Source organism: Ruegeria sp. AM1, assembly GCF_056540745.1.
Genome location: NZ_JBQFXH010000001.1, coordinates 1120085 through 1233779 on the forward strand (window position 1 = coordinate 1120085; position 113695 = coordinate 1233779).

General features: G+C 58.2%; 108 protein-coding genes (2 of these 108 cut by a window edge). 61 read left to right on the top strand and 47 right to left on the bottom strand.

Going from position 1 to position 113695, the window contains the following annotated elements:
• A protein-coding gene (locus ACR0I7_RS05605; RefSeq protein ID WP_480509242.1) for a dipeptide ABC transporter ATP-binding protein crosses the window boundary here: on the top strand, positions 1-176 show its 3' end. The gene continues 1912 nt to the left of window position 1, outside the view; 176 of the gene's 2088 nt are visible here — the last part of the coding sequence; its start codon lies beyond the left edge, outside the window; the stop codon is at positions 174-176.
• Between the two features lie 141 nt (positions 177-317).
• Here ACR0I7_RS05605 and ACR0I7_RS05610 read toward each other — a convergent pair whose 3' ends face one another.
• Both ACR0I7_RS05610 and ACR0I7_RS05615 read right to left on the bottom strand, forming a co-directional pair.
• Positions 318-890 carry a hypothetical protein gene (locus ACR0I7_RS05610; RefSeq protein WP_480509243.1) on the bottom strand — a complete coding sequence of 191 codons (573 nt, stop codon included), beginning with the start codon at positions 888-890 and terminating at the stop codon, positions 318-320.
• 209 nt (positions 891-1099) lie between these two features.
• Positions 1100-1516 (bottom strand): ABA4-like family protein, encoded by a 417-nt coding sequence (locus ACR0I7_RS05615; protein WP_480509244.1) that lies wholly within the window; start codon positions 1514-1516, stop codon positions 1100-1102.
• A gap of 88 nt (positions 1517-1604) precedes the next feature.
• Here ACR0I7_RS05615 and ACR0I7_RS05620 point away from each other — a divergent pair, with 88 nt between their 5' ends.
• Positions 1605-2051, top strand: coding sequence for a MarR family winged helix-turn-helix transcriptional regulator (locus ACR0I7_RS05620; RefSeq protein ID WP_480509245.1), 447 nt, complete (start codon positions 1605-1607; stop codon positions 2049-2051).
• 204 nt (positions 2052-2255) lie between these two features.
• Here ACR0I7_RS05620 and ACR0I7_RS05625 read toward each other — a convergent pair whose 3' ends face one another.
• Entirely contained in the window at positions 2256-2834 is a 579-nt protein-coding gene (locus tag ACR0I7_RS05625) for a lytic transglycosylase domain-containing protein (RefSeq protein ID WP_480509246.1), read from the bottom strand.
• Between the two features lie 205 nt (positions 2835-3039).
• Between ACR0I7_RS05625 and ssb the strand changes: the two genes are divergently transcribed.
• Positions 3040-3546: a single-stranded DNA-binding protein gene (gene ssb / locus ACR0I7_RS05630; RefSeq protein ID WP_480509247.1), complete on the top strand. Its 507-nt coding sequence runs from the start codon at positions 3040-3042 to the stop codon at positions 3544-3546.
• Positions 3547-3564: 18 nt separating this feature from the next.
• Complete coding sequence (locus tag ACR0I7_RS05635; RefSeq protein ID WP_480509248.1) at positions 3565-4632, top strand: site-2 protease family protein; 1068 nt, start codon at positions 3565-3567, stop codon at positions 4630-4632.
• A gap of 9 nt (positions 4633-4641) precedes the next feature.
• Here the strand turns inward: ACR0I7_RS05635 and aroB are convergent, their stop codons facing one another.
• Together aroB and ACR0I7_RS05645 are read right to left on the bottom strand one after the other, a co-directional pair.
• A complete protein-coding gene (gene aroB, locus ACR0I7_RS05640; RefSeq protein ID WP_480509249.1) occupies positions 4642-5754 on the bottom strand; it encodes a 3-dehydroquinate synthase in 1113 nt (370 codons plus the stop codon).
• The gene (locus ACR0I7_RS05645; RefSeq protein ID WP_480509250.1) at positions 5755-6342 is read right to left on the bottom strand and encodes a shikimate kinase; all 588 of its coding nucleotides are present in this window, start codon (positions 6340-6342) and stop codon (positions 5755-5757) included.
• A gap of 79 nt (positions 6343-6421) precedes the next feature.
• Here ACR0I7_RS05645 and ACR0I7_RS05650 point away from each other — a divergent pair, with 79 nt between their 5' ends.
• From ACR0I7_RS05650 to ACR0I7_RS05690, 9 genes are all read left to right on the top strand, one after another.
• Complete coding sequence (locus ACR0I7_RS05650; RefSeq protein WP_480509251.1) at positions 6422-6571, top strand: hypothetical protein; 150 nt, start codon at positions 6422-6424, stop codon at positions 6569-6571.
• Positions 6561-8087 carry a hypothetical protein gene (locus tag ACR0I7_RS05655; RefSeq protein WP_480509252.1) on the top strand — a complete coding sequence of 509 codons (1527 nt, stop codon included), beginning with the start codon at positions 6561-6563 and terminating at the stop codon, positions 8085-8087. The genes ACR0I7_RS05650 and ACR0I7_RS05655 overlap by 11 nt, the downstream gene beginning before the upstream one ends.
• Positions 8088-8089: 2 nt before the next feature.
• Positions 8090-9046 carry a site-specific tyrosine recombinase XerD gene (locus ACR0I7_RS05660; protein WP_480509253.1) on the top strand — a complete coding sequence of 319 codons (957 nt, stop codon included), beginning with the start codon at positions 8090-8092 and terminating at the stop codon, positions 9044-9046.
• A gap of 63 nt (positions 9047-9109) precedes the next feature.
• On the top strand, positions 9110-10417 hold the full coding sequence (locus ACR0I7_RS05665) for an HlyC/CorC family transporter (RefSeq protein WP_480509254.1): 1308 nt from the start codon (positions 9110-9112) through the stop codon (positions 10415-10417).
• A 97-nt stretch (positions 10418-10514) separates the two neighbouring features.
• On the top strand, positions 10515-12932 hold the full coding sequence (locus tag ACR0I7_RS05670) for a GcvT family protein (RefSeq protein WP_480509255.1): 2418 nt from the start codon (positions 10515-10517) through the stop codon (positions 12930-12932).
• A gap of 31 nt (positions 12933-12963) precedes the next feature.
• Entirely contained in the window at positions 12964-13563 is a 600-nt protein-coding gene (locus ACR0I7_RS05675) for a nucleotidyltransferase family protein (RefSeq protein ID WP_480509256.1), read from the top strand.
• Positions 13564-14318: 755 nt separating this feature from the next.
• A complete protein-coding gene (locus ACR0I7_RS05680) occupies positions 14319-15755 on the top strand; it encodes a Do family serine endopeptidase (protein ID WP_480509257.1) in 1437 nt (478 codons plus the stop codon).
• Positions 15756-15918: 163 nt separating this feature from the next.
• Positions 15919-16599: a response regulator transcription factor gene (locus ACR0I7_RS05685; protein WP_480509258.1), complete on the top strand. Its 681-nt coding sequence runs from the start codon at positions 15919-15921 to the stop codon at positions 16597-16599.
• A gap of 49 nt (positions 16600-16648) precedes the next feature.
• On the top strand, positions 16649-17962 hold the full coding sequence (locus ACR0I7_RS05690) for an ATP-binding protein (RefSeq protein ID WP_480509259.1): 1314 nt from the start codon (positions 16649-16651) through the stop codon (positions 17960-17962).
• Between the two features lie 36 nt (positions 17963-17998).
• Here the strand turns inward: ACR0I7_RS05690 and ACR0I7_RS05695 are convergent, their stop codons facing one another.
• Positions 17999-19222 carry a cytochrome P450 gene (locus ACR0I7_RS05695; protein ID WP_480509260.1) on the bottom strand — a complete coding sequence of 408 codons (1224 nt, stop codon included), beginning with the start codon at positions 19220-19222 and terminating at the stop codon, positions 17999-18001.
• Between the two features lie 99 nt (positions 19223-19321).
• Here ACR0I7_RS05695 and ACR0I7_RS05700 point away from each other — a divergent pair, with 99 nt between their 5' ends.
• On the top strand, positions 19322-19669 hold the full coding sequence (locus ACR0I7_RS05700; protein WP_480509261.1) for a TfoX/Sxy family protein: 348 nt from the start codon (positions 19322-19324) through the stop codon (positions 19667-19669).
• Between the two features lie 59 nt (positions 19670-19728).
• Here ACR0I7_RS05700 and ndk read toward each other — a convergent pair whose 3' ends face one another.
• Together ndk and ACR0I7_RS05710 are read right to left on the bottom strand one after the other, a co-directional pair.
• A complete protein-coding gene (ndk, locus tag ACR0I7_RS05705; RefSeq protein ID WP_008757405.1) occupies positions 19729-20151 on the bottom strand; it encodes a nucleoside-diphosphate kinase in 423 nt (140 codons plus the stop codon).
• Between the two features lie 103 nt (positions 20152-20254).
• Positions 20255-21457, bottom strand: coding sequence for a Bcr/CflA family efflux MFS transporter (locus ACR0I7_RS05710; RefSeq protein ID WP_480509262.1), 1203 nt, complete (start codon positions 21455-21457; stop codon positions 20255-20257).
• A gap of 105 nt (positions 21458-21562) precedes the next feature.
• Between ACR0I7_RS05710 and ACR0I7_RS05715 the strand changes: the two genes are divergently transcribed.
• The 7 genes from ACR0I7_RS05715 to ACR0I7_RS05745 all read left to right on the top strand — a co-directional run bounded on the left by ACR0I7_RS05715 (position 21563) and on the right by ACR0I7_RS05745 (position 27728).
• Positions 21563-23413: an ABC-F family ATP-binding cassette domain-containing protein gene (locus tag ACR0I7_RS05715; protein WP_480509263.1), complete on the top strand. Its 1851-nt coding sequence runs from the start codon at positions 21563-21565 to the stop codon at positions 23411-23413.
• Positions 23410-23802 (top strand): ACT domain-containing protein, encoded by a 393-nt coding sequence (locus tag ACR0I7_RS05720; RefSeq protein WP_480509264.1) that lies wholly within the window; start codon positions 23410-23412, stop codon positions 23800-23802. The genes ACR0I7_RS05715 and ACR0I7_RS05720 overlap by 4 nt, the downstream gene beginning before the upstream one ends.
• Positions 23799-24419, top strand: a complete 621-nt coding sequence (locus ACR0I7_RS05725) for a MarC family protein (protein WP_480509265.1) — start codon at positions 23799-23801, stop codon at positions 24417-24419. Before ACR0I7_RS05720 ends, ACR0I7_RS05725 begins: the two co-directional genes overlap by 4 nt.
• A gap of 41 nt (positions 24420-24460) precedes the next feature.
• Positions 24461-25042, top strand: a complete 582-nt coding sequence (locus ACR0I7_RS05730) for a retropepsin-like aspartic protease family protein (protein ID WP_480509266.1) — start codon at positions 24461-24463, stop codon at positions 25040-25042.
• A gap of 58 nt (positions 25043-25100) precedes the next feature.
• Positions 25101-25718, top strand: coding sequence for an ImuA family protein (locus tag ACR0I7_RS05735; RefSeq protein ID WP_480509267.1), 618 nt, complete (start codon positions 25101-25103; stop codon positions 25716-25718).
• Positions 25719-25830: 112 nt separating this feature from the next.
• Positions 25831-26427, top strand: a complete 597-nt coding sequence (locus ACR0I7_RS05740; protein ID WP_480509268.1) for a YceI family protein — start codon at positions 25831-25833, stop codon at positions 26425-26427.
• 80 nt (positions 26428-26507) lie between these two features.
• Positions 26508-27728 carry an MFS transporter gene (locus ACR0I7_RS05745; protein ID WP_480509269.1) on the top strand — a complete coding sequence of 407 codons (1221 nt, stop codon included), beginning with the start codon at positions 26508-26510 and terminating at the stop codon, positions 27726-27728.
• 30 nt (positions 27729-27758) lie between these two features.
• On the opposite strand, the gene ACR0I7_RS05750 is transcribed toward ACR0I7_RS05745, so the two are convergent.
• Positions 27759-29432: a flotillin family protein gene (locus ACR0I7_RS05750; RefSeq protein ID WP_480509270.1), complete on the bottom strand. Its 1674-nt coding sequence runs from the start codon at positions 29430-29432 to the stop codon at positions 27759-27761.
• A gap of 47 nt (positions 29433-29479) precedes the next feature.
• Positions 29480-30235 (bottom strand): OB-fold-containig protein, encoded by a 756-nt coding sequence (locus ACR0I7_RS05755; RefSeq protein WP_480509271.1) that lies wholly within the window; start codon positions 30233-30235, stop codon positions 29480-29482.
• 218 nt (positions 30236-30453) lie between these two features.
• Between ACR0I7_RS05755 and metG the strand changes: the two genes are divergently transcribed.
• The 3 genes from metG (at position 30454) to ACR0I7_RS05770 (ending at position 36733) form a co-directional block, all read left to right on the top strand.
• Positions 30454-32172: a methionine--tRNA ligase gene (gene metG / locus ACR0I7_RS05760; RefSeq protein WP_480509272.1), complete on the top strand. Its 1719-nt coding sequence runs from the start codon at positions 30454-30456 to the stop codon at positions 32170-32172.
• A 328-nt stretch (positions 32173-32500) separates the two neighbouring features.
• Positions 32501-33595, top strand: coding sequence for an efflux RND transporter periplasmic adaptor subunit (locus ACR0I7_RS05765; protein ID WP_480509722.1), 1095 nt, complete (start codon positions 32501-32503; stop codon positions 33593-33595).
• 3 nt (positions 33596-33598) lie between these two features.
• Complete coding sequence (locus ACR0I7_RS05770) at positions 33599-36733, top strand: efflux RND transporter permease subunit (RefSeq protein WP_480509273.1); 3135 nt, start codon at positions 33599-33601, stop codon at positions 36731-36733.
• Between the two features lie 83 nt (positions 36734-36816).
• Here the strand turns inward: ACR0I7_RS05770 and glpD are convergent, their stop codons facing one another.
• Entirely contained in the window at positions 36817-38385 is a 1569-nt protein-coding gene (glpD, locus tag ACR0I7_RS05775; RefSeq protein WP_480509274.1) for a glycerol-3-phosphate dehydrogenase, read from the bottom strand.
• A gap of 245 nt (positions 38386-38630) precedes the next feature.
• On the opposite strand from glpD, the gene ACR0I7_RS05780 reads away from it, so the two are divergent.
• The 4 genes from ACR0I7_RS05780 (at position 38631) to ACR0I7_RS05795 (ending at position 42773) form a co-directional block, all read left to right on the top strand.
• A complete protein-coding gene (locus tag ACR0I7_RS05780) occupies positions 38631-39392 on the top strand; it encodes a DeoR/GlpR family DNA-binding transcription regulator (RefSeq protein ID WP_480509275.1) in 762 nt (253 codons plus the stop codon).
• Between the two features lie 262 nt (positions 39393-39654).
• Positions 39655-40017, top strand: coding sequence for a DUF3302 domain-containing protein (locus tag ACR0I7_RS05785; protein ID WP_480509276.1), 363 nt, complete (start codon positions 39655-39657; stop codon positions 40015-40017).
• A 21-nt stretch (positions 40018-40038) separates the two neighbouring features.
• Complete coding sequence (locus tag ACR0I7_RS05790; protein WP_480509277.1) at positions 40039-41184, top strand: HlyD family secretion protein; 1146 nt, start codon at positions 40039-40041, stop codon at positions 41182-41184.
• Positions 41185-41195: 11 nt separating this feature from the next.
• A complete protein-coding gene (locus ACR0I7_RS05795) occupies positions 41196-42773 on the top strand; it encodes an efflux transporter outer membrane subunit (protein WP_480509278.1) in 1578 nt (525 codons plus the stop codon).
• Positions 42774-42776: 3 nt separating this feature from the next.
• Here ACR0I7_RS05795 and mprF read toward each other — a convergent pair whose 3' ends face one another.
• Complete coding sequence (gene mprF / locus ACR0I7_RS05800; protein WP_480509279.1) at positions 42777-45386, bottom strand: bifunctional lysylphosphatidylglycerol flippase/synthetase MprF; 2610 nt, start codon at positions 45384-45386, stop codon at positions 42777-42779.
• 153 nt (positions 45387-45539) lie between these two features.
• Positions 45540-45968, bottom strand: a complete 429-nt coding sequence (locus ACR0I7_RS05805) for an Lrp/AsnC family transcriptional regulator (protein WP_480509280.1) — start codon at positions 45966-45968, stop codon at positions 45540-45542.
• Between the two features lie 86 nt (positions 45969-46054).
• Here ACR0I7_RS05805 and rocF point away from each other — a divergent pair, with 86 nt between their 5' ends.
• Together rocF and ACR0I7_RS05815 are read left to right on the top strand one after the other, a co-directional pair.
• Entirely contained in the window at positions 46055-46975 is a 921-nt protein-coding gene (gene rocF / locus ACR0I7_RS05810) for an arginase (protein WP_480509281.1), read from the top strand.
• Positions 46976-47037: 62 nt separating this feature from the next.
• Positions 47038-48081: an ornithine cyclodeaminase gene (locus tag ACR0I7_RS05815; RefSeq protein WP_480509282.1), complete on the top strand. Its 1044-nt coding sequence runs from the start codon at positions 47038-47040 to the stop codon at positions 48079-48081.
• 7 nt (positions 48082-48088) lie between these two features.
• On the opposite strand, the gene ACR0I7_RS05820 is transcribed toward ACR0I7_RS05815, so the two are convergent.
• The 3 genes from ACR0I7_RS05820 to ACR0I7_RS05830 are packed head-to-tail and all read right to left on the bottom strand — an operon-like array spanning position 48089 to position 51200.
• Complete coding sequence (locus tag ACR0I7_RS05820; RefSeq protein ID WP_480509283.1) at positions 48089-49492, bottom strand: TRAP transporter large permease; 1404 nt, start codon at positions 49490-49492, stop codon at positions 48089-48091.
• Between the two features lie 3 nt (positions 49493-49495).
• Entirely contained in the window at positions 49496-50125 is a 630-nt protein-coding gene (locus tag ACR0I7_RS05825) for a TRAP transporter small permease subunit (protein ID WP_480509284.1), read from the bottom strand.
• 58 nt (positions 50126-50183) lie between these two features.
• Positions 50184-51200 (bottom strand): C4-dicarboxylate TRAP transporter substrate-binding protein, encoded by a 1017-nt coding sequence (locus tag ACR0I7_RS05830; protein WP_480509285.1) that lies wholly within the window; start codon positions 51198-51200, stop codon positions 50184-50186.
• Positions 51201-51629: 429 nt separating this feature from the next.
• On the opposite strand from ACR0I7_RS05830, the gene acs reads away from it, so the two are divergent.
• The 8 genes from acs to ACR0I7_RS05870 all read left to right on the top strand — a co-directional run bounded on the left by acs (position 51630) and on the right by ACR0I7_RS05870 (position 61055).
• A complete protein-coding gene (acs, locus tag ACR0I7_RS05835; RefSeq protein ID WP_480509286.1) occupies positions 51630-53594 on the top strand; it encodes an acetate--CoA ligase in 1965 nt (654 codons plus the stop codon).
• A gap of 7 nt (positions 53595-53601) precedes the next feature.
• Complete coding sequence (locus tag ACR0I7_RS05840; RefSeq protein ID WP_480509287.1) at positions 53602-54285, top strand: adenylate kinase; 684 nt, start codon at positions 53602-53604, stop codon at positions 54283-54285.
• Between the two features lie 184 nt (positions 54286-54469).
• Positions 54470-54754, top strand: a complete 285-nt coding sequence (locus ACR0I7_RS05845; RefSeq protein WP_480509288.1) for a DUF4212 domain-containing protein — start codon at positions 54470-54472, stop codon at positions 54752-54754.
• Between the two features lie 5 nt (positions 54755-54759).
• Positions 54760-56544 (top strand): sodium:solute symporter family protein, encoded by a 1785-nt coding sequence (locus tag ACR0I7_RS05850; protein WP_480509289.1) that lies wholly within the window; start codon positions 54760-54762, stop codon positions 56542-56544.
• Between the two features lie 107 nt (positions 56545-56651).
• Positions 56652-58475 carry a DUF294 nucleotidyltransferase-like domain-containing protein gene (locus tag ACR0I7_RS05855; RefSeq protein ID WP_480509290.1) on the top strand — a complete coding sequence of 608 codons (1824 nt, stop codon included), beginning with the start codon at positions 56652-56654 and terminating at the stop codon, positions 58473-58475.
• Positions 58476-58533: 58 nt separating this feature from the next.
• Entirely contained in the window at positions 58534-59052 is a 519-nt protein-coding gene (locus ACR0I7_RS05860) for a hypothetical protein (protein ID WP_480509291.1), read from the top strand.
• A gap of 2 nt (positions 59053-59054) precedes the next feature.
• A complete protein-coding gene (locus tag ACR0I7_RS05865; RefSeq protein WP_480509292.1) occupies positions 59055-60467 on the top strand; it encodes a 3'-5' exonuclease in 1413 nt (470 codons plus the stop codon).
• An 87-nt stretch (positions 60468-60554) separates the two neighbouring features.
• Entirely contained in the window at positions 60555-61055 is a 501-nt protein-coding gene (locus ACR0I7_RS05870; protein ID WP_480509293.1) for a flavin reductase family protein, read from the top strand.
• 2 nt (positions 61056-61057) lie between these two features.
• On the opposite strand, the gene ACR0I7_RS05875 is transcribed toward ACR0I7_RS05870, so the two are convergent.
• From ACR0I7_RS05875 to ACR0I7_RS05890, 4 genes are read right to left on the bottom strand one after another with little or no spacing between them, the layout of a single operon-like run.
• On the bottom strand, positions 61058-61537 hold the full coding sequence (locus ACR0I7_RS05875; protein ID WP_480509294.1) for a DUF6505 family protein: 480 nt from the start codon (positions 61535-61537) through the stop codon (positions 61058-61060).
• The gene (locus tag ACR0I7_RS05880) at positions 61534-62241 is read right to left on the bottom strand and encodes a biotin/lipoate--protein ligase family protein (protein WP_480509295.1); all 708 of its coding nucleotides are present in this window, start codon (positions 62239-62241) and stop codon (positions 61534-61536) included. Before ACR0I7_RS05880 ends, ACR0I7_RS05875 begins: the two co-directional genes overlap by 4 nt.
• Positions 62238-63299, bottom strand: coding sequence for an Mrp/NBP35 family ATP-binding protein (locus ACR0I7_RS05885; RefSeq protein WP_480509296.1), 1062 nt, complete (start codon positions 63297-63299; stop codon positions 62238-62240). Before ACR0I7_RS05885 ends, ACR0I7_RS05880 begins: the two co-directional genes overlap by 4 nt.
• Entirely contained in the window at positions 63296-63493 is a 198-nt protein-coding gene (locus ACR0I7_RS05890; protein WP_155143546.1) for a DUF6494 family protein, read from the bottom strand. Before ACR0I7_RS05890 ends, ACR0I7_RS05885 begins: the two co-directional genes overlap by 4 nt.
• Before the next feature lie 64 nt (positions 63494-63557).
• Here ACR0I7_RS05890 and ACR0I7_RS05895 point away from each other — a divergent pair, with 64 nt between their 5' ends.
• Positions 63558-64286, top strand: a complete 729-nt coding sequence (locus ACR0I7_RS05895; RefSeq protein ID WP_480509297.1) for a c-type cytochrome — start codon at positions 63558-63560, stop codon at positions 64284-64286.
• Here ACR0I7_RS05895 and ACR0I7_RS05900 read toward each other — a convergent pair.
• On the bottom strand, positions 64280-66235 hold the full coding sequence (locus tag ACR0I7_RS05900) for a 4Fe-4S binding protein (protein WP_480509298.1): 1956 nt from the start codon (positions 66233-66235) through the stop codon (positions 64280-64282). The two genes, ACR0I7_RS05895 and ACR0I7_RS05900, sit on opposite strands and share 7 nt — an antisense overlap.
• 260 nt (positions 66236-66495) lie before the next feature.
• Between ACR0I7_RS05900 and ACR0I7_RS05905 the strand changes: the two genes are divergently transcribed.
• From ACR0I7_RS05905 to ACR0I7_RS05950, 10 genes are all read left to right on the top strand, one after another.
• Positions 66496-67050 carry a DUF3305 domain-containing protein gene (locus tag ACR0I7_RS05905; RefSeq protein WP_480509299.1) on the top strand — a complete coding sequence of 185 codons (555 nt, stop codon included), beginning with the start codon at positions 66496-66498 and terminating at the stop codon, positions 67048-67050.
• The gene (locus ACR0I7_RS05910; RefSeq protein WP_480509300.1) at positions 67047-67625 is read left to right on the top strand and encodes a DUF3306 domain-containing protein; all 579 of its coding nucleotides are present in this window, start codon (positions 67047-67049) and stop codon (positions 67623-67625) included. Before ACR0I7_RS05905 ends, ACR0I7_RS05910 begins: the two co-directional genes overlap by 4 nt.
• Positions 67626-67629: 4 nt before the next feature.
• Positions 67630-68241: a TorD/DmsD family molecular chaperone gene (locus ACR0I7_RS05915; protein WP_480509301.1), complete on the top strand. Its 612-nt coding sequence runs from the start codon at positions 67630-67632 to the stop codon at positions 68239-68241.
• 56 nt (positions 68242-68297) lie between these two features.
• Complete coding sequence (locus ACR0I7_RS05920) at positions 68298-68486, top strand: ubiquinol-cytochrome c reductase iron-sulfur subunit N-terminal domain-containing protein (RefSeq protein ID WP_480509302.1); 189 nt, start codon at positions 68298-68300, stop codon at positions 68484-68486.
• 129 nt (positions 68487-68615) lie between these two features.
• The gene (locus tag ACR0I7_RS05925; protein WP_480509303.1) at positions 68616-71510 is read left to right on the top strand and encodes a formate dehydrogenase subunit alpha; all 2895 of its coding nucleotides are present in this window, start codon (positions 68616-68618) and stop codon (positions 71508-71510) included.
• Between the two features lie 12 nt (positions 71511-71522).
• Positions 71523-72116 (top strand): formate dehydrogenase FDH3 subunit beta, encoded by a 594-nt coding sequence (gene fdh3B / locus ACR0I7_RS05930; protein WP_170742543.1) that lies wholly within the window; start codon positions 71523-71525, stop codon positions 72114-72116.
• 84 nt (positions 72117-72200) lie between these two features.
• The gene (locus tag ACR0I7_RS05935; RefSeq protein WP_480509304.1) at positions 72201-73394 is read left to right on the top strand and encodes a formate dehydrogenase subunit gamma; all 1194 of its coding nucleotides are present in this window, start codon (positions 72201-72203) and stop codon (positions 73392-73394) included.
• Positions 73395-74657 carry a c-type cytochrome gene (locus tag ACR0I7_RS05940; protein ID WP_480509305.1) on the top strand — a complete coding sequence of 421 codons (1263 nt, stop codon included), beginning with the start codon at positions 73395-73397 and terminating at the stop codon, positions 74655-74657.
• 13 nt (positions 74658-74670) lie between these two features.
• The gene (locus ACR0I7_RS05945) at positions 74671-74796 is read left to right on the top strand and encodes a hypothetical protein (RefSeq protein WP_480509306.1); all 126 of its coding nucleotides are present in this window, start codon (positions 74671-74673) and stop codon (positions 74794-74796) included.
• The gene (locus ACR0I7_RS05950; RefSeq protein ID WP_480509307.1) at positions 74797-75669 is read left to right on the top strand and encodes a substrate-binding domain-containing protein; all 873 of its coding nucleotides are present in this window, start codon (positions 74797-74799) and stop codon (positions 75667-75669) included.
• 20 nt (positions 75670-75689) lie between these two features.
• On the opposite strand, the gene ACR0I7_RS05955 is transcribed toward ACR0I7_RS05950, so the two are convergent.
• From ACR0I7_RS05955 to ACR0I7_RS06005, 11 genes are all read right to left on the bottom strand, one after another.
• Entirely contained in the window at positions 75690-76505 is an 816-nt protein-coding gene (locus ACR0I7_RS05955; protein ID WP_480509308.1) for an ABC transporter substrate-binding protein, read from the bottom strand.
• 20 nt (positions 76506-76525) lie between these two features.
• Complete coding sequence (locus tag ACR0I7_RS05960) at positions 76526-77260, bottom strand: ATP-binding cassette domain-containing protein (protein ID WP_480509309.1); 735 nt, start codon at positions 77258-77260, stop codon at positions 76526-76528.
• Entirely contained in the window at positions 77253-77966 is a 714-nt protein-coding gene (locus tag ACR0I7_RS05965) for an ABC transporter permease (RefSeq protein WP_480509310.1), read from the bottom strand. Before ACR0I7_RS05965 ends, ACR0I7_RS05960 begins: the two co-directional genes overlap by 8 nt.
• Before the next feature lie 158 nt (positions 77967-78124).
• Positions 78125-79114 carry an ABC transporter substrate-binding protein gene (locus ACR0I7_RS05970; RefSeq protein WP_480509311.1) on the bottom strand — a complete coding sequence of 330 codons (990 nt, stop codon included), beginning with the start codon at positions 79112-79114 and terminating at the stop codon, positions 78125-78127.
• Positions 79115-79165: 51 nt separating this feature from the next.
• The gene (locus tag ACR0I7_RS05975) at positions 79166-80014 is read right to left on the bottom strand and encodes an ABC transporter permease (protein ID WP_480509312.1); all 849 of its coding nucleotides are present in this window, start codon (positions 80012-80014) and stop codon (positions 79166-79168) included.
• Complete coding sequence (locus ACR0I7_RS05980) at positions 80011-80928, bottom strand: ABC transporter permease (protein WP_480509313.1); 918 nt, start codon at positions 80926-80928, stop codon at positions 80011-80013. Before ACR0I7_RS05980 ends, ACR0I7_RS05975 begins: the two co-directional genes overlap by 4 nt.
• Complete coding sequence (locus tag ACR0I7_RS05985; protein ID WP_480509314.1) at positions 80925-81356, bottom strand: GNAT family N-acetyltransferase; 432 nt, start codon at positions 81354-81356, stop codon at positions 80925-80927. Before ACR0I7_RS05985 ends, ACR0I7_RS05980 begins: the two co-directional genes overlap by 4 nt.
• The gene (locus ACR0I7_RS05990; protein WP_480509315.1) at positions 81356-82147 is read right to left on the bottom strand and encodes an ABC transporter ATP-binding protein; all 792 of its coding nucleotides are present in this window, start codon (positions 82145-82147) and stop codon (positions 81356-81358) included. The genes ACR0I7_RS05985 and ACR0I7_RS05990 overlap by 1 nt, the downstream gene beginning before the upstream one ends.
• Positions 82144-82638, bottom strand: coding sequence for a DUF4760 domain-containing protein (locus tag ACR0I7_RS05995; protein ID WP_480509316.1), 495 nt, complete (start codon positions 82636-82638; stop codon positions 82144-82146). The genes ACR0I7_RS05990 and ACR0I7_RS05995 overlap by 4 nt, the downstream gene beginning before the upstream one ends.
• Before the next feature lie 10 nt (positions 82639-82648).
• On the bottom strand, positions 82649-84103 hold the full coding sequence (gene hydA, locus ACR0I7_RS06000; protein ID WP_480509317.1) for a dihydropyrimidinase: 1455 nt from the start codon (positions 84101-84103) through the stop codon (positions 82649-82651).
• Between the two features lie 91 nt (positions 84104-84194).
• Positions 84195-85445, bottom strand: coding sequence for a Zn-dependent hydrolase (locus ACR0I7_RS06005; protein ID WP_480509318.1), 1251 nt, complete (start codon positions 85443-85445; stop codon positions 84195-84197).
• Between the two features lie 170 nt (positions 85446-85615).
• Here ACR0I7_RS06005 and ACR0I7_RS06010 point away from each other — a divergent pair, with 170 nt between their 5' ends.
• Complete coding sequence (locus ACR0I7_RS06010; RefSeq protein ID WP_480509724.1) at positions 85616-86230, top strand: TetR family transcriptional regulator C-terminal domain-containing protein; 615 nt, start codon at positions 85616-85618, stop codon at positions 86228-86230.
• A 3-nt stretch (positions 86231-86233) separates the two neighbouring features.
• Here ACR0I7_RS06010 and ACR0I7_RS06015 read toward each other — a convergent pair whose 3' ends face one another.
• The 4 genes from ACR0I7_RS06015 to ACR0I7_RS06030 form a co-directional block, all read right to left on the bottom strand.
• A complete protein-coding gene (locus tag ACR0I7_RS06015; RefSeq protein ID WP_480509319.1) occupies positions 86234-86713 on the bottom strand; it encodes a hypothetical protein in 480 nt (159 codons plus the stop codon).
• Between the two features lie 73 nt (positions 86714-86786).
• A complete protein-coding gene (gene preA / locus ACR0I7_RS06020) occupies positions 86787-88091 on the bottom strand; it encodes an NAD-dependent dihydropyrimidine dehydrogenase subunit PreA (RefSeq protein WP_480509320.1) in 1305 nt (434 codons plus the stop codon).
• Between the two features lie 17 nt (positions 88092-88108).
• Positions 88109-88945: a class I SAM-dependent methyltransferase gene (locus ACR0I7_RS06025; protein WP_480509321.1), complete on the bottom strand. Its 837-nt coding sequence runs from the start codon at positions 88943-88945 to the stop codon at positions 88109-88111.
• 45 nt (positions 88946-88990) lie between these two features.
• Positions 88991-90325 carry an NAD(P)-dependent oxidoreductase gene (locus ACR0I7_RS06030; RefSeq protein ID WP_480509322.1) on the bottom strand — a complete coding sequence of 445 codons (1335 nt, stop codon included), beginning with the start codon at positions 90323-90325 and terminating at the stop codon, positions 88991-88993.
• Between the two features lie 279 nt (positions 90326-90604).
• Between ACR0I7_RS06030 and ACR0I7_RS06035 the strand changes: the two genes are divergently transcribed.
• From ACR0I7_RS06035 to ACR0I7_RS06045, 3 genes are all read left to right on the top strand, one after another.
• A complete protein-coding gene (locus tag ACR0I7_RS06035) occupies positions 90605-91600 on the top strand; it encodes a hypothetical protein (protein WP_480509323.1) in 996 nt (331 codons plus the stop codon).
• A gap of 73 nt (positions 91601-91673) precedes the next feature.
• On the top strand, positions 91674-92966 hold the full coding sequence (locus tag ACR0I7_RS06040) for an O-acetylhomoserine aminocarboxypropyltransferase/cysteine synthase family protein (protein WP_480509324.1): 1293 nt from the start codon (positions 91674-91676) through the stop codon (positions 92964-92966).
• A 17-nt stretch (positions 92967-92983) separates the two neighbouring features.
• Positions 92984-93694, top strand: coding sequence for a GNAT family N-acetyltransferase (locus ACR0I7_RS06045; protein WP_480509325.1), 711 nt, complete (start codon positions 92984-92986; stop codon positions 93692-93694).
• Position 93695: 1 nt separating this feature from the next.
• Here ACR0I7_RS06045 and ACR0I7_RS06050 read toward each other — a convergent pair whose 3' ends face one another.
• Positions 93696-94391 carry an SIMPL domain-containing protein gene (locus ACR0I7_RS06050; RefSeq protein ID WP_480509326.1) on the bottom strand — a complete coding sequence of 232 codons (696 nt, stop codon included), beginning with the start codon at positions 94389-94391 and terminating at the stop codon, positions 93696-93698.
• A gap of 164 nt (positions 94392-94555) precedes the next feature.
• Here ACR0I7_RS06050 and ACR0I7_RS06055 point away from each other — a divergent pair, with 164 nt between their 5' ends.
• Entirely contained in the window at positions 94556-96613 is a 2058-nt protein-coding gene (locus tag ACR0I7_RS06055; RefSeq protein ID WP_480509327.1) for a hypothetical protein, read from the top strand.
• Between the two features lie 100 nt (positions 96614-96713).
• On the opposite strand, the gene hppD is transcribed toward ACR0I7_RS06055, so the two are convergent.
• Positions 96714-97811 carry a 4-hydroxyphenylpyruvate dioxygenase gene (gene hppD / locus ACR0I7_RS06060; protein WP_480509328.1) on the bottom strand — a complete coding sequence of 366 codons (1098 nt, stop codon included), beginning with the start codon at positions 97809-97811 and terminating at the stop codon, positions 96714-96716.
• 146 nt (positions 97812-97957) lie between these two features.
• Between hppD and ACR0I7_RS06065 the strand changes: the two genes are divergently transcribed.
• Complete coding sequence (locus tag ACR0I7_RS06065; RefSeq protein WP_480509726.1) at positions 97958-98413, top strand: Lrp/AsnC family transcriptional regulator; 456 nt, start codon at positions 97958-97960, stop codon at positions 98411-98413.
• 19 nt (positions 98414-98432) lie between these two features.
• Positions 98433-100316, top strand: a complete 1884-nt coding sequence (locus tag ACR0I7_RS06070; protein WP_480509329.1) for a monovalent cation:proton antiporter-2 (CPA2) family protein — start codon at positions 98433-98435, stop codon at positions 100314-100316.
• Positions 100317-100342: 26 nt separating this feature from the next.
• Here the strand turns inward: ACR0I7_RS06070 and cobT are convergent, their stop codons facing one another.
• Entirely contained in the window at positions 100343-101353 is a 1011-nt protein-coding gene (cobT, locus tag ACR0I7_RS06075; protein WP_480509330.1) for a nicotinate-nucleotide--dimethylbenzimidazole phosphoribosyltransferase, read from the bottom strand.
• A gap of 79 nt (positions 101354-101432) precedes the next feature.
• Here cobT and ACR0I7_RS06080 point away from each other — a divergent pair, with 79 nt between their 5' ends.
• Positions 101433-102206, top strand: coding sequence for an adenosylcobinamide-GDP ribazoletransferase (locus ACR0I7_RS06080; protein WP_480509331.1), 774 nt, complete (start codon positions 101433-101435; stop codon positions 102204-102206).
• 67 nt (positions 102207-102273) lie between these two features.
• On the opposite strand, the gene ACR0I7_RS06085 is transcribed toward ACR0I7_RS06080, so the two are convergent.
• From ACR0I7_RS06085 to ACR0I7_RS06105, 5 genes are all read right to left on the bottom strand, one after another.
• Positions 102274-102783, bottom strand: coding sequence for a CarD family transcriptional regulator (locus ACR0I7_RS06085; protein WP_480509332.1), 510 nt, complete (start codon positions 102781-102783; stop codon positions 102274-102276).
• 281 nt (positions 102784-103064) lie between these two features.
• Positions 103065-103403, bottom strand: coding sequence for a ferredoxin FdxA (fdxA, locus tag ACR0I7_RS06090; protein WP_480509333.1), 339 nt, complete (start codon positions 103401-103403; stop codon positions 103065-103067).
• 66 nt (positions 103404-103469) lie between these two features.
• Positions 103470-103835, bottom strand: coding sequence for an RNA-binding S4 domain-containing protein (locus ACR0I7_RS06095; RefSeq protein ID WP_480509334.1), 366 nt, complete (start codon positions 103833-103835; stop codon positions 103470-103472).
• 6 nt (positions 103836-103841) lie between these two features.
• On the bottom strand, positions 103842-106652 hold the full coding sequence (locus ACR0I7_RS06100) for a helicase-related protein (RefSeq protein WP_480509335.1): 2811 nt from the start codon (positions 106650-106652) through the stop codon (positions 103842-103844).
• A 21-nt stretch (positions 106653-106673) separates the two neighbouring features.
• A complete protein-coding gene (locus tag ACR0I7_RS06105; RefSeq protein ID WP_480509336.1) occupies positions 106674-107282 on the bottom strand; it encodes a tetratricopeptide repeat protein in 609 nt (202 codons plus the stop codon).
• A 29-nt stretch (positions 107283-107311) separates the two neighbouring features.
• Here ACR0I7_RS06105 and ACR0I7_RS06110 point away from each other — a divergent pair, with 29 nt between their 5' ends.
• The 3 genes from ACR0I7_RS06110 (at position 107312) to ACR0I7_RS06120 (ending at position 110481) form a co-directional block, all read left to right on the top strand.
• Positions 107312-107602: an SCP2 sterol-binding domain-containing protein gene (locus tag ACR0I7_RS06110; protein WP_480509337.1), complete on the top strand. Its 291-nt coding sequence runs from the start codon at positions 107312-107314 to the stop codon at positions 107600-107602.
• Entirely contained in the window at positions 107602-108579 is a 978-nt protein-coding gene (locus ACR0I7_RS06115; RefSeq protein ID WP_480509338.1) for an alpha/beta fold hydrolase, read from the top strand. The genes ACR0I7_RS06110 and ACR0I7_RS06115 overlap by 1 nt, the downstream gene beginning before the upstream one ends.
• 81 nt (positions 108580-108660) lie before the next feature.
• Positions 108661-110481, top strand: a complete 1821-nt coding sequence (locus ACR0I7_RS06120) for a M3 family oligoendopeptidase (RefSeq protein WP_480509339.1) — start codon at positions 108661-108663, stop codon at positions 110479-110481.
• A gap of 123 nt (positions 110482-110604) precedes the next feature.
• Here ACR0I7_RS06120 and ACR0I7_RS06125 read toward each other — a convergent pair whose 3' ends face one another.
• The 3 genes from ACR0I7_RS06125 to ACR0I7_RS06135 form a co-directional block, all read right to left on the bottom strand.
• Positions 110605-111234 (bottom strand): peptidoglycan-binding domain-containing protein, encoded by a 630-nt coding sequence (locus ACR0I7_RS06125; protein ID WP_480509340.1) that lies wholly within the window; start codon positions 111232-111234, stop codon positions 110605-110607.
• Between the two features lie 233 nt (positions 111235-111467).
• Positions 111468-112364 carry an RNA polymerase sigma factor RpoH gene (gene rpoH, locus ACR0I7_RS06130; RefSeq protein WP_480509341.1) on the bottom strand — a complete coding sequence of 299 codons (897 nt, stop codon included), beginning with the start codon at positions 112362-112364 and terminating at the stop codon, positions 111468-111470.
• A 143-nt stretch (positions 112365-112507) separates the two neighbouring features.
• Entirely contained in the window at positions 112508-113545 is a 1038-nt protein-coding gene (locus tag ACR0I7_RS06135) for an RluA family pseudouridine synthase (protein ID WP_480509342.1), read from the bottom strand.
• On the opposite strand from ACR0I7_RS06135, the gene ACR0I7_RS06140 reads away from it, so the two are divergent.
• Positions 113544-113695, top strand: partial view of a DUF6476 family protein gene (locus ACR0I7_RS06140; protein WP_480509343.1) — the 5' portion only. 151 nt of this gene lie beyond the right edge of the window; only the first 152 of its 303 coding nucleotides appear in the window; the start codon lies at positions 113544-113546; its stop codon lies off the right edge, out of view. The two genes, ACR0I7_RS06135 and ACR0I7_RS06140, sit on opposite strands and share 2 nt — an antisense overlap.

A 113695-nucleotide genomic window follows, 5' to 3' on the forward strand; every position in this document is an offset into this window, starting at 1 on the left:
CCCCCGGATGCCCGTTCCAGACGCGCTGCCGCTGGAAGTCGGAAGTTCCCGAAGGGCTGTGCGAAAAGGACGTACCGCCCGTGCAGACACTGGCCGATGGACATCAGGTCAAATGCCACTTGGCCGAGGATATCCTTGCCCGCATGGAGCCGGTCATAAAAATCGCGGCCGAATAGATATGCACCACGAAGCTCCGGGGCAGACACAATTCGGCACCCTGGGCGCGAGTTGGATATCAATATATGTTAGCTGCAAGATACAAGATTTTGTGGCTGACGACCCGGTTAAGAAAGCGGTTGCTTAGACAACGGTGCGCCTCAATACACGCTTTGAAATATCTTCGACGTATTGACACTGCCCTTGGTGCGATCCTGCGACCACAATTCATAACGAATACCATGCTTTGCAAGTTCCAGAAAAACCCGATGAGGGTTAATGCCTGCGGCTTCGCGATCAAAGGTCAGGATACGGTCATCGGTCAAATGTAGCTCGAAGCGTTCCCTGGTTTCAGTGTGCTCGCCATCGCTGTCTTGGCCTGTACGAAGCGTTTCAAGCCGCAATGCCTTTGCGATCTTACCAAGTTCGATATCCATCGGCAAATTCTCACAAGGTATGGCTGCATCCCATTTTAGCCTGCCGTCACCTATTGTGGCTTTCCAATCTCCCGGTGTGGTGAAAATACTCCATGTTTTTCGCCCCTCGCTCAGTGCAAACGCACCGCCCGCCAATGCGCAAAGAGCAAAAACCACTTTGAAAACCCCTCCGATATGATCGGCCGTGTGAATTGCGAAAATGTAAAGTACAGGCCAGATCAGCCCGACGCAGACCCACATAAGATGTGTGCTGGCGACGCGTAGCTTTGATGATCGAATGACGGACTGTTCTATCATAATTGTGCGTTAACACGAAAGGGCACCGGAAATATGGCAAAAGCCACGTCAGACTATGGGTCGCTCGTTTCCATCGCGGTGAATACGAGCCCATCACCACATTATCTGAAACGATAGCTTGGATCGCAAAAAGACCAAGGCCCACTGAGAGCCCAAAGAAGATGGATGCTGCGAATTGGGTGAAAGACCGCTTTGCAGATTCAGGCGCGTTACCGGTAGACTCGCAACGCGCGAATAGCCTGAAATGCAAGCAGGCCCGCGGGTCCGAACAAGAAAATCAAAGGGAGACATGGTGCGACCAGCATGAAGCTCATTTCCTCCGACCTCGCCTTGCGGCAGGCCCAAGCGCCGATAAAGAGATCGAAGGCTAAAAAGTGGACCCAGCCTGCCAGGACAGCTTGTTCGTAAGAAAACAAACTCATGACGTCCGCCAGTGTTCCAAAGCCTCCGCCACTTTCAGCCGCCGGTAGTATCAAGAGGAACAGATAACCAAAAGAGAGCAAAAGTGGCAGGATCATACCTGCAACGCGATCCGACCACATTGGGATGAACGGCGACAGGAGGAGCATCAACCATCCCGCCATGGCGATGACACTGGCAAATGAGAACATATTTTCAAGAAACATATCTGGATACCTGAGTAAGTGAAAAACGACAAAATATATCTCGTGCAATATACTTGCATGTGCAATTGATTCGCAATATTTAGACGCTATGACTGATTTGTGTACAACCAGCGCGCTGCGTTTGATCCAAGTCGCCGATGACTTCCGGGCCGGACTATCCGGCGAGCTTTCAGCCGTTCATGGCATATCCGTGAATGAATTCCTGTTACTGCTCCACCTTGAACGTGCGACAGCTAACCGTCTTTCAAGGGTCGATTTGGCAAAGCGTATGCACGTGAGCGCCTCAACAATCACGCGCATGGCAGCTCCGATGGAGAAAATCGGATTGGTTGGTCGGGAAGTTGATGACCGAGATGCAAGGCTTGTGTTCGTCGTGGCGACAGATACTGGGCGAAAAAAAATGTCTCAAAGCCTCGCAACGTTCTCGAAGCGCGCGGGCTATTTGTTCAATGATCTTTGGGAAGGCAAAGAAATCGAGCAATTGTCTCAGATGCTACGACGTATGATCGGAGGGACAGGTGACACACTTGCTTGAAGAGGCCAATTACTTCAGGCTGATAGTTGCGAAGCTTTAGCAAATGTTCACTTGGTCCCGCGTCCCACGAGTTCCTACACGACACAACGAATTGACCGCACGAGCTTGGAATGCTTGAGGATCCGCACAATGTTGCGTAACGCAGCCCACCCGCAAGTTTCATAAAATTCAGTCCATCGACGCCGCAAAAAATACCGACAGGTGCTAACCGCCCCAGATGACTTTCACATAGTTCTGGGTTTCCGCGTAAGGTGGAATGCCACCGTGTTTTTCGACGGCTTTAGGACCCGCGTTATAGGCGGCCAGCGCCAGGCGCCAGGATTTGAACTTGCGATATTGCCACGACAGATACCGCGCCCCGCCTTCCAGGTTCTGTTTGGGGTCATGTGGATCGACCCCCAACAACTGCGCGGTCTGTGGCATAAGTTGCGCCAGCCCCAGCGCACCCTTGTGGGATTTTGCGGTCGGATTCCATCCGCTTTCCTGCTGAACGAGACGCAGGAATAATTCTTCGGGCACGTTGTGAAGTCGCGCAGCATTCCGGGCCATAGCCAAAAATTCACCACGATACTGGCCGGAATAGCGTTTGCTGAATTTACCTTGGGCGGTTTTGGGCTTGAGGCGCTCTGAATCGCGATATTGCGACGCTGCACGCGAATCCAAAACCTTGGCCTGTTTCAGGAAAATGTCCTTGCGGTTCTTGGTCGACAACACGTCGGCCTGACCCGGCGCGGACATCAGAACAAGGCAAACAACAGAAAAACCACCAACCAGAAAACGCATGCACGTCAATCCCGCTCGTTCAAAACCAGATGGAGTATATGTATTTCAGGTGAAAATGAAAGCATGGTTAAGAAACCAACAAGATTCCCCGTATGACTGCGGCGCGATCAACTCTGTTTTAACCAAGACACAGGCCGTATAGGGTCACCGGTGAACAAGGCATCAGATTCGGATGCAACGAAAGCAATGAAGGACAGGGAAACATATGGCGGGTTCAGTCAACAAAGTCATTCTGGTCGGTAATCTTGGCCGTGATCCCGAGGTGAGAACGTTCCAGAACGGTGGCAAAGTCTGCAACCTGCGTATCGCCACTTCGGAAACCTGGAAAGACCGCAATACGGGCGAACGCCGCGAACGGACCGAATGGCATTCGGTTGCGATCTTCAGCGAAGGTCTGGTGCGCGTCGCCGAGCAATATCTGCGCAAGGGCTCCAAAGTATATCTGGAAGGGCAACTGCAGACCCGTAAATGGCAGGATCAGTCCGGTCAGGATCGCTACTCGACCGAAGTTGTTCTGCAGGGCTTCAGCGCAACGCTGGTCATGCTGGATGCGCGCGGCGAAGGTGGCGGTGGTGGCTATGGCGGCGGTCAGTCCGGCGGATATGGCGGAGGCCAGGCTGGCGGCGGTTATGGCGGCGACCCCTATGGCGCGCCCTCAAGTGCTCCTGCACCGGCCTCGGGCGGAATCGACGACGACGAGATTCCGTTCTAAACAAAACGGAGGCACGACATGACATGGTCCTTCCCCGTAGGCCGGTTGCTCGGCTCGGAGCTGAGGGTCCATGTCACCTTTTTCCTGCTGTTGGCCTGGGTCGGATTTTCGGCCTACTCCGCTGGTGGACCTGCTGCCGCCATCGACAATTTGATCTTTGTTCTGGCGCTGTTTGCCTGCGTGGTGGCCCATGAATTCGGCCATGCGCTGATGGCGCGGCGCTTTGGTATCAAAACACCCGATATCACCCTGCTGCCGATTGGCGGGCTGGCGCGGCTGGAACGTATGCCCGAAAAACCGATGCAAGAGGTCATGGTTGCCCTTGCGGGGCCAGCCGTGAACATTGTGATCTGGGTGCTGCTACTTGCCCTTGGCGCAGGGGTGCAGTTGGACGCGTTCGCCGCAATTGAATCGCCGCAATCCGGTTTGCTGGCGCGTCTGGCTTACGTCAATCTGCTTTTGGCTGTTTTCAACATGATCCCGGCCTTTCCGATGGATGGCGGCCGCGTTTTCCGGGCGTTGCTGTGCCTGAAAATGAACCGCGTGAAAGCCACGCGTGTGGCCGCGCTGAGCGGTCAGATGGTTGCGGTCGCGCTGGGTTTTGCCGGCCTTGCGTTCGGCAATCCAATCCTTGTTCTTATCGCAGTCTTTGTCTTCATCGCGGCCAATGCCGAAAGCCAGGATGTCGCGATGCGGTCTATTGCGCGACGGGTGCTGGCGCGTGACGCCATGATCACAGAGTTTCACGCGCTCTCGCCGACCGACACGCTCAACACCGCGGCACAGGCCGTGATCCACACAACCCAACACGAGTTTCCCGTGCTGGAAGATGGCACGCTATTGGGATTTGTAACCCGAGACCGTCTGTTCGCGGCGTTGGCCGGCGATCATCCCCGATCTAATCCGGCGACCTCGGTCATGGATACCGACATTCCTCAAGTCTCACTGACCACAGGCCTCGAAACCGTTCTGAGCCGGTTGCACAATGGCGCACCCGCCATCGCAGTATGTACAGAGACGGGACGGATGGTGGGCTATATCACCCGGGAAAACATCGGTGAGCTGATGGTTATTCGCGGACGATAACGCAAGGGATCAACAGGTTGCCAGCGCGTCCTCGAGCACTGACAGAACCGCATCGCGCGGGACGTCGGATGTGACAAACGCCTGTCCGATCCCACGCGCCAGAACAAACCGCAGCTGCCCGTCCAGAACCTTTTTGTCCTGGGCCATCAGATCGATCAAAGCTTCTGCATCGGGAAGTTCGCCGGGAATATCGGCCAGGTCGGTTTTCATTCCCATCGCTTTCAGGTGCGCCCGCACCCGGCTGGGGTCTTCTTGCGGGCACAAACCCAGGCGCGCCGACAATTCAAAGGCCAGCGCGCAGCCAACCGCAACGCCTTCCCCGTGCAGCAACCGGTCTGAATACCCTGTTGCGGCCTCAAGCGCGTGACAGAATGTGTGGCCTAGGTTTAAAAGTGCCCGATCACCTTGCTCAGTTTCATCGCGGGACACGATATCCGCCTTCATCTGAACCGAGCGTGTCACCGCCTGCACACGCGCGGCCATATCTCCGGATGACAGCGCAGGACCGTTAACCTCGAGCCATTCGAAGAACGCCGCATCGCCGAGAAGGCCATATTTTACGACCTCGCCATAACCGGCCAGAAAATCCCGCGCTTTGAGAGTCCCCAGTACCGAGGTATCGGCCAAGACCAATAAAGGTTGGTGGAACGCGCCGATCAGGTTCTTTCCATGCGGTGCATTGATGCCGGTCTTGCCGCCAACCGAACTGTCGACCTGCGCCAACAGCGAGGTCGGGATCTGGACAAACCGCACCCCACGCCGCAGCACCGCAGCGGCAAAGCCCGCCAGATCACCGATCACACCGCCGCCAAGGGCTACGACCACATCGCGCCGCTCGATCTTTTCTGACAGCAGCCATTCGACGGCACGTTCGAAATGCGGCCAGCTCTTGGTCGCCTCTCCGGCTGGCAGGGCCAATGCGGTCATCTCAATCCCTGCACGCGCCAGACCGTCGCGCAGAGCCTCAAGGTGGTGCTGCGCGACCGTTTCATCGGTGAGCACCGCAACCCGCGGACGCGGCAGCAGCGGCGCAATACGCACCCCCGCCTCTGTCAGAAGATCGGGGCCTATTTCAACGTCATAGGACCGCGCGCCAAGATCTACGTGAACTGTCTGATGCATCTATTTCTTTTCCAAAACATCGGCGCGTGTCACCAATTCGTCCAACACGCGGTCTACCATATCTTCAATCGCTGTCTCGCCATCCGAATTGGCGACCAGATCGGCCTGTGCATAGATCGGCACACGTTCTTCGTACAGCGCGCGCAGGGTCGCATAAGGGTCAGCGGTCTGCAGCAGAGGGCGCGTATCTTTGTGCCGTACCCGGTTCCAAAGCACCTCGAGATCGGCGCGCAACCAGACGGACACACCGCGCAGTGAGATCATCTGCTGGTTTTGATCCGACAGAAACGCCCCGCCCCCGGTCGACAAGATGCCTTTTTCTTCGTCCAGCAAGCGGCCAATGACTTGGCTTTCCTTGCTGCGAAAGAAGGCTTCGCCATCGCGTTCGAAAATCTCGGGGATCGTCATATTGGCCGCCGATTCGATCTCGGCATCGCTGTCGAGAAACGGAACCGACAGCCGAGCGGCCAGAGCGCGGCCTACAGCGGTCTTGCCGGCCCCCATCATACCCACCAAAACAACGGTTTTATGCAGTTCATAGCGCTGCACGGCATCAGAGCCCGAGGTGTTATGCTTAATTTCGCTCATTTCACCGTGAATGACGTGATCTTGGAAAAAATGCCAGTTATAACTTGGGCAAAAGCGAAAATTGAGGCAGCGTTGAACCATGGGCCGTCTGATCAAGTTCCTGATATACCTAATTTGCCTCGGCTTCATCGGGCTGGTGGCTTACGCCTATGTCGGGCCATTCTTTGGTGCAGACTTTTCTGCACCGCAAACCGAAATCCGCGAGCCGGTAATCCTGAATGCTGACTAGAGCTGCGCTGCTAGCGCTTGTTCTGACCGGAACGGCGCAGGCCCAGTCGCAGGAACCCCTTTCCGTCATCGACTGGCTGAGCGATCCGCCCGAGAACCTGCCTGGAACCGTTCTGCTGGAACCACCGGTCACGCAGACCGGCCTGCAGCCGGATGTGCAGGTCACCCCACTTGAGGCGTTATCGCCACCGCTGGGATTGGTATCGTCCTCGGTCACCGGCCTTCCCGTTGATCTGTGGCAAGGCAGCGAGCCCAAGCGTCTGGCCGAGCTGTTAGATAGCGTCCCGGTCAAATCCAACCCGTCAATGCAAAAGCTGCTGTTCACACTGTTACTGTCCGAGGCGCGCGCGCCAATCAGCTCGGGCGACCCGGATATTCTCTTGCTCGCGCGTCTTGATCGTTTGATGCAGTTGGGCGCGTCCGACCCTGTTCAGTCTCTGGTACAGTTGGCCGGCCCGACAGATACGCCCGCGCGATTCAAACGCTGGTTTGACGCAACGCTGTTGACCGGGGATGAAGACCGCAGCTGCACCGCCCTGATCGCCCAACCCTATCTTTCGCGCGATTATGCGGCGCAGATATTCTGCAAGGCCCGGCGTAGCGACTGGGCGTCAGCCGCGCTGACGCTTCAGGCCGCACACGCATTGCAGGTTCTGCCACCCGCGCAGCTGGATCTGCTGGACCGCTTTCTTAGCCCAGAACTGTTTGAAGAGGCCGGTTACCTTCCGCAACCCGATCATCCTGACCCGCTGACCTTTCGCCTGTTCGAAGCGATAGGAGAGCGTCTGCCAAGCACCGCCCTGCCCCGCGCCTTTGCCAATGCAGACCTGCGCGATGTTGCTGGCTGGAAAGCGCAAATCGAGGCTGCCGAGCGGCTGACCCGCATTGGCGCGCTGACCCCCAACCAGCTACTTGGCCTCTATACAGAACGTTCGCCTGCGGCGTCGGGCGCGGTGTGGGACAGGGTCGCAGCCATACAACGGTTCGAAACCGCGCTGGAAACAGGCAACGAAGATGCAATTGCCAAGACTTTGCCGCTGGTCTGGAAGCAGATGCGCAGCGTCGGGCTTGAGGTGCCATTCGCCGAACTGTTTGCCCCCCACCTCTCAGCGCTGACCCTGCCCAACACCCGGTCCGAGAACCTGCGGTTGAGGGTTTTGCTTTTGTCAGAACTCTATGAAGAGGCTGCGTCCGAGATTCCTGAAGGGTCGTCAGACAACGAATTCCTGGCAGCGCTGGCGCAGGGCGATCCGGCACGTGCATCATCGCCCTCTCCTTTGGCGGATGCGATCTCGGAAGGATTTGCCTGGTCTGCGCCCGTGCCGACCGACATCAATGCGATGCTGCAAAACGGTCAGCTGGGTGAGGCTATTCTGGAATCGATGCAGCTCTTTGCCCACGGCGCGCGCGGCAATCTGGTTGACCTGACGGCGTCGATTGCCGCCTTCCGGCGCGTTGGACTTGAGGATACAGCCCGTCGTGCCGCTCTGCAGTTGCTGATCCTGCAAGGCACGTGACAATGCCCGGCCCGGCCACTTCCGACCTGTGGATTTCCACGTTTCTCGAGGCGCAGGCGGCCGAATTGGGGGCCGCGACCAACACGCTGTTGGCCTATGGCCGCGACCTCAAGGATTTTGCGGGCTGGCTGGCACGGCGTAAGATCGGTTTTGCCGAAGCCGACCGAGATCAGATAGAAGGGTATCTGATTGACTGTGATGCGCAAGGATTGTCCCGATCAACCCGCGCACGGCGTCTTTCGGCAATCAAACAGCTGTATCGCTTTGCATTTGAGGAAAGCTGGCGCGAAACCAATCCGGCGATCCAGATCAAGGGACCGGGGCGGCAGAAGCGGCTGCCCAAAACGCTGGACGTTGCCGAGGTCGACCGCCTGCTGGAGGCTGCCCGCCAAACCGGGCGCAGCGCCGCTGATCGAGTCCGCAACACCTGTCTGATGGAGCTTCTCTACGCCACCGGCATGCGTGTGACCGAGCTGGTGTCCTTGCCGGTCTCTTCTGCGCGCGGCGATCCGCGGATGCTGCTGGTGCTGGGCAAAGGGGGTAAAGAGCGCATGGTTCCGCTGTCGCCGCCCGCCCGTGAGGCTTTGGCCGTCTGGCTGAACGCACGTGATGAGGCAGAGGACGAAGCCGTCGCAAAAGGCGGTCAGCGGTCTCGGTTCCTGTTCCCCTCACGCGGGAAATCTGGTCATCTGACGCGGCACCGGTTCTTTTTGCTGGTCAAAGAACTAGCCGTTCAGGGCGGGGTTTCGCCCGCAAAAGTCACACCCCACACCCTGCGCCACGCCTTTGCCACCCATCTTTTGGCCAATGGCGCGGACCTGCGGTCGATACAAACCTTGCTGGGCCATGCCGATGTGGCCACAACCGAAATCTATACTCATGTTCTGGATGAACGTCTGGCCGAGCTGGTTTTGCAGCATCACCCATTGGCCAAGGACGATGACAACAACACAGGCTAAGCCCTTGATTGGGCGGGTCTGCGGCCCCATAACGAATGCAGCGACATAAATATTCAAGGAACGATGGAACCCAACCCCTCTCTGATCGATGGTGCCTTCTGGATCACAACCGGTGCCATCCTGCTTTTGCTCGTCCTGTCGGGCTTTTTCTCAGGTTCTGAAACTGCGCTGACAGCGTCGTCTCGTGGTAAGCTTCGGGCGCAGGCCGACAAGGGTTCGCGCGGTGCGCGAAAGGCGCTGGATATCACCGACGACAATGAGCGTCTGATCGGGTCGGTCCTACTGGGCAACAACCTGGTCAATATCCTTGCCGCATCTTTGGCCACAGCACTGTTCACCCGCCTGTTCGGTGAAAGCGGCGTCGCACTAGCGACGCTGGTCATGACCTTGCTGGTTCTTATTTTCGCTGAGGTTCTGCCCAAAACCTATGCAATTACCAATGCCGAAAAAGCGGCCGCCGCTGTCGCACCGGTGATCAGTGTCGTTGTCACGGTCTTCTCTCCGGTGGTTGCAGCCGTCCGCCTGCTGGTGCGCGCCGTGCTGCGCCTGTTTGGAGTGCAGATCGACCCTGACAGCAATATCCTTGCCGTTCGCGAAGAAATCGCCGGCGCCCTGCAACTGGGCCACTCCGAAGGCGTCGTCGAAAAAGAGGACCGCGACCGCATTCTGGGTGCGCTTGATCTGGGTGACCGCACCGTTGAAGAGATCATGCTGCACCGCTCGAATATTGAAATGATCGATGCGGATGCAGAACCCGAGGCAATCCTGAAACAGTGCCTCGAAAGCCCGCACACCCGCCTGCCCGTCTATCGTGACGAACAGGAAAACATCGTGGGTGTTGTTCATGCCAAGGATCTGTTCCGCGCCATGTACGCAAAGGTTGGCGGCACCGATGGCGATGCCGAACAGCTGCGGTCTTTCGACATCATCAAAGTGGCGAACGATCCCTACTTTGTGCCTGAAACCACCACTCTGGACGACCAGATGCGGGAATTCCTGCGCATGCACAGCCATTTTGCCCTTGTGGTGGATGAATACGGATCGTTGCGGGGCCTGATCACGCTTGAGGATATTCTGGAAGAAATCGTCGGCGAAATCGCTGATGAGTTTGACATTGACGAGGACGTACAGGTCACCCGCTCGGACGACGGCCAGTTCCTTGTCGAGGGCGCCATGACCATTCGCGACGCCAACCGCGCGCTGGATTGGTCCCTGCCGGACGAAGAAGCAAACACCGTGGCGGGGCTTGTCATCCACGAGGCGCAGATGATCCCCATCGTCGGACAGGTCTTTTCGTTCCATGGTTTCCGGTTCGAGGTCACAGCGCGTGAAGGCAACCGGATTACCGAGTTGAAAGTCCGCCCCCTATGATCTCAGCCTGAGACACAAAAACGACAAGGCGCGTCGTTTTTCTGACAGATGAGCGCCTGACGGACCTGCACCTTCGCGACAAGGCAAGGAGGTGCAGATGAAAAACACGTCTCGGGTGGTCGTGATCGGCGGCGGTGTTGTCGGGTGTTCTGTGTTGTACCACCTGACCAAGCTTGGCTGGTCGGATGTCATGCTTGTTGAACGGTCCGAGCTGACAAGCGGTTCGACCTGGCATGCGGCGGGCGGGTTTCACACCCTGAATGGCGATACGAACATGGCCGCGCTGCAAGGCTATACCATCCGTCTCTATCGTGAGCTGGAAGAGATCACAGGCATGTCCTGCGGTCTGCACCATGTTGGCGGTGTGACGCTTGCTGACAATCAGGACCGCTTTGACATGCTTCTGGCCGAACGCGCCAAGCACCGGTTTATGGGCCTCGAGACCGAGATCGTGGGGCCGGAAGAGATCAAGAAGATCGCCCCCATCACCAACACCGATGGTCTTATCGGCGCGCTCTATGATCCCCTTGATGGACATCTTGATCCTTCGGGAACCACCCATGCCTATGCCAGGGCGGCCCGAATGGGCGGCGCAACGATTGAAACCCATTGCATGGTGCGCGAGACCAATCAGCGCCTTGACGGAACATGGGACGTGGTCACCGACAAAGGTACTATTCAAACCGAACATGTCGTGAATGCAGGCGGGTTGTGGGCGCGCGAGGTGGGCGCAATGGCGGGCATCTACTTCCCGCTGCACCCGATGGAGCATCAGTATCTGGTCACAGACGCGATCCCTCAGATCGAAGCCATTGTCGACGCGGGCGGAGAACATCCTCATGTCATGGATCCCGCCGGCGAAAGCTATCTGCGTCAGGAAGGCCGCGGCCTGTGCATCGGCTTTTACGAACAGCCCTGCAAGCCATGGGCGGTGGATGGAACGCCGTGGGACTTTGGCCATGAGTTGCTGCCCGATGACTATGACAAGATCACCGACAGCATCGAATTCGCCTATAGACGCTTTCCGGTTCTGGCCGAGGCGGGCATCAAGTCGGTGATCCACGGCCCCTTCACCTTTGCGCCCGATGGTAACCCCTTGGTTGGGCCGGTTCCGGGGGTGCGCAACTATTGGTCCGCCTGCGGGGTCATGGCCGGGTTCAGCCAGGGTGGCGGCGCTGGGCTGACTCTGGCCCAATGGATGATCGAAGGCGAACCGGAACGCGACGTGTTTGCGATGGACGTTGCGCGGTTCGGCGATTGGATCAGCCCAGGCTATACACGCCCGAAAGTCATCGAGAACTATCAAAAACGCTTTAGCGTTGCCTACCCCAATGAAGAGCTGCCCGCCGCGCGCCCGAACCGCACCACACCGATGTACGACATCTTTTCCAGTCTCGGCGCAGTTTGGGGGCAGCAATACGGGCTTGAGGTGCCCAACTATTTCGCCATGGAGGGCGAACCAACCTATGAAACGCCATCTTTCCGGCGGTCAGATGCCTTCGGGGCGACAGGGCGCGAGGTGCGGTCCGTCCGCAGCAGTGTTGGCATCAACGAGGTCCACAATTTCGGCAAATATCTTGTCACCGGCCCTCAAGCCCGCGCCTGGTTGGACCGGATCATGGCCGGGCGCATCCCCCAGCCCGGACGCCTGAGCCTGACGCCCATGCTGTCACCTAAAGGCAAGCTGATCGGTGACTTTACGGTCTCATGCCTTGAGGCCGAGAGGTTCCAGCTGACCGCCTCTTACGGCAGTCAGGCTTTTCATATGCGCTGGTTCCAGAAGCATCCAGAACCGGGCGTAACGGTCGAGAATATTAGCGATAAACAGAACGGGTTTCAGATCGCCGGGCCGCTGGCCGCCAAAGTTCTTGCCGCCTGCACACGCGACGACATCGCCGACATGAAATTCCTCGACTTGCGGGTCATGACTATAGGCATGACCGACTGTATCGTGCAGCGCGTCAGCTATACCGGCGATCTTGGATACGAGGTTTATTGCGACCCGATGGCCCAGCGTCAGCTGTGGCAGACGCTTTGGCAGGCTGGTCAGCCCCATGGCATGGTACCGTTTGGCATGCGCGCTATGATGAGCCTGAGGCTGGATCGGTTCTTTGGGTCTTGGATGCGGGAATTCTCGCCCGATTATACAGCCGCCGAAACAGGGCTGGACCGGTTCATCGCCTTCTCCAAGACCTCCGACTTCATCGGCCGGGCCGCGGCCGAGGCCGAACGGGCCAATGGAACTGCGCGCAAACTGGTTGCGTTTGAGGTGGATGCGAATGATGCGGACGTGAACGCCTATGAACCGATCTGGTTGGATGGTGTGGTCGTCGGTTTCTGCACGTCCGGCGGATACTCGCATTATGCAAAGAAATCCGTCGCCATGGGGTTCCTGCCCACGGACCGCATCGCAGATGGGTTGCAGGTCGAAATCGAAATTCTGGGCGAGATGCGCAAAGCGCGCTGGATTTCAACGCCGCTCTTTGATCCGAGCGGCGCGCGCATGCGGGGCTGACACCACGCGCAGATCGCGTAAAGGTAGGCGCATGAGCTGTATTCCCATCATCCTGCTCGCCGCAGGCCAATCCACGCGTATGGGCGGAACAGACAAATTGATGCAGATGGTGGATGGAGAACCCTTGATCCGCCGATCTGCCCGCAACGCTTGTGCATCAGGCCCCGTCATCGCTGCGCTGCCTCCCGGACCGCACCCGCGACACGATGCGCTTGCGGGGCTGGATATCGAAATCGTCGAGGTCTTCGATGCCGCCGAAGGGATGAACGCCAGCCTGCGCCACGCGATGTCGCATGTCGATGATGATGCAGCCGCCGTCATGATCCTGCTGGCCGACCTGCCCGATCTGACGAGTGCCGACATCAAATCCGTGCTGGGCGCTATGGCGAAGCACCCTGATATGCTGATTTGGCGCGGTGCGACAGCGACAGGTCAGCCGGGCCATCCGGTAATCTTTGATTGTGCATTGTTCGAACCACTCAAAACCCTCACCGGTGACACCGGCGCGCAGTCCGTTGTGCGAACGCATTCGGACAGGGTTCATTTACATCCGCTGCCCGGCGAAAACTCATTGCTTGATCTTGATACGCCCGATGACTGGGCCAGATGGCGAAAAAACCAAGGTGGCTGAAAGAACACGGCCCGGTCTGTTCAGACCGGGCCGTGTGCCCAAAATTAGGACTACCACTTTCACCAACACCGTAAGCGCAGTCTGATCGTCAAAAGACGTCGACTAATCCGCTGCCAAACCGAAACAAGACCCCCTCGTTAACATGCCGCTCAGCGCTTCCGGTGACTGAGATAACCCTCCAGCACCCCCTAGTGCTTTCGGGTCCCCTTCACTTGGGCAATTACATCGTCACCGATCCTGCGCCTTCAAACAACGCAAAACTTGGAGAAAGGGTTAATTTTATGCAGTTTGGAATGGTTTTTCCGCAACATTTAGACGACAAAAGATCAACCTAAGGTTGTTCTATGTTACGCTGGAATTGTCGCGCACGAGCAAGTCACTCAAACATAACGCGCAATAAATCGCTCATTCAAAGACCTATGATCAAACATTTTTCTCGTCAAAAGATCCGATCACAACTCAAGGGAGATTTCGCTCAACAGGCAAAAACGCGCTCGCCCGTTGTTAACAAAATTGATTCAATACAACAGCTTTTAGGATTTGACCGGCACATTCGGCAACAATCCACCGATTCGCACTTTGTGATTCTCTTGTCGTCCTTAGTTCTCAGTCTTTACGTTGGCGGCATACAACATGGCGAATGAGGCAAAATTAAGATTTATTAACTGACCAATCAGAAAACGCTCAGGTTCAGAGGCCAACTCTTGTCTCGACGCATGCACATAAGCACGCCGCATACAGGAGACATGATCACAATGAGCATCCGCAAATCCTCTCGCATTTACCCGCGCACCACCAATTGGGTCGGCGCAAGCACGCTGGGCGCAGCGCTGCTGGCCACCACAGCCCTACCCTCAATGGCCGATGAGGCTCTGGCTGACCTTGTTGAAACCGTATCACCGTCGGTCGTCACCATTGTCGCGGTGCAGGACACCCCCGATGTACCTGCACAGGGACAAGAGTTTGATTTTGAAGGCCACCCGTTTGGCGAATTTTTCAAACGGTTTGGCGGGCCTGAGGGCTTCGATATGCCAGACCGGGGCCCAAGCCAGGGTCTGGGATCGGGTTTCGTTCTGGATGAGGACGGATATATCGTTACCAATCACCACGTTGTCGACAACGCCAGCACAATCACAGTCCGCCTGAACGATGAGCGCGCGTTTGAGGCCGAGATTGTGGGAACCGATCCTCTGACAGATATTGCCGTTCTCAAGATCGACGCGGGTGAAGCGTTGCAGGCAGTTCAAATGGGCGACAGCGATGTCATCCGCGTGGGCGAAGATGTTGTCGCAATCGGCAACCCGTTTGGCCTGAATTCAACGGTGACCACGGGCATCGTCTCAGCCAAAGGGCGCAATATCTCTGAAGGGCCCTATGCCGAGTTCATTCAGACCGACGCGGCAATCAACAAAGGCAATTCGGGTGGTCCGCTGTTCAACATGGACGGCCAGGTGATCGGCGTGAATTCGGTCATCTATTCCCCCAGCGGTGGCTCGGTGGGTCTGGGTTTTGCAGTGACCTCGAACATCGTCGAACACATCACAGCAGATCTGCGCGATGATGGTCAGGTCAGTCGGGGCTGGCTAGGTGTTTCAATCCAGAATGTCAGCCCTGAACTTGCTGCGGCCATGGGGATTGATGCGGCCTCTGGGGCGCTGGTGTCTGAGGTTGTCAGCGGAAGCCCGGCAGAAGGTGTCCTTCAGCAAGGTGACGTGATCCTGACCTTCAACGACGAAGCTGTTAAAACCAGCAGCGATCTGCCGCTTTTGGTGGGCACCACCAAGGCGGGCACGGACAGCACCTTGACTGTCCTGCGCGACGGCAAGCAAGAGCAGTTGAACCTGACGGTCGGCCAGCATCAGACGGCCTCAGCAGAAACCAATGCACCGACCGAGGACAAGGTCGCAGACACCTCGCTCGGTGTGACGGTCGCGCCGTTGTCTGAAACAGCGCGGGCTGAGATGGGTGTGGCTGACAACATCGACGGTGTTGTTGTCACGGCGCTGCAACCCGAAAGCCCCGCCGCCAAGGCCGGTCTGCTGCGCGGTGATGTGATCGTCAAGCTGGGAAATCAGGAAACCACCTCGCCCGACGCGCTGAAAACCGCGCTTGAGAGCGAGAAGACCGACCCGGCCTTGGTCCTGATCAGTCGCGGCGGCAATCAGATCTTTGTCGCTGTCGAGATCGCCTGACCTGTACCAGCGCGCGCCACGAGATGGGGATATTTGGCACGCGCATCTCCCGGTGACATGGATTGTCCACATGTGCCGGGACGGCCGGGTGCGAAAATCGCATCCGGCCTGTTTTTTTAAGCCGTTATCCGTGTTTATACTCAGACTGAAAGGAAACCCTACAATGAGCAGACGCCTCCTGATCGTCGAAGATGATGCAGACACACGCGACTTCATTGCCAAAGGGTTTGGCGAAGAAGGCTATGTTGTAGAAACCGCCTCAGATGGCCGCGAAGGCTTGTATCATGCGACCGATGGCGGCTTTGATGCCGTCGTGCTCGATCGCATGCTGCCCGGTCTCGATGGGTTGTCTTTGATCAAATCCTTGCGCGCAGCTGGCCTAAAAACCCCTGTTCTGATGTTGACCGCCATGAGCGCCGTCGACGAACGGGTCAAAGGCCTGCGCAGTGGCGCGGATGATTATCTGGTCAAACCGTTTTCGTTTCAGGAATTGCATGCCCGGATCGAAGCCCTGCTGCGCCGTCCGCAGGAGGCAGAGGAAACTGCAACACTGACATGCCGCGACCTGGAAATGGATTTGTTGACGCGCAAGGTGACCCGTGGAGGCAGAGACATCACGCTAACGCCAAGAGAGTTTCAGATTCTCGAGTATTTTCTGCGTCGCAAGAACCGGGTGGTTTCACGCACCATGCTGCTGGAAGGCGTCTGGGACTATCACTTTGACCCCAACACCAATGTTGTTGATGTCCATATCTCGAAGCTGCGGCGCCAGATCGATGAGAACAGCGCCGAGCCGCTGATCGAAACTGTTCGCGGTGCGGGTTACATGGTCTCTGATGGCTAACCTACGGCTTTCGTTCAATAATTCCAGAACGCGGCTGGTGCTAGCCAGCATGGTACTCAGCACTCTGCTGACTGCTGCTGTTCTGATACTGGTCTATATCACCGCGAACCGTACAATCGAAGGCGAAACACGCTCGGTTGTATCTGCAGAATTGACGGGATTGGCGGACGAGTACGAACGGCGCGGCCTGATCGGGCTGATGAACGCGATTGAGAGGCGCCTGCCGAGCGCCTCGGAACGGGATGCTCTGTACCTGCTGACAGATCGCTTCGGAGCAACGTTGGCCGGAAACCTCCGACAGTGGCCCGAAGGGATCGCAGCAGGCACGGGCTGGGTAGAGCTGGAACTGCGCAAAGCAGAAACCGATCAACTGGTTCCGATCTCTGCCGCATCCATACGGTTGCCGGGCGGAGAACGGCTGCTGGTGGGCCGGGATGCACTGGCGCGGCAGCAATTTGACCGTGTATTGCTGCGCTCCGTCGCTTTGACACTTGTGATCGCGCTTGTGCTTAGCATTTTCACCGGCTGGCTACTGACGCGACTGGTGTTTTCACGTCTGAAAGATATCGCAGATACTGCGGAGAATATCGTTTCAGGCAATCTGACGGAACGTATGCCTCAACGCGGTTCGGGTGATGAATTCGATCAGGTCGCGGGGACGCTGAACAACATGCTTGACCGGATCGAAGAACTGGTCAGCAATCTGCGTACAACATCGAATTCCATCGCGCATGATTTGCGCTCTCCGTTATCAAGGCTGCGGCAGCGTGTGGAAACCTTGTGCGACCCGGACAAAAGTGATCTAGACCGCGAGATTGATGTCGCTCGGGCCACCGGAGAAATCGACCACGTTCTGCGCGTGCTCAGTCAGCTCACTGAAATCTCACGCGCCGAAGCCGGGTTGGGACGTGAGCAGTTTGAAAAGATCGACCTGCATCAACTCGTCAACGACGTCGTGGAACTCTATGATCCGGTGGCTGCGGATCAGGGTGTTAGACTTGAGATCAAAGGGACGGCGGACCCCATACAGGGGCACCGCCCACTGTTGTCCCAAGCCTTGTCGAACCTGCTTGAAAACGCCATGCGCTATGCGCCTGAGGATACTGAAATCACTATAGAAATCGGATCAGACGGCGCGTTCACACTGCTGAGCGTAAGGGACCGGGGGCCTGGCGTGCCAGAATCCGATCTGGCCCGGCTGCAGCTGCCCTTTGTCACGCTGGATCCGGCACGGACCGAACGCAACGCCGGGCTTGGCCTTGCGCTTGTGGCCGCAATTTCGCACATGCACGGCGGCACCTTTCTCGCGCGCAATCGTGATCCTGGCCTGGAAACAACATTGAAGCTCGCACAGCGCCGCTGAGCCCGCGCAACTTAGCTTAGCACGGTCGGCAGTCGATCACAGAACGGCCGGAAGCGACGCGTACCCCCGAAACCGAATACGGCCCCCGCGAACCCGCGCTTCTACCAGCCTATAGTCCGGGTATCGATGCAGAAACCGCCCTAGCGCAACGCGCCCTTCTAAACGTGCCAGAGACAGGCCCACACAAACATGGGGGCCACCAGCAAACGCAAGATGGCGGTTGGGTTTGCGGGAAATGTCAAATCGTTTCGGTTCGGCGAATATAGCCGGGTCGCGGTTTGCAGCGCCGATGCAAAGATGGAGGTTCGTACCTTTGGGAAGGACTCCGCCGTGCAGTTCGACCGCGCTGGTCGTTTCACGGTTCCCGAATTGGTTGGGCGAGCGAAACCGTAAAACTTCTTCGACGGCTGAAGTAACAAGCTCGGGATTGTCCAGCAACTTTTGCTTCTGATCCGGATGATCGTGCAACAGCGCAAGACCGCTACCGATCAGATTGGTCGTTGTCTCGTGGCCGGCATTCAGAATGAAAATGCAATTCTGCAGCAACTCGACCTCGCTTAGCATCCCGTCGGCCCCCTCACCACGGATCAATCGGGTCAACACGTCCGTTTCAGGGTCTCCAGGAGCGGCGCGGCGGCGGGCGACAAGATCGCTGAGATAGGATTTGAATTCCCGAACGGCCTTATGACCGACCACAAGTTGCTGATCCGTCAGCGCAGGCTCCAGCGCACCAAGGATCGCCAGCGACCAGTCGCGCAAAGGCGCACGCTCGTCCACAGGAATATCCAACAGGTTGCCGATGATCTGGATCGGAATAGTCGAGGCAAAGTCTTCGATCAGATCCACCTGCCCCAACCCCGCCATCCGCTCCAGCAAGACATCGACCGTTTCAACAAGGCCAGGTTCCATTTTCGCGATGGCACGAGGGGTCAGCGCAGACGTCATGATTTTGCGAACCCGCGTGTGCAACGGCGGGTCGGAAAACACCAGTGAGGTCGTATGATGCTCGAACAAGGGCGACCCTACCCCATATTTCGGCCCAAATGCCGCCTTCTTGTCCGATGAATACAACGTGGTGTCCCGGTATATGCGATCCAGATCGGCATGCCGCGACAACAGGACAGACCCGTCCGGTTGCAACAAAACCGGGGCGTCCGACAGCAATGCGTCATAAAAGGGAAAGGGATTGTCGACAAATCCGGGTGGCGGGTTCATCAAATCCAGATCGCACACGAATGGCGTCGTTTCTTTCGTATCCATGTCTCTCTCCCTGACTATTGCCTAGCGCAATGAAAATGCAGGAACAACCGTACCGCTGGCGTCACGTGACATGCCCGACCGAGCAGGTTATGACGAGCTATGTCCGATCCGGTTTCTTCCATCCGCAACCTTGGCCCCGCGTTCGAGCAGGCCTGTCACCGCGCCGGTATCCACTCCGCGCAGCAGCTGCGCGACCTTGGTGCAGACACGGCCTATGCGCAGTTGCTTGAGGCCGGAACCAAGGCCCATTTCATAGGGTACTATGTGCTGGTCATGGGGCTGCAAGGCCGTCCCTGGAACGACTGTAAGGGAGAAGAGAAAAAGGCGTTGCGCGCCCGTTTCGATCACATCAAGGCCAGCGTCTCGCGCCGCCCCGAATCTCAGATGATTTCTGATCTGGATGCAATCGGGGTCCGTGTCGCGCCACAGGACCTGAAGCCCGTCTGAAACAGAAAAAGGCCGCACCCTGCGAGGGGCACGGCCTTAGAAACTCGACTGACAGCGGCTTAGCCGACCAGTTCGATACCCGAGAAGAAATATGCAATTTCAACCGCTGCGGTTTCCGGCGCGTCCGAACCGTGGACCGAGTTTTCGCCGACCGATTCAGCGAACTCGGCGCGGATGGTGCCGGGCGCTGCGTCGGCAGGGTTGGTGGCACCCATGACTTCGCGGTTCTTGGCAATGGCACCTTCGCCTTCCAGAACCTGAACAACAACCGGAGCTGACGACATGAATTCGCACAGTTCGTCATAGAACGGACGCTCGGCATGGACGTCATAGAACTTGCCAGCCTGAGCTTTAGTCATGTGGATGCGCTTTTGCGCGACGATGCGCAGGCCGGCTTCTTCGAACTTGGCATTGATCTTGCCAGTCAGGTTGCGGCGGGTTGCATCGGGTTTGATGATCGAGAATGTACGTTCCAGTGCCATATCGGCCTCTCCTTACTTTAAGTCGCGCGATACGCGCCGAAATCCATCGCGCGCCGCCTAACATGGTCTGAGGCGTATGAAAAGCACTATGATGCGATGTGGCTCAGATCGCGTCGGGCAGCGGGTCGTGGCGATCCACCCAACGGACGTAGAGCACGGCCAGCAGACCGATAAAACTGCTGAGGCACATCATCCCCAGCACCAGATAAGGCCCGTTTTCTGCGGTGACCAACGCACCGGTCATAGAGGTCAGGATCGCGCCCAACGCCACCACCATGGCCCCCGACAAGCCCGCTGCGCTGCCAGCCAGCTTGGGGCGCACTGACATAACCCCGGCCGAGGCGTTGGCATTTGTCAGACCGTTTCCGAAACCGACGCAGATGGCAGAGCCGAAGAATACATAGACAGTGCCAAGATCAGCAAGGAACAGCAGCAGCCCGCAGAACGGGCCCACCGATGCGACGATGCGCCCGATCAGGATCATCGTGGTCAGACTGGTTCTGGCCGCGATCCTGCCGGTAACGAAGTTTCCGATCATGAAGCCACCGGTGATGATCCCGATCCCAAGGCCCAGCATCGCAGGGCTAAGATCGAACCACGCCGCAGCCACAAGGGGGGTGCCGGTTATGAAACTGAAGAACCCGCCGATGGAAAAGGCTGCACAAAGTGCAAATCCCCAGAACCGGCGCGCACGAAACAAATGCGGATACTCCTGCAATTGTGCTGCAAAGGTCGAGGATCGGTTGGTATTGGTCTCTCCCATATCCAACCAGAGCAGTGCCAGCAGTCCGACGCCAAGCACCGAATAAAGGACGAACCCGGCGCGCCATCCAAACAGCATATCCAAAGCACCGCCCAGCATGGGGCCGAGCATGGGCGCCAAAGCCATCGCCATCGCGACATAGCCCAGCTTGCTAGCCGCCTCGTTCGGCGGATAGCGGTCGCGGATCGAGGCGCTCGACAGCACCGGCCCGGCCACCACCACGGCCTGAATCAGGCGGAATCCAAGAAACACCCAGATCGACTCGGCCAGCGCACATCCGATTGAGGCAAGGACAAAGATCGCCATGCAGATCAAAAGGATAGGCCTGCGCCCATATCGATCCGACAAAGGCCCCATGATCAGCTGCAGTACCGCCGAGATCGCCAGATACCCGGCCACCGACAGGTTCACCAACCCATAGTCGACCTGAAAATCCTCGCCCATCCGGGCGAGCGACGGCAGGAACATGTTCAGCGACAGGACCGAAAGCGCGGTCGCAAAGATCAGTGTGATCAGGGACGGAGGTGTTTGAGCGGCACGCATGTCAGAACCATCGAGAAGACGAACCGAAACAGCGCTAGCACATCACCCCGACGTTGAACATGGCAACCTCTGGCGGCGTCCATGATGCTCTGTTAAGAGCGCGGTATGCTACGGATCGAAAACATCACTTATGCAGTCGAAGGCCGCCCACTGTTCGACGGGGCCAACGCGACGATTCCGGATGGCCACAAGGTCGGGCTGGTGGGCCGCAACGGTACCGGAAAAACCACCCTGTTCCGCCTGATCCGCGGAGAGCTGTCGCTGGAATCCGGCAATATCTCGGTCCCCAAACGCGCACGGATCGGCGGCGTGGCGCAAGAGGTACCGTCGTCTGACGTGTCGCTTATCAACACCGTCCTGGCCGCAGACACAGAACGTAGCGCACTGATGGCCGAGGCCGACAGCGCGACTGATCCAACGCGTATCGCCGAAATCCAGACCCGGCTGGCCGATATTGATGCTTGGTCGGCTGAGGCGCGTGCTGCCTCGATCCTCAAGGGGCTTGGGTTCGATGATGACGACCAGCTACGCCCCTGTTCCGATTTCTCGGGCGGTTGGCGGATGCGTGTCGCGCTGGCGGCGGTACTGTTTTCGCAACCCGATCTGCTGCTGCTGGACGAACCGACCAACTATCTGGACCTCGAAGGCGCGCTGTGGCTGGAGAGCTATCTGGCAAAATATCCGCATACCGTGATCATCATCAGCCACGACCGGGGGCTGTTGAACCGCGCCGTGGGGTCGATCCTGCATCTCGAAGACCGCAAGCTGACCTACTACGCGGTGCCTTACGACAAATTCGCTGAACGCCGTGCCGAACGTCTGGCGCAGGCGGAATCCGAAAATGCCAAGGCCAAGGCCCGCATCGCCCATCTGCAAAGCTTTGTGGATCGCTTCCGCTATAAAGCGTCCAAGGCCGTTCAGGCGCAATCGCGCCTGAAGATGATCGAACGCATTCAGTTGGTTTCCACCCCGCAAGAGGCCGCCCTACGCGCCTTTTCGTTCCCTGAGCCCGAGGAATTGTCCCCTCCGATCATCCAGATTGAAGGCGGCGTGACGGGTTATGATGAGACAGAAGTGCTGCGCCGCCTGAACCTGCGCATCGATCAGGATGACCGCATCGCGTTGCTTGGGAAAAACGGCCAGGGTAAGTCCACCCTGTCCAAGCTGCTGTCTGACCGCCTACCCCTGATGGCGGGCAAACTGACCCGCAGCAACAAGCTGCGCATCGGTTATTTCGCACAGCATCAGGTGGATGAGCTGTATGTGGACGAAACGCCGCTGGACCACCTGCGCCGTCTGCGCCCGGATGAGGCACCGGGCAAGTGGCGTTCGCGTCTGGCCGGGTTTGGCCTGAACGCCGATCAGGCCGAGACTGAGGTTGGTCGCCTGTCCGGTGGCCAGAAGGCACGCCTGTCGCTTCTGCTCGCCACGATTGACGCGCCGCATATGTTGATCTTGGACGAACCAACCAACCACCTTGATATCGAAAGCCGCGAGGCCTTGGTTGAGGCGCTGACCGCCTATTCCGGCGCGGTGGTTCTGGTCAGCCACGACATGCACCTGCTGTCGTTGGTAGCCGACCGGCTATGGCTCGTTTCGGACAGTACCGTGAAACCGTTTGAAGGCGATCTTGAGGCTTATCGCGCCCTTCTGCTGGCCCGCGACAGGCCCGCCAAAGAAAAGCCTGTCGCCGCAAAACCCAAACGCCCGTCCCGCGATACGATGCTGGCCCTGCGCGCCGATCTGCGCAAATGCGAGGACCGGATCGAAAAACTGACGGATATGCACGAAAAGCTCTCGGCCAAACTGGCGGATCCGGCGCTGTATGACGATGACAGGATCGACGATCTGGAGACCTGGAACCGCAAATTCGCCGAAGTGGTTGAGGCGATGCAAAAGGCCGAAGCGTTGTGGGTTACCGCAGCTGAGCGGCTGGAAGAGGCAGAAACAGCATGAGCACACCCGTTGTCGAAACCAACGCAATGATCGCGGGCATGCGCCCCGAACTTCAGCCCGGCACATTCGCCTTTGTGATCTGGCCGGACGGCAAAGCCTGGCCAGGAGGAACCCGGGCCAGTTGTGTCGAGGCCGAGGGGCTTTCTCTGATCATCCCCATCGAAGCGGCCCCTGAGGAGGCGCTGGCCATGTGCTGCATCACCCTGCAGGTTCATTCCTCGCTTGAAGGCGTTGGCCTGACCGCTGCGGTGTCGGATGTTTTGTCAAAATCTGGTATCCCAGCGAACATGGTTGCCGGCTATCACCACGATCACGTCTATGTACCTGCCCAATTGGCGCAGCGCGCGATGGCCTTGCTGACAGACCTGCAGCAGAGCGCCCACACATGATGGATTTCGCGTTTTTCGTCACTGCTTTCACCACCCTCTTCGTGGTGATCGACCCCTTTGGTACAACACCCATATTTGTGGCGCTGACACAGGGTATGGATAGCCGCACCCGCCGCAGGATTGCTTTGCGCACATGCGCAACGGCCTCGGGCATCCTGATCGCCTTTGCCGCCTTTGGCGAGGCTGTGCTGGGCTTTGTTGGTATCTCAATGGAGGCGTTTAAGGTGGCTGGCGGCGCCCTTCTGTTTCTCACCGCGCTGGACATGTTGTTTGAACGTCGCACCAAACGGCGGGAGGACCGGACAGAAGAGGAAGACCACCCGGACCCATCCGTTTTCCCGCTGGCCATTCCACTGGTTGCGGGGCCGGGTTCGATTGCAACGATAATCCTGCTGGCCGGTCAGAATCCGGGGGTTCAGGGGATCGCGGCCGCCTGCGCCGTAATGTTGGCCGTGATGGCCGTTGTTCTGACGTTCTTTCTGTCTGGCGGGTTGATTGCGCGCTTGCTGGGCAAGACCGGTTTGAATGTTCTGACCCGCCTGTTGGGTATGTTGCTGGCCGCCTTGTCGGTTCAGTTTATTCTTGATGGGCTAAAGGCCTTTGGATTCGCGTCATAAATCCCCATATATCTTTTGGATGAGTTGACCAGGGTACCGCTATGGATGGTGACAGCATTGCACGTTTGGCCTATCTGGCATTGCTTGGCGCAGCCATCGTGGCCTGGTTCTTTGCTCAGAACCGCCAGACGTTGAGCAAGACGCTGCAGCAGGCTCTGGCCTGGGTGTTGATTTTTGTCGGCGTCATCGCCGCCTATGGCCTGTGGGGTGACATCCGAACGACTGTCGGCCCTGCCCCGCAAATGACGGTTGCGGGTAACAACATCGCGGTTCCCCGGGCCTATGATGGGCATTACTACGTGCCGATCCTCATCAATGGCGAACCGATCACCTTTATGGTCGATACCGGTGCCACTCAGATCGTGCTCAGCGAGCAGGATGCCCGCCGCGTCGGCATTGATCCGGCGCAGCTGAACTATTTCGGCAGGGCCTCGACCGCGAACGGAGAGGTCAGGACTGCGCCGGTTCGTCTGGATGACGTGACCCTGGGACCAATCACTGACACCAATGTCTCGGCCTGGATTAACGAAGGCGCAATGGATCATTCCTTGCTGGGGATGGAATATCTGCATCGGTTCTCGAATATCCAGTTCGCTGATGGGCGCCTGATCCTGTCGCGCTAACAATCAGGTATTGAGTTGCACTATTGAGAACATATAGTGAACATGCTAGATTCACAGCATGTCGACACAGCTTCTTGGCCGCAAACCCGCGCGCGCCGCGCCGGGGTTGAACCTTCATCCGCAGATCACCCTGCAACTGGGCCGCGTGCATGAGGCCTGCGGCCCCGCCCGGCGCACCTTTGCCATGTGGTTGGCCAGCCAGATGCATGGGCCGGTCTTATGGATTTCCCCCGCGTGGGAGGTGGGCCAGCTCAACCCCGAAGGGATGACCTCTTTTGCTGATCCGGCACGGTTTCTGTTTGCTCGCGCCGGTCACGCCATGGATCTGCTGTGGTGTACCGAGGAAGCATTACGCAGCGGAGCTGTGCCTCTGGTTATCTGTGACCTGCCCGAGGCCCCGGCTCTGACGCCCATTCGGCGGATGCATCTGGCTGCGGAACGGGCCGCCACGATGGGTCAGGCTCCGCTTGGCCTTCTGCTGACCCCCGGCGAGGGTGGCGCGCAAGGGATCGAGACACGATGGCATATGGCCCCCACCTGTCAAAACGGAAGCGAGAGCTGGGTGCTGACCCGTCGCCGTGCACGCGCCCTGCCCCCGGTCACCTGGCTGGTCACCCGGGCCGAACCGCGCACTGAACTGCAGATCAAACAGATCAAATCTGACGCGGATGTGTAGCATACAAGCTAATGTGAATGGCCGCCTCCTGTAACGCGCCCTAGCATTCGAGGATGAGACAAACAAACACCTCGCTCTATTTGAACGCCTCGCTTCAACGGAAGGCCACGACATGCGCAGATTGACACGGCGTTGCATGTTGGGCGGGCTGGCTGCGTTGCCCTTTGCACGTCATGCGCAGGCAGCCCCCAAACCCTATATCCTGACGGCCGAGGGCACCTTGGTCATGTTTTCCTTTGATCTGTCCGGGGTCGCCCAGACAGGCACAATGCCGATACAATCCGCCGATATCCAGATCGACACCAACAGCCTACAAAACAGCAGCGTTGATGTTGTACTGAGCGCAACCAGGGCGCGAACCAAACTGCCCTTCGCCCTCAAACCCATGCTGGGCCCAAGCGTGTTGGCGACCCAGCAACACCCGACCATCCGCTTCAAATCGACCAAGGTGCAGCTTGGCCCCGGAGGGCGCATCTCGGATGGGGCCAGTATCACAGGGGATCTGACGATACGTGGCATAACTCGTCCCACAACTTTGCAGGCCAGTCTTTACCGCCAAACGGGAACGACCCCCACCGATCTTGACCATCTGTCGATCCATCTGACGGGTGCGCTGAACCGCCATACCTTCGGGGCGTCGGGCTATCCCGATCTGGTTCAGGACATGATCAATCTTAACATTCGCGCAGAAATCTTGCGCCAGCGCTAACCCGTGATAGACAGAAAGCGACGCGACAACGTCGAAGACCTGCGCGCAATGCCGTGCAACGCTGCCAGTCTGGGTTCACTATGCGCACGATCATTTCTTTTGCCGCCCTGTTTCTTTCGGTCATCCTGCTGCAACTCTCGACAGGTGGCGTTGGGCCGCTAGACGCGATCTCGGGGCTGACATTGCAGTTTTCGACCGAGCAGATCGGCCTGCTGGGCTCAGCCCATTTTCTGGGGTTTTTCATCGGCTGCTGGTGGGCCCCACGCCTGATGGGCAGTGTTGGTCATTCGCGCGCATTTGCGGTTTGCACGGCCTTGGGGGCGATGGGGCTGATCGGGCATACCCTGACCGACAGCCCCTATATCTGGGCGGCATTACGGATCGCATCGGGCACATGCGTCGCCGGATGTTATACCGTGATCGAAGCCTGGCTGAACGCCAAGGTCACAAACGAAACCCGCGGGCGGGCGATGGGCACCTATCGGATTGCCGACATGGGTGCCTCGCTCTGCGCGCAGTTGATCATCGCCGTTCTGCCCCCGGCTTCATATGTTTCCTACAACCTGCTGGCCATCCTCTGCTGCGCATCGATCCTGCCCCTCGCCCTTACCCGTGCCAGCCAGCCCGAAACCCCCGCAGCTCCGCGCCTGCGTCCAAAGCTGGCATGGCACAGCTCACCTTTGGCCGTCGCGGGCGTGATTGTGGCAGCGCTGAGTTCGGCTTCGTTCCGGATGGTTGGTCCGGTCTACGGGCAAGAGGTCGGGCTGGCGGTCGACCAGATTGCATTCTTCCTCGCGTCTTTCGTTCTAGGCGGAGCATTGGCGCAGTATCCGATGGGGTGGCTTGCGGACAAGTATGACAGGCGCTGGGTACTGATCTGGATATCGGCCGCAGCGGTTGTGAGCTGCGCAATCACAATGGCGGCTGGCGGCACTGGGACGATTGGAGTGATGCTGTCCGCCGGTCTGTTTGGCTTCACTACCTTCCCGATCTTCTCGGTCTCATCCGCCCATGCCAATGACTTTGCCACAACCGAACAACGGGTCGAACTCTCAGCCGCGCTCATGTTCTGGTACGCGCTTGGAGCGATCGCTTCGCCCTATATCTCATCCACCTTGATCCAAAATTTCGGCCCACCCGCCCTGTTTGCTTTTGTCGCGCTAGGCCATGTCTTCCTGATTGTGTTTGGATTGGCGCGGATGCGGTCTCGGCCCACGCCGCAGGAGCGGACAAACTATGTCTACGCGCCACGCACGTCTTTCACCATTGGAAGCCTGCTGAAAGGGTCTCGCGAAAAGTAAGAAGGGCCGGGATTTCCCGGCCCTTCAGTCTTATTGCTGTGTCGGCGCGGTGTCGTCTTCGACGACCTCCACCGTTTCCGAAGCCTCAACCGTCGGCTCAAGCGCCCCGTTGACCACTCCGCCAACACCGTTTTCCATCGACAGGCCCAGCTCTTCACCAAGCTTCTTCAGCGCGGGCATCTGCACTGCCATTCCCATGATTGAATCCAGCGCCTGATTGACCACCGGCTTATCGCTGTTGGCCGCCCCACCTGCAGAGCCTGCCCCGATCCCACCAACCTGATGGATTTTGATCGAGTCGATCTTTTCAGCCGGCTTGACCATTTCCGAGATGATCGACGGCATGGTCTCGATCCGAGCCAGATCAACCTTCATGCGGATCTGATCCACCGACAGGGCGTTGTCGGCATCAACAATCGCGCGCTTACCTTCCGCTTCGGCCAGCATGTCGTTTTTCTTGGCTTCGGCGCGAATGTTCAGCGCGTCCGCTTCGGCCTGCGCCTCTTCACGGCGGGCCTCAGCACGGTCGGCGGCGGCCTCTTTCTCGGCCTGGGCGGCCAGACGGATCGCGGTTGCCTGACGCTCGGCCTCACGGGTGGCTTCGATCAGAGCGATCTGCTTATGACGCTCGGCCTCGGCCACTTCACGCGCAGTTGCGACGGCTTCGGTTGCCTTGGTCGCCTCGGCGCGGGCCAGATCAGCTGATGCACGCGCACGGCTTTCCTCTTCGGATTTCTGCGCGATGATGATCTGACGCTCTTGCTCGGCCACTTCGATCTCACGCTCTTTGGCGATCTCAGCATCGCGGATCTTACGCTCGCGTTCAATCTCAGCTGCACGAATGGCCTCTTCACGAGCGATCCGGGCGCGTTCGGTTTCACGAACTGAGTCCTCGGTCCGCGCGGCGATCTCTGCCTCTTGCGCAACGCGCAGGGTTTCAACCTGTTGCGTCTGCTCGATGCGTGCCTGCTCTTCGTCTTTTTCAATCAGCAGCTTCTGACGCTGTGCTTCCATCGCCGCACGACGCACTTCAACCTCAGCTTCAGCATCAATTTGCGCGCGCTCTTTCTTGGAGGTCGCAATCACCTCAGCCAGCTTGCGCATACCCACCGCGTTAAAGGCGTTGTTTTCGTCAAGAGCTTCAAACGGCGTCTGGTCCAGCGCAGTCAGCGAAACCGATTCAAGCGACAGACCGTTTTTCAACAGGTCCTCGGACACCGCATTCTGCACCTCTTGCACAAAGTCGGCACGGTTTTCGTGCAGGCCGTCCATGGTCATCTGTGCGGCAACAGCGCGCAGGCCGTCGATCAGTTTACCTTCAATCATCTCACGCAGTTGTTCGACATCGAATGTTCGGTCGCCCAGCGTTTGGGCCGCACGCGCGATACCTTCTTCAGTGGCCATGACTGAAACGTAGAATTCAACGCCCACGTCAACCCGCATCCGGTCTTTGGTGATCAGCGCTGCCTCGCCGCTGCGCTGCACCTCAAGGCGCAGGGTCTTCATGTTGACAGGGCTGACCTCATGCAGCAGCGGCACGATAATGACGCCGCCATCCATGATGACCTTTTTGCCGCCTGCCCCGGTTTTCACCAGGCTGACTTCGCGCGTCGCACGCTTATATAGTCGGCCAAGCACAAGGCCTATGAACAAGAGTACCGCTAAAATGGTCACAACTGTGACGGCCAGGAATGGAAGTTCCATACAAAATCCTCCGTTTAGGGGTTTGAAATTTGGTTAGTTGGTTTTGGTTATTCGGACATACCGACCAGAACGAACCGGTCGCGCCGTCGGTCGCGCAGAACAAGAACTTCAGTGCCCTGCTCCAGCATGTCTTTGTCCTGCAAGGGCTCGGCGCGCAGGTAATGCGTATTGCCGAACCGGTCCATGACGCGCACCTCTGCCGGACGTCCGCGTGAGGCCGTGCCTTGGGTAATCACACCCCTGCGGCGGGCCAGCATCCGCTCGGACATCGCCTCGGTCTCGGTTTTCGGCAGCAGGCGAGCAAAGACGCCACCAAAGCCACGCGCGAACCACAGGCCAAATGCACCGGCAGGGATGGCCGCGATCCAACTGGGCAAATCGAAGCCCAATAGATCGCGCAGCGCCAGTTGCAGGCCCATACCGCTGAGGCCAAACCCGGCCAGCAAAACCACGAGCCAGATCAGGAACGGCATTTTACCGATGCCAAGCCAGCTTGAAGGTCCCGGAGACGCGGCTTCTGGCACGTCGGCTTCGATCTCGGCCAGTTCCAGATCACTCAGATCGATATCGGCGTCGATATCCAGATCGAAATCCGCCAGATCCAGATCAGGGGCGTCGACCATATCCAGATCGACCTCGCCCTCACCTGCCAGCAGACTTCCACCCAGAACCAATGCAATCAATTCCAGCCCCAGAAGACCGAACAGAAGCGCAAGCGCCAGGGTAAAGGGCACAAATGCGCCCTCTAGTAAAAAGTCAAACATCAGCAGGTTGCCCTCGTTATTGTATACTTTTGTATACATATGAGATGGGAAGTCATTGCTACAATTTCAAGAGGTTGTGATTCCAAATTACAACCCATGGGTAGCGCCGCCATTGACTAAGATGCAATTCGCCCTAGCCGCTTTTCGTATTATTCTCTCAAATACGCGCCCAAAATGACATGACGGTGAAAGCCGGGCTTTTGCTGGCCGTTCACATAAGATAGACGAGCGCGCAGACAGATACGTGGAAACGCAATATGGCTCGGATTCTTATTACCTCGGCGATCCCTTACATCAACGGGATCAAGCACCTCGGCAACCTGATCGGCTCGCAATTGCCTGCCGACCTCTATGCGCGCTACCAGCGTGGCCGGGGGAACGAGGTCATGTTCCTGTGCGCCACGGACGAACACGGCACCCCTGCTGAACTGGCGGCCGCGAAGGCCGGTAAGCCGGTGGCCGAGTATTGCGCAGATATGTATGCGGTGCAGGCCGATATCGCCAAGCGCTTCGGCCTCAGCTTCGATCATTTTGGCCGTTCCTCCAGCGTACAGAACCGCAAGCTGACCCAGCATTTTGCCGGAAAACTGGAAGAGGCCGGGCTGATCCGTGAGGTCAGCGAGAAACAGGTCTATTCCAACGCCGATGGCCGTTTTCTGCCCGACCGCTATATCGAGGGCACCTGCCCCAATTGCGGTTATGATCGCGCGCGCGGTGATCAGTGCGAGAACTGCACCAAGCAGCTGGACCCGACCGACCTGATCGAGCCGCGCAGTGCGATTTCCGGCTCGACCGATCTGGAGGTGCGCGAGACCAAGCATCTGTATCTGCGGCAATCCGCGATGAAGGATCAGTTGGATGCGTGGATCGACAGCAAAACGGATTGGCCGATCCTGACCACATCCATTGCCAAGAAATGGCTGCATGACGGCGACGGGTTGCAGGATCGTGGCATTACCCGCGATCTGGACTGGGGTGTGCCGGTTAAGAAGGGCGATCAGGATTGGCCGGGCATGGAAGGTAAAGTCTTTTATGTCTGGTTCGATGCCCCTATCGAATACATCGCCTGCGCCAAGGAATGGGCGGATGCCAACGGCAAGCCCGATGCGGAATGGCAACGCTGGTGGCGCACGGACAAGGGCGCTGACGATGTGCGTTATGTCCAGTTCATGGGCAAGGACAACGTGCCGTTCCATACCCTGTCCTTTCCGGCCACCATTCTGGGTTCGGGCGAGCCGTGGAAGATGGTCGATCATCTGAAATCGTTCAACTATCTGAACTATGACGGCGGCCAATTCTCGACCTCTCAGGGTCGGGGCGTGTTCATGGATCAGGCTCTCGAAATCCTGCCTGCGGACTACTGGCGCTGGTGGCTGCTGAGCCATGCGCCGGAAAGCAGCGACAGTGAATTTACGTGGGAGAATTTCCAGCAATCGGTGAACAAGGATCTCGCCGACGTTCTGGGTAACTTCGTCAGCCGGATCACCAAATTCTGCCGCTCGAAATTCGGCGAGGCCGTACCCGAAGGCGGCAGCCATCGCGCGCGCGAGGAAGAGCTGATCGCGGAACTGACCAAACGCATCCGTGCCTATGAAGGGTTCATGGAGACGATGGAGGTGCGCAAATCCGCGCAAGAGCTGCGGGCGATCTGGGTTGCAGGCAATGAATACCTGCAATCAGCAGCGCCATGGTCGACCTTCAAGGAAGACCCCGAACAGGCCGCCGCGCAGGTCCGGCTGGGGCTGAACCTGATCCGTCTTTATGCGGTGCTGAGCGCGCCGTTTATCCCCGATGCCTCAGCCAAGATGCTAAGCGCGATGAACACGCTGGACACAAGCTGGCCCAGCGACGTGGCGCGGGCTTTGCAGGCCCTGCCAGCAGGGCACGGATTTGCCGTGCCGGAAGTTTTGTTCGCAAAGATCACCGATGACGAGCGCGAAGACTGGCAGACACGGTTCGCTGGACAACGCGACTGAGCCAGAACACCAGGACCCGAGCGGCTGGCTCTGGTCCTGGTGCCAGAGTTGAGAACTGTCTGGAAAGCCCTGCCCTAAACCTGCCTGCGTTCAGGGAAATTTCGGGCTTCAACGCCGCACCCTGCAAATTCAAATACTTGAGGTATTGCTCAAAAGCGGCCATCCTGCCTGAGAATTCCGTCGACTCGGTTCGCTCGTGAATCTGCTTCGACGCACAAACTCTAGTTTGAACGAGGCAATCGTGATGTCCCTTGCATTGAAGCACCCCGATCTATTTGCCAACGGCCCCGGAATGCGTGTGCTGCACTGCGCCGCCTTGCTGGCCTGCATGGGATTGGGACAATCGGCCCTCGCTCAGGACCAAAGCGACGCGACGCCCCCAAAAGTATCCATCGCAGCCGCATATTCCGAGGAAATCACCGACGAGGCAGTCTTTATCGGACGCGCAGAGGCCATCGACAAAGTCGACATTGTCGCCCGTGTCAGCGGTTTTCTCGACAGTCAGAACGTCGAAGATGGTGCTTTGGTGAACAAAGACGATCTGCTCTTCACTATCGAACCCGACCTCTACGAGGCCACGCTTGAGGCGCGCAAAGCCGATCTGGACCGCGCCGAGGCCAATCTGGAGCTGGCCAAGGTCGATCTGGCGCGTAAGGAAGAGCTGTACAAGCGCGAGGCCACGCCGGAATCCGAACGCGACATCGCGCGCGCCAACGAACTGGTCGCCGAGGCCGAAGTGAAAGCCGCCAATGCAGCTATTCAGCAGGCGCAACTCGACCTCAGCTATACTGAGATACATGCACCATTCACCGGGCGTATTGGCCGTGTCGCGACAAGCGTCGGCGATGTCGTCGGGCCGAATAATCCGCCGCTGGTTAATCTGGTGAGCGAAGCGCCCATCTATGTGAACTTTTCGCTGAACGAAAAGCAATTCACCTCGGTTCTTCAACAGTTTGGCGAAAACGCAAGCTCGTTGGCGGAAAGCAACAAAAGCCCCAATGTCCATGTGACCTTGCCCAATGGAACGGACCTGGATGAAACCGGCAAGATCGTCTTTGTAGACAACCGCATCGACCCGTTAACCGGCGCGATTACCTTGCGGGCCGAGTTTGATAACACCGCGCGCCTCATCATCGACGGCGCCTTTGTGAACGTTCACATCGAGGCTTTGGAACCTACCCTGCAGGTTCTGGTCCCGCAGGCCGCCCTGCAACGCGATCAGCGGGGTGAGTTCGTGCTAGTCGTCAACGACAAGCAGATGGTGGAACAACGCTATATCACTACCGGCGATACATACGATTCCGCCATCATCGTGACCGACGGGCTGCGCGCCGGAGAAAGCGTCATCGTCGAGGGGCTGCAACGGGTGCGCCCGGGTGTTGCGGTCGATGCGGTCGTCGCGTCTGAGCAGCCGGGAGAATAATAGATGTTCTCCGCCCTGTTCATCAGCCGGCCCAAGCTGGCGCTCGTCATCTCGCTTGTGCTGACCATTATGGGTGGGATCGGTTATCTAGTCCTGCCGGTCGCGCAGTTTCCTGACATCACCCCCCCGGTGGTCAGCGTCACCGCGACCTATACCGGCGCCAATGCCGAAACCGTGGAAAACACCGTCGCCGCCCCGATCGAGGCGCAAGTCAACGGTGTGGACGACATGATCTATATGACGTCGACTTCGTCGGACAATGGTTCCTACTCGCTGAACGTGACTTTTGAGGTCGGCACCGACCCCGACATCGCGTCGGTAAACGTGCAAAACCGGGTCGCTCAGGCCATGTCTTCGCTGCCGTCTGAGGTCACATCGTCAGGCGTTGTCACTCAAAAAGCATCGACGAACATGTTGTTGCTGGTGACGCTCACCTCACCCAACAACACCTATGACAGCGTGTTTCTGTCCAACTATGCGTCCATCAATCTCAAAGACGCGCTGGCCCGGGTTCAGGGCGTAGGTAGAGCAGATGTTCTGACCAATCTGGAATACGCCATGCGGATCTGGATGGACCCGGACAAAATGGCTGCCCTATCGATCACGCCCGGCGACGTCATTGCGGCTGTTCGAGAGCAAAATATCGAAGTTTCCGCAGGCTCCATCGGTTCACCTCCTGTCCCAGAAGGCCAAACCTTTCAATACACGATCAAAACCAAAGGCCGCCTGACTTCGCCAGAAGAGTTCGGGGACATCGTCATCCGCACGGGCGACGCCGGGGCCATTGTCCGTGTACGTGATATCGCGCGTGTTGAACTGGGCGCTCAGTTCTATTCGGCCTCTGGGTTCTATCAAAGCGTTCCGGCCACCGTGATCGGCATCTATCAGGCGCCGGGTGCCAACGCGTTAGCCGTGTCCGAACGTGTGCAGGCCGAACTGGATCGGTTGTCGCGCGCTTTCCCCACAGATGTCGAATATGCCGTCCCCTTCAACACCACCGACTTTGTCGAGCAATCGCTGAATGATGTGGTCTCGACGCTTATTCTGACCTTCATTCTGGTGATCTCGGTCGTCTTTGTCTTTCTGGGCAGTTGGCGCGCAACGATCATTCCGGCAGTGGCGATTCCCGTCTCTCTTATCGGGACCTTCGCTTTCCTGCTCTTATTTGGCATGTCTTTGAACACGATCTCGCTGTTTGCGCTGGTGCTTGCCATCGGGATCGTAGTGGACGACGCCATCGTTGTTGTTGAAAACGTCGAACGGATCATCGCGGATGAGGGTCTCCCCCCGGCAGAGGCAACCCGCAAGGCGATGGGCCAGATCACAGGCCCGGTCATCGCAACCACGCTAGTTCTGCTGGCGGTGTTTGTGCCGGTGACCTTCATGCCCGGCATCTCTGGGCGGCTCTATTCGCAATTTGCGGTCACGATTTCGACCGCTGTGGTGATTTCCTCGATCAACGCCCTGACCCTGTCTCCCGCGCTGTGTGGCCTGGTGCTCAAGGCGCGGTCAGGGCCACCCAAAGGGCTGCTGGCCGTATTTGAGAAGTTCATTGGCACGATACGCGGGGGCTATGTTGCGATTGTACGCAAGTTGCTAATCCTGCCCGTTGTGTCGCTGGGTATCATCGCGGCGCTGGCCTCGGGCACCGGTACAATCATGTCGAACACGTCCAGTGGCTTTCTTCCGCTGGAGGATAACGGCTATCTCTTCGTTGACATCCAACTGCCCGACGCCGCAACGCTCGAGCGGACCGAAGCGGTCAGCAAACGCGTCGACGATCAGATTCGCGAAATTCCGGGCGTGGCAAACACCGTTCTGGTTAACGGTTTCTCGCTGCTGAATGGCACCACAACCAACGGTGCTGCGATCTTTGTCAATCTCGACAATTGGGACGAACGCGCCGAGGATGATCTGAGCGCCGATGCCATCCTGCAGAAGGTGCTGGCCATCGCTTATGGTGAATCCGCCGCCTCAATCGTTGCCTTCAACCCACCGCCCATTCAGGGTCTGGGTATGTCCGCAGGGGTCGAGATGGAGGTGCAGCAGACCGGCGGTGGTAGCCCGCAGGACCTGGCCTCAGCCGTGGGCTCGTATGTCTATGCGGCCAATCAACGGCCCGAGATCGGACAGGCCTATACCACCTTCCGGGCAAACGTTCCGCAGCTGTTCGTTGATCTGGACCGCGAAAAGGCCAAGACGCTTCAGGTGTCGGTGGCCGAGATTTTTCAGACCATGCAGGCGCAGCTTGGGTCGTATTACGTGAATGACTTCAACCTGTTTGGCCGGGTCTACCGGGTCATGATCCAGGCGGACGGCACGTATCGCGACAATGTCGAGGATATCTCGAACCTCTATGTCCGCTCCACCAAGGGGGAAATGGTCCCCTTGGGCACGTTGATTGATGTCGAAAACGTATTGGGACCGGTTCTGCTGAAACGGCACAATCTGTTCCGTTCGGCCACGGTCACAGCGGTCCCCGCCGAAGGTCTGTCCACCGGGGACGCGATCCGCGTCATGACTGAGGAATCTGCGACCGCCCTACCCCCCGGCTATGCGTTCGAGTGGACCGGCACCGCGCAACAGCAATTGGCGTCTGGCGGGTTGGTCGTTGTAATCCTTGGGCTGGCGATCCTGTTTGGGTACCTGTTCCTTGTCGGACAATATGAAAGCTGGACGATGCCAGTGTCGATCCTGATGTCGGTCATCGTGGCCCTGTTCGGCGCGGTTGCGGCGGTGGCCATCGTTGGCAGTGACATCAACCTCTATACGCAGATCGGGATGATCATGCTGGTCGGACTTGCCTCCAAGAACGGCATTCTGATTGTCGAGTTCGCGATGGAGCAAAGGGCAAACGGGCTGTCGATTAAGGACGCCGCAGCAGAAGCGGCGTTCCAGCGGTTCCGCGCCGTCATGATGACGGCCCTGTCCTTCCTGCTGGGTGTGGTGCCCCTGCTTGCGGCCAGCGGCGCAGGTGCTGCCAGCCAAAAGGCCATCGGTGTAGCGGTGTTCGGCGGGATGCTGGCGGCCACGCTGGTGGGTGTTATCCTTGTCCCCGTGCTCTATGCAGTCATGCAGGGCTTGCGCGAATGGATAAAAGGCACCGGCAAGAAAGGGCCATCAGAAAAGGCCGCCTAAGCCATACACAGATCAGAAAAAGGCCCCGCATGAGTGGTGGGGCCTTTCTTTTTTTGTCACGATTGTGCGCCTCTCAATCGCCTCTAGCGATTGTCGATCCAGTCTTGAATCCGGGCGATCTGATCCTTGCCCAGACGCAGACCCAGCTTGTTGCGCCGCCAGACAGCATCTTCTGCCGTGCGCGCATATTCCTTGTCCATCAGCCACTCCAGCTCACGCTCGGTCAGGGTCGCGCCAAAGTCCTGGCCAAGATCATCGACCTTTTGTGCAACACCCAGCATCGCCTGCGCCTCGGTCCCATAGGCACGCACCAGACGACGGGCCCAGAAATCATCCAAAAAGCTGTACTTGGCCTTCAGACCTCTGATCAGGTCGTCGACACCATCAACCGCGAAATCTCCGCCCGGCAGTGCAACGCCCGCGGTCCACGGCCCCGGCAGATCAGGGAAATACTCCGCAACCTTCTCCAGCGCGCTTTCGGCAAGCCGACGGTAGGTGGTGATCTTGCCGCCAAAGACGTTGAGCACAGGCCCCCCCCCATCTGCGTCCACCTTTAACGTATAATCCCGCGTCGCTGCCGTCGCGCTTTGCGCCCCGTCATCATACAGGGGCCGGACACCGGAATAGGTCCATACGATATCATCCCGTGTGACCGAACGCGCAAAGTATTTGGTGGCAAAGGCACACAAGTAATCCTGCTCGGCATCGGTGCAAACCGGGGGGTCGGACGGTGCAGAATGATCCTGATCGGTCGTGCCGATCAGGGTAAAGTCCTGCTCATATGGGATGGCAAAGATGATCCGGCCATCTTCGCCCTGAAAGAAATAACACTTGTCATGATCGAACAGCTTGCGCGTGACGATGTGACTGCCCCGCACAAGCCGGACACCTTCGCGCGAGTTCATGCGGATTTTGGTTTGGATAATGTCGCCAACCCACGGCCCGCCCGCGTTGATCAGCATTCTTGCGCGAACGATGCGGGTTTCGTCGCTGTTTCGGTCGCGGATGGTGATATGCCACAGATCGTCCACACGCTCGGCCGAGACAACCTCGGTCCGGACCAGTATCTCGGCGCCTCTGGCCTCGGCATCCCGCGCATTCAGCACGACAAGGCGCGAATCCTCGATCCAACAGTCCGAGTACTCATAGGCCGTTTCAAACTTGTCCTGCAGCACCTCTCCTTCAGGCTCCTGGCGCAGTTTCAGAGAGCTGGTTCCCGGCAGGATTTTACGCCCCCCGAGGTTGTCATACAGAAACAATCCCAACCGGATTAGCCAGGCCGGACGACGCCCGCGCATCCACGGCATAACTGTGCCAAGCAGTTTCGAGGTTGGCGTTTCCGAGTCAAACCGCATATCCGCGTGATACGGAAGCACAAAGCGCATCGGCCAACTGATATGTGGCATCGCGCGCAACAGGGTCTCGCGTTCAATCAACGCCTCGCGCACCAGCCGGAACTCAAAATACTCCAAATAGCGCAATCCGCCGTGAAACAGCTTGGTCGAAGCCGAAGACGTCGCCGAGGCCAGATCATTCATCTCGGCCAGCGTCACCGACAACCCGCGCCCAACCGCATCGCGCGCGATACCACATCCGTTGATCCCACCGCCTATGACGAAAAGGTCGATGGTCTGAGTTTCTGACTGTTCCATAGCGTGTCGATTCCTAATTTCGGAAAGATCGGGGGCATTAGCCTCATGCGCCTTCGGATCGTCAATATTTCATTTCGTATTTATTCGTTTTTAAAAAACCGAACTTTTTAGGTGAGGATCGGTATTAAAAATTATCGATTAATAACAACATATAAGACCTTGAAATACACAGGCGTAGTTTTCCCAACCTTGACGCTATCGCAAATACGAAGAATAACGAACACACCAACATCCCGGAGCTGCCCGTGTCGCTGTCTTTTCGCCAATCCGACATTCTTGAGATTGCCAAACAAAACGGCCGAGTCGCCGTCGAAGAGCTTGCAGCGCGCTTCGGTGTGACGGTTCAGACCATACGCCGAGACCTCTCGGACCTGTCCGATGCGGGCAAACTTGACCGCGTCCATGGCGGAGCTGTGCTGCGGTCGGGCGTGTCGAACATCGGATATGAAGACCGCCGGGGATTGAACGACGAGGCAAAGTCGCGGATCGCCGCAAAATGCGCTGCGGATATTCCAGACGGGGCTTCGATCTTTCTGAACATCGGCACCTCGACCGAGGCCGTGGCCCGTCAAATGCTGAACCATAAAAACCTTATGGTCGTGACCAACAATATGAATGTTGCCCATATATTGGTGGCCAATCCAAACTGTCAGATCGTGGTTGCAGGCGGCGTTCTGCGTCGTTCGGACGGGGGGCTGATCGGAAACCTGACTGTATCGACCATCAAACAGTTCAAGTTCGACTATGCGATTATCGGATGCTCGGCGCTGGACGCCTCGGGTGACCTGCTGGATTTCGACTTTCAGGAGGTGCTTGTCAGTCAGACAGTCATCGCACAGGCACGACAGGCCTGTCTGGTAGCGGACCACTCCAAGTTCGAGCGGAATGCGCCGGCGCGCATCACCTCACTGTCCGAAATCAGCACATTCTATACGGATCGGCCACTGCCTTCGGGCCTTACAGCGCGGTGCCAAGGCTGGAAGACACGCGTTGTCTTATGCGACTGAGCATCGCGCCAAATCGCATTTAAGGCGAGCCCCGCAATGCGGTTCTTGCAAGGCGGGTGGACAACTGACAATATTCGATCAAATGCAGGCCTTCACATCCGCGCAAACCGCTGGGACGCGACAATATATATTTTTCAGTCACTTACACCTGAACGCTCACACCAAAACCCGCCAAGCCGCAGTTGCGCACGGATAAACTCATTGACGAACCAGGCCGCAACATTTGAGGATGGGCATAACCTTCCCAAAAGGAGGAACAAAGATGGGATTATTGGGGCAGCCACTGGGCTACTATGACTATCTGACATTTGTAGCGCTGATCCTTTTATTGGCGGCCGTCATGGGGCTGTTTCTGTTCCTGATGGGACTGCCCGGCCGTATCGCAATCAAGCGCAACCACCCACATGCCGAAGCGGTCAAAATCATGGGATGGATGGGCTTCTTGGCCGTTGTCCCCTGGGTGCATGCATTTATGTGGGCCTTTCATGACGGGGTGACCGTAGACCTGCGCCGCATGCCCGATGACGAACGTGATGCCATTCGCGATGAGATCAAACGTTTGGGCGGCAAGGTTAAGCCCGAATATCAGGATCGTCTTGATACAGACGACACCCAGCAAAGCTAGGGCCAGAGGAAATCACGCACCATGTTCATGGCTCTCAGCATTTCGCTGTTTTACATCATTTTTGTCTGGTTCGTTTTCTTCAAGGCAAGATGGCTCAAGTTCAACATTGCCTGGGGGATTGTCTCGTTCTGGGTCGGCGCGCACCTGCTGTTGATCTTTCTGGTCGCCCTGCGCTTTTTCCAGCCTTTTTCAGCCGACAGCCACGTTGTTCGGTCGACGATTCAGATCGTCCCACGGTTGACGCAACCCACAATGCTGACCGAAGTTCTGGTCGAACCCAATACGATCGTCACCAAAGGTGATCCTCTCTATCGTTTTGACGATACAGTCTTTTCGCTGGCCGTGGACAAAGCCAAGGCGCAGCTAGTGGCTGCACAGCAGAATGCGAAAATCTTAGAACAGGATGTGATTGCGGCCTCCGAGGCAGTCGAACGTGCAAATGCCCAACTTGCCTATGCGTTGACGCAGCAAGCACGCTACGAAAACCTTGTTCCGGCTGGCGGTGCGCGGCAGGACGAATTGGATCGCTGGAACGAACAGGTTGCCGAGGATCAGGCAAAAATCAAAGAGGCTGAGGCCAATCTGGAAAAGGCTAACCTTGCTATCGATTCACAAATTGATGGCGTGAACACGGGCATTATCCAGGCGCAGGCGCAATTGGATGAGGCGCAGTACTTCCTTGAGAACACAACGATATACGCACCCGAAAACGGCATGATCGTTTCTCAGCAAGCCCGACCGGGCCTTGTGGTAGGTGAAATTCGTCTGGGCGCAATTGCCAGTTTCGTGACCGAGGACGAACCCTATCTGCTGGCCACTTTTCGCCAGCAGAACCTGAAATTCGTCGAACCGGGACAGCCGGTCGAAGTTGCGCTGGATTTGTATCCCGGTGAAATCCTGAACGGCAAGGTCGAGGCGATCTGGTGGGCCACCCGCCAGGGTCAGTATTTGCCATCCGGTCGTCTGCCGGGGTTCGAACTGCCAAAGCTGCCAGGGCGCATTGCCGTGCAAATCTCGGTCGATGTTCCCGAAGGGCACACTTTCCCGGCTGGCGGGCATGCTGCTGTTGCGATCTATACGGGTCGCGGTCAGAGCTTTGAGTTCCTGAGACGCATCAACATGCGCCTCTATTCCTTCGCCAACTTCATCCGACCGCTGGATATCTGAGGATGCGCATCATGACACGGCCCAAAACCGCCAAACGCCTGCTCACAAGGCTGACCGGGATGGCCCTGTGTACGACATTTCTGGTGACCTGTGCGCCGGTTGGACCTGATTTTGTGCGCCCCAACTCGCCCGTGGTCAAACAGTGGATTGAGGTCAATAGCCCCAACGCCAGTCAAAGCAGCGGCCTTACCTCGCGCAGCGCGCCTGTTGTGAAGTGGTGGGAGACGTTCAATGACCCCACCCTGAACAAACTGATCGCCGAAGCCTATGCCCAGAACCTGTCTTTGCAGGTCGCTGGGGCTCGTGTCTTGCAGGCCCGCGCGCAGTTGGGCATTGCCTTTGGCGAGCTTTATCCACAGTCGCAGGCCGTGGGCGGGTCGATACAGCGCCGGCAGCTGAGCGACAATTTGGGGCCAGTCGCCGATATCCGGCAGATCATTCCTTTGGATACCGATTTTTCTGTCTCACAGGTTGGCTTTGACGCCCAGTGGGAGCTGGACGTCTGGGGTGCTCAGCGACGCGGCGTTCAGGCAGCGCGCTCGAACCTAGCGCTTCAGGTGGCGAACTACGATGACGCGCTGGTCACACTGACCGGGGATGTCGCTGCGATATATATCAATATCAGGGCCTTGCAGGAGTCGCTGGCCGTCGCGCGCGAGAATATCAAACTGCAGCAGGAATCGGCTGACCTGACTCAGCTGCGGTTCAACAACGGCGTTACGACGGAACTGGACGTGCAAGAGTCGACCGCGTTGCTGAACAACACCAAGGCCTTGGTTCCAACGCTAGAAAGCGATCTGCAACAGGCAAAGAATGCGCTGGCCGTATTGCTGGGCGCAACCCCGTCCCGCATGACCAGCCTGCTCGGCAATTCCGGCCGCATCCCGTCGGCGCGATCCAACGTGGCGGTGGGTGTTCCGGCAGAATTGCTGCGCCGGCGCCCCGACGTACGGGCCGCCGAACTGGCCGCTGCGACGCAGTCCGCGCAAGTGGGGATTGCGATGGCAGACCTCTACCCGCAGTTCATTCTGTCGGGCTCGGTCGGCCTACAGGCCTCGGGTGGACGGGATTTGTTCAGTTCCGGAAGCACAACAAGCCTGGCCAGCGCGGGCGTGGTGTGGAACGTGCTGAACTATGGCCGCATCCAGGATAACGTCCGCGCGCAGGATGCGGCTTACCAAGCACTGATCGCGAACTACCAGAACACTGTGCTGACCGCCTATTCCGAGGTTGAAAGCGCGATGGTCGCCTATACAGAGGCACGCAAACAGGTGACGTTCTATCAGCGCAGTGTCGACGCGTCGCGCAAGGCCGCCCAGATCGCTATTGACCAATACCGCGACGGCATCGCCAGCTATTCCCGCATCCTGAACACGCAAACCGCGCTTTTGCGTTCACAAGCCAATCTGATCGAGGCGCGCCAGCAGGTCTCATCCAATCTGGTGTCAGTCTACAAAGGGCTGGGGGGCGGGTGGCAAATCCGGCAAAATCAGGAATTTCTGCCGGAAACCGTGCTGGCCGAGATGGCCTATCGCACCGATTGGGGTGATCTGCTGGAACAGACACCGACACATGCCAGCCTGAACTGACGCTTATTTCGTCAGCCCACGCAGACCGCCTGAGATCAGGATGTTCACCTCGTACAGGATACGCGGCGCAGCCAACCCTCCAGGGCTGGCCAGATAGTTTGGGCTCCATTCCGGATCGAATTTCTGCTTGAAGGCGCGCAGCCCTTCAAAGTGGTAAAACTGCTCGCCATGCTCATAAACAAAGCCACCAATCCGGTTCCAGAGAGAGGCCAATTGCCGGTTCTCAATCCCCGAGAACGGCGCAGCGCCCAATGAGAACCAGTGGAATCCCTGCTCGGCCCCCCAAACCATCATTTCCGCAAACAGCGCATCCATGACAAAACTTGGACTGTCTGGCTCGTACCGCATCAGGTCCAAAGACAGCTCAGATTTGTTGCCCCCTTGAAAGAGGTTGGCAAAAGCCGCGATCTTGCCCGTCTCGCCATCTTTCAGGATCGCATGATCAAAGTAGGACAGGTAGTCATCGTCGAACCCACCAAGCGCAAACCCTTTTTCCTCGCCGGATTTCCCCGCCAGCCAGTCATCCGAGATTTTCCGCAGCTCGGGCAGAAGTGGCGCCAGTTCCTCTTTCGGGACAACTTCGAACACATAGCCTTCGCGTTCGGCCCGGTTCTTGGCCTGCCGAAACCGCTTACGAGACTTCCCGTCCAGCGAGAAATCCTGCAGCGGGACGCGCGCCACCTCACCGATTTTGAGGATGGACAGACCCAAATCCAAAAACGTCGGCAGATACTTGGTCGAGACGCTGTAGAACGCGCACAGCTTACCCTCGCGATCTGCCATCTCGCGCAACTGCCAGATCAATTGCTGGCCCGCTTTTTCGTCCCCAACCGGTTCACCCTTGCTGATCACCGCATTGCCGGTATCGGCATAGGCAATAAACGCGCTTTCATCGTCTGAGATCAGGAACTGCTTGTCGCCGGTCAGCGATATCTGGGATTCCGTATCTTCGCTCTGCATCACCAGACGTTCGACAACCTCGGGAATTTCGGTGCGGGCGACTTGTGGAATCTCGCGCCCAAAAAGCGAATTCACCGCAACCACGCCCATGATCACAGCCACCACAAGGCTGGAACGCAGGAACCGCGACGCGTCGCCGTTCCATGCAAACTCCCACCACAACGCATTCTGATATTCGACATGGGAATAGGCAAACAAGCCAACCCAGAAGATCACCGCAAGCAGCGCCACAACGCTGACCAGCCAGGGGATGTTCAAACGAAAGATCGACGCGCCGCTGACCCGATAAAATGCACCGCGAAACAGCGCGAGCATAGCGATGGTACCCAGCATGCTCAGCGCTTCGTGCGTATCCAGCCCCTTGGCCAGCGATGCGAAAAAGCCAACCACCATCAGGATCATCGCCACGACCCAGGCGCGATAGAGTTTGCGGAACAGGCCGCGCGAGATCAAAAGCAGCAAGACACCAACCGCGCTGCCGGCAAGATGCGATGCCTCAACAAACGACAGCGGCAGGAATTCACGCAGCACGCCCAGGTTTTGGGTGCTTGATGGCAGCGCCCCCGACACCAGCAGGATCACTCCGGCGACGGCGGCAACGCCAGCTGCCACCAAGGGCACGACCGGCCGCACGGCGCGATAGACCCAGGTTGCGGCCCCACCGATCCTGCGGCGCTGTGTCAGGGCCGAGGCAACCGCTATGGAAACGCTCGCAATGCCAAATGGCATGAAGGTGTAGACCACGCGATATAGCAGCAGGGCCGCAATAACATCGGATCGGCCCGACGCACCCAGCCCCGCGATCAGCGTCGCCTCGAAGACGCCAAGACCGCCCGGTGCGTGGCTGAGAATACCAACCGCAATGGCCGCTATATAGACTGTAAAAAAGTAAGGAAATCCAACGCCAAGATCATCCGGCATCAGAACATACAGCGCCATGGATGCGCCAAACAGATCGCCCACGGCGGCAACCGTCAGCAGGCTGGCCAGCTTCCCGCCGGGCAGGTTGAACCCAAAGCCTGCAAACGACAGACGTCGCCCCCCGCTGGACAGCCAGACAAACAAGGTGATCAGCCCGACCAGCAATGCAACACCGATCGCGGTTTCAGTTGTCTCGCCAATTGGCAAAACCTTGGATACACCATCCGGGTGCAGGGTCAGCAAAATCCCCAGCAACAGGATCAACCCCATCCAGAACGCCACCCACGACGTTGCAATCACCCCCGCCACACGGCCCAGATCCAAGCCCAAAGACGCATAAATCCGATACCGGATCGCGGTGCCCGTAATGTAGGAAAACCCCAGACAGTTCGAAACGGCATACCCGCTGGCCCCGGCCATGCCAGCCACCGGCAGGGGAACCTTGCCGTCAGCGACACTTTGAACCGCAAGCACATCATAGAAAGACAGCGACGCAAAACTGACCGCAGTCCAACAGACCGCAAAAAGCATGAGCTTCCACGAGGTCCCCGCAATGTCGGCTTTTACGTCGGCCCATTTCACATGCACGGAAAGATCATGCAGAACGGTCAGAGCGATAAACGTGATCAGCAATGGCACAGCCAGCCGGACCCACGGCTTTTCCAATAGCCCGGTAACGCGCTCTGCCCAACGCTCTGCCCGCGATGCCTCAGCCGGCTCCTGTATGGTCATGGTGAACGTCCCTGCCCCTTTGCCATGCTTGGACCATTCATTTCACCAGCGCAGAAAGCGCGGAAACCAACTTGGCCCGTCCACAAACCTTGGCACAATTCCCTTGCTATTCAAAGTGCTGTGCGCAGCGCGCCGTCTGATCGGTTAGCCCGCTCAATATCGCCCCTTACGCGTTGACAGCAACAGGTTGGTCTCGGACCGTGTGATGCCCTCCATCCGGCGTATCTGAAACAGCACCTCATCCAGCTCTGCCAGCGTATCTGCGCCAATCTCGGCAATCAGGTCCCAGCTGCCATTGGTCGAATGCACGGCCCGAACCTGCCGCATGGCTGCAATGCGGGCCATGATCCGCTCGGTCCCGCGGCCGGCGATTTCCAGCATCATCAGGCCGCGCACCGGGCTTTGCGCGACATCGCGGCGGGTGATTACAGTGAAACCGACAATCTCGCCCGACTCTTTGAGGCGCTGCAGCCTGCTGCGCACGGTGGTGCGTGTTACACCCAGCAGTTCGGCCAGCTCAGACAGGGTCGCGCGGGCGTCACGGTGCAGCGCGCTGAGCAGTCGACCATCCAAATCGTCCATAGAAACTATCCATTTCGAAACATCCGATTTCTTTTTGAGCATTTTGAACGCTTCCCGCAACCCGCAGCGTAAGGCTAAATCAGCATATGGACATAAAGAACATCATTCTGATCGGCGCGCCGATGGATGCCGGGAAGCGGCGGCAAGGGTGCCGCATGGGCCCCGACGCCTATCGCGTGGCCGGTCTTGAGGCGGCACTGACCGACCTTGGCCATCACGTCTCGGATTGGGGCAATACACAGGCCGACGACACCGACCTGCCGGAAGACCCGCATCTGTTCGCCCTGCCCGAATGCGTGGGCTGGACGCAGGCCCTGTCTCGCGTCGCACAGCAGGCGGCACCGCAGGGCATTCCGATTTTCATGGGCGGAGATCACGCGCTTTCGATGGGTACGGTGGCCGGGATGGCCGCCCATGCCAACCACGTCGGACGCCCGCTGTTTGTCTTGTGGCTGGACGCCCACAGCGATTTTCACACACCCGGCAGCACCAGCAGCGGACATCTGCACGGCACCCCGGTTGCCTATTTCACCGGCCAACCGGGGTTCGACGCCTTTCCTGCCTTGCCTGCCCCTGTCTCAACTGATCGGGTTGGCATGATTGGCCTACGATCCGTCGACCCCGAGGAACGCGCGGCCCTTGAAAAGGATCATGCGATGCTGGCTGATATGCGCAGCATTGATGAGCGCGGCATCAAAGCCCCGCTGATGGCCTTTCTCGATAAGGTGCATGCCGCGAATGGCATCCTGCATGTCTCACTGGACGTGGATTTTCTAGACCCGGTCATTGCCCCCGCAGTGGGCACCACCGTGCCGGGCGGCGCCACCGAGCGAGAGGCGCATCTGGTGATGGAACTGCTGCACGAAAGCGGGCTGGTTTGCTCGCTGGATATGGTCGAGTTGAACCCATTTCTCGATGAACGGGGCCGAACCGCAAAGCTGATGGTTGATCTGGCGGCCTCGCTTTTGGGACGCCGCATTTTCGACCGCCCGACGCGCAGCTTCTGAGCTGCGCCCTTGAAACTGACATTTTTCGCGGATGGCTGCGGCTTCCGCCCCGACAGGAGACTATGATGCAACCGTCTGAAAAAGCCCTGGTGCCTTTTGTATCCGTCGATAACATGATGCAGCTTGTTCATCATATCGGCGTCGAGCAGATGATCACCGGAATCGCGGCGCAGATCGAAACCGACTTCAAGCGATGGGAAAGCTTTGACAAAACGCCCCGCATCCCCGCGCATTCACCACATGGTGTGATCGAACTTATGCCCACCTCGGACGGAGAGGCCTATGGGTTCAAATATGTGAACGGCCATCCCAAAAACACATCCGAAGGGCTGCAAACCGTCACCGCCTTTGGTTTGCTGGCGGATGTCTATACCGGCTACCCGACATTGCTGACCGAGATGACAATCCTGACCGCCCTGCGTACTGCGGCAACGTCAGCTCTGGTTGGCAGCTATCTTGCGCCTCAGGGCGCAACTACTATGGCGATGATCGGCAACGGAACACAGTCAGAGTTCCAGTGCCTCGCGTTCAAGGCGATGTGCGGGATCAAGACCGTCCGGCTGTTCGATATCGACGCCAACGCCACTGCAAAATGCGCGGCAAACCTGCGCGATCAGGGACTAACGGTCATCCCCTGCAACACCGCCGAAGAGGCCATCGAAGGCGCGCAAATCATCACCACCTGCACCGCCGACAAGCGAAACGCCACCATTCTGACGGACAACATGGTCGGCCCCGGCGTACATATAAACGCGATCGGCGGTGATTGCCCCGGCAAGACCGAGCTGCATAGCGATATACTGCGGCGCTCCGAGATCTTTGTAGAATATCCCGAACAGACCCGGATCGAAGGTGAGATTCAGGCGCTGGATGACGATCACCCGGTCACCGAGATGTGGCAGGTCATGACCGGTCAGGCCAAGGGGCGCACCGATGAGCGGCAGATTACTCTGTTCGACAGCGTCGGTTTTGCAATCGAAGATTTCTCGGCCCTGCGCTATGTCAAACGCGCGATTGAGGGCACCGATTTCTTTGAACCGCTGGATATGCTGGCCGACCCGGACGACCCGCGCGATTTATATGGGATGCTGATGCGCGCAGGATAGCGGTCGGCTATCCTGCAAGCGAAGGCAGGTACAGAACGATCCCCGGAAACGCCACCAGCAGCGCGATGGTCATTGCGTCGGCGATGAAGAACGGCGTGACCCCTTTAAAGACATCCTGAACGCTCAGATCGGGGCGCACACCGGCGACCACAAAACAGTTCAGGCCAATGGGCGGCGTAATCAGACAGAACTCGGCCATCTTTACCACCAGGATGCCGAACCAGATGGCGCACATTGGTCCTGACATGCCAAAGGTGCTTTCTGCCGCACTCACGGCCTCTCCGCCATTCAGCGCCATCACGGCGGGATAAACCACAGGCAGCGTCAGCAGCAGCATTCCAATAGCATCCATGAACATCCCCAGAACCGCATAGGCCAGCAGGATGCAGATCAGGATCAGCATCGGCGACATCTCAAGCGATGTGATCCAGTCTGAGAATGCGCCGGGCAGATCAGCAAAGCCAAGGAAGCGTACGTAAATCAGCACGCCCCAGATGATCGCAAAGATCATCGCCGTCAGTTTAGCGGTTTCGAGCAAAGCCGATTTAAACTCGGCCCAACGCATGCCGTGAAACAGGGCAAAGCAGAAGACGATAAAGGCCCCGATGGCTCCGCCTTCGGTGGGTGTGCCCCAAGCATCTTCGCCAAATGGGTTGTAGACAAAGCAGATGATGATCAGCACTACGGCGACAATCGGCAAGGCTCCGGGAAGGGATGCAAACCGCTGGCCCCATGTGAATCCTTTGACGGGCGGTCCAACCGATTTGAACACAACCGCGATGCCAACGATCAGCAGGCCGTAGATCAATGCGGAAAAGGCACCAGGGATGAAACCAGCCAGCAGCAGCATCCCGACATTCTGTTCGACAATGATCGCATAGATCACCAGGATCGCCGAAGGCGGGATAAGTGATGCCAACGTCCCACCTGCCGCCACGACACCGGCTGCGAAGCGCTTGTTATAGCCAACATCCAGCATCTCAGGGATCGCGATACGGGCGAACACTGCCGATGTTGCCACCGACGCGCCCGAAACCGCGGCAAAGCCAGCGGTGGCAAACACAGTCGAAACGGCAAGCCCCCCCGGCACCCAAGCGATCCAGCGTTTGGCAGCTTCGAACAAGGCACGTGTCAGACCTGCATAATAGGCAAGATAGCCAATCAGGATAAATGTGGGGATCAGGCTGAGCGTGTGAGAGGCCACCTTGGAATGAGGCACCTGCCCCGCAGTTTTGACGGCAACCGTCAGCGCCTTGCCAAAGCGGGCCGGATCATAGCCAAATTTGGCCCAGAATATCCAGATCAGCCCCACAAGCCCTGCCAGCCCGGCGGCAAAGGCGACGCGCATGCCAACGACCACAAGAAACAGCAGGCCACCCGTGACCCAGAGGCCGATTTCTATCGTATCCATGCGTTAATCCTGCCCCTCGAACTGCTCGGCCTCGGCTGCGGCTTGCGCAGCGGCATCCTGTATCAGCGGAACGGCAACTGGTGCCTCCAGTCCCAGCAGGAATGCGCGCCCATAGCCCCAGACCTGCAAGAGTAAACGCGCGCACAAGACCGAAAATGCGATGGGTGCCAGCAGTTTGGCCGGCCATATCGGAATGCCGATATCGATCGAGCTGTCGCGGCTCCACATCGGGGCGGCGAAGTCGAATGAACGGTCGAAATGCGCCCAACTGCCCCAGACCAGTGCCAGCATCAGCAGCAGGATCAGGACAACCGACAGTAGCTCGAACAGCCACAACGCGCGCCCACGCAGGCGTGAGATGACGATATCCATGCGAATATGCCCGCCATCGCGCTGTACGAATGAGATGCCCAGAAATGCGATCAGCGGCATCATCTGCTCGATCCAGTCCACATATCCGGGCAAAGGCGCGTTCGCGACGTTTCGCCCGCTGACCGATACCACCGCCAGCACCATCAGGCCAAACACCGCCAGACCACTGAGCAAGGCGAGAAACCTCTCAACCCCGAACAAACGGTGATCCAGACGGCTGAGCAAGCTGCCATCTTCCAGTACCGTGGCCTGTCCCGCCATACGGTTGTCCTTTGTTCAGAAAGTAGCCGGGCACCATAGGGTGCCCGGATTTGGACGATCAGTTGCCGCCGCGCTGTTGTTTCAGCGTCGCCTGCACAAGATCATACAGATCCTGGGCCGGAAGGCCCTGAGCAGACATATCCGTAATCCATTGTTCGCGGATTGGATCTGCTGCGGTGGCGCGGAACTCGTCAAGCACGGCGTCGTCGATCATGACCTTTTCGACACCCTTTTCGCTGAGCACGCCGTCCCATTTCTCAAGCAGCTCACCATAGTTCGCCAGATAATGCGCAATGGCCTCGTCGATGGAGCTGTCCAGCGCCTCGCGATGCTCGGGCGACAGGGCCTCGTACGCCTCGATATTTACGACGACCGGGCAGTTTACCGTGCCGGGGTTGAGGTTTGCGGTCCACCAGTCGGCCTCGTTAATCGTGCCAAAGGACAGATGCGCATGCTGCGCGAAGGCAACCGTGTCGACAACGCCGGATTCCATTGCATTGTAAGCCTCGGTCGCGGGAACGGATGTTGGCACACCACCGACGGCCTCGAACGCCTGGCCCAGACCACCGGTTGCACGGACGCGCATGCCGTCGAACTCGGCCAGTTGGTCACGCGGATCGCCGGTGCCGACCAGATTGTACTGCGGCATGGGCGAGGTCATGATGATCCGGGCGTTCCACTGCGCCATCTCATCCTTGACCGCCGGGTGATCATAAATCGCATGGCTGACGGCAACTTCTTCGTCCAGCGTGTTCACGCCGAGGAACGGCAGTTCAAGCACGGTGATCGCACGGTTTTTGTCCCGGTGATAGCCCGCGCAGAACTGCGCCATCTCAAAGGCACCGATTTCGATGCCGTCCAGGTTTTCCCGGGGCTTAGACAAGCCGCCATAACTGACATTGATGGTGAATTCACCACCGGTCTTCTCGCTGACCAGCTCTGACAGCTTTTCCACATGCTCGGTGAAAGCCCGGCGCTTGCCCCAGACCGATGCATTCCATTCGGTTGCGGAGGCCTCAGTCACAAAGGCAACGCCCAAGGCGGCGACGGCGGCGCCGCTCAACATCTTTCTCATCATGATTTCTCCCTTTTTTTGCGTTCCCTTGACGGAACGCTTGGATCGAAAGCTAGCGCCAACCTCCCAAACTGCCAACCCCTGGCCCGAAATACAAATCGCCAGACGGCGGTCGCGCGAGGCGCTGACAACCCAAAGATAAGCGATGTGTCTCATGGACAAGACACCAAATAATTTCAGCACGGCATTACAGCGCGTTACAGCTATGATGTTGCCTTGTATAAATTTTCTCCCTCAAAATTGATTTTATTTACAAAATACCCAGTACTCAAAAAATTTCTTTACAAACAAATCCAAAGATTTCTGTTATTTATTCCATTGTTTTCAGATCCCCTTAATATCGCCAGCGAGGAGGAAGCGGGTCGACATTGCCAGTTCAGCAGGCAGAATCGACCTCATGAATATTAGCTCAAAGGGAGGAGCCCCAGAATGACCACCGCTGCTCAGGCAGAAGCCAAGGTATATCCGCCATCTGCTGATGTCGTTGCCCGTGCGCATGTCGATGCTGACAAATATAACGAGATGTACGCCGCCTCCATCAACGACCCCGTCGCGTTTTGGGATGAACAGGGCAAACGGATTGACTGGATCAAACCTTACACACAGGTCAAAGACGTCGATTACGATTTTGGCTCGGTTGGCATCAACTGGTACGCCGACGGCACCCTGAACGTTTCGGCCAACTGTCTGGACCGCCATCTGGAAACGCGCGGTGATCAGACAGCAATCATCTGGGAACCGGATGACCCAAATGACGCTGCTCAGCATATCTCATATGCTGAACTGCACCGTCGCACTTGCCGGATGGCTAACATCCTTGAATCGATGGGCGTGCGCAAAGGTGACCGCGTTGTCATCTATCTGCCGATGATCCCCGAGGCGGCTTATGCCATGCTGGCCTGTGCGCGTATCGGCGCAATTCACTCTATTGTATTCGCGGGATTTTCTCCCGATGCGCTGTCAGCACGGATCAATGGCTGTGACGCCAAGGTGGTCATCACCGCTGACGAAGCGCCCCGTGGCGGCCGCAAGACGCCGTTGAAATCCAACGCAGATGCCGCCCTGCTGCATTGCAAAGACACTGTCAAATGTCTGGTGGTCAAGCGGACCGGCGGGCAGACCACGTGGATTGATGGTCGCGACTATGACTATAACGAAATGGCGCTTGAGGCGGATGACTACTGCGCGCCCGCTGAGATGAATGCCGAAGATCCGCTGTTCATCCTGTATACCTCTGGTTCAACCGGTCAGCCCAAAGGCGTTGTGCACACAACCGGCGGCTATCTGGTCTATGCGGCGCTGACGCATGAGGTCACTTTTGACTATCACGACGGCGATATCTACTGGTGTACGGCGGATGTCGGATGGGTGACAGGCCACAGCTATATCGTCTATGGCCCGCTGGCCAACGGCGCGACCACATTGATGTTTGAGGGTGTACCGACCTACCCTGACGCCAGCCGGTTCTGGCAGGTGTGTGAAAAGCACAAGGTAAACCAGTTCTATACCGCTCCGACCGCGATCCGGGCCCTGATGGGGCAAGGTACTGAGTTTGTCGAGAAATGTGATCTGAGCGATCTCAGAGTGTTGGGCACCGTGGGCGAACCGATCAACCCTGAGGCCTGGAACTGGTACAACGATGTTGTCGGCAAGGGCAAATGCCCGATCGTCGACACTTGGTGGCAAACCGAAACCGGTGGCCATCTGATGACCCCGCTGCCGGGTGCGCATGCGATGAAACCCGGCTCAGCCATGAAGCCATTCTTTGGAATCGTCCCGGTTGTTCTGGACCCGCAATCCGGCGTTGAGATCGAAGGTAACGGGATCGAGGGCGTGCTGTGCATCAAAGACAGCTGGCCCGGTCAGATGCGGACGGTCTGGGGTGATCACGAACGGTTCCAGAAGACCTATTTCTCTGACTACAAAGGCTACTACTTCACCGGTGACGGCTGCCGTCGGGACGAAGATGGCGATTACTGGATCACGGGTCGTGTGGACGATGTGATCAACGTCTCGGGCCACCGCATGGGGACAGCCGAGGTTGAAAGCGCTCTGGTTGCGCATGCCGCTGTCGCTGAGGCTGCCGTTGTCGGTTATCCTCATGAAATCAAAGGACAAGGCATCTATTGCTATGTCACTTTGATGAATGATCGTGAGCCTTCGGATGATCTGCTGAAAGAGCTGCGCACATGGGTCCGCACCGAGATCGGCCCCATTGCCAGCCCGGATGTCATCCAATGGGCCCCTGGCCTGCCCAAGACGCGGTCCGGCAAGATCATGCGCCGCATCTTGCGCAAGATTGCCGAGAACGACTTTGGCTCGCTTGGGGATACATCGACGCTGGCAGATCCGTCTGTGGTCGAAGACCTGATCGAAAACCGTGCGAACAAGTGAGGCTGTGATGGACGCTGATACGATCACCACACCCGCAGTTCTGATCCTTCTCGGCCCTCCCGGCGCCGGGAAGGGTACGCAGGCGCGCATGCTTGAGGATAAATTCGGTCTGGTTCAGCTCAGCACGGGCGACCTGCTGCGCGCAGCGGTTGCGTCGGGAACTGAGGCCGGCAAGGCCGCCAAGGCTGTAATGGAAGCCGGTGATCTTGTCAGTGACGAGATCGTCATCGCCATCCTACGCGACCGGATGGGCGAACCTGACTGCGCTAGGGGCGTCATTCTGGATGGGTTCCCACGTACGGATGTGCAGGCACAGGCGTTGGACACGCTGTTGTCCGGATGCAACCAGAAAGTCAGCGCCGCGATCAGCCTCGAGGTTGAGGACGCCGAAATGGTTGTGCGCATCTCGGGCCGCTATACCTGCGCTGGTTGTGGCGAGGGCTATCACGACCGCTTCAAGATCCCGGTTGTCGAAGGCAAGTGCGATAAATGTGGCCACACCGAATTCAAACGTCGCGCGGATGATAACGCGGAAACCGTGTCCGCACGGCTTGACGCGTATCACGCGCAGACCGCGCCGCTTATTGACTACTACCAGAGTCACGGCGTGTTGAAGCGTACAAACGCCATGGGCGATATCGCAGATATCGCGCGCGATCTGGAGACGATCGTCGGCGACGCGATGAGATAAGGGGAGGAGAAAAGCCAGCTTAGGCTTTGATCCTAAAACAGAATACTTCAAAGGACCCGCTTTGGCGGACCAGAGAAGTTTTGCCTGGCGCCAAGCTGGCGTCCGGCACAATCAGAGAGCGGCCTACCCGCTGGAGGAGAAGGGTAAATGGCCGCGTCACGGAGGAAGCAAGGAGGAACCCGCAATGGCGGATCAATCAACAAACTCCGCGCAGGCTGCCGAGTCCGATAAGGGCTATTGGCAGGCTAACCTGCGCCTCATCTACATCAGCCTCATAATCTGGGCGCTGGTGTCGTTTGGATTCGGCATTCTGCTGCGTCCGTTGCTGTCTGGCATCGCCGTTGGCGGCACCGATCTAGGCTTTTGGTTTGCTCAGCAAGGATCGATTCTGGTCTTTCTGGTGCTGATCTTCAACTACGCCTGGCGCATGAACAAGCTGGACGCTGAGTACGGCGTGGACGAGGAGTAATCGGCATGGACCAGTTTACCATCAACCTGCTGTTTGTGGGCGCGTCCTTTGCGCTTTACATCGGCATCGCGATCTGGGCCCGCGCGGGTTCCACATCGGAATTCTACGCCGCCGGTCGCGGCATTCACCCGGTCACCAATGGTATGGCGACAGCGGCGGACTGGATGTCTGCGGCCTCGTTCATCTCGATGGCGGGCCTCATCGCGTTTACCGGCTATGACAACTCGACCTTCCTGATGGGTTGGACCGGTGGTTATGTGCTGTTGGCGCTGCTGCTGGCGCCGTACTTGCGCAAGTTTGGCAAATACACCGTGTCCGAGTTCATCGGTGACCGCTTCTACAGCCAGACCGCGCGTATCGTTGCGGTGATCTGTCTGATCGTGGCGTCGGTGACCTACGTGATCGGTCAGATGACCGGTGTGGGCGTGGCCTTTGGCCGCTTCCTCGAGGTTTCGAACACCGCAGGTCTGCTGATCGGTGCCGGCGTCGTGTTTGCATATGCGGTGTTTGGCGGGATGAAGGGCGTGACCTATACGCAGGTCGCACAATACTGCGTGCTGATCACGGCTTATACCATCCCGGCGATCTTCATCTCATTGCAGCTGACCGGCACACCTGTTCCGGCGCTGGGTCTGTTTGGCGACACCGCAAGTGGTGAGCCATTGCTGACCAAGCTGGATGCGATCGTGACCGAGCTGGGCTTTAACGAATACACCGCCCACCACTCGAACACGTTGAATATGGTATTGTTCACGCTGTCGCTAATGATCGGTACGGCTGGCCTGCCGCACGTCATCATGCGCTTCTTCACTGTTCCCAAAGTGTCTGACGCGCGCTGGTCCGCCGGTTGGGCGCTGGTCTTCATCGCCTTGCTGTATCTGACCGCCCCCGCGGTTGGTGCCATGGCACGCCTGAACATCAGTGACATGATGTGGCCCAATGGTGGTATCGAAGGTGGCGCGGTTTCGGTCGAAGATATCGACAACGACCCGCGTTATGACTGGATGGCCACTTGGCAGAAAACCGGTCTGCTGGACTGGGAAGACAAGAACGGTGACGGCAAGATCCAGTACTACAACGATGCTAATGCCGACATGCAGGCCCTGGCTGAGGAAAAAGGCTGGGTCGGAAACGAGCTGACCAAGTTCAACCGTGATATCCTGGTTCTGGCCAATCCCGAGATTGCCAACCTACCGGGTTGGGTGATCGGTCTGGTCGCGGCCGGTGGTCTTGCGGCTGCCCTGTCGACCGCTGCGGGTCTGTTGCTGGCGATTTCGTCGGCTGTATCTCACGACCTTGTCAAAGGTGCGATCAACCCGCAAATCTCTGAAAAGGGAGAGCTTCTGGCAGCGCGGATCGCCATGGCGGTGGCCATCGTTGTTGCAACCTATCTGGGTCTCAACCCACCGGGCTTTGCGGCACAAACCGTGGCTCTAGCATTCGGTCTAGCGGCAGCCTCGATCTTCCCGGCGCTGATGATGGGGATCTTCTCGACCCGCATCAACAACACCGGTGCGGTTGCGGGTATGCTGGCAGGTCTGGTTGTCACGCTGGTCTACATCTTCCTGCATAAGGGCTGGCTGTTCATTCCGGGCACCAACTCTTTCACCGATGCTGATCCACTTCTGGGTCCGATCAAGTCGACCTCGTTCGGCGCTATCGGTGCGATGATCAACTTTGCGGTTGCCTACACAGTTGCAGGCATGACCAAAGAGACTCCGCAGGAGATCAAGGATCTAGTCGAAAGCGTCCGCATTCCCCGTGGCGCGGGTGCGGCTCAGGATCACTGAGCATGATGGGGCGGACAGGCTATCCTGAGACCGCTACATCTTTCGACTGACTGTTCCCGCCCGGCATTCCACCGGGCGGGATTTTTCCCTCAATCCAGAGAAACCCAATGCCGCTGTCCCACGATCAGATCACCCGGTTTCTGAAATCTGTGCACCCATATGACTCTCTGCCCGCCCCGGTGCTGGATCAGATTGCACAGCAGATCGAGGTTTGGGAGGTCGCGCCCGGCGCGCGTGTCTATGACCTGGGGCATGCCCTGCCCGGCGTTTTTGTCATCTACGAAGGTTTGGTTGAAATCACCGATCAGAACGGCGCGGTAGTGTCACATCTGGGTTTGCGCAACTCGTTCGGGGAACGCGGGCTGCTCAAAGACGGCAAAGCTGCGACCAAAGCCTGTGCGCAGACCCGATCAATTCTGATGATACTCCCCCCCGACCTGATCAAAGACCTGATCGACGGTCACGAGGTGGTATCGAAATTCTTTACCCGCACGCGTGGTGGCCGCACTGGCCCGCAAAGCCTTGCGACCAGCGCGATTGATATCCTGATGGCCCATAACCCGGCCACCTGCCCGCCGGATACAACGGTCCGAGATGCGGCGCGGTTGATGCGGGACAAAAAGATTTCTTCGCTTTGTGTCACCGCCGCAGACCGGCTGCAGGGTATCGTGACCCAGCGGGATATCTCGGGAAAATTCGTGGCCGAAGCTATGGCCGCGGACACCCCGGTTTCGGCAATTATGACCTCTGATCCCATCACACTAGGCCCCACCGATATCGGGTCTGACGTCCTGCATGTCATGATGGAGCGCGGCATTGGCCATATTCCGATTTGCGAGGGCAACCGTCTGGTCGGCATCGTCACCCAGACGGATCTCACGCATTATCAGGCCGTCAACTCTGCCGAGCTTGTCCGCCGGATTGCGCAGGCCAGCTCGGCCGAGGATATGGCGCATGTGACCGCCGAGATACCGCAGCTGCTGGTGCAGTTGGTTGCGGGTGGCAACCGGCATGAGATCGTGACCCGCCTGATCACCGATATCGCCGATACAGCCACCCGCCGTTTGCTGGCCTTGGCGGAACAGACATTGGGGCCGCCGCCCGTACCGTATCTCTGGCTGGCCTGCGGATCACAAGGACGTCAGGAACAAACCGGTGTCTCGGACCAGGACAACTGTCTGATGCTGGATAACAGTGTCTCGAAAGACGACATGCCTTACTTCACGGCGCTGGCCAAATTCGTGTCGGATGGGCTGGACACCTGTGGGTATTTCTACTGCCCCGGTGACATGATGGCGACCACCCCCCGCTGGTGTCAGCCGGTGCGTGTCTGGCGCGATTATTTCGATGGCTGGATCGCCAAACCGAACCCCGAGGCGCAGATGCTGGCCTCGGTCATGTTTGATCTGCGCCCGATTGGCGGCGCGGTCGAGCTGTTCTCGGATCTTCAAGCCGAGACGTTGGCCAAAGCCAGCGCCAATTCGATTTTTGTCGCCCATATGATCTCGAATTCGCTTAAACACACCCCACCACTGGGTCTGCTGCGCGGCTTTGCGACGATCCGGTCAGGCGAACATCGCAACACGCTCGACCTGAAGCATAACGGCGTCGTGCCCGTGGTCGATCTGGCGCGTATCTACAGCCTGCAAGGACAACTGCCCGAGGCGAATACGCGGGCACGACTGAAAGCAGCCGAGAGCCAGGGCATCCTCAGCCCATCAGGTGCCCGCGACCTGATCGAGGCCTATGATCTGATCGCTGAAACGCGGCTGGAGCATCAGGCCAGACTGATCAAAGCCAGCTCCGATCCTGACAATTACCTGCCCCCGTCTGCACTGTCGGATTTTGAGCGCAGCCACCTGCGCGATGCGTTCGTTGTGGTAAAAACGATGCAATCTGCGATTGGTCATGGCAAGGGGATGCTGGGATGAGGCAAGCTTGGCGCAGCAGCAGGCAAAGTGACACTGCCCGACAAAACGGAGAGGCGACATGTTTCTGGAGTTGATTGGCACGATCTTCGCAGGTTTTGCGTTCGCTGGCATCGTCATGGTTATCAACAAGCTGACCGGGGGGCGGCTGCCAAAATGGGCAGCACCAGTTGCCGCCGGCGCTGGCATGATCGGTATGACCATTACCAGCGAGTATTCGTGGTATGGACGCACCATAGAGACGCTGCCAGATGGGCTGACCATTGTGCAAGAGGTCGAAAGCCGTGCGTTCTATCGCCCGTGGACCTACGCGGTTCCGTTTGTGGATCGTTTTGCAGCCATCGACACAGTGTCTGTCCGCACCCACGAACAGGTCCCGGATGAGCGCCTTGTTGATATGTATTTCTTTGGTCGCTGGGCCCCCGTTTCCAAACTGCCGGTCGCGGTCGACTGCGCCGAGATGCGCCGCGCCAATCTTGCCGACGGGGCCGAATTCGCCAATGATGGCCGCCTGTTGAACGCCGATTGGATCACGGTCGGCGCGGATGATCCTGTGGTCGAGGCGACCTGCGAGGTCTGACGATGCTGACACATCTGAGCCTGCGTCTTCGGATTTTTCTGTTCTTTTGCCTGCTGGCGATCGGCGGGATTGTCATCAGCGCAATTGCGCTGTGGATCAGTTATAAACGGGTGGGCGATCCGGCACTGATCAACGCCTATATCTTTGCGGAAATCCTCATCGCCTTCGGGTTCCTGGCCCTGATCGCCGGGGTCTGGCTGCTGTTCGACGACAATGTCGCCAAACCCATCGAGCGTCTGTCTGCGGAACTGCGCAGCCGCGCGCATGCCGGAGTCAGCACAGAGATGGATGCCACGGCGGCTCGCTATCTGGGGGATCTGGCCCCTGCCGCTGCCGGATTGGCCGGGCAACTAGCGCAAAACGCGATGAGCACTGCCGAAGCCATTGCAGCCGAAACGGAACAGCTGGCGTCCGAGAAGAAACGCCTGACCGCCCTGCTGTCAGAGATACCGGTTGCGATGCTGCTGGCCAGTCCGAGCCATCAGATTGTCCTCTATGACGCACAGGCCGCAGGCGTTCTGGCCCAGATTGCTCACCCGCGGCTGAATGCGTCGCTGTTTGACTATCTTGACCGTAGATCCTTGATCGAAGCCTACGACAAACTGTCAAAGACCGGTCGGGATGTTGCCTGCACACTGGTCAGCGTTGACGGAAATCAGAGCTACAGCGCGCGGATGAAACCCTTGGGTGATGCGCCGGGCTATATGCTGATCTTCGAGGACAGCGTGGCCCAGATTGCACCCGACGCGGCCCGCCCGCTGATCTATGACTTTGATCTGTTGGAAACTTCGGGTGATGGGGACTTTGACAGCCGCCCGCTGACCGATCTGTGTTTTGTCGTCTTCGACACCGAAACCACTGGCCTGCTGCCCCACAAGGACGAGATCGTCCAGATCGGGGCCGTACGAGTGGTAAAGGGCAAGATCATCGAGGGCGAGCAGCTTGATACACTGGTCGATCCCGGCATTCCCATTCCACCCGCATCGACCAAGGTTCACAAGGTCAGCGATCACATGGTTCAGGGTGCCCCCGACATCGCACAGGCTGGTCGGGCGTTCCATGACTTTGCCCGCGATGCGGTGATCGTGGCCCATAATGCGCCCTTTGACATGGCGTTTTTGCGCCGTCATGCAAAGCGGATGGGGGTCGAATGGACCCATCCCATTCTGGACACGGTCTTGCTGTCTGCGGTGGTGTTTGGCGCCAGTGAAACCCACACGCTGGATGCGCTATGTGAACGATTGGGGATCACGCTCCCCGACCATCTGCGCCACACCGCATTGGGCGACGCAGTGGCCACAGCTGAAACGCTTGTCCGGATGCTGCCCATTCTTCAGGCGCGCGGCATGACGACCTTTGGCGACGTCATCGCCGAGACCCGGAAACATGGCCGGTTGCTGGAAGATCTGAACTGACCGAAATCCTCTGTGTCAGATTCAGCTTTTCATGGACAATCCGCTTGCAGCATGGCACCTCAGGCTAGGCGGCAAAACGAGCATGCAATGACCGATAAGACTTTCATCCCCGGCCCCGAAAACAGCCTTGCCTTTCGCGAAGCGCTGGGATGTTTCGGAACCGGCGTCACCGTTGTCACGACGGAAACGCCAGACGGGCCCGCCGCAATTACGGTCAACTCTTTTGCATCGGTTTCGCTGGACCCGCCGCTGGTTCTTTGGTGCCTGGCGAAAGATTCTAACCGTTTTGAAACATTCAGGAACTGCCAGCACTACGCGATTCATGTTATGTCGCAGAACCAGCAAGAACAGGCGCTGCGCTTTGCCCAAAACGGCTCGGATTTCTCACATTCAGAGTGGACCGCCGATCAGGATGGACGCCCACAGCTGACGCAGTGTCTTGCGCGTTTTGATTGCAGCCTGTTCGATTGTCACGAGGCCGGTGACCACCTGATCCTTGTTGGTCAGGTCAAATCCGTACTGCACCGCGCAGGTCAGGGACTTATCTTCAAACGTGGTCAGTTTGGCGGGTTCGTCGACCTGTTCTGAGTTCAGTCGTCCAGCGCGCCATGTACCGCCAGCGCCTCTAACTCTGCCTCTTGCGGTGCAATTGCGCGGAATGCCTCGCGCACGCCTGCATCCGTCAGTTCACGCGCAACGGTCAGCAGGACATTGGGATCATGATCGTCACAGAGATCGGACATGTGGGCAATTTCATCCCGGGCCACACCCAGCGCGGCCTCAACCGACGGCGCGCCGTAGTATTGCACAAAATGCTCGGCCAGATTTTGGGCAATCTGTTCGATCTCAGCGTCCTGAACCTGCGTCACCGCGACGAATGTCACGCGCCCAAATGTCTCAAGACCCAACCAGCCATTGGCAAAGGCCTGTCGCGCCTTGCCCTCCAAATCCGCATCGGTCCAGTTTGAAAACTCGAACCCGCCCGAGATGCACCATTCACCGGTTCTTGCAGGTGCATGAAACACGCGCATGTCGCTTTCATCGAAATGGATGGCGCGGGCCAGTTTCATGCGTTTGTCTCCAACAAAATTGTCAGCGGCAACAATTGGGTATCCGCCTCATCGCGGACTAGCATACCAAACCGTTCGTCGGTTCCCAGAAAAATACCCGAACGCCCGCTTTGCGTGATGGGTTCACCAACCCCGGTCAGCAGGCCCATCCATTCGGCATGTAAGGGCGCGTTGCCATCGCCTTGCCAGCGGTTGAGCCATGTCAGCATGTGGCGTGACCAGCTTTCGACCAGTTGCACCGGCTCGATATCGGCGCAGCCTTCGTCGCCCAGCGCTGTGACATCGGGCGTTTCGCCCGGAGCCTCGGTGGTCTGCAGCAAGGCCAGTTCCCATCCGATCACCAGCCAATCGGGCACGTCATCCTGATCAGCGGTCGAGCTTGCGGCGCGGAACAGACCACAACGCGCGCCGTTCACACGGATCACGCCATCCCAGCCTAGATGTACGGCAACTTCTGGCGGGGCAAGCGCGCCCAGCGCGTTCTGAAATCCAACCGCGCAGAGCGGCAGCATCGCCATCGCGTCACCCAAGGGTACTTCGGGGGCAAACACAATGGCGACCCGCAGCCGGTCGGCCTGAATGTTGTAGACAACACGGCCCGCATCACAGCCCAGCGCGGCAAGCGCCTGAGCGCGCTCGAACGGATCTTCCCCACCCAACCCCGGATGTCCCGACAGCAGCGGGGGAAAGACCGGCTGGCTCATGCGTTGCCCTTGGCGATCAGGTCACGGGCAATCCGACGGAAAGCATCGGCCTGTTGGCTCTCGGGTTTGCTGACCACGATCGGCGCGCCGCTATCTGCCGCCACGCGAATGTCCAGATGCAACGGTATTTCACCGAGCAACGGCACACCCAGCGACGCGGCTTCGGAGGCGACGCCACCATGACCAAAGACATGCTCCTCATGCCCACAGTTCGAGCAGATATGGGTCGACATATTCTCAATCATCCCGATGATGGGTGTCTTGAGCTGGTTGAACATATCGATCCCCTTGCGGGCGTCGATCAGCGCCACGTCCTGAGGTGTCGAAACCACAATGGCACCGTCCACCTGAAACTTCTGGCTGAGGGTCAATTGCACGTCACCGGTGCCGGGCGGCAGATCGACGATCAGCACGTCCAGACCGCCCCACTGCACCTGCCCCATCATCTGTTGCAGCGCGCCCATCAACATCGGGCCGCGCCAGACCACGGCCTGCCCTTCGTTGGTCATCAGACCCATCGACATCATGGTCACGCCATGATTGCGCAGCGGCAGGATGGTCTTGCCATCCGGGCTGGCCGGACGTCCCGACACGCCCAACATACGGGGCTGGGACGGGCCATAGACATCCGCGTCCAGCAGGCCAACACGGCGACCCTCGGCCGCCAGCGCACAGGCCAGATTGGCCGACACGGTCGACTTACCAACGCCGCCTTTGCCCGAAGCAACCGCGATGATCCTGTCAACGCCCGGGACAGCCTGAGGGCCGGTTTGCGACGGTTTCGGCTTGGGCTTGAGGTCCGGTGGGGCCTTGTCCGAATGCGCCGTCATCATGGCCGACACCTTGCTGACGCCCTCAACCATCTCTGCCGCCTTTTCGGCGGCAGCGCGCACCGGCTCCATCCGTTCGGCATGTTTGGGGTCGATCTCAAGCACGAAACGCACCGTATCCGCCTCGACGTTCAGCGCGCGGACGATGCCTGCGCCCACGATGTCCTGCCCCGAGACGGGGTCCGTGATCTTTTTCAGGTTCGCCAGAACCGCGTCGCGAATGCTCATGCGTCGCCGTCCTTGATCTGACCTGTCACCACATGCTCGACCTCGAGACCGTCGATGGTCAGCACCATCTTGGCCTCAAAGCTTTTGCCCGCGGGGCTGCCTGCCTTGCGCAGGCCTTCCTCGATGGCTTGCTGACTGGTCACGCCAACCTGCTTCAGGAATTTGCGCATCGACATATTGTAATCGCCGCTCATCGCATGGGTCTCCGTCTGGTTCTGTTCATTTGACGCATTTACCCGAACCCCGTTAGGCTGGGTCATGCGCTGTGTGTTGTTGTGCCTGAGCCTGACGCTCTACGCCAGCCCCTCTTGGTCGCAGGAGGAGCTTGGCCTTGCCGCGCCCGACGCCGTTCAGCAATCCGGCCTTCTCAAACATATTCTGCCGCGGTTCTCTCTCAAGACCGGGATTCGGATTGTTGCGCGGGATACCGGCCAGATCGAACTTACCGAAGGCCCGCCCGGCGATCCGGTATTTCAGCGCGATGGGATCATCTATCATCTGCGCATCCAGAATGACCCACAACAGGAACAGTTTCGCGAATGGCTGCTGTCAGACATAGGAAAACGAACCATCGAGAGCTTTGCCCCAGCCGAAGGTGCCCCTTTTGAAGCAAGCATCGAGGTCGCCGTGGCGGCAGAGCCCGTCGAGATTGACGGAGATGCCGCTTTGGGAGAAACGCTGTCGCTGACCCATTGCGGGCGGTGTCATGTGATCGGCCCACAGAACCGGATGAACGGGCTGGGCTCGACCCCGTCCTTTGCGGTGCTGCGCGCCATGCCGAACTGGTCGGAACGTTTTGAGGTGTTCTATGTCCTCAACCCACACCCGGCCTTTACCCAGATCGAGGGGATCACACCCCCGTTTGACCCGCAACGCCCCTCGCCCATCTTCCCGGTTGCGATCACACAGGAACAGCTTGAGGCGATTCTGGCCTATGTTTCGGTGATCTCTGCCGCAGATCTGGGCGCGCCCCTGCAACTTCAATGATCCTTGCGCTTTCCGAAGTAATCGTCGGTCGTTACCACTTTGGGCCTTGGCTCTGACGCAAAGGGGGTGTCCTTGCTCTGGAACTGAACGGTGACGCGGCAGTTGTCACACATCTGGATCATTTTTGCCTGCTCTGAGGTGGCAAACATCGGGTGGGTGCCGGACAGTTTCTCCATGATCCGCTCAACGGTCGATTTCACACCAAACAGCGCGCCACATTCGATACAGGCAAACGGCTCTTCCTCGTTCAGGACTTTCTGAGACAGCGCCTCATCGCTCAGGTTCAATTGCGGCACCAGAGAGATTGCCGTTTCGGGGCAGATGGTCTGACACAACCCGCATTGCAGGCAGGCATCTTCCTGAAAATTGAGCTGCGGCATATCCGGGTTGTCGATCAACGCGCCTGACGGGCACAGCGATACACAGCTGAGGCAAAGGGTACAGGCATTGGTATCAACAGCGATCGCTCCATAGGGAGCATTTTCCGGTAATGGCAGCGGGGCCTCGGCCTGCGGGTTCAGGGCCTGCGCCGCAAGGCGCGCGATCTGGCGACGGTTCCCCAATGGCAGAACCGGATCGGTCAGGGGTGCAGGAATATCCTGCGCATAAAGCAGATCAGACAGGACATCCGGGTCGGCCTCGTCAATCAAACCCAGAGCCCCTGCCTCCGCGATGGCCTTTGCAAGCGCAAGCTCCTGATCCAAACCGTCGCGTTCGGTTTTGGGCGACATCAGAACGTCGACCCGCGCAAAACCGTGCGCGAGTCCTGCCAGCATTTCTGCATGACCAAAGCCTGAGATGACAGGCAACTCCAGTGGGACTACATCTGCTGGCAGCCCTCGGCCAAAACGTGCGGCCAAACGGATCATATCGGCGCCGTGGCTATCATGCACCAGCAGTCGGGGCGCCTGACCACCTGCGCTGCGATAGGTCCGTGCCAGTATGTGCATTCTGGACAGAATGGCTGAAACAGGTGGGTCCTCATAGGTGATAGCGGTCGAAGGGCACAGCGCGGCACAGGCACCACACCCTGCACAGACCATCGGGTCGATTTCCACATGTTCACCAGCTGGCGTTATTGCCCCGGTGGGGCAGATATCCAGACAATTCGAACACCCGACCTGCTCGGCCCGCGAATGGGCGCACAGCGTCTCTTCGACCCGCACATATAGTGGCTTCTCAAAAGTGCCGACCAGTTGCGCCGCCTCAAAGGCCAGGTGCGCAACCGCGAGGGTATCGCGCGGATCAGCGCGCAGATACCCTTCGCGTTTATGCGGCGCAGCGACAAAGGGTGTGCCGCCCGCCAGATCAATGACGATATCACAGCGGGACGTCGCGCCGTCGCGCGGCGCGCTCCAGCTGAAAACGCCGCGGCCACCGGGCTGCATCTGTTGCAGTTGATCAATGCGCACGCCGAACCCGCCCAATGCCCCCGAGACGGCCCTGACCTGCCCGCGCACAACATCAAAGTCACGGCTGATTGGCTCAGACTCATCCGTTTGCAGAACGGTGACTGCAAGTGTCTCAGACAGCTTCTGCGCCAGTGCAAAAGCAATCTCGCCCGGCCCGATAATGCAACAGGTACCTTCACTGACGACATCTACGCTGGGTGTGACGGGATGCGGCAGCAAGGCCTCAGCAGCCAGCGCTGCCATCTTTGCGGTGGCATCCGATCCCTCATCAGACCATCCCGCGCGATCTCTGAGGTCGACAAAGCCGAAAGGCTCAGCGTCCAGTTCATCTGCGAGTTCCGTAAAGACCGCCGCTTCCTGCTGGCAGGCGACTGTGATGTCTGCGCCCTGTTGCACAAGGTCGGCAACAACGCCCAGCTCGCGCGTGCACAGCGCAGTATGAACCTTGGAGCACTCAACCCCGCTAGCAGCCGATATTTCGTCTGGATTCAGCGATTGCGTCCCGGCGCAATCGCACAACACCAATTTACTGACCATTTCCTCCCTCGGACTTTTCCTCGCCCACATGCACCTTAGCCTTAATCCCAAACTTGGCAATGCACAGCGCCGGTGGGGGTTATCAAATTATGCATTATTATTCATATACCTGACCTCATCAGCACTGCCTTCACCTTAAAAGCGGACAAACAGATGGAAATTACGTCATATTTCTGCAAATGCGGGCTTGGCACGTGATCAATTTGTGTATCATAGTACATCTCAAGAGAGGCTGGGGAGAGCCTTTCGGGGAGGTGCCAGTGGCTGAGGCCGCAAGCCGTATTGAAATGCCGGTTGGCGTCGTTGTGCGCAAAACGCCCGGGGTGACCCATTGGGCGCGGTGGAACTGGCGTGCAGTGGCTGTATTGCCCGGCGCAGGCCCCGCCGATTGGGTCGAACTGCGGCGCGAAGGCGACGCGGTCGAATACCATGCCGCCACCCTTCCCCTCACCCTTTGGCGCGACGAAACCGAAGCGTACCTGACCAATCTGGCCGACGGGCAACCGTCCATTTATCTGGTGTTGCGGGATGAGCCCGCGGGAGATCGCCCCCTGAATGCTGTATTGATCACCGCTTCGCCATTCGAAGGACAGGACTACGCCGATACCGGCGAAGAGATCGTGGAAAAGATCCCTATGACCGCGGGCCTTATCGCCTGGCTGCGCGACTTTACCCTGCAACACCACAAGGATGAGGAATTCGTAAAACGCCGCCGCGATAAAAAGCGCGTTGATCTGGTCGAAGACGGCCGAGGTGATGCGCGCATTCGTCAGGCATCGGATGTCTATCGCGCCCCGCGGAGGATCATCCAATGAGCGAAACCCGCAACTTCTGGTCCCGCCGCAAAGCCGCCGTTCTGGCCGAAACCGAAGCGGAACGCGAGGCTCTGAAAGCCGCCGTTGCCGCCGATGAGCAAGCCGCGCTTGAGGCCAAAACAGATGATGAAATTCTGGCAGAATTCAATCTGCCCAACCCGGATGATTTGCAGCCGGGAGATGATGTCTCAGGCTTTATGACACAGGCTATCCCTGACCGTCTGCGCCGCCGTGCCTTGCGGCGTCTATGGCGGCTGAACCCGGTTTTGGCCAATGTCGATGGCCTTGTCGATTATGGCGAAGACTATACCGATGCAGCCTGCGTAATCGAAAACCTGCAGACGGCTTATCAGGTAGGCAAAGGAATGCTGGCGCATATCGAGGCGTTGGCCGCGGACGACCCCGAAGACGAGGACACGCCCAACGAAGCCATTGAGGACGAAGCACCTGACTTAATACCAGAGCTAAAAGCGCCACCAGCACCTGTAGCAACCTACAGCCCACAGATCGACGCGCCCGAGGATGTCATGGCATCCCCTGCTCCACGGCGCATGAAATTTGAATTTGAAAGATAACCAGATGACAGCAGGCAGTGCCCAAAATCTGGAGTTTTCAGCAGAAGACCGCCTGCGCGCGGACTTCTACAACTTTCTGGGCCTTCTTTTGGCTGGCCCACCGGATCAGTTGCTGCTGGATCAGATTGCGGGGCTGGAAGGCGATGATACGGATCTTGGACAAGCCATTCAGGCCATGGCGCGGGTGGCAAAAGTGACCAAACCTGCAGCGGCAGAGCGAGAGTTCAATGCCCTCTTCATCGGTCTGGGACGCGGTGAGTTGCTGCCCTATGCAAGCTTCTATCTAACAGGTTTTCTGAACGAAAAACCGCTGGCGCAGCTGCGCAATGACATGGCGGCGCGCGGCATCACCCGTGCCGCAAATGTTTTTGAGCCCGAAGACAACATCGCCTCGCTGATGGAGATGATGGCGGGCATGATCGTCGGCCGCTTTGGCCCGCCTGCTCTTTTGGAAGAACAGAAATCTTTCTGGAACAAACACATAGGCCCTTGGGCCGCACATTTCTTTTCAGATTTGGAAGCAGCCGAGAACTCGGTTCTCTATGCCTCGGTCGGCACCGCCGGTCGGGTGTTCATGGAGATCGAGCGCGAAGCATTCCGAATGACGGCGGCCTGATCCGCCTTTCGCCGGTGCCGCAGCGCACCAAAACGCAAATGGGAAAGGAGGATCCCATGAGCAAGACAAAGGAAGACGGCGCAACCCGCCGGGATTTCCTGAAACTGGCCGGAACCGCAGCGCCTGCTGCCGTTGCCGCCGCCAGCCTGAGCGGTGAAGCACAGGCAGCTGAGCTACCTGTGGATGAGACCCGCATTCAAGATACCGCGCACACCCGCGCGTATCTAAAAAGCGCGCGCTTCTAAGCCGCCACGACTGCGCCCGGTTCGCGAACCGGACGATGTCCCCCGACGGACGGTTGCGATTGGCCCTGATGTCGGCACCAGCAGTACCAAGCCAGCCGTGGCTTACACGGCGCGCAAGGGAGGAAAGAAATGCTTAGGAAAAAGACCAACGGGGTTGCGAGACGCCCCCAGCGGACAAGTATCCTGTCCCAGGTCGGCGAGAAAACCGTCGATCGCCGCGCATTCCTGCGTGGATCGGGCCTGACGATAGGCGGCCTTGCCGCTATCAGCGCCACGGGTGGAACCGTGACGCAAGCCAGCGCCCAGACAGCGGCCAACCAGGCCGTCGAGAATATCAAATCCGTCTGCACCCACTGCTCGGTCGGCTGCACCGTGGTTGCCGAAGTGCAAAACGGTGTCTGGGTCGGGCAGGAACCCGGCTGGGACAGCCCGTTCAATCTGGGTGCGCATTGCGCCAAGGGGGCCTCGGTCCGTGAACACGCCCATGGCGAGCGCCGCCTGAAATATCCGATGAAAAAGGAAGGCGGTGAGTGGAAGCGCATCAGCTGGGATCAGGCGATCGACGAGATCGGCGGTGGCATGATGCAAATCCGCGACGAATCCGGGCCCGACAGTGTCTACTGGCTGGGGTCGGCGAAACATAACAATGAACAGGCCTATCTGTTCCGCAAATTCGCCGCCTACTGGGGCACGAACAACGTGGACCATCAGGCCCGTATCTGTCACTCGACCACTGTTGCGGGCGTTGCGAACACATGGGGCTACGGTGCCATGACCAACTCGTATAACGACATGCACAACAGCCGCGCGATCTTCATCATAGGTGGTAACCCGGCCGAGGCGCACCCCGTTTCGCTGCTGCATATCCTGCGCGCGAAAGAGCAGAACAACGCGCCACTGATCGTCTGCGACCCGCGCTTCACCCGCACGGCGGCGCATGCGGATGAGTATGTCCGCTTCCGCCCCGGCACCGACGTTGCGCTGATCTGGGGTATCCTGTGGCACATCTTTGACAATGGCTGGGAGGACAAAGAGTTCATCCGCACCCGTGTCTGGGGCATGGACCAGATCCGCGAAGAGGTTGCCAAGTGGAACCCCGACGAGGTTGAGCGGGTCACCGGCACCCCAGGCTCGCAGCTGCGTCGCGTGGCCCGGACCATGGTAAACAACCGCCCCGGCACCGTTGTCTGGTGCATGGGTGGGACACAGCATACCAATGGCAACAACAACACCCGCGCTTACTGCGTGCTGCAGCTTGCGCTTGGCAATATGGGCACCTCGGGGGGTGGCACCAACATCTTCCGCGGCCATGACAACGTGCAGGGCGCGACGGACCTTGGCGTTCTGTCCCATACCCTGCCCGGCTATTATGGCCTGTCGAAGGGTGCTTGGGGTCATTGGGCCCGTGTCTGGGGTGAAGATCCCGAATGGCTGGCAGGCCAGTTTGCCACGATCAAGGACAAGGAAGGCAAGGACAAACCGCTGCAGAACGAGCGCGGCATCCCGGTTTCCCGCTGGATCGACGGTGTTCTGGAAGACCCGGCCAACATGGATCAGGACAACAACGTCCGGGCCATGGTTCTGTGGGGCCACGCGCCCAACTCGCAGACGCGGATGACGGAAATGAAGACGGCGATGGAGAAGCTGGACATGCTGGTCGTGATTGACCCGTATCCCACCGTCTCGGCCGTTCTGCATGACCGCACCGATGGCGTCTATCTGCTGCCCGCCTGTACGCAGTTCGAAACCCGTGGCTCGGTCACGGCGTCGAACCGGTCGCTGCAGTGGCGGGATCGTGTTGTCGAGCCGTTGTTCGAAAGCTTGCCGGATGAGGTCATCATGGCCAAATTCGCCAACAAGTTCGGCTGGGCGGATCGGCTCTTCCGCAATATCGAGATGGACGATCCGGAAACCCCGAATGTTGAAAGCATCACGCGTGAGTTCAACTCGGGCCTCTGGACCATCGGCTATACCGGTCAGTCGCCGGAACGTCTGAAAAGCCATATGGCCAACCAGCACACGTTCGACAGAACCACGCTGCAAGCCATTGGTGGACCCAACGACGGCGAGTATTATGGTCTGCCCTGGCCCTGCTGGGGAACGGCTGAGATGGGTCATACGGGAACACCAAACCTCTATGACATGTCCAAACCGGTGGCCGAAGGCGGCCTGACCTTCCGCGCGCGCTTTGGCGTGGAACGCGATGGCGACAACCTGCTGGCCGAAGGGGTCTATAGCGTCGGATCGGAGATTCAGGATGGATACCCTGAATTCACGATGCAGATGCTGATGGACCTTGGCTGGGATGGCGATCTGACGGCTGAGGAACGTGCGGCCATTGACGCCGTTGCGGGGCCAGAAACCAACTGGAAGACCGACCTGTCGGGCGGCATCCAGCGAGTTGCGATCGAGCATGGCTGTGCGCCCTTCGGGAACGCCAAAGCCCGCGCGGTTGTCTGGACCTTCCCGGATCCGATCCCACTGCACCGCGAGCCGCTTTATACAAACCGGCGCGATCTGGTGGAGGACTATCCGACCTACGAGGACCGGCATGCCTATCGCCTGCCCACCCTGTATGCATCGATCCAAAAGAACGACTTTTCAAAGGATTACCCGATAATCCTCACGTCAGGTCGTCTGGTCGAGTATGAAGGTGGCGGCGAAGAAACCCGGTCGAACCCGTGGCTGGCCGAGCTGCAGCAGGACATGTTCGTCGAGATCAACCCGCGCGATGCCAACAACCTTGGTATCCGCGACGGGCAACAGGTCTGGGTCGAAGGTCCTGAGGGCGGCAAGGTCAAGGTGATGGCGATGCTGACCAACAGGGTCGGCGCCGGCGTGGCCTTTATGCCGTTCCATTTCGGTGGCCATTATCAGGGCGAGGACCTCAGATCGAAATACCCGACCGGTGCCGATCCCTATGTGCTGGGTGAAAGTTCAAACACCGCCCAGACCTATGGCTACGATTCAGTGACCCAGATGCAGGAGAGCAAATGCACTCTCTGCAAAATCTGGGCAGCGTAAGGAGGACATTACATGGCTAGAGCAAAGTTTCTCTGCGACGCTGAACGCTGCATCGAGTGCAACGCCTGCGTCACCGCGTGTAAGAACGAACACGAGGTGCCTTGGGGCATCAACCGCCGCAGGGTGGTGACGATCAATGACGGCAACCCGGGCGAACGCTCGATCTCGGTGGCTTGTATGCATTGCTCGGATGCGCCTTGCATGGCGGTGTGCCCGGTCGACTGCTTCTATCAGAACGAAGAAGGGGTCGTCCTGCACTCCAAGGACCTGTGCATTGGCTGTGGTTATTGCTTCTACGCGTGCCCCTTCGGCGCGCCGCAATATCCGCAGGCAGGCAATTTCGGATCGCGCGGCAAGATGGACAAATGTACCTTCTGCGCTGGCGGCCCGGAAGAGAACCACTCGACCGCAGAGTTCGCCAAATATGGACGCAACCGGATCGCCGAAGGCAAACTGCCCATCTGCGCCGAGATGTGTTCCACCAAGGCCCTGCTTGCCGGTGACGGCGACGTGGTCTCGGCCATCTACCGCGAGCGTGTCGTTGCGCGCGGATTTGGCTCGGGCGCGTGGGGCTGGGGCACGGCCTACGACCAGAAGGACGGCTGACGCGCCTTCGACATGATGAACAGATGGCCCGTCTCGGCGGGCCATCTGTCACGGAATTTTCAAGGATTTTTCACAGAGGTTCAGATGTTCCGCATACTCATCGCATTTCTTCTTTCGCTTGGGATCGCGCAGGCTGTGTCTGCACAGTCTGCACCCACTGCCAATGAGCGTACGGCCACCGGCGGCGCGACCACATTGGAAGACATCATGGCGCGGCAGCGCGGCGAAAAAGTGGACGACAGCTATCGCTCCGACAATACCGGACAGGGAAATGCCGAGGGTTTGCTGGGACAGTTGGGAACGCGCGGGGTGGCGTCTGACAGCGATGTTTATCGCGCGTTGCGCTATGGGTCGGCGGATGTGACCGTCTCATCCAAGGGACCGGCGGCGGGTGTTTTGATTCAGGATGGCGGCATGTGGTGGCTGAATTTCCGCACCGGCCCGCTGCGCGACTATGGCACGTATATTCTGGGTGGCATGCTGATTGTGCTGCTGCTGTTCTTCGCGATCCGGGGCAAGATCCGGATCGACGGTGAAAAAACAGGGCGCACCGTCACCCGGTTTTCCGGCTTTGAACGGTTCGGACACTGGCTGTTTGCCGGATCGTTCCTGATCCTTGGCCTCACCGGTCTTTTGACCCTGTATGGTCGCGATTTCCTGATCCCGCTTGTCGGAAAAGAAGGCTTTGCCACCATTGCACAAGGCTGCAAATGGCTGCACAACAATCTGGCATGGGCTTTCATACTGGGCCTGATCATCATCACGCTGAACTGGATCAGCCATAACATTCCCAACCGCACCGACCTGAAATGGCTGGCCGCCGGGGGCGGGTTGTTCACCAAGGGCAGCCACCCGCCCGCCAGGAAATTCAACGCCGGTCAAAAGGTCATCTTCTGGGCCTGTATCCTGTTGGGCGTCTCGATCAGCCTCTCGGGCCTGTCGCTGCTGTTTCCGTTTGAAATGCCGCTGTTTGCCAAGACCTTCTCGATTGCAAACACGACAGGCATTCCACAGATGCTGGGCCTGACACTGCCCGTACAAATGTCACCACAGGAAGAGATGCAATATGCCCAAGTCTGGCATGTGATGGTGGCCTATGTCTTCATCGCCATCATCATCGCCCATATCTATCTGGGCTCGGTTGGCATGGAAGGGGCGTTTGACGCCATGGGCTCTGGCGAAGTCGAAGAACAATGGGCCCGCGAACACCACTCGCTGTGGCTGCAAGAGGTTCAGGACAAAGAGGCCAGCAAAGGGGCGGCCTCACCCGCAGAATAGATGCGAGGTTTTGCGCTGACCCTGATGTTGCTCCCCCTGCCCGCGGGGGCAGAGTTTTTTACGCTGAAAGGTCATGGCGGTCCTATCATGGGGATCGCAGCCGCCCCGGACGGGCGCATTGCAACAGCAAGCTTTGACAACTCGGTTGGCCTCTGGACCGGACAGCGCCCTGAGTGGCTAGAAGGGCACGAAGCCGCCGTGAACTCGGTCGCGTTCAATGGAACCGCGATCTATTCCGCAGGTGATGACTTTACCCTGCGCCGTTGGCCCGGAGGCGAAATCGTCGGACGACATCAGGGCAAGATTGTTGGCTTAGCCGCGTCCAAAACATTGGTTGCGACTGCCAGCTGGGACGGAACAATTGGCCTGTGGCCGGTGGATGGGTCAGAACCCGCGATCCTTGGACCAACTGGCAGCGGCGTCAACGCGGTGATATTTTCGCCCGATGGCGCCCTGCTCTATTCCGCTGGAATGGATGGGACGTTGCGCATCTGGGATGTGGCCAACCGGCAAGAGCAAAGCCGCCTGGTGGAGCATGGTTTTGGCATCAACGAATTGGTGCTGAACGCGCAGGACAACTGGATCGCCTATGGCGCGGTCGATGGCGTCACGCGCATTCTTAACCTTGAAACAGGGGAAGAGCGTGATTTCACACTGGATCGCCGCCCCATCCTCGCCATTTCGCTCAGCCCGGATCGACGCCGTCTGGCTGTGGGCGATGGCGAGGGCCATATCATGGTGATCGACACTGTTGACTGGCGTATCGCTCAGGATTTTCGCGCCACCTTGCGCGGGCCGGTCTGGGCACTGGCCTTTTCAGCTGATGGGCAGAACATCCACGCCGGGGGCATCGACAACGCGATGTATAGCTGGCCCATCGCAGCCCTGTCGGATCAGCAACAAATGACCGCATCCGAGCCGAGTTTTCTGAAAGACCCTGACGAGATGGACAATGGCGAGCGCCAATTTGCCCGGAAATGTTCGATCTGCCACAGCCTGACGCCGGAAAGTGAACGGCGCGCAGGTCCGACCTTGCATGGTATCTTTGGGCGGCAGGCGGGCACGTTGCCGGGATATTTCTACTCGGATACATTGCAAGACTCTGATATCATTTGGAATGAAGAGACGATAAATGCCCTTTTCGATGAGGGGCCAGACCACTACATTCCGGGGTCCAAGATGCCGATGCAACGGATCACGGAACCGCAGGACAGGACCGATCTGATCACCTTTCTGCGCCGCGCGACGGCCAATCAGAACTGAACCGGAGGAGACCATGAAAGCATTTCTCGCCGCCATCGCCGCAATGGTCGTCATCACGGCTGCAGCACCGATGACACTGGACCGCATCGGGTTCTCTTCTGCCGAAACCGGCAGCGGCTCGGCGGTGCGCCTCGACTGAATGTCCGAGTACCTGACAACCCGCGAACTGGCTGACCTGCTGCGCATTGGCGAGCGAAAGGCGTATGATCTGGCGTCTTCCGGCGAGATCCCCTGCGTACGTGCCATGGGCAAGCTGTTATTCCCAAGGTCCGAGATTATTGCCTGGCTCAACGCCTCGCGCTCGGGTCCGCAGGTGGTTGAACCGCCCCTGCCCCCGATTGTTGCCGGCAGCCATGACCCCTTGCTGGACTGGGCCCTGCGCGAAAGCGGATCGGGCTTGGCCACCTATTATGACGGATCATTTGACGGAATTACCCGCCTTGCAGAGCGCAGCGCACAGGCGGCCGCTCTTCATATCCACGAAAGTGACGGCTTCAACACACAGACCATACGAGACGCAATGGGCGAAGCCCCGGTTGTTCTGGTCGAGGTTGCGCAGCGCCAGCGCGGTTTGCTGCTGTCCCCCGGCACGTCGGGAATCTCCGGCTTTGCCGACCTCAAGGCCCGCCGGATCGTCCTGCGCCAGAACAGTGCTGCCAGCCAACGCCTGTTCGAATCCCAATTATCAGCCGTAGGCATCGACCTTACCGAGCTGTCGGCCCTGTCCACCCGCGCCCGCACCGAAGAAGAGCTGGCCATCACCCTACAAGAGGGCAAGGCCGAGGTTGGCTTCGGCCTTGCGGCTCTGGCTGGGATCTATGGTTTGCACGTGATCCCGACCCATTCAGAACGGCTGGACCTTGCGATCTGGCGGCGCGCCTATTTTGACCCGCCGATGCAGAAGCTTTTGGGCTTTTTGCAGTCAGAACGCTTCGCAGCCCGCGCGGCAGAGCTGGGAGGGTATGATTTGACCAATCTCGGGCACATTCACCACAACGGTGCCAGCGGCTGATCAGACCCTACTCTCGTACGTCATTGGGCGTTTGGAAAGAACAATTGCTGCCCGTCAATCACGTAGGACTCGATTGCGGTCTGACCGTCCGGCCCCGTCAACCAATCGATGAACCGCTGCCCGGCATTTGCCCGAACGCCTGCGTGCCTTTCAGGGTTCACGAGGATCACGCCATATTGGTTGAACAAGCGCGGATCGCCTTCGACCAGAACCTCAAGATTGCCTCGGTTGCCAAAGGACAGCCAGGTCGCACGATCGGTCAGGGTATAGGCATCCATACCGCTGGCGATATTAAGGGTCGCCCCCATTCCTGATCCGGTTTCCCGATACCACGCGCCCGAAGCGTCAGATGGTTGAACGCCCGCCGCCTGCCAATGGCGCATCTCTGCCTTATGGGTTCCACTGTTGTCGCCCCGTGATGCGAACGGCGCTTGTGATCCTGAAATGGCCTGCAGGGCCGCGACGATATCGTCGCCTCCTTTGACGCCGGCGGGGTCAGACTTGGGGCCGATCAAAACAAAGTCGTTATACATGACATCCCGGCGTTCAACGCCCCAACCATCTGCTACAAACTGTTCTTCATCCGACTTTGAATGCACCAACAGGACGTCTCCGTCCCCGTTGATCGCGTTGCGGATCGCCTGCCCGGTTCCAACGGCAACGATACGCACGTCGATGCCGGTTTCAGCCTCAAACCAGGGCAAAATATAGTCAAACAACCCCGAGTTCTGCGTCGAGGTCGTGGACTGCACGATAATAAACGGCTCTTCCGCACCCGCCGCGCCCACCGATAGGCCAAGTGAAATCAATGCTGCCCGAATGTAGTTCCGGATCATTCTGAACTCCGTCTTTGAAATTAAACGACAAGACCAACCGCAAGATAGCGGCGCGCGGCATCGCTTTGCGGGTCGTCGAGGACTTGTTTTGCAGGGCTATGTTCGACAATCTGCCCGCCCTGCATCATCACGATATCAGCGGCCAGTCGACGTGCCTGTCCGATATCATGGGTCACCATCACAATGCGCACGCCACGGGACGAGGCGCGCAGGACCATCCGTTCGATAACCTGTGTTGCACCGGGGTCAAGCGCGCTGGTGGGTTCGTCCAGAAACAGGATGTCCGGATCGGACGCCAGGGCACGCAAGATGGCAAGCCGCTGAGCTTCGCCGCCCGAGAGCGACCGCGCCGACTGTCGGGCCTTATCCTGCAATCCCCCTTCGGCCAACAGCTCGGCATTGCGCTGCTTTCGCACGGCACGCGGCAGTTTTTGCCGTTTCAACACAAAGTCCAGGTTGGCCGAAACCGATCGGCGCAACAGGACCGGTTGCTGAAACACCATCGCCTGACGTGCCGCTTCACCAGGACTTACGGGACGTCCCCCTTGGGTTACCATCCCACGGTCGGGCGCAATCAACCCATGCAGGCATCGCAACAGCAGGCTTTTGCCCGCCCCGTTTGGGCCAAGGATCACCGTTGGGCCGGACCACTCAAGCGTCAACGCGGGCACATCAAGCAGTGTCTTGCCCTTGCGGGCAATGTGCAGACCAGTCACGCCCAATGTGGATGGCGCCTCGGGGATCAGATCACGCATGGCGCAGCCCCTCTCGTTCAGCCCGCAAAGTCAGCGTGCTGACCATCGCGTTCACAGCAATCGCAATACCAATCAAGATCGCTCCCAACGCCAAAGCAAGGGCCAGATTGCCCTTTGAGGTCTCTAACGCAATTGTTGTCGTCATGACGCGGGTGACATGATTGATGTTGCCACCAACGATGATCACCGCGCCGACCTCGGCGATGGCTCGTCCAAAGCCCGCCAGCAGCGCCGTCACCAGCGCCAGCCGGGCGTCCCACAACAGAACCGGTACCGAAGCCAGACGCGACACGCCCAGCGACCGCAGCTGTTCGGAATACTCTTCAGCCAGCATCTCTACCACTTGCCGTGTCAATGCCGCGATGATGGGTATCACCAACACCATCTGCGCGATGATCATCGCCGTTGGTGTATAGAGCAGTTCCAACACCCCCAACGGACCCGAACGCGACAGCATCAGATAGACCAGCAACCCAACAACAACAGGTGGAAGCCCCATGAGCGCATTCATCAGAACGATCAACATCCGCCGACCAGGAAAACGCGCCACCGCAAGAGCTGCCCCGATGGGCATGGCAATAACGGCAGATAGAAGCACAGCAAGAACAGAAACCTGCAGAGACAATGACACAATTGCCCACAGCTCGGCATCCCCTGTCGCGATCAGGGATGCAGCGCTTCTGAATTCTGACGCAAAATCTTGCATATCTTTCCATTTCTGACGCAGATCGAATGAAATGCACGATAATTCATAGAAATACTATACGATTTTCCGTTCAAATACAGCCTTAAACCCGACATTACGAACAAGAAACGCGGCTCTGACCAGAGCCGCGTTTCCGCCGTCATCGACTGTGCCGACGGTTAGTTCAGTGCTGCGTCGGTGATCTGATGCGTCCAAGCGCCGTCGGGTTTCTTGGTGATCACAGGATCAGACCCGCCCGCCAGCAGAGTATCCACCGTCCGGTCAAAATCAGCCGGATCCAGCGCCCCGTTCGAGCCTGCGGTCAGCTTAGCAATCTCGCCCATCATCCGTTTCTGATGCTCCTCTGTCTGCGCACCGGTTGCGTCGTTTTCAAGCACGATCTCGGCCGCTTCATCGGGATGTTCCTCAGCGTATTTCCAGCCTTTCATCGAGGCACGGACAAACCGCTCCATCTTGTCAACAAAAGCAGCATCGCCCAGATTTTCCTCCAGCACGTAGAGGCCGTCTTCCAACGTGGCGACACCCTGATCTTCGTACTTGAAAGTCACCAGCTCTTCCGGTGTGACACCTGCATCAATGACCTGCCAGTATTCATTGTAGGTCATCGTGCTGATGCAATCGGCCTGACGCTGCAGTAAGGGATCAACGTTAAAGCCCTGTTTCAGAACCTCGACCCCGCTTTCGCCTTTGCCATTGGTATCGATACCAAGCTGGCTCATCCAGCTCATGAACGGGAACTCATTGCCAAAGAACCACACGCCCAGAGTGCGGTTCTTCAGGTCGTCTGGCGAGGATATGCCCGCGTCTTTCCAACAGGTCAGCATCATGCCCGAGCTTTTGAAAGGTTGCGCGATATTGACCAGCGGCAAACCCTTTTCGCGCGCAGCCAATGCTGCAGGCATCCATTCGACCGTCACATCAGCTCCGCCACCCGCAATCACCTGAGTTGGGGCAATGTCCGGGCCGCCCGGCAGAATGGTAACATCCAGATCTTCTTCTTCGTAAAACCCTTTATCCTGAGCGACATAGTAGCCCGCAAATTGCGCCTGAGTGACCCATTTGAGCTGCAGCGTCACCTCATCCGCGGCAAAGGCTGTTCCGGCGGCCATGCCAAAGGCGGCAACCGCCCCGCTGAGTAGCTTTTTCATCTTCATTTCTCCTTGTTGCAATTGGCGCCCCGTTGCAGGGTCTGTTGAATTTTATTGCCCGCGTTGCGACGGGTGCCAAAAAGTCACTGCTTTTTCGATCATCGCAACCAACCCGTAAAAGGCGGTCCCCGCCAGAGCGGCCACCACGATCTCGGCCCAGACCATATCTAGCGACAGCTGCCCCACACTGGTCGAGATGCGAAAGCCCATGCCCAAGGTCGGCGAGCCAAAGAACTCGGCCACGATAGCGCCGATCAGCGCCAGTGTGGTGGAAATCTTAAGCCCGTTGAAAATAAATGGCATCGCAGCAGGCAGACGCAGCTTTAGAAAGCTTTGCCAATAGGTTGCCGCGTAAGTCTCCATCAGGTCGCGTTGCATGGCCGTGGCTTCGCGCAGGCCAGCCACCGTATTCACCAGCATCGGAAAGAACACCATCACCACGACCACAGCAGCCTTGGAGTGCCAGTCGAATCCGAACCACATCACCAGAATAGGCGCCGTACCAACAATAGGCAGCGCAGCCACAAAATTGCCCACCGGCAACAGGCCAAGCCGCAGAAAATCCCACCGATCCACCGCAATCGCCATCAGAAAAGCCGAACCACAGCCAATGAGATACCCACTCAGCGCACCCTTGATGATCGTTTGCACAAAATCCGACCACAGGATTGGCAAGCTGTCCGCAAAACGAACGGCAATCACTGACGGCGCGGGCAGAATGACAAGAGGCACCTCAAGGCCATGTACCAGCAGTTCCCAGATGCCAATCACTGTTACCCCAAAGATCAGGGGCGCCAGAATGCGGACCGTCTGTGTATGGGCATAGGGACCGCTGGCCAAACGGCTGTTCAGCCACCAGCCAAAGACCCACAGCGCGATTGCAAAACCCACTAGCATCATTGCGCGATTCCCATCCGTTTCAGAACTAGACGCTCAAGCAGCCCAAGCAGCCCTACAAGGCACCCGGCCAGTATTGCAGCGGCAAAAAGCGCCGACCAAATCTGAACCGTCTGACCATAATAGCTGCCGGCCAGTAGCCGCGCGCCCAGCCCTGCAACCGCGCCGGTCGGCAACTCGCCCACGATAGCCCCGACCAGCGAGGCCGCGATACCGATTTTGAGGGACGTAAAGAGATAAGGCATAGATGCAGGCAAACGCAGTTTCCAGAACCCTTGCGACCGGCTGGCATTGTAGGTGTGCAACAAATCCAGCTGCATGGCGTCCGGGCTGCGCAGTCCTTTCACCATGCCGACCACAACGGGAAAAAAGCTGAGATACGCCGAGATAACCGCCTTTGGGATTATCCCCTGAACGCCAACTGAGTAGAGAACAACAATGATCATCGGGGCCAGCGCAATGATGGGAATGGTCTGACTGACGATAGCCCAAGGCATCACCGACAGATCCATGACACGGCTATGCACGATCCCAACAGCCAGCAATACGCCCAGACCTGTGCCAATTACAAAGCCAAGCATCGTCGCACTGAGTGTCACCCACCCGTGATAGATCAGAGATCGTTTGGACGTGATCTTTTTCTCTATCGTTGTCTGCCACATCTCAATCGCAACCTGATGCGGTGCAGGCAACCGCGGGCGGTCCTGTTCCCAAGTGGCTGGAATTGCAAAATTGTTGCTCAAGACCAGTCCGATCTCGCTCATATCGCGCCGGTCTTTGGCCGAAGGTGGTTGCACCTGGGCCCCGGCACGCTCCTGTTCAGTCAGAACGCCTTTGATATTCATTGGTACGCAAGCTGCGTACCAAAACACGACAATTACAGCCAGCATAGTAAGCACGGCGACGATCTTCTTCATGCCTGCCACTCCATTCGAAGGATCGGAGGGGTCTCTGCCGCGAGCGCGGGATCAGCTTCAACCAACACAAACCCTTCGCGCCGATAGAACCTTTGAGCGTTCAGATTGGGTTCATGGGTGGTCAACCAAAGGAAATCGCGACCCTCTTTGGCCTTGTCCAAAAGCCTTTTTCCCACCCCCTCGCCAGTCCTCAGACAATAGAGCGCACCGACCTTATCCTCTATGGGATCAACCGACATATAGCAATCCACAGGATCGCCCGAGACCCAGATTTCCCGGGATGGAAACGCCTCGCGGATCATCTCCTCCAGCTTTTCTTCCGGAAACTCCTCGGGCATCCAGTCCGTCTCTGCAACCCAGGTCGCAACCACGTGGGCACAGGCAGCTATGTCCTGAGGTTCGGCGCGCCTGATCCCGGTGTTCTGCATCAGACGTCATCCCCATGCCCGGCCCGCAACCCTTCACGCACCCGATGCGCGACCTCGATGAACTCGGGCGTGTCCCGGATATCCAGCGGGCGTTCTTTCGGCAGCGGGCTGTCGATGACATCGGTGATACGCCCCGGTCGTGGGCTCATCACAACGATCTTGGTGCTGAGATACACGGCTTCGGGGATTGAGTGGGTAACGAACCCAATCGTCTTTTCAGTGCGCGCCCAAAGCGCGAGAAGCTGTTCGTTCAGGTGATCGCGCACAATCTCATCCAGCGCCCCGAAGGGTTCGTCCATCAGCAGAATATCGGCATCGAAAGCCAACGCCCGTGCAATGCTAGCCCGCTGCTGCATCCCGCCTGAAAGCTGCCAGGGAAATTTCCCACCAAACCCTGCAAGATCAACAAGTTCCAAGACCTTGCTTACCCGCTCATCCTGCTCGGCTGCGGAATAGCCCATGATCTCAAGCGGCAGCTTAATGTTCTTGGCGATGGTTCGCCAAGGGTACAGCCCGGCCGCCTGAAACACATAGCCATAAGCCCGATTTCGACGCGCTTCGTCCGGGGTCATGCCGTTGACCGTCAGGCTGCCGCTGGTTGGCGTTTCGAGCGCAGCAATGCAGCGCAGAAAGGTAGTTTTACCGCAACCCGAAGGCCCGATGAAGCTGACAAAGTCGCCTTTGCCGATGCTCAGAGTCACATCTTTGAGGGCGTGGATTGGACCATCGTTGGTCTGAAAGGTCAGGTCCAGTTTATCGGCTTGTATTACAGGTGTGCCCGTATCTTTCATGTCTCTTTATCCGTTTTTTTCCACCGGGCAACCATTTGCTCTGTAGCCGCGAAAAGCTTGCCATTCTTTGCCCTAAGCCGCTCGCCACTGACAAAGTTCTCAAGCCTGTCCCAATCGCGATAAAGAGCTGTACGCCAATAGTCGCGCAAGATTTCCTCATCAATCGCACCATGTTTGATCATTCGCGCCATCAATCCATAGATGCTGAGTATATACCGAGCGAGCCCGCGCTCTTGGCTTTCCAAGTCATTGTAGTCTCGCTGATGCGGACCGGCAAAGAAGCGCAGTCGTGCATCCCTGAACTGAGCGGCCTGCAACGTTTCATGGATTACGTGAATCGACTCTCGCAGAAACCGACGCTCATCCTTGTCCTGGCTGCGCGCTTGCAAACGCATCTGGTGCCAAACAAAGGCAGCGGTGACAATAACAGCCAGCGCAGCAAAGATCGCGGCTACATCCGCCGAAATATCCAGCCAGAATTCCAGATTCATCGTTCTGCGATCAAACTCCCGTCGCCGGAATACCTGTCCGCTCCACTGGCCGCGGTGCGGTGAGTTCTTTCCACGTGCTCAGGGCCTTGTTGACATGTCCGTTGGGCTCACGCGCCACAAAATCCCCGTGGCCTTCCTGCGTGCGGATTTCACCGTCATGCACAGCCACCTGACCGCGTGTCAGAGTAAAGCGTGGCAGGCCTTTGATCTCTTTGCCTTCAAACACGTTGTAGTCGATCGAGGATTGCTGGGTGTCGGCGCTGATCGTCTTTGTCTTTTCAGGATCCCAAACCACCAGATCAGCATCCGCACCGACAAGAACGGCACCTTTTTTCGGATAGCAATTCATAATCTTAGCGATGTTTGTTGAAGTGACGGCGACGAATTCATTCATGGTCAGACGGCCGGTATTCACCCCATGCGTCCACAACATCGGCATCCGGTCCTCAAGCCCGCCAGTTCCGTTCGGAATCTTGGTGAAATCCCCCACGCCATAGCGTTTCTGCTCGGTCGTAAAGGCGCAATGGTCGGTCGCCACAACGCTCAGAGTGCCGGAATGCAACCCGTTCCACAGACTGTCCTGATGCTGTTTGTTGCGGAATGGTGGGCTCATGACTCGCCGTGCCGCGTGATCCCAATCCTGATGGAAGTATTCGCTTTCATCCAGGGTCAGATGCTGGATCAGAGGCTCACCCCACACGCGTTTGCCATTCATCTTGGCGCGCCGAATGGCCTCATGCGCCTCTTCACAGGAGGTATGCACGACGTACAGCGGCACACCCGCCATATCCGCGATCATGATCGCGCGGTTGGTTGCCTCGCCCTCCACCTGCGGCGGTCGGGAATAGGCGTGTGCCTCGGGGCCGGTATTGCCTTCGGCCAGCAGCTTGGCGCTGAGCTCGGCCACCACATCGCCATTCTCGGCATGCACCATGGCAATACCGCCCAGCTCGGCCAGACGCTTGAACGAGGCGAACAATTCGTCATCATTCACCATCAATGCGCCTTTATAGGCCATGAAGTGCTTGAACGTGTTGATCCCGCGCGTCTCGATGACGGTCTTGATATCGTCAAAGACCTGCTCTCCCCACCATGTCACGGCCATGTGGAAGGAATAGTCGCAATTCGCACGGGTCGATTTGTTGTCCCAGCGTTTCAGCGCGTCCAACAGGCTTTCACCCGGGTTCGGCAGCGCAAAGTCCACCACCATCGTTGTACCGCCTGCCAAAGCCGCGCGCGTGCCGCTTTCAAAATCATCGCTGGAATAAGTGCCCATGAACGGCATTTCCAGATGCGTATGCGGATCGATGCCGCCGGGCATCACATAGCACCCGGTTGCATCCAGCTCTTTGTCGCCTTTCAGATCCAGCCCGATCTCGGTGATCACCCCCCCCTCGACCATGACATCCGCCTTATAGGACAGATCTGCGGTAACAACGGTTCCGTTCTTGATAACAGTACTCATCTTACACTCCCTCATGCGGTCTGCGCCGCCTGTTTCATCTGGCCCGAATATCCCGGAGGACACGCCCGGCAAGCGATGGGGGCAGCGCCCCCTATTCCACGATCTCCGCCGTCTCAACGACCGCGTGAAACAGAACATCTGCGCCAGCAGCAGCCCAGTCCTTGCTGATCTCTTCTGCCTCGTTATGGCTGAGCCCATCCACACAAGGGCACATCACCATAGCGGTCGGGGCAACCCGGTTGATCCAGCAGGCATCGTGCCCGGCCCCAGAAATGATATCCGTATGCGAATATCCCAACCGCTCGGCCGCGCTGCGAACAGCGGCAACACAACCCTCGTCGAATTTCACTGGATCAAAGCCACCGACTTTCTCAAATGCAATCTGCAGCCCCATCTCATTCACGATGTCTTCGGCAGCGACGCGCAAGCGGTTCTCCATATCCTTGATGACGTCCAGCTCGGGCGAACGGAAATCGACCGTAAAGACAACCTTGCCCGGGATCACATTGCGTGAGTTCGGATAGACGTCGATATGCCCTGCCGCCCCTACCGCATGTGGCGCATGAGACCAGGCGATCTGATCCACCTTCTCAAGCACCCGCGCCATGGCAAGCCCTGCATTCTTGCGCATTGGCATTGGGGTAGACCCCGTATGCGCATCCTTGCCGGTGATGGTGATTTGTGTCCAGCTCAGGCCCTGCCCGTGGGTGACCACGCCGATATCTCTTTCCTCGGCCTCAAGAATGGGTCCCTGTTCGATGTGCAGCTCGAAAAACGCATGCATCTTGCGCGCGCCAACCTCTTCGTCACCGCGCCAGCCGATACGCTTCAGCTCATCCCCGAATGTCTTGCCCTCGGCATCCTCGCGCTCATAAGCCCAGTCCTGTGTGTGCATCCCGGCAAACACCCCCGAGGACAGCATCGCGGGGGCATAACGCGTGCCCTCTTCGTTGGTCCAGTTGGTCGCCACAATCGGGTGTTTGGTCTTGATGCCCAGGTCGTTGAGCGTCCGAATGATCTCTAACCCGCCCAGCACGCCAAGCACGCCGTCATACTTGCCGCCAGTCGGCTGGGTATCCAGATGCGAGCCGACATAGACCGGCAAAGCGTCAGGGTCGGTCCCTTCACGATGGGCGAACATGTTGCCCATCTGATCCAGCCCCATGGTACAGCCCGCGTCCTCGCACCATTTCTGGAATAACGCGCGGCCTTCGGCATCTTCGTCGGTCAGGGTCTGACGGTTGTTTCCACCTGCGACACCGGGGCCAATCTTGGCCATCTCCATCAGGCTATCCCATAGCCTGTCGCCATTGATCCTGAGATTCTGCGCCGGAGCTGCCATCTTGTTTTTCCCTGTTGCTTGCGATTTGGCTCGCTTTTGGTGTCTTGATTTGACCATCTGGTCAAACTCACGCTATCACGGGTTCGACATCAGTCAAGAAATTGCATGGAAACGCCGCAAATTTCGGCATACCCGGTGCCTGACTGGCGGAAATGAGACGAGCAGAAAACATGCCCAAAGACCGCGCCCCGACCAGAATACAGAAAAAGAATCGTGCCGCGATTCTTGAGGCCGCCCTGAACGTGTTTTCAGCGCATGGCTTTCGAGGCGCAACTGTAGATCAGATCGCGGCCGAGGCAGGGCTGAGCAAGCCCAATCTCTTGTATTATTTCCCCTCGAAAGAGGCGATCCATACGGCCCTGTTGTCAGGTTTATTAGAAACCTGGCTGGCCCCTCTACACGATCTGGATGAGAATGGCGATCCGCTGCAGGAAATCCTGTCTTACATCCATCGTAAACTGCAAATGAGCCGGGAATTGCCGCGCGAAAGCCGCCTGTTTGCCAACGAGCTGGTTCAGGGTGCCCCCAGAATTCACGACGCGCTGTCAAATGATCTGAAAGCCCTTGTTGATGCAAAGACCAGCATTCTGACCCGCTGGATGGATCAGGGAAAAATCGCGCGTGTGCATCCCTATCACTTGATCTTCTCGATCTGGGCTTTAACCCAGCATTATGCCGATTTTGACGTTCAGGTCCGGGCCATCCTTGGGTCCGAGGACCCGTTCGATGGTGCCGAACCCTTTATCGACACGCTTTATCGCAAACTGCTGACCCCTCAGGGCTGAGCGTTACTTTGCAGCTTTCAGCGCAAGAATACGTTTGAGAATAACGATCGCCATCGCCAGCAGAATAGTCAGATCGCCCATCGTCTTGACCGTATTGATCTTGGGCACTTTCCCGGCATCCCGGACAATCGCCGTATACATCTTGGGCTGATGCACGCCGGTCGAGAAATCCCGCTCTGACGCTTTGATGTATTTGTCAAAATCCTGCAGCGCTTTGACTTTTTTAGTGACCTGCCCCATGAACCTTTGGTCCAGCTGCCGGTCTTCTTTTATCTTGGCCATCATCTCTTCGATCGACCGCTTCAGCTTGACGATATCGGCCAGGTCTTTCTTGACCTGTTTCTGATGCTGAATGAAATTCTTGGCCGCAAGGGCATCACGCTGTTTGGCCTTGGACAGGGCCACATTCTTTTTGGATGTATCCCTGTCAAGTTTGGTGACCCTGTTGCCCCCTTTGCTTCGACCCGGCGGTACCGCTGGCATGACAATCTCCTATACCTAAAACAATCAGCCGCACTCTAGCGCCGGGACGCGTGTATTGGGATGCTGGTTTACCCTACTCGGCCGCTTTGGCCATCGGGTTGTTGGGATGCATGGTCCAGTTGGCATAGTCCGGCTGCACGACATTGCCGGTGCGCGGATCCACCTCGCCTGCGGCCATGGGCTCCATCGTGATGCACCCTTCGACCGGGCAGACATCGACGCACAGATTGCAGGCCACGCATTCCTCATCTTTGACATCGAACACGCGGTCCGCAGACATGGAAATGGCCTGATGGCTGGTATCTTCGCAGGCCGCATAGCAGCGACCACATTTGATGCACTGATCCTGATCGATCTTCGCCTTGGCCACATAGTTGAGGTTGAGGTACTGCCAGTCAGTGACATTAGGCACAGCCCGCCCAATGACCTCATCGATGCTGAAATACCCTTTTTCATCCATCCATTCCGACAGGCCCGCCGTCAGCTCATCGATGATCTTGAAGCCATAGGTCATCGCGGCCGTACAGACCTGAACCGTGCCGCATCCAAGCGAGATGAATTCTGCCGCGTCGCGCCACGTCGTCACCCCACCGATGCCCGAGATCGGCAGGCCATGCGTGGCCGGATCACGTGCGATCTCGGACACCATCGACAGCGCAATCGGCTTGACCGCCGGCCCGCAATAACCACCATGGCTGCCTTTGCCGTCAATCGACGGCTCGGGGCTGAACGTATCCAGATTGACGCTGGTGATCGAGTTGATAGTGTTGATCAGCGAAACCGCATCTGCGCCACCGTTCTTGGCTGCGGCGGCAGGTTTGCGAATATCTGTAATATTCGGCGTCAGCTTCACGATAACCGGGCGGTCATAATAGGTTTTGCACCAGCGCGTGACCATCTCGATATACTCAGGCACCTGCCCAACGGCTGACCCCATACCGCGCTCGCTCATCCCATGCGGGCAGCCAAAGTTCAGCTCGATCCCGTCAGCGCCTGTTTCCGCAACGCGCGGCAGAATAGCCTTCCAGGCTTCTTCCTCACAAGGCACCATGATCGACGCGATCAGCGCCCGATCAGGATAGTCGGCCTTAACTCGCGCCATCTCTTCAAGGTTCACCTCAAGCGGGCGATCAGTGATCAATTCGATATTGTTCAGACCCAGCAACCGCCGATCCGCGCCGTATATCGCGCCATAACGTGGCCCGTTTACGTTGACGACCGGAGGTCCTTCGGACCCAAGCGTCTTCCAAACTACACCGCCCCAACCGGCCTCGAACGCACGGCGCACGTTGTATTCTTTGTCCGTGGGCGGGGCTGAGGCCAACCAATATGGGTTCGGGCTGGAAATCCCCAGAAAGTCTGTTGTCAGGTCGGCCATGGGTCCTCCTCACCGGCTCAGCCGGTTTTCTTGAATATCATTTCTGTCGGGCGAATACGCCCGGCTTTGAGATTTGCGACGTAGTTCTCGAACTTCTCGGGCGCGGTTTCGCCCATCATCAGATGAATGCCCAAAGGTGCGGGCCCGTCCCGAGCGATCTTTGCGAAAACCTCTTCGAAAAAGGCCAGGGCAAAGTCACTGCGGTCAGTCTCGACCTGCAGGGTCAGACCGGCAGCCTGTGCTGCCTGTTTGTAGGTGTCAGGGGCGTGAACGAATGAGGTTTCGGGATGCGTCGACCACGGCAAAGGAAAGTCCAGCGCCTCATCCGCAGCGCCACCCATTACGTCGAACACGGCAAAGGTGCCGCCGCTTGCCAGAACCCGCGAAACCTCGGCAAAGAGGGCCGTTTTGTCTTCGATATTCATGCCGACATGCAGCATGACGGCCAGGTCAAAGGCGGCATCTGAAACAGGCATGTCCAGCGCGCTGCCCACCTGAAAATCGATCTGGTCGGAAAGCCCCACAAGCGTGCTGAGCGATTGCGCGGTTTCGACGAATTCCGGCGTCAGATCGATCCCCGTCACCGTCGAACCATAGCGATCGGCAACATAGCGCGAGGTGCCACCGATGCCGCATCCGATATCCAGCACACGCGTCGCGGGGTCAAGCGAGAGCTGGCTAAACAAATTGTCTGTCGCCGCAACGCCGCCAGTGTGGAATTCATCCCCCGCCTTGAGGTCCGCAACAGTGGCCGCATCCGGGTCAACACCGCTGGCGGCCAGAGCGTGACGCACCCTCTCGGTCAGGGCTCCGGTCGTGTAGTGACGGGCGACGGCTTCTTCGATCTGAGACATGGCGATTACCTCGGCAACACAATTTGGATTGGATGCCCTACCCTATCACGAAACCAGTGTGGCGTGGATGTCCATCGCGGCGTCGCGCCCTTCGGCAACTGCGGTCACCGTCAGGTCTTCGCCACCGGCAGCACAGTCGCCGCCAGCCCAGACACCGTTCATGGATGTACGCCCCGTTTCGTTGACGGCGATCTTGTTGCCCTCAAGGGTCAGCCCTTCGGGCGCGCCCTCAAGGGTTTGCCCGATTGCCTTCAGAACCTGATCGGCGAGAACACGGACCGTCTCACCTGTTCCGGTAAGGCTGCCGTCATGACTGGCGGTATATTCCAGTTCGATCTCGGCGGATGCCCCATTTCCGTGAATCGCGACGGGTTGTACGTTGCACATGATCCGCACGCCGTGCGACGCGGCCAGATCCTGTTCATAGCGGCTGGCACCCATCGCATCGCGACCGCGACGATAGGCTATGGTCACATTCTCAGCGCCCAGCAGCTTTGATTTGACCGCAGCATCCACTGCCGTCATGCCGCCGCCGATCACCACCACGTTCCGCCCGACCGGCAGATGCGCCAAATCGCTGGCCTGCCGCACGTCCGAGATGAAATCCACCGCATGTCGTACACCGTCTTTGTCTGCACCTTGCGCGCGCAACGCGTTGACACCGGCGAGGCCAATGGACAGGAACACCGCGTTATAATTCTCGGTCAGTCCATCAAGCGAAATCGTTTCGCCCAGAGCCGATCCGGTCTCAACCGCAATGCCACCAATTTTCAGCAACCAGTCCACCTCGGCCTGCGCGAAATCATTGGTCGATTTATAAGCCGCAATGCCATATTCATTCAGCCCGCCCGGTTTAGGTTTGGCCTCATGAATAACCACGTCATGCCCAAGCAGGGCCAACCGGTGCGCACAGGCCAGCCCTGCAGGCCCGGCACCAACAACGGCGACAGTCTTGCCCGTCGACGGAGCCCGGGTGAAAGGATGATCACCCGCTGCCATGACAGTGTCGGTCGCAAACCGCTGCAGCCGCCCGATTTCGACCGGCTTGCCCTCGGCCGCTTCGCGCACACAGGCCTCTTCGCACAGCGTCTCTGTCGGACAAACCCGGGCGCACATGCCGCCAAGAATGTTCTGATCGAGGATCGTCTGCCCCGCTGCCTGTGGTTGTCCGGCCTGAATCTGACGGATGAACAGCGGAATATCGATATCCGTCGGACAAGCCGTCACACACGGCGCGTCATAGCAGAAATAGCAGCGATCTGCCGCCACAGCGGCCTCATGCGGCGCCAGCGGCGGGTGCAGATCGGTGAAATTCGAGGTCAGCTCATCGCTGGAAAGCCGCCCGGATAAGATACCGGGTGCCATCTGGCCCTGTGCCATCACTCTACTCCCTGTAGATATGTTTCTTATGCCGACCAGCTTGCCACATTTTGATTTTTTATCAATTGGTAAAATTTATAATCAGCCAAAAAACGCAAAAATCGGGCGGAATGGCCCCGTTTTCAGATGATATGCACAATCTGAGGGCTGTTTGGTTTCAGAGTGACGCCGAGAGGGCGAACATCTTGCCAACCCCATCAGGTTTTGACGCCCACAGCTTGTTGTTGTAGTCCCGAGGAAAAGCAGTGCCTGACAGGCCACCAACCGGAAAGCGCAGACATGCAGGCAAAACCTCCGAAGTTCAATGTCGTCGTCGTCGGTCAGAACAACCGCCTGCAGTATGAGGCGGTCTTGTTCGCCGCGTCCCTGCGCCATTCCTCGCCCGATTTCAGCGGACGGCTTTTTGTGGCCACCCCGCAGCCTGGCCCGCGCTGGCATCAGGACCCCAGCATCAGCGACCCGGATGTCCTGAAAGTCCTCAAGCAGCTTGATGCGGAAATCCTCCCTTTTGACTCGCACGTCTTTGGCGAGAGCTATCCCTATGGAAACAAAATCGAGGCATTGTTAACCCTCCCCGAGGGCGAGCCGTTTGTCTTCTTTGATACTGACACCCTGATCACGGGCGACCTGAATAGCGTGCCCTTTGATTTCGAGCGCCCCGGCGCCTCGTCCAAGGTGGAAGGCACCTGGCCCAAGCCAACGCTCTATGGCCCCAGCTATGACGGCATTTGGCGCGCGCTGTACCAGCGCTTTGGGCTGGATTTCGAAAGCTCGCTGGATACCAGCCAGCCCGAGGATTATTGGCGGCGCTATCTGTATTTCAATGCAGGTTATTTCTTTTACAAATGTCCGCATCAGTTCGGCGAACGGTTTCTGGAGTATGCGCGGGTGATCCGCGATGAAGAGCTGCCAGAGCTGACGGGCCAAAACCTTGATCCCTGGCTGGATCAGGCCGCGCTGCCGCTGGTTATCCATGCCCTGGGCGGCAGCCGCGATACGCTACCTGCCGGTTTGCTGGACGGCTCTGTCAGTTGTCACTATCGCCTGTTTCCGCTGCTCTATGCCCGTGAGAGCGATCATGTCATCGAGACACTCGAAGCTGTTGCCGCGCCCAATCGGGTCAAGAAGGTGCTTAAGAATTATGACCCGATGAAGCGGCTGGTCATCCAGGGCAAAGGCGCCAAAATCCGACAGCTGTTTGATCGTGACAACCTGCCCCAGCGAGAACAGGCCATTCGCAAAGCCATCAAAGCCAAGGGACTCTGGCTGCGCTGACGAATTCGTTGTGTCGTGGATTGCAATGCCCTAGAGGTTTTAGCAACCAATGTATCACAGGGAGATTTCAAGAATGTCTGATGGTCCAACCTATGGTTTTGACACGCTGCAAATTCACGCAGGTGCCCGCCCCGACCCGGCAACCGGTGCGCGCCAGACCCCGATTTATCAGACAACCGCTTATGTGTTCCGTGACGCCGAACACGCGGCTGCCCTGTTTAACCTGCAAGAGGTCGGATACATCTATTCCCGCCTGACCAACCCGACGGTTGCGGTGCTGCAGGAACGTGTTGCAACGCTGGAAGGTGGTGCGGGCGCGGTCTGCTGTTCTTCGGGCCACGCGGCGCAGATCATGGCGCTGTTCCCGCTGATGGGCCCCGGCTGCAATGTGGTCGCGTCGACCCGCCTGTACGGCGGTACAGTCACGCAATTCAGCCAGACCATCAAACGTTTCGGCTGGGAGGCCAAGTTCGTCGACACCGACGATCTGGACGCCATCAAAGCAGCCATTGATGACAATACCCGTGCCGTATTCTGCGAATCCATCGCCAACCCCGGCGGTTATGTCACCGACATCCGCGCGCTGGCCAATGTGGCAGACGACGCGGGCATTCCTCTGATCGTCGACAACACCTCGGCCACGCCTTACCTGTGCCGCCCGATTGAACACGGGGCCACGCTGGTTGTGCATTCGACTACGAAGTACCTGACCGGGAATGGCACGGTAACCGGCGGCTGCATCGTCGATTCCGGCAAGTTCGACTGGTCGGCCAATGACAAGTTTCCTTCGCTCAGCCAGCCCGAAACGGCATATCACGGGCTGAAGTTTCATGAGACATTCGGGCCGCTGGCTTTCACCTTCCACGGCATCGCCGTCGGGCTGCGCGATCTGGGCATGACCATGAATCCACAAGCGGCACATTATACGCTGATGGGGATCGAAACCCTCAGCCTGCGGATGGAACGTCATGTCGAAAACGCGCAGAAAGTCGCGGCATGGCTCGAGGCGGATGATCGCGTGGACTATGTCACCTATGCGGGCCTGCCCTCGTCCCCCTATCATGACAGGGTCAAAGCGCATTATCCCAAGGGCGCGGGTGCCCTGTTCACCTTTGCGGTCAAAGGTGGGTATGAGGCTTGCGTCAAACTGGTTAACGCGCTTGAGATTTTCAGCCATGTGGCAAATCTGGGCGATGCGCGGTCGCTGATCATCCATTCGGCCTCGACCACGCACAGACAGCTTTCGCCCGAACAGCAAGAGGCGGCGGGCGCTGGTCCGAATGTCGTGCGCGTATCGATTGGTATCGAAGATGCGGATGACCTGATCGCCGATCTCGATCAGGCCCTGTCCAAAGCCAGCGCCTGATCCAAAGGACTATTACGATGTCAGCGCACCAGACCAACGCTCTGGGGCAGCCTGTTGGGTTGCCCATCGACGACAGTTTTCCTAGACCGACACCACCACGGGATGAGATGGTCGGTCGCTTTTGCAGCGTCGTACCACTGAACGCAAAAGAGCATACACCCGGCCTGTTTCGGGCGTTTGCGCAAGATAAGGACGGTCGCAATTGGACCTATCTGCCGGAAGAGCCTATCACGTCTAAGGCTGAATTTTCCGACTGGATGGTGCGCTGTGAAAAGAGTGCCGACCCGCTGTTTCATACGATTCTGGACCAGAATGGTGATCCCGTGGGGCATGCGACCTTTCTGCGGATCGACCCCAAAGGTGGCGTGATCGAGGTGGGCTACATCCATTTCTCGCCCCTGATGCAACGCAGTCCGATTGCATCTGAGGCGATGTATCTGATGATGCGCCGCGTCTTTAATGAGCTGGGCTATCGCCGCTATGAGTGGAAATGTGATGCTTTGAACGAACCCTCGCGCAAGGCTGCCGCGCGCCTGGGCTTTCAGTTCGAAGGCATCTTCCGGCAGGCGACCCACTATAAGGGCCGCAATCGAGATACCGCCTGGTTTTCCATCATCGATACAGAATGGCCGCGCATTCGCGACGCGTTCGAGGTATGGCTGGCGCCTGAGAACTTCGACGCCACAGGCCAACAGCGCCAATCGCTGATGGCCCGCGCGCCGACCTGAGTTATTCGGAGATCTCGAAGACCATCGAGATGTTCACTGAAACCGAAATCTCGCCGCCGGCGACCGGCACGGCGCCGGCATCGGCAAAGCTCATCTCGCGCATTTGCGCAACGGGCCGCACGCCGCTGCCCTGATCACTGATCGTTACAACCGGGCCCAGCGTAACACCCGCCGCTTGCGCCAGTTGCTGTGCCTTGGCTGTGGCATCGGCAACGGCTTCGGCGCGCGCTTCGGCCTCAAGCGGTTTCCGATCCTGAACCTCGAAACTCAGCCCGCCGAAATCATTGGCCCCGTCGCGGATGACCGCATCCATGATCTGCCCCAGATTGTCCAGATCGCGCACACGCACAAAAACGCGGTTCGAGGCGACGAACCCGGCGATCTTAGGCGGCTCGGCCCCAGGGTCGCGATGCCGGGTCCAGACAGGCGACAAGGACAGATCGCGGGTCTGCACATCGCGCGCCTCGATCCCCATGTCATTCAGACGCGTCAGGATTTGCGAAACCGCGTCGGACGTGGCCTGCATCGCGGCAGACGCCTGCGGATCTTCGTTGGTGACACCCAGTGTGATGGTTGCCATATCCGGCGCTGACAGTGCGGTTCCGGTGCCGCTGACCGAGATGCGACGTTCTTCCGCATGCGCGATGCCAGCCGTGGTTGCCGCCATCATCGCGGCCAGAAAAGCAAGTGTCTTCAAGGTGATCCCTCCTGTTGACCTGTCTTAAACATGGGGTGGCAAGGCTTTGCCGGGCAAGGGGTAATTTTGCCTTTTCCTTTCCCTCAGCGGGTTCCTGCTTTATCCTTCCCAAGCGAACGCGAACGCGTTCGCGCGTATTCTGATAAGTATGGTTCTGCCAGATTATGAAACCCGCCTTCGCGCTGTCCTTTGATGATACCGGGATTTCTTTGCATCACTATTCGGATGACGAATGGTACTGCATCGGAACCGTCCCTTTGGCTGCGCCGGATCTGAATGAACAGATGCAGACCCTGCGCGCCCAAGGTTTTGCTATACAAAATGATCTGAGCTGTCAGGTGGTTATCCCATCGGATCAGATCAGGTTTATGACGGTGGATACCTCGGGATCAACACCCGACGAGATCGAACAGAAAGCCGCTGAGGCATTGACCGGCGCCACGCCATATGCGGTATCCGATCTGGTGGTAGCGACGCAGGCGGCTGATGGCTGCACCCGAATCGCAGCAGCTGCGCGCGAAACCATCGAAGAGGCACATGACTTTGCCATCGGCCATGGTTTTGTCCCTGTATTGTTTACAGCCCGCGCTGATGACATCGAAGATGGCAGCGGCTTAGAGTTCACACTGTGCGATGCGCTGCCCGCATCCGACCTGCCTGCCCCCCCTGCAGCCGAACCCGTTGAGGCGCAGCAGATCGAAGAGCTCGAAGACGCTTCTCTAGACGACACTGACACTGACACTGACACTGACACTGACACTGACACTGACACTGAACAGGAAGCGCACAAAGACACGTCCGCAATCGAGGAGCTACCCGGCCCCGCAGTGCATCTCATCGCAGATGCAGCAGATCCTGACACGTTTCGCTCTCCGCAGCCCCTGCCCGGCACGGTCGCGCCATCCCAATCAGGCACGGCATCGACAAAGTACATCATCGCTGCCGTCGCGGCGGCCGTGGTTCTGGGTATCGTCGTCGGAGCGTGGACAACATCAGGCTCGGACGATACGTCAACCCTGGCCAGCCTGCCCGAAGAACAGCAGCTGTCCGAAGTACCGACAGCCGAGGTGCCAGCGCCTGACCTTCGGGCCGAACTTCCGATCACTGAGCCCGAGTTAGAGCCTGAGCCCGAAGTCGCGAACATCGACGAGACCCCGGTCGAAGAAGCCGCCCCCGATGAGGGTGAGGATCTGACGGCAACGGACGCTGCTATTTTAGAAGCCCTGAGGGTTGCGCCGCAGGCCGTTGAGCAAGTCGCGCGCGATCCCGAGAGTGAAGAGGTTTTTCACGAGGTCACGGGCATCGCCCCAACGCCCCCCGCAGCGCTGGCCGAGCCACCTCTGCCGGGACAGGGCGACATCTATCTGGCCTCGATTGACCGTTCGAGCCTGTCTCAGGACGCCGTGGCCCTGCCCCCGGTTGCAAGTTTTGACACCGATTTTGCAGTTGAGCCTGCTGAACAGAGCGACGCCATCGTGGGAGCATTTGAGCTGGACGAGCGTGGTCTGGTCACGCCGACAGCCGAAGGTACGCTGAACCCGGATGGCATCATGGTCTATTTGGGCCGCCCGTCATCGGTACCGCCCGAGGTGCCAGTTCGTTTCGAAATCGAACCTGTCGCGCTTGACGAAGAAACGGGCAGGCTGGCCGAGCTTCGCCCCCGTGCCCGCCCCAATGATCTGGTCGAGCAATTTGAACGCCAACAGCTGGGTGGTCGCTCACTGGAAGAACTGGCGGTGCTGCGGCCCAAGCAGCGCCCGAAATCGCTGCAGGAAAGACCGCAGGTTGATCACACGCCGACGGCACTCGCCGTGGTTAGGGTGCCCCGGCCCAAATTGCGCCCGGCCTCTGTGGTCGCCGCGGCCGCAGCCAAACCCGCAGCGGGCAGCGCCCCGCTTGGCTCGACCGCCGCGATTGCGCAAACAAACGACGAAGGTGGATCGTTCGAACCCAAAGCCGTTGCGCCAAAGATACCCACCACCGCATCCGTTGCCCGTCAGGCAACGCTGGACAACGCGTTGAATTTGCGAAAGCTCAACCTGATCGGTGTCTACGGTACGCCCGATAATCGCCGCGCTTTGGTACGCTTGCCCAGCGGTCGTTATAAAAAGCTGAAAGTTGGCGACCGGATCGACGGTGGCCGGGTCGTCGCAATCAGTGACAGTGAATTGCGCTATGAAAAACGCGGACGCAATCTGACGCTGAAAATGCCCCGCAGCTGACGCAGTTTTATCTGCAGGCCTCAAGCTCCGACGTCGTTCTTGAACAACGCATCAGTGCGCCATCTTTTGTGGCGCACTAAGTTATGGTCTATGCCTGATCTCAGGCGGCCGAAATCTCACCGGATTCGATCTGCTCACGCTCGATCGACTCAAACAAGGCCTTGAAGTTCCCTTCGCCAAAGCCGTCATCGCCTTTGCGCTGAATGAACTCAAAGAAGATAGGACCGACCACGGTTTTTGAGAAGATCTGCAACAGAATCTTCGTCTCGCCGCCATCCACAACACCTTCGCCATCAATCAGAATGCCGTGTTTCATCATCCTGTCGACCGGCTCATCATGGCCGGACACACGCTCAAACGACATGTCATAATATGCCTCATTCGGACCCGGCATGAATTTAAGCCCCTTCCGAGCAATCGCGTCGGTCGAACCATAGATGTCGTCACTGCCGACTGCGATATGTTGGATTCCTTCGCCCTTGTACTTTTTAAGATAAGACACGATCTGGCCGGTCTCGCCCCGATCTTCGTTGATCGGAATGCGAATGCGACCGCAGGGTGAGGTCAGCGCGCGGCTGTACAGCCCGGTAAACTTGCCCTGAATGTCAAAGAAGCGGATTTCGCGAAAGTTGAACAGATCGCCATAGAACCGGAACCACTTGTCCATATTGCCCTTGTAGACATTGTGGGTCAGGTGATCGAGGTAATAGAACCCATCGCCGCGCGGCTTCGATTGCGTGTGCCACGTGAATTCAGCGTTGTAGGGCGAAGTCTCGTAATACTGGTCGATAAAGTAGATCAACGAGCCGCCAATCCCCTTGATCGCAGGTACATCCATCGTCTTGTCGGGTGCATCATATGGCTCGGCCCCGTTTGCTACCGCATGATCATAGGCTTTCTGCGCGTCCACAACACGCCACCCCATGGCCGGGGCGCAGGGACCGTGGTCGGCAACGAACTTCGCCGCAAAGCTGTCAGGGTCAGCATTGAGGATATAGGTGACATCCCCCTGCTGCCACAGCTCGACTGCTGGCTTGTCGTTGTGATGGCCGACCTTCTCGAACCCCATCTTGATGAATACATCCCGCAGTTCCTGTGGTTCGGGATGTGCGAATTCTACAAATTCGAAACCGTCGGTTCCGGCAGGGTTCTCGGCGCTGATCGTGGATTTCGGGGCGTTGTGCGGGAATGGACCCATGGCGCGTCTCCTTTCAAACAGGAATTTCTTTGCTGATTCAAAAATACGCATTATCCAGTGCTGTTTCTGCGCATTGTTTTCGTATAAACTATAATTCCATGCGTATTTTGCGCATAGCGAAAAAGAAAACCGGGGAATCTCCGCACATGCTGGATGCCACCGACACACGTTTGCTGTCTGCGCTTCAGAAAGACGCCCATCTGACCGCCCATCAATTGGGCGAGATGCTGAATCTGTCACCCAGTCAGGCGGGACGTCGCCGACAGCGGCTGGAGGCGGACGGGTACATCACCGGCTACACCGCCCGGCTGGACCCTTTGAAACTCGGTCTCCAAGTGCAGGGGTTCGTCCAGGTTCACCTTGGAACACATGGCCCGGATCAATCCTCCAGTTTCGCCCGCATGGTCGATAGCCGTGCAGAGATCACCAGCGCTTGGACGATGACAGGCGAGGCCGACTATTTGCTGCATGTCTATTGTGATGATTTATCAGCTCTCAACCGCTTGCTTCATCAGGTAATACTGCCGCATCCTGCAGTAGCGCGGGTACAAAGTCAGATCGTCATGGATCAACTCAAACGCGACGCGCCCTTGCCGACCTGAGCGCACCGAAAGGACCACAATGGACGAGTTCCTCTATCAAGCCTCGATCTACCTGGCTGCGGCAGTGATCGCTGTACCCCTGTCGGCACGTTTGGGGTTGGGGTCTGTTCTGGGCTATCTGGCAGCCGGCCTCGCCATTGGTCCGATCCTCGGGCTGGTCGGCGCCGAAACCGAAAGCCTGCAACATGTGGCCGAATTCGGCGTCGTGATGATGCTGTTCCTGATCGGTCTCGAACTGGAACCGCGCGCCCTGTGGGATATGCGGGACAAGCTGCTTGGGCTTGGCGGGCTGCAGGTCGCTGTCTCGACCCTCGTTATCGCCGCGGTTGCATTTTATACAGGTCAGGTCTGGTCCGTCGCGCTGGCGGTGGGGTTGACGCTGTCGCTTTCATCCACCGCGATCGTTTTGCAGACCTTGTCTGAGAAAGGGCTGATGCAGACGAATGGCGGGCGGGCGACCTTCTCGGTGCTGCTGACGCAGGATATTGCGGTCATCCCGATCCTGGCCTTCCTGCCGCTTCTGGCTCTGCCCGCCAGTGTTCATATCGAAGATGACGGATCCATTGACCGCGGCATTGATGCAGGGCACGGAGCCGACGCCCATCATACGCTGTCTCTTGTCGAAGGTCTGCCGGGCTGGGCCGTCACCCTGGTCACCATCGGCGCGGTCGCCTTTGTGGTGCTGGCGGGCATATACTTGACCCGCCCGCTGTTCCGGTTCATTCACGCCACCCGCCTGCGCGAGATGTACACGGCGCTGGCCCTTATGATCGTTGTTGGAATCTCGTTTCTGATGACGCTGGTTGGCCTCTCCCCTGCGCTTGGCGCGTTTTTGGCCGGGGTGGTTTTGGCCAGCTCTGAATTCCGTCACGAAATGGAAAGCGATCTGGAGCCGTTTAAGGGGCTGCTGCTTGGTCTCTTTTTCATCACCGTGGGCGCGGGTATTGATGTTGGGTACTTCTTTGCCGACCCATTGGACCTGATCGGTCTTGCGCTACTACTGATCCTGGCCAAAGGGATTATCCTGTATTTGGTCGGACGCGCGTTCAAGCTGCGCGGGCGCGACCACTGGCTATTCACACTTGGTCTGGCACAGGCCGGTGAATTTGGATTTGTCCTTTTGGCGTTCTCGACACAGCAAAACGTCATTCCGCCCGGACTTTCGCAGAAACTGCTGATGATCATCGCGCTGACAATGCTGATCACCCCGTTGCTCTTCATCATCTATGACCTGCTGTCACGCTCTGTCAAAGACAACAGCCCGTCGGTCGAGCCTGACGAGATCGATGAAAAAGGGCCCGTGATTATCGCTGGCATTGGCCGGTTTGGTCAGATCGTAAACCGTCTGGTTCAGGCCAGCGGTTTTAAGACCATCGTGCTGGACCACGATATCGAAACCATCCAACTGATGCGCCGGTTTGGTGTAAAGGGCTTTCTGGGCGACCCGACCCGCCCAGAATTGCTGCGCGCTGCTGGGATCGAAAAAGCCTCGGTCCTGGTGGCGGCGATGGATGACCACAAACAGGTGACGCGATTGGTCAGCTACGCCCGTCGCCAGCGCCCAGATCTGCATATCGTTGCCCGCGCCCGTGATCGAAACCATGTTTATGAGCTCTATCAGGCCGGTGCGAATGACATTGTGCGCGAGATGTTCGACAGCTCACTGCGCGCCGGGCGGTACGTGTTGGAGAATATTGGCCTGAGCGAATATGAGGCCGCGCAGGCAGAGCAGACATTCTATCACCACGACAGGACGACAATCCGCGATCTGGCAGAGCTTTGGATACCGGGCGTACCGACCGCCGAAAACAAGACCTATATCGAGCGCGCCCAGAAGCTTGAAAAAGATCTGGAAACCGCGCTGTTGGAGCTGGCGGAAGAACACGCGCAGAAATCAGCCTGACCCGACGCCCGGATCAGGGCCTTGAATTATCCGTCCGAGACACCAGCCTCAGCAAAGGTCGCCATTCCCGAATGGCAGGCGACCGCGCTTTTGACGATGTTGATGGCCAGCGCTCCACCGGACCCTTCGCCCAGCCGGAGACCCAGGGTCAACAGGGGTTCCTTACCCAGTTTCGCCAATACTGCGCCATGTGCGCCCTCGGCGCTTTGATGGCCTGCCACAACATGATCCAGCGCGCCATCGGAAAGCTGGGCCAGACAGGCAGCAGCGGCAGAACAGATAAAGCCATCGAGGATGACCGGAATACGCAATATGCGCGCCGCTGCAATCGCGCCCGCCATGGCCGCGATCTCGCGTCCGCCAAGACAGCGTAGAACGTCCAACCCGTCTGTGCCCGGATGCCGCGCGACCCCCTCGGCGACAACGCGAGTTTTATTTGCAAGACCCGCATCATCGACACCGGTGCCACGCCCGGTCCAATCTGCGGCGTCCCCGCCAAACAAGGCGCAGGCGATTGCTGCTGCTGGTGTTGTGTTGCCGATCCCCATCTCTCCGACAACCAGCAGGTCAGCCCCTGTATCAACGGCAGACCAGCCTGCCTGCAACGCTGCCAGCAGGTCGTCTTCGCTCATGGCGGGGTCTTTGGTGAAATCCGCAGTCGGGCGGTCTAGCTCCAGCGCGCGCACATCCATTTTTGCGCCCGCGGCTTTGGCCAATTGGTTGATCGCCGCGCCGCCATGTTCGAAGTTCATCACCATCTGCACGGTCACTTCCGGTGGAAATGCCGATACGCCCTGCGCGGTTACGCCGTGATTTCCGGCGAAGACAATAACCTGCGGTGATCGGACCTGAGGCCGTTCATCACCCCGCCACCCCGCATACCAGATCGCCAGATCTTCGAGCCGCCCCAGCGCACCCGGAGGCTTGGTCAACTGGCCATTCCGATCCGTGGCCCCCTGCAAGGCGGTCATATCAGGCCCCGGCGCCCCGGCCAAAGCGTTGCGGAAGGTTTCTAGGTCATTGAGTTCTGGCAGCATTCAAAGCCTCGTTGCATCAGAGTGGCCCTGCGTGTTTAACCGAAGCAGGCAAACCAACAAGACCCTGAAAGGCCTGCGAGTGAACAAAAACGACACCTCACCGTTTTCCTTGTGGGATATCCCTTTGGTGCTGACCCTGTTGACGCGTCTGCCCCTGCCGCACCTGCCCGAACGTGTCTTTGACCGGCAGGCACACGCCGTCTGGGCGTTTCCGATCAGCGGCCTGATCGTTGGTGCCCTTGCCTGCGCCATAGGTTGGCTGGTGATGGGTCACCTTCCCGCCCTGGCCTGCGCCACGCTCATCGCGGGCGTGCTGATCGCCAGCACCGGGGCCATGCACGAGGATGGTCTGGCCGATACGGTCGACGGCTTGTGGGGTGGTTTTACCACCGAGCGCCGATTGGAGATCATGAAAGACAGCCATATCGGCACCTATGGTGTGCTGGCTCTGGGTATCGCTCAGCTGTTGCGTATTTCGGGGATCATGGCGTTGCTTAGCACTGGCATGCTGACCGGTATCCTTGCGGCCTGTGTCTTTTCACGCGCGGCGATGCCACTGCTTATGCGCGGCTTGCCGAACGCGCGCAAATCAGGACTGAGCCACCGTGTAGGCTCCCCCGCGATTTTGCCGGTTCTGGTCGGGCTGGGTTTGGCAGGTGTGGTCGCGGGCTGGCTTGTCGGTTCATCCGCCATATTTGCGATGATCTGCGCCCTGTCGGCAGCCGGCATCCTTGCCCTTGTTGCCTGGGTCAAAATCGGCGGTCAGACGGGTGACATTCTGGGGGCCGCGCAACAGGTCAGCGAGATTGCCTTCCTGCTAGCTCTGGCCTCGACCGCGTCAGACGTTATCTGAAACAATCAATCATCCACAAAAAAGCCGCCCCGAAACCCCGGAGCGGCCTATGGTTTGGTGAACGCTATCAGGCTGCGCGCGACATCAGGACCTCGTCCACCTGTTTGGCTGCCGAAATTTCATCCGCGCCAGATACAGCTGCAACTTCGCGGGTCAGACGTTCCAGCGCGGCTTCATAAAGCTGACGCTCAGAATAGCTTTGCTCTCGCTGATCATCGGTGCGATGCAAATCGCGGACCACCTCGGCGATCGAGATCAGATCGCCCGAGTTGATCTTTTGCTCATATTCCTGCGCCCGACGCGACCACATAGCACGTTTCACCTTGGCCTTGCCCTTCAGCGTTTTCATCGCCTGGCTGATCACATCCGGCGAACTGAGCGAGCGCAGCCCCGATTCGGTGACTTTGTTGGTCGGAACCCGAAGGGTCATTTTGTCTTTCTCAAAAGAGATGACGAACAGTTCAAGCGAAAATCCAGCGACTTCCTGCTCTTCGATCGAAATGATCTGACCCACACCATGGGCGGGGTAGACAACATAGTCGTTCGGGCGGAACTCAAGCTTTTTCGACTTTGTCATTCACGTGTATCCTTGGTTACAGAGTGGGACGGAGGCGACAAAAAACCACAGGCGGTGCCGATGTTGGCCCCGTCAGGTGGTTATAATTTCAAAACTTTAGAACCCCAAAGCGAGCATACTTACGGAGTACATCCCATCTCAATCATCATATAGTGGATAAGTATATCACAAAAATGCGACATCTGAAAGGGCGCACAAAAAACGCTCCGGGCAACCACCTTGTTTCACCGGGTTACCCTGTTTTGTGCGAAAGCCTCACCAGGCAGACCACAGCGAACCGTTCAGCCGCCCTCGCCCGGTGCCTCAGAGAAGTATTTCTCCATCTTTCCCTCTTCGCCGTCGCGTTCTTCGGCCTCGGGCAGAGGGTCTTTCTTGGTCACAATAACCGGCCATTGCTCAGAAAATTTGCGGTTAAACTCGACCCATGTTTCCATGCCCGGCTCAGTATCCGGCCGGATCGCATCGGCGGGGCATTCCGGTTCACACACACCGCAATCGATGCATTCGTCGGGGTGAATAACCAGCGCATTTTCACCTTCGTAGAAACAGTCAACCGGGCATACTTCGACGCAGTCGGTGTATTTGCAGGCAATGCAGTTTTCGGTGACAACATAGGTCATGACTGGACTTTCTGTTAGCGTTTGGGCGTCTAGCTAATTCAGACTGCCCGCCTCTTCAAGAGAAGATCACCCCTTTGGGGTGCGAGAAAGATCAAGCGCGCGGCGATCCTTCTTTGTTGGACGACCTTTTCCTTCAAAGCCCGGATTTTTAGGCGGTGCGTCCTTCTTTTCGGTCAAATCAGTATACAGCGTTTGTGCCTCGGGGGCAGGGCCGCGCCGTTCGCCGAGCGCTTCGACACGTACAACCCGGACAATCCGGCCCTGAGGAAAGGTGAGAACGTCACCGGGGCCCACAGCCTGTGCGGGCTTGAGCACCCGGTTTCCGTTCAGCCTGACATGACCGCCGCTGACCTGTTTAGCGGCCAGGCTGCGGGTCTTGAAGAACCGCGCCTGCCACAACCATTTGTCGATTCGCAGCTTGGCCTCGGCCATCGCGGATCAGCTGCCGTCCTTCAGACCCATGAGCGCTGCTGCAAACGGGTTGTCGGGGTCAATGGCCTTTTCCTTTTTCGGCGGTCGGGACGAGAAGGTCTTGGCCCCTTGCGGCTTACCACCCTTCTTGCCATGTGGTTTGCCGCGACCGTCCTGAGGCTTACCACGCAGTTTGCCTTTGCCCTGCCCTTGCCGTTGCTGATCGCGGCGGGGGCCACGGTTGGCCTGACGCTGGCGCCCCCAGGTAAAGGTATAGAAAACCTCAACCTCGGGCTCATCCGACGCAGGAACCTCGGCTGCCGCCTCGGTGCTTTCGGTGGCCTCGGCTGACGCCTCGGCAGGCGTGCTTCCCTCTTCCGGTACTGCATCGGCGACCGTAGTTTCGGCAGCTACGGGTTGCTCGGCCGCTTCTGTCGCGGGTGCGTCCGTGGGAACGGGTTTGAGTTTGTCACGTTCGCCACGCTCGGCCTTGTAGCCCAGCCCCTGCATCAGGTCGGCGAATTGTTCCAGCGTCATGCCAGTGATCGACAGCATATCGGGTTTGGCCTCGAACCCGCCACGGCTGTCCTCGGCGCGCAGCATATCGGCCAGACGTTCAAGCATGTCGATCCGGATCGAGCGCTCGCCCGCATCGCGGTAACCACACATGGTGTCATAGCCCTGCGGCGCATCCTTTGCGACGGGGACAGTGACCAGCCCCGGCGGCGGTGCCTCGGGGAATTCCTGCAGACCGCAGGACAGTGCCCAGAGAACCAGACGCAGGCGCGTGGGCGCGGGCTTCAGCAGCAGCGGCATGAAGATCGTGAACTGGCCAAAGCGGATGCCATGCTTGCGCAGCGCGCCGCGGGCGTCCTGATCCAGATCCTTGACCTCTTGCGCAACCTGCGCGCGGGGCAGTACACCCAGCGCCTCGACCATGCGGAAGGCAAACCCCTTGGCGAGGCCTGTCAGTTCTTCGTCGCGCGACAGGTTGAGCAGCGGCTCAAACAGCGCGGCAACCTTGCGGTCGATGAAATGTTGCAGACGGCGCTGAACCTTCTGTTCGACATCAGGCCCGGCGGCCTCGTCCACAAAAACCTCGACCATCGGCTTGAGTGGTTCGGCCCCTGCAACCAGCTTGCCAACGGCGTATTCGCCCCACATCAGACCGCCCTGATCCGTGAAATCAATTTCGGTATCGGGCGCATTGTAGAAGCGATCGGCACGCAGATGGAATTGCGGCGCGAGTGCCTGCAAAGACGCCGATTTGAGCGCTTTCGCCTCGGTTCCCTGCGCAGCTTTGTCCGGGATAAACCGGAACCCTTCCAGACGACCGACGAATTCACCTTCGACGGTCACTTCACCCTTATCATTTACTTCGGCCAAAAGGGCCTCCTTCTGTTTGAGCCGGCGCAGTAATACGGATGTGCGCCGATCCACAAATCTTTGCGTCAAACGTTCGTGAAGAGCGTCTGACAGCCTGTCTTCTACAGTGCGCGTCGCATCACGCCAATGGGATTCGTCACGCACCCAGCCGTTTCGTTGCGCAACATATGTCCAGGTGCGAATATATGCCAACCTTTTGGACAACACATCGATATCGCCGTCGGTCCGGTCAATCTGCCGAATCTGGCGTGCCATGAAATCATCCGGAATCGCTCCGCTCTCGTGCAGGTGCCCAAAAATCACCTCAAGCAGACCCGCATGTTCGGCATGGCTGATGCCGCGAAAATCCGGAATACGGCACACATCCCAGAGCAGACGGATCGACGGACCATCACTCGCGCGCGCGGCGACCTCGGCCACCTGCGACAGGAATTTCAGTGCGTTCAAATCGTCAGCTGGGCGCGCCTTGACCAGATGTTCAGTCTCGGGACCCATCTCAAGCGCATGAATCAGAGCGTCGATCGAGCCGAACCGCAGAGCGGGATTTCGCCAGTTCAGCTTTTTCATCGGCGTAAACCGGCTGTCCATGATGGCCTGTGCGACCCCTTCGTCCAGCGGCGGAGCCTCTCCGGTCACACCGAAGGTGCCATCGGACATACCGCGCCCGGCCCGGCCGGCAATTTGCGCCAGTTCATTGGGGGCCAAGGGACGCATGCGCCGCCCGTCGAACTTCGTCAGCGACGAAAAGGCCACATGGTTCACGTCAAGGTTCAGACCCATCCCAATTGCGTCAGTGGCAACAAGATAGTCGACATCGCCATTCTGATAGAGTTCGACCTGCGCGTTCCGGGTGCGCGGGCTCAGCGCGCCCATCACAACAGCCGCCCCGCCTTTTTGCCGCCGCAAGAGCTCGGCAATGGCATAAACGTTTTCTACGGAAAATCCGACAATTGCGCTGCGTGCGGGCATGCGGCTAATTTTACGTGAGCCAGAATAAACCAGCTGCGACATACGCTCGCGCCGGACAAATTGCGCCTCGGGGACAAGGGCGGAAATAGGCCCGCGCATGGTGTCTGCGCCCAAAAACAGCGTCTCGTTGGTGCCCCGCGACCGCAACAGGCGATCTGTGAAGACATGCCCCCGTTCAGGATCCGCGCAAAGCTGAATTTCGTCAATCGCAACAAAATCAGCGCCCATACCCTCGGGCATCGCCTCAACGGTGCAGACCCGATATTGCGTACGTGGCGGAACGATGCGTTCTTCGCCCGTCACCAGCGCGACAACGGATGGACCACGTATCGCGACAATCTTGTCGTAGACCTCACGTGCCAGCAAACGCAGCGGCAGGCCGATCACACCCGTTCGGTGGCCCAGCATCCGCTCGATCGCGTAGTGAGTTTTTCCTGTATTCGTCGGGCCAAGTACAGCCACGATTCGGGATGACCCGCTCACAATTGCCCCCTGCCCCGAACCTTACAGCGCCGCGCCTTCGACCTGAGGCTTCAGCCGGTTTACGGCATTAGTTACTTCTTCGTGATGAGGATGTATAGCCAGCGCGCGCAGATAAGCTTCATAGGCTTGCTCGGGCTGACCCACGACTTCGAAGATCAGGCCCAGACCGTAAATAGCTTCGTAGTTATTGGGGTTTAACGTCAGGGCATGTTCAAGATCAGCCGCTGCCATACCGAACCTTTCAATCCCGAAAAACGCCGACGCCCTGATATGCCAGCCCTCGGCAAAATCAGGCGCATGATCGATCAGCGCGGTCAGATGATCGAGGGCAGTTTCAATATCTCCGTCATCCAGCGCCTCGCGCCCTCGTTCCAGCAACAGATCGGCCGAAGCAGACCCCGATTGCGACCAAAGCGCCTGAAGCTGACGGTCAATGCCTATGGCCTGCTCAGGCGAGGCCTCAGACAGCTGCTGCAGCAATTCGTCCTCGTCGCGCGAATCCGCCTGTTGCGCGATGCAAGTGGTGGAATACGTGACTAGGAAAACAAGTGCCGCGACGATACCTTTGAGATTGGTGATTGCAATGCTCATAACAATGGTCAGTGTAGCGTTGCGACCGGGGATGTCCATTCACGGCGCACAAACAAAATGAGGAAGACATGAGCGAGATCCTAGAAAAAGCCGCAGCCGCGCTGAATGAGAAACTGGCAGGCGGTGATTTTGACGCCTCGGCCAAATTTGCCATCGCCGACCTCGGCGCTATCGTTCTGGATGCAGATGGCGCACGTGTAAGCGACGACGATGCGGACGTGACACTTAGCGCCGATGCAGACACGTTCGAGCAAATCCTCAGCGGAGATCTGAACCCCACCGGCGCGTTTATGTCCGGCAAGCTGAGCGTAGATGGCGATATGGGAATTGCTATGAAACTTGCTTCGGTGCTGGCCTGATGAGTTTGTCGCCGGCCCCCTTGTTCCAAGATATGGCCGGCGGCCCCGCCGGTGGCACTGCGCATTGGATGACCACCTCTGACGGCACGCGAATTCGCGTGGCTCATTGGCTGCCTGACGATGCGCCGAATGGCACCGTAATGATGTTTCCGGGGCGTACCGAATATATCGAAAAATATGGCAATGCCGCCGGTGAATTTGTGGGTCGGGGATACGCCTTTTTGGCTATCGACTGGCGCGGTCAGGGGCTGGCAGATCGCCTGCTGGATGACCCGCGCGTTGGTCATGTTGATAAATTCACTGATTTTCAAAAAGATACAGTGGCGGCACTGGACCTTGCGGCCGAGCTGGGCCTGCCCAAACCCTGGTATGTGATCGGCCATTCGATGGGCGGTGCCATCGGTTTCCGGGCCGCAATTGAGCATGATTGCTTCTCCGCATGCGCCTTTACCGGGCCGATGTGGGGCATCTATTTCTCGCCCATCATGAAACCCCTGAGCCGGCTTACCGCGTATTGGGGCCCACGCATTGGTTTGGGTGAAAAGACACCGCCGACGACGTCTCTGGAAAGCTATGTCCTCTCGCAACCGTTCGACGGCAACGTTTTGACCCGCGACCCGGCCATGTACAAGATGATGCAGGATCAACTGACCGCGCATCCAGAGCTGGCGCTGGGTGCCCCGTCCACGATCTGGCTGCGTGAGGCGCTGGACGAATGCGATTGGCTTGCGGCCCAGCCTGCGCCATCGATCCCCTGCCTGACGTTTCTGGGCAGCCACGAACAGATTGTCGACCGGGACGCCATCCGCGCACGGATGGCTGACTGGCCCAATGGAACCCTGGTTGAGATACCCGACGGTGAGCATGAGGTGCTGATGGAGGCGCCGGATGTCCGTGGGCCTGCCTTTGATCAACTCTCCGCACATTTCATGGCCTCTCAATCCGGCGCACGTCCCAAGCCAGCACTGACCAACTGATCACTTCTGCCCTGTCGGCTGCTTGTGATCCTGGCGACCTGCGCCTAGATGTTGGCCAACATAGTTATTTCGAGGTGATCCATGCGCGACCTTCCTTTTCCTGTCCGTGACGCAAATGCGGGCGGTGGCTCTGACAATTTGGGCAATCTTCCGGAATGGGATCTGACCGATCTCTACGCATCCGAAGACGCGCCAGAGCTGGCCCGGGATTTGGAGTGGCTGGAGAAAGAATGCGCCGCATTTGCCGCCGATTATGAAGGCAATCTGGCCGGACTGGATGCGGACAGCCTGCTGGCCTGTGTCTTGCGCAACGAAAAGATCAACGCAATTTCGGGCCGGATCATGTCCTTTGCCGGGCTGCGTTATTATCAGCTGACCACCGATGCCGAGCGCGCAAAATTCCTGTCAGACATGCAGGAAAAGATCACCATCTTCACCACCCCGCTGGTGTTCTTCACGCTTGAGATCAACCGGATTGATGACGAGCTACTGCAGGCCCATTTCGCGGCCAACACTGATCTTGCACGGTATGAACCCATCTTCCGCCGCATTCGCGCGATGAAACCCTATCAACTGTCTGACGAGCTGGAGAAATTCCTCCACGACCTCGGCGTTGTAGGCGACGCGTGGGAGCGTTTGTTCGACGAGACCATCGCGGGCCTGACCTTCACCGTTGACGGCGAAGAGCTGAACATCGAAGGCACCCTGAACCTGCTGACCGAACAGGATCGCACCAAGCGCGAAGCCGCATCGCGCGAGTTAGCCCGCGTGTTTCAGGACAACATCAAAACCTTCGCCCGCGTTCACAACACTCAGGCCAAGGAAAAGGAAATCGTCGACCGCTGGCGCAATATGCCCACCGCACAGACGGGGCGGCATTTGTCGAACGATGTCGAGCCCGAAGTGGTCGAAGCCCTGCGCAAAGCCGTTGTGGCGGCCTACCCCAAGCTGAGCCATCGCTATTATGAGCTAAAGCGCAAATGGCTGGGTCTGGATGTCATGCAGGTCTGGGACCGCAACGCCCCACTACCGATGGAAGACACCCGCATCGTCGGCTGGGATGAAGCCGAAAAAACCGTAATGGATGCCTATAACGCGTTTGACTCGCGCATGGGTGAGATTGCCGCCCCGTTCTTTTTAAAAGGCTGGATCGACGCGGCTGTGAAACCCGGTAAGGCGCCGGGCGCGTTTGCGCATCCGACTGTTACCGACGTGCATCCCTATGTCATGCTGAACTATCTGGGCAAACCGCGCGATGTGATGACCCTTGCGCATGAGCTGGGCCATGGTGTGCATCAGGTTTTGGCCGCAGATCAGGGTGAGATGCTGTCATCGACCCCGCTGACACTGGCTGAAACCGCCAGCGTGTTTGGGGAAATGCTGACCTTCCGCAAAATGTTGGATCAGGCCGAAACCCCGGAACAGCGTAAAGTGCTGCTGGCGGGCAAGGTCGAGGATATGATCAACACGGTCGTGCGCCAGATCGCCTTTTACGACTTCGAATGCAAACTACATGCCGCCCGGCGCGAAGGCGAGCTGACCCCAGATGACATCAATGCCCTGTGGATGAGCGTTCAGGCAGAAAGCCTTGGCCCCGCATTCGAATTCATGGAGGGGTACGAGACCTTCTGGGCCTATATCCCCCATTTCGTGCATTCGCCCTTTTATGTATACGCCTATGCCTTTGGCGATGGCTTGGTAAACGCGCTCTATTCGGTCTACGAAAGCGGCGCGGACGGGTTCGAAGACAAGTATTTCGAAATGCTGCGCGCCGGTGGTTCTAAACACCACAAAGAGCTTCTGGCCCCCTTCGGACTGGACGCCAGCGACCCGGAATTCTGGGCCAAAGGCCTGTCGATGATTTCAGGCTTCATCGACGAGCTGGAAGCTATGGAAAGCTGAGACGCGGCCAGCAGTCCAGGCTGTCAGACATCCTACCATTTGGTCGATGGCGTGATCACACCGTGCCATCGACCAGGTCACAAAGCGCCAAACAGCGCTGACAGCATGAGAAACGGCGCTGTCTCAAACAGCTTTGAGCGCTTTAAGGCTGTCTTCCACCTCTTTGATCGCGCGATCAAAATGCCTGCCGCGCCAATCCCCGCCGCCGACGCCCAGGTATAGTGCTTCCCACTGCTTATAAAGCTTTTCGATTTGGGGAACGGCCTTCTTTGCCTTTGCCGGATCACTGGTCTTGGTCTTCTCGAAGAGATCAATCTGAGCGGCAAGCTTCTTGGCGACATCCACCCGATTTTTGGCGATTTTAACATCCAGCTCAAGCGCCTTTTGGGTCGCCGCCATCTTCTTGTTTGCTGACGCAACCATCGTATCAAACTGGGCAATTGCTTTGTTGACGTCACCGGACAAGATCGGTTGGTAAGCACCGTGTTTAACATCCCTAAGCACATTATCCTTGAGCACCATATCTGGCATCACCGGTAACGGCCCGCCAAATTTCAGCGCAGCAAGCGTATTTGGCCCGATCTTGCCATCGGTGCTTAGCTTAGCTTTTTTCTGGAAAGCGCGAGTTTGCTTTTCGGTCAAACTCCCGAAAATCCCATCTTCATCGAGCTTTGGCTTTGCTCCGACTTTGTTTAACAAATTCTGTGCTGTCGAGACGTCCTTGCCTTTGGAGCCCTTTTTTAAAACCGCCATCTAACCAATCCTACAAACTGATACTGTGTAACATGAACAAATAATCTGATGAGATTGTCAGTACGGGATTTGGTTTTCAAGTCAGGGTTCCCTGACCCACAGACAGGACGTCTGTGCGCTCTAAAGCCAAGGAAATCACTGAGGCAATCCGTCCGCATCCCAATCGCCTTCCTTAGGTTCACAAAAAAAGACCGACCCAAATAGCCGGTCCTTTTGTGAACTTCATGCCACACTCAATTCAGCGCAAGCATGCCCTTCTCACGCGCCAGCTCGCGCATCTTCTTTTGCAACTTTTCAAAAGCACGCACTTCAATCTGGCGAATGCGTTCGCGGCTGACATTGTACTGCGTGCTCAGCTCTTCCAGCGTCAAGGGCTGATCCTGCAGCCGGCGCTGGGTCAGGATGTCCTTTTCCCGGTCATTCAGCACGTCCAAGGCCGCCGCCAGCAATTCGCGGCGCGCATCTAGTTCGTCGCGCGCCTCGTAATCGCTCGCCTGATCTGCATCTTCATCTTCCAGCCAGTCCTGCCATTGCATGGTGCCTTCGCCTTCGGACCCGACGGTCGCGTTCAGCGAGGCATCACCCCCTGACATACGGCGGTTCATGCTGATGACTTCGTCCTCGGTCACACCCAGATCATTCGCGATCTGTGCGACATTTTCCGGACGCAGATCGCCCTCTTCCAAGGCGCCAATCCGAGCCTTTGCCTTACGTAGGTTAAAAAACAGCTTCTTCTGCGCGGAGGTAGTCCCCAGCTTCACCAAAGACCAGGATCGCAGGATGTATTCCTGAATCGAGGCACGAATCCACCACATCGCATATGTCGCAAGGCGGAAACCCTTTTCAGGATCAAAGCGTTTCACCGCCTGCATCAGGCCAACATTGGCCTCCGAGATCACCTCCGCCTGCGGCAGCCCATAGCCGCGATAGCCCATCGCGATCTTTGCAGCCAGACGCAGATGCGAAGTCACCATTTTATGTGCAGACTCAGTATCTTGCTCTTCGACCCAACGCTTTGCCAGCATGTATTCTTCTTCCGGCTCCAGCAGGGGAAACTTGCGAATTTCCTGCATATAGCGGTTCAGTCCGCCCTCGGGCGTCGGCGCGGGGAGATTTGCGTAATTTGCCATGTTTCATGTCCCTCCGACAAATGTTTATATCGTTAACATAGGATATGGGGATCAACCCGAGCCCATTCAAGAGGTGCTGTTAACAGTCTGAAATTAAGCGTTGGCAAAGGAAAGATAAGAAACTCTTACTCACGAGGCTTTGCTTATTGTGTCAGTGGTGCGCGTAACTTCGCAAGAAGCTCTGCCATATCGTTGGGCAAATCTGCTTCAAATCGCAAATTCTCGCCAGTTATCGGGTGTTCAAAGCCCAAAACAGCAGCGTGCAGCGCCTGCCTTGGAAAGGTGCGGACATCCTCAGCCACCGCAGAGCTAAACGCCTTGGCCGCGAGCTTGCGTTTACCGCCATAGACCGGATCACCAATCAGCCCATGACCCGCATGTGCCATATGAACCCGGATCTGATGCGTCCGTCCCGTTTCCAGCCAGCATTCGATCAATGACAGCCCTGCAGGCGTCCCAAACGTCTCGACCATACGGGCTCGGGTGACGGCATGGCGCCCGCCGTGAAACAAAACGGCCTGCTTTTGCCGGTCGGTTTTGTGGCGGGCCAGTTGCGTCGTTAGGCGCAGGATATTGCCGGGCTCAAAGCTGACCCCTTTGATGCCGCGCAACCTCGGATCGTTGGCGTCGGGCACGCCATAGCAAACAGCGCGGTAGTAGCGCTCGACGCTATGCGCCTCGAACTGCGCAGCCAGCCCCTGATGCGCGGCGTCCGACTTGGCCACGACAAGCAGGCCGCTGGTCTCTTTATCGATGCGATGGACGATACCGGGCCGTTTGACGCCCCCAACCCCTGAAAGATCGCCACCACAATGATGCAGCAGCGCATTCACCAATGTCCCGTTGGGAGAGCCGGGTGCTGGATGAACAACCATCCCAGCCGGTTTGTTGAGGACAATCAGATCACTGTCTTCGTAGACAATGTCCAATGGAATATCTTCGGGGCCAATGTGGCTGTCCTCGGCCTCGGACACCGTAATCTGAATCAGGGCACCCTCGGCGATCTTGGCCTTCGGGTCGGTTTGAACAACGCCGCCAACAGTTACGCCCCCCCCTTCGATCAGGCGCACCAAACGGGTGCGCGACAGGCTTTCATCTTCTGGCACATCCCGCGAAAGCGCCTTATCAAGGCGGGACGGCGGAGATGCCGCGATTTGAAACTCAACGTACCGGGTGCCCATGACTGTCCCTTCTGACCCTCAAGAACCGCAGGAAACGCCCCAGCTGCGCCTGCTGCGGCGCATGGTCATGCTGTTGACCGCGGTGATGATTGGCGGCGTTCTAGTGACATTCGCCCTGATTGTCATCCGCCTATCGGACCGGACGCCCAC

Coding starts and splice junctions, on each gene's coding strand:
- ACR0I7_RS05610 (WP_480509243.1), bottom strand. CDS start 890: ATGATAGAACAGTCCGTCATTCGATCATCAAAGCTACGCGTCGCCAGC.
- ACR0I7_RS05615 (WP_480509244.1), bottom strand. CDS start 1,516: ATGTTTCTTGAAAATATGTTCTCATTTGCCAGTGTCATCGCCATGGCG.
- ACR0I7_RS05620 (WP_480509245.1), top strand. CDS start 1,605: ATGACTGATTTGTGTACAACCAGCGCGCTGCGTTTGATCCAAGTCGCC.
- ACR0I7_RS05625 (WP_480509246.1), bottom strand. CDS start 2,834: ATGCGTTTTCTGGTTGGTGGTTTTTCTGTTGTTTGCCTTGTTCTGATG.
- ssb (WP_480509247.1), top strand. CDS start 3,040: ATGGCGGGTTCAGTCAACAAAGTCATTCTGGTCGGTAATCTTGGCCGT.
- ACR0I7_RS05635 (WP_480509248.1), top strand. CDS start 3,565: ATGACATGGTCCTTCCCCGTAGGCCGGTTGCTCGGCTCGGAGCTGAGG.
- aroB (WP_480509249.1), bottom strand. CDS start 5,754: ATGCATCAGACAGTTCACGTAGATCTTGGCGCGCGGTCCTATGACGTT.
- ACR0I7_RS05645 (WP_480509250.1), bottom strand. CDS start 6,342: ATGAGCGAAATTAAGCATAACACCTCGGGCTCTGATGCCGTGCAGCGC.
- ACR0I7_RS05650 (WP_480509251.1), top strand. CDS start 6,422: ATGGGCCGTCTGATCAAGTTCCTGATATACCTAATTTGCCTCGGCTTC.
- ACR0I7_RS05655 (WP_480509252.1), top strand. CDS start 6,561: ATGCTGACTAGAGCTGCGCTGCTAGCGCTTGTTCTGACCGGAACGGCG.
- ACR0I7_RS05660 (WP_480509253.1), top strand. CDS start 8,090: ATGCCCGGCCCGGCCACTTCCGACCTGTGGATTTCCACGTTTCTCGAG.
- ACR0I7_RS05665 (WP_480509254.1), top strand. CDS start 9,110: ATGGAACCCAACCCCTCTCTGATCGATGGTGCCTTCTGGATCACAACC.
- ACR0I7_RS05670 (WP_480509255.1), top strand. CDS start 10,515: ATGAAAAACACGTCTCGGGTGGTCGTGATCGGCGGCGGTGTTGTCGGG.
- ACR0I7_RS05675 (WP_480509256.1), top strand. CDS start 12,964: ATGAGCTGTATTCCCATCATCCTGCTCGCCGCAGGCCAATCCACGCGT.
- ACR0I7_RS05680 (WP_480509257.1), top strand. CDS start 14,319: ATGAGCATCCGCAAATCCTCTCGCATTTACCCGCGCACCACCAATTGG.
- ACR0I7_RS05685 (WP_480509258.1), top strand. CDS start 15,919: ATGAGCAGACGCCTCCTGATCGTCGAAGATGATGCAGACACACGCGAC.
- ACR0I7_RS05690 (WP_480509259.1), top strand. CDS start 16,649: ATGGTACTCAGCACTCTGCTGACTGCTGCTGTTCTGATACTGGTCTAT.
- ACR0I7_RS05695 (WP_480509260.1), bottom strand. CDS start 19,222: ATGGATACGAAAGAAACGACGCCATTCGTGTGCGATCTGGATTTGATG.
- ACR0I7_RS05700 (WP_480509261.1), top strand. CDS start 19,322: ATGTCCGATCCGGTTTCTTCCATCCGCAACCTTGGCCCCGCGTTCGAG.
- ndk (WP_008757405.1), bottom strand. CDS start 20,151: ATGGCACTGGAACGTACATTCTCGATCATCAAACCCGATGCAACCCGC.
- ACR0I7_RS05710 (WP_480509262.1), bottom strand. CDS start 21,457: ATGCGTGCCGCTCAAACACCTCCGTCCCTGATCACACTGATCTTTGCG.
- ACR0I7_RS05715 (WP_480509263.1), top strand. CDS start 21,563: ATGCTACGGATCGAAAACATCACTTATGCAGTCGAAGGCCGCCCACTG.
- ACR0I7_RS05720 (WP_480509264.1), top strand. CDS start 23,410: ATGAGCACACCCGTTGTCGAAACCAACGCAATGATCGCGGGCATGCGC.
- ACR0I7_RS05725 (WP_480509265.1), top strand. CDS start 23,799: ATGATGGATTTCGCGTTTTTCGTCACTGCTTTCACCACCCTCTTCGTG.
- ACR0I7_RS05730 (WP_480509266.1), top strand. CDS start 24,461: ATGGATGGTGACAGCATTGCACGTTTGGCCTATCTGGCATTGCTTGGC.
- ACR0I7_RS05735 (WP_480509267.1), top strand. CDS start 25,101: ATGTCGACACAGCTTCTTGGCCGCAAACCCGCGCGCGCCGCGCCGGGG.
- ACR0I7_RS05740 (WP_480509268.1), top strand. CDS start 25,831: ATGCGCAGATTGACACGGCGTTGCATGTTGGGCGGGCTGGCTGCGTTG.
- ACR0I7_RS05745 (WP_480509269.1), top strand. CDS start 26,508: ATGCGCACGATCATTTCTTTTGCCGCCCTGTTTCTTTCGGTCATCCTG.
- ACR0I7_RS05750 (WP_480509270.1), bottom strand. CDS start 29,432: ATGGAACTTCCATTCCTGGCCGTCACAGTTGTGACCATTTTAGCGGTA.
- ACR0I7_RS05755 (WP_480509271.1), bottom strand. CDS start 30,235: ATGTATACAAAAGTATACAATAACGAGGGCAACCTGCTGATGTTTGAC.
- metG (WP_480509272.1), top strand. CDS start 30,454: ATGGCTCGGATTCTTATTACCTCGGCGATCCCTTACATCAACGGGATC.
- ACR0I7_RS05765 (WP_480509722.1), top strand. CDS start 32,501: ATGGGATTGGGACAATCGGCCCTCGCTCAGGACCAAAGCGACGCGACG.
- ACR0I7_RS05770 (WP_480509273.1), top strand. CDS start 33,599: ATGTTCTCCGCCCTGTTCATCAGCCGGCCCAAGCTGGCGCTCGTCATC.
- glpD (WP_480509274.1), bottom strand. CDS start 38,385: ATGGAACAGTCAGAAACTCAGACCATCGACCTTTTCGTCATAGGCGGT.
- ACR0I7_RS05785 (WP_480509276.1), top strand. CDS start 39,655: ATGGGATTATTGGGGCAGCCACTGGGCTACTATGACTATCTGACATTT.
- ACR0I7_RS05790 (WP_480509277.1), top strand. CDS start 40,039: ATGTTCATGGCTCTCAGCATTTCGCTGTTTTACATCATTTTTGTCTGG.
- ACR0I7_RS05795 (WP_480509278.1), top strand. CDS start 41,196: ATGACACGGCCCAAAACCGCCAAACGCCTGCTCACAAGGCTGACCGGG.
- mprF (WP_480509279.1), bottom strand. CDS start 45,386: ATGACCATACAGGAGCCGGCTGAGGCATCGCGGGCAGAGCGTTGGGCA.
- ACR0I7_RS05805 (WP_480509280.1), bottom strand. CDS start 45,968: ATGGACGATTTGGATGGTCGACTGCTCAGCGCGCTGCACCGTGACGCC.
- rocF (WP_480509281.1), top strand. CDS start 46,055: ATGGACATAAAGAACATCATTCTGATCGGCGCGCCGATGGATGCCGGG.
- ACR0I7_RS05815 (WP_480509282.1), top strand. CDS start 47,038: ATGATGCAACCGTCTGAAAAAGCCCTGGTGCCTTTTGTATCCGTCGAT.
- ACR0I7_RS05820 (WP_480509283.1), bottom strand. CDS start 49,492: ATGGATACGATAGAAATCGGCCTCTGGGTCACGGGTGGCCTGCTGTTT.
- ACR0I7_RS05825 (WP_480509284.1), bottom strand. CDS start 50,125: ATGGCGGGACAGGCCACGGTACTGGAAGATGGCAGCTTGCTCAGCCGT.
- ACR0I7_RS05830 (WP_480509285.1), bottom strand. CDS start 51,200: ATGAGAAAGATGTTGAGCGGCGCCGCCGTCGCCGCCTTGGGCGTTGCC.
- acs (WP_480509286.1), top strand. CDS start 51,630: ATGACCACCGCTGCTCAGGCAGAAGCCAAGGTATATCCGCCATCTGCT.
- ACR0I7_RS05840 (WP_480509287.1), top strand. CDS start 53,602: ATGGACGCTGATACGATCACCACACCCGCAGTTCTGATCCTTCTCGGC.
- ACR0I7_RS05845 (WP_480509288.1), top strand. CDS start 54,470: ATGGCGGATCAATCAACAAACTCCGCGCAGGCTGCCGAGTCCGATAAG.
- ACR0I7_RS05850 (WP_480509289.1), top strand. CDS start 54,760: ATGGACCAGTTTACCATCAACCTGCTGTTTGTGGGCGCGTCCTTTGCG.
- ACR0I7_RS05855 (WP_480509290.1), top strand. CDS start 56,652: ATGCCGCTGTCCCACGATCAGATCACCCGGTTTCTGAAATCTGTGCAC.
- ACR0I7_RS05860 (WP_480509291.1), top strand. CDS start 58,534: ATGTTTCTGGAGTTGATTGGCACGATCTTCGCAGGTTTTGCGTTCGCT.
- ACR0I7_RS05865 (WP_480509292.1), top strand. CDS start 59,055: ATGCTGACACATCTGAGCCTGCGTCTTCGGATTTTTCTGTTCTTTTGC.
- ACR0I7_RS05870 (WP_480509293.1), top strand. CDS start 60,555: ATGACCGATAAGACTTTCATCCCCGGCCCCGAAAACAGCCTTGCCTTT.
- ACR0I7_RS05875 (WP_480509294.1), bottom strand. CDS start 61,537: ATGAAACTGGCCCGCGCCATCCATTTCGATGAAAGCGACATGCGCGTG.
- ACR0I7_RS05880 (WP_480509295.1), bottom strand. CDS start 62,241: ATGAGCCAGCCGGTCTTTCCCCCGCTGCTGTCGGGACATCCGGGGTTG.
- ACR0I7_RS05885 (WP_480509296.1), bottom strand. CDS start 63,299: ATGAGCATTCGCGACGCGGTTCTGGCGAACCTGAAAAAGATCACGGAC.
- ACR0I7_RS05890 (WP_155143546.1), bottom strand. CDS start 63,493: ATGAGCGGCGATTACAATATGTCGATGCGCAAATTCCTGAAGCAGGTT.
- ACR0I7_RS05895 (WP_480509297.1), top strand. CDS start 63,558: ATGCGCTGTGTGTTGTTGTGCCTGAGCCTGACGCTCTACGCCAGCCCC.
- ACR0I7_RS05900 (WP_480509298.1), bottom strand. CDS start 66,235: ATGGTCAGTAAATTGGTGTTGTGCGATTGCGCCGGGACGCAATCGCTG.
- ACR0I7_RS05910 (WP_480509300.1), top strand. CDS start 67,047: ATGAGCGAAACCCGCAACTTCTGGTCCCGCCGCAAAGCCGCCGTTCTG.
- ACR0I7_RS05915 (WP_480509301.1), top strand. CDS start 67,630: ATGACAGCAGGCAGTGCCCAAAATCTGGAGTTTTCAGCAGAAGACCGC.
- ACR0I7_RS05920 (WP_480509302.1), top strand. CDS start 68,298: ATGAGCAAGACAAAGGAAGACGGCGCAACCCGCCGGGATTTCCTGAAA.
- ACR0I7_RS05925 (WP_480509303.1), top strand. CDS start 68,616: ATGCTTAGGAAAAAGACCAACGGGGTTGCGAGACGCCCCCAGCGGACA.
- fdh3B (WP_170742543.1), top strand. CDS start 71,523: ATGGCTAGAGCAAAGTTTCTCTGCGACGCTGAACGCTGCATCGAGTGC.
- ACR0I7_RS05935 (WP_480509304.1), top strand. CDS start 72,201: ATGTTCCGCATACTCATCGCATTTCTTCTTTCGCTTGGGATCGCGCAG.
- ACR0I7_RS05940 (WP_480509305.1), top strand. CDS start 73,395: ATGCGAGGTTTTGCGCTGACCCTGATGTTGCTCCCCCTGCCCGCGGGG.
- ACR0I7_RS05945 (WP_480509306.1), top strand. CDS start 74,671: ATGAAAGCATTTCTCGCCGCCATCGCCGCAATGGTCGTCATCACGGCT.
- ACR0I7_RS05950 (WP_480509307.1), top strand. CDS start 74,797: ATGTCCGAGTACCTGACAACCCGCGAACTGGCTGACCTGCTGCGCATT.
- ACR0I7_RS05955 (WP_480509308.1), bottom strand. CDS start 76,505: ATGATCCGGAACTACATTCGGGCAGCATTGATTTCACTTGGCCTATCG.
- ACR0I7_RS05960 (WP_480509309.1), bottom strand. CDS start 77,260: ATGCGTGATCTGATCCCCGAGGCGCCATCCACATTGGGCGTGACTGGT.
- ACR0I7_RS05965 (WP_480509310.1), bottom strand. CDS start 77,966: ATGCAAGATTTTGCGTCAGAATTCAGAAGCGCTGCATCCCTGATCGCG.
- ACR0I7_RS05970 (WP_480509311.1), bottom strand. CDS start 79,114: ATGAAAAAGCTACTCAGCGGGGCGGTTGCCGCCTTTGGCATGGCCGCC.
- ACR0I7_RS05975 (WP_480509312.1), bottom strand. CDS start 80,014: ATGATGCTAGTGGGTTTTGCAATCGCGCTGTGGGTCTTTGGCTGGTGG.
- ACR0I7_RS05980 (WP_480509313.1), bottom strand. CDS start 80,928: ATGAAGAAGATCGTCGCCGTGCTTACTATGCTGGCTGTAATTGTCGTG.
- ACR0I7_RS05985 (WP_480509314.1), bottom strand. CDS start 81,356: ATGCAGAACACCGGGATCAGGCGCGCCGAACCTCAGGACATAGCTGCC.
- ACR0I7_RS05990 (WP_480509315.1), bottom strand. CDS start 82,147: ATGAAAGATACGGGCACACCTGTAATACAAGCCGATAAACTGGACCTG.
- ACR0I7_RS05995 (WP_480509316.1), bottom strand. CDS start 82,638: ATGAATCTGGAATTCTGGCTGGATATTTCGGCGGATGTAGCCGCGATC.
- hydA (WP_480509317.1), bottom strand. CDS start 84,103: ATGAGTACTGTTATCAAGAACGGAACCGTTGTTACCGCAGATCTGTCC.
- ACR0I7_RS06005 (WP_480509318.1), bottom strand. CDS start 85,445: ATGGCAGCTCCGGCGCAGAATCTCAGGATCAATGGCGACAGGCTATGG.
- ACR0I7_RS06010 (WP_480509724.1), top strand. CDS start 85,616: ATGCCCAAAGACCGCGCCCCGACCAGAATACAGAAAAAGAATCGTGCC.
- ACR0I7_RS06015 (WP_480509319.1), bottom strand. CDS start 86,713: ATGCCAGCGGTACCGCCGGGTCGAAGCAAAGGGGGCAACAGGGTCACC.
- preA (WP_480509320.1), bottom strand. CDS start 88,091: ATGGCCGACCTGACAACAGACTTTCTGGGGATTTCCAGCCCGAACCCA.
- ACR0I7_RS06025 (WP_480509321.1), bottom strand. CDS start 88,945: ATGTCTCAGATCGAAGAAGCCGTCGCCCGTCACTACACGACCGGAGCC.
- ACR0I7_RS06030 (WP_480509322.1), bottom strand. CDS start 90,325: ATGGCACAGGGCCAGATGGCACCCGGTATCTTATCCGGGCGGCTTTCC.
- ACR0I7_RS06035 (WP_480509323.1), top strand. CDS start 90,605: ATGCAGGCAAAACCTCCGAAGTTCAATGTCGTCGTCGTCGGTCAGAAC.
- ACR0I7_RS06040 (WP_480509324.1), top strand. CDS start 91,674: ATGTCTGATGGTCCAACCTATGGTTTTGACACGCTGCAAATTCACGCA.
- ACR0I7_RS06045 (WP_480509325.1), top strand. CDS start 92,984: ATGTCAGCGCACCAGACCAACGCTCTGGGGCAGCCTGTTGGGTTGCCC.
- ACR0I7_RS06055 (WP_480509327.1), top strand. CDS start 94,556: ATGAAACCCGCCTTCGCGCTGTCCTTTGATGATACCGGGATTTCTTTG.
- hppD (WP_480509328.1), bottom strand. CDS start 97,811: ATGGGTCCATTCCCGCACAACGCCCCGAAATCCACGATCAGCGCCGAG.
- ACR0I7_RS06065 (WP_480509726.1), top strand. CDS start 97,958: ATGCTGGATGCCACCGACACACGTTTGCTGTCTGCGCTTCAGAAAGAC.
- ACR0I7_RS06070 (WP_480509329.1), top strand. CDS start 98,433: ATGGACGAGTTCCTCTATCAAGCCTCGATCTACCTGGCTGCGGCAGTG.
- cobT (WP_480509330.1), bottom strand. CDS start 101,353: ATGCTGCCAGAACTCAATGACCTAGAAACCTTCCGCAACGCTTTGGCC.
- ACR0I7_RS06085 (WP_480509332.1), bottom strand. CDS start 102,783: ATGACAAAGTCGAAAAAGCTTGAGTTCCGCCCGAACGACTATGTTGTC.
- fdxA (WP_480509333.1), bottom strand. CDS start 103,403: ATGACCTATGTTGTCACCGAAAACTGCATTGCCTGCAAATACACCGAC.
- ACR0I7_RS06095 (WP_480509334.1), bottom strand. CDS start 103,835: ATGGCCGAGGCCAAGCTGCGAATCGACAAATGGTTGTGGCAGGCGCGG.
- ACR0I7_RS06105 (WP_480509336.1), bottom strand. CDS start 107,282: ATGGACATCCCCGGTCGCAACGCTACACTGACCATTGTTATGAGCATT.
- ACR0I7_RS06110 (WP_480509337.1), top strand. CDS start 107,312: ATGAGCGAGATCCTAGAAAAAGCCGCAGCCGCGCTGAATGAGAAACTG.
- ACR0I7_RS06115 (WP_480509338.1), top strand. CDS start 107,602: ATGAGTTTGTCGCCGGCCCCCTTGTTCCAAGATATGGCCGGCGGCCCC.
- ACR0I7_RS06120 (WP_480509339.1), top strand. CDS start 108,661: ATGCGCGACCTTCCTTTTCCTGTCCGTGACGCAAATGCGGGCGGTGGC.
- ACR0I7_RS06125 (WP_480509340.1), bottom strand. CDS start 111,234: ATGGCGGTTTTAAAAAAGGGCTCCAAAGGCAAGGACGTCTCGACAGCA.
- rpoH (WP_480509341.1), bottom strand. CDS start 112,364: ATGGCAAATTACGCAAATCTCCCCGCGCCGACGCCCGAGGGCGGACTG.
- ACR0I7_RS06135 (WP_480509342.1), bottom strand. CDS start 113,545: ATGGGCACCCGGTACGTTGAGTTTCAAATCGCGGCATCTCCGCCGTCC.